Raw genomic sequence first — 115343 nt, forward strand, 5'->3', positions numbered from 1 at the left:
ATAAAGTGTGGGGACAGAACATGATTCACGGTCTTTATGACTAATGAAAACTCGGTCTTATTCCACACTTTGATGTTGAATGTTTATGCAAATTTATAACGATAAATTATTATACAATGAATACAATGGGGAACGCATCTAACTATCATTATTGTTGAGGTGACCTACTATAAAAGAAAAGGCCATCCGTCACGGACAGCCAATCTCATTGTTAACCTTAAATCTAATACCATGAAAAACACAGTGCAAATATAGAGACTTTATGTTATGCAGCATAATTTTCGAACAAGAAAAGCTCACCCATTAACTTTATTTAAGGCAGACATGCTATACAACATAGAATTCAGCTCTTTTTATCTCGTTTTTTCTATTAATAGCAAAATACTACCACTATAAATATTTAGTACCTTTGCATTTATAAACATAAATATGGATTAATATAAGAAATCATGCTAATTATAGGTATAGCGGGCGGGACTGGTTCCGGGAAAACTACAGTGGTAAAAAAGATCATAGAAAGTTTACCTCCCGGTGAGGTCGTATTACTCCCTCAAGATTCTTATTACAAAGATAACAGCCATGTGCCGGTAGAGAAACGTCAATATATTAATTTCGACCATCCCGACGCATTTGATTGGCCGCTCCTCTCAGAGCAAGTCACCTTGCTGAAAGAGGGGAAATGCATCGAGCAGCCGACTTATTCTTATCTTACCTGCTGCCGATTGCCCGAGACCATTCATATCGAGCCTCGTGATGTTGTCATCATCGAAGGGATCCTCGCTTTATGCGACCCTCAATTACGAGACTTGATGGACTTGAAAGTATTTGTCGATACAGATTCGGACGAACGTCTTATCCGTGTGATCCAACGGGATATGATCGAGAGAGGACGCACGGCGGAAGCGGTAATGGAACGCTATACCCGGGTACTAAAGCCTATGCACCTGCAATTTATAGAGCCTAGCAAACGATATGCCGACCTAATTATACCCGAAGGAGGAAGCAACCAGATCGCCATCAATATATTGAAAATGTTTATCGAGAACAATCTGGGGCTTCCCCATACAGAAAATCAATAAACCAATCGTTCCGACAGGGATCTCCCCAATATAAATGCGTGTACCCCGCCAATACGTTCTTGTAGCGATATAGCGGGGTATCCGTTTGACCTCCTTTCGCCGTAAAGGCTTTCGCTACCGAAGGCAGCGGGCTTTCCATAGGCACGATCCGGGAATAATGGAACTCATGCCCTCGTAGGACATCATTCTTATAGCATAAAGTCCGATACCCTAAACGTAACTTCATGTTCTCCATCGTGGTGGATTGCGGTAATACACCGGCCATTGGATAGGCATTCCCATCCGTACCGATAATCTCTTTACAGAGATACATCATCCCCCCACATTCCGCCAGCAACTTGCCCCCCATTTCCACAAAGGAATGAATCGATTCACGCATCCCGGAATTCATGCTCAACTCCGATAAATATAACTCGGGATATCCACCCGGCAAATAGACAAAATCGGCCTCCGGTAAACAATCATCCCTCAATGGACTGAAATAGGTAATCTTGCCTAGAGTAGATAAGAAATGTATATTTTCCTCATATGAGAAATTAAAAGCGGGATCACGGGCGATGGCTATATTTAAGTTTGCCTTTGAAACAGTCCTCATGACTTCCTTAACCCGAGGAACTGGCTGTCGCTCTGGCAAAGCCGTGATTGCCAACAGGCGGTCTATATCCACATGCTCCTCCACCAAGCAAGCAATCCGGTCCGCAAACTCCTCAAAGCAAAAGTCCTCATCCAACGACAACCCCAAATGCCGGCTCGGGATCTCTACATCCGCACACTTCGGTAGATAGCCTAACGCTTCCACACCCGCATCCTCACACGCTTGTCTCAAGAAAGAATAATGGCTCTCCGACGCCACGAAATTAAATACCGCCCCCACGACATTCAGATCTTTCCGAAAATTCCGGAAGCCATAAAGCAAGGGAGCCACCGAATAAGCCGTACTTTTAGCGTTCACCACCAATACGATCGGTATCCGCAATAAACCGGAGATCTCCGCACTACTCCCTCGCATGGCATCGTAGCCATCGAACAGTCCCATCACCCCTTCGGTCACGGCTACATCCGCATTCGAGGTATACCGGGCATATAAATCCTTGATATGCCCTTCCGACATCATGAAACCATCCAAATTCACGGAAGCGCAACCAGCCGCCATTTTATGATGACGAGTATCTATATAATCCGGCCCACACTTAAAAGGCTGCACCCGTAAAGAACGATTTCTCAAGGCACGAAGCAATCCTAAGGTAAAAGTAGTCTTCCCGCTTCCCGACGAAGCGGCACCTATTAGCAAATGAGATCTCATGTATTCTGTTTCTAATATTGCTCCTTCTCGTTCGGGAAGTCTTGAGATTTCACGTCCTCGATGTACGCTTGTACGGCACGGGTAATCTCCTCCCCTAAATTAGCGTAGCGACGTAAGAAACGAGGAGAAAAGCCTTGATTGATACCGAGCATATCATGCATAACCAACACTTGACCATCTACGCCTCCACCGGCGCCAATGCCGATAACCGGGATCGTAAGCTCCGAAGCGACACGAGCCGCCAACTCCGCCGGGATCTTTTCCAACACCAAGGCGAAACAACCTATCTCCTCTAGCAAATGGGCATCCTCGATCAGTTTCTTAGCCTCGGCCTCTTCACGGGCACGTACCGTATACGTACCGAATTTATTGATCGATTGCGGCGTCAATCCTAAATGTCCCATAATTGGAATACCGGCACACAAGATACGTTCGATAGATTCCCGAACCTCAGCCCCGCCTTCCAACTTGATACAATCGGCATGCGTCTCTTTCATCACCCGGATAGCGGAGGCCAAGGCTTCTTTAGAGTTTCCTTGATACGTACCGAAAGGCAGGTCTACCACCACCAGCGCACGATTCACCGCTTTCATGACCGATTTACCATGGTAAATCATCTGGTCGAGCGTAATCGGCAAAGTGGTCACGTTTCCAGCCATTACGTTAGAAGCGGAGTCTCCCACCAAGATCACATCCATTCCTGCTTGATCGATCAATTTCGCCATCGAATAATCATAGGCGGTAAGCATGGATATTTTCTCGCCACGCTGCTTCATCTCTATCAGGCGATGTGTGGTCACCTTTCTATTATCATCTACTTTTGCGACAGACATATTATATTTTTATTAATTGTTTCGGCCGCAAAGGTAAGTATTATTATTTATTTTCAAGACAAACATTCACGGCACTTAAGCCTCTGTCGCCACGTTCAAGGTCGAACGTCACGATATCGTTCACGGAGATATCATCCACAACATTGTTCACGTGAAAGAAATACTTTTCCGTCCCCGACAAGTCACGGATAAACCCGAACCCTTTTGCCTCATTAAAATAGTCTACCCTGCCCCTTAAGATAACGGGAGCCACATCCTCTTTCTTAGGAGTCGAGATCAAGATATCTTCCTGATTTATCTCTTCTTTTTGACGAAGTTCGGGAGGGACAGAGGTGATCATCCCATTTTCATCCACATAAGCGATCATATCCTCAAAGCTAGTCGCCTTGCCGGACGATTTTCTTTCCTCTTTCCTATTCTGTTTCTCTACTCGGCGGGCTTGTTTCTTTTTCTCGTTTTCACGTTTACCAAATGATGCGTATTTTGCCATACAGTCGATTTTAATTTATACTAGGGCCTCACGTTCCGTGAAGCGTTGTTTATACTAACTTAGCGTGAGAATTGATGATTAAAGGAGAGATCCGCTTAATAATAATATAAAAAGAAGAACTATGTCGATAATGATTCTAGACTCAAACTTTCGCAAAGATAATAAAATAAACGGAGAAAACCTTATAGATCCTCTCATTTAAGAATAAAAAAACTTACTTTTGCATCCTATACCAAAAAGCATTTATGAAACTACTTTTTTTTGATTTAGAGACTACCGGCATAAAATACTGGAGAAATGGCGTCCACCAAATAAGTGGGGAGATCGTAATTGATGGGGTTACGAAGGAATCTTTTAATTTCAATGTCTGCCCACACCCCCAATGTGAGATAGAGGAAGAAGCGCTTCGCATTTGCAACGTGTCCAAGGAACAGATACAAGCTTATCCTCCCATGCGAGAGGTGTACGTTAAATTCGTGAACATGCTGTCCAAATACGTGGACAAATTTGATAAAAAAGACAAGTTCTTCCTCGTTGGATACAACAACGCCTCTTTCGATAATCACTTCTTGAAAGCCTTCTTCGTACAGAACGGAGATAATTATTTCTACTCATGGTTCTGGGTGAACTCGATCGACGTAATGGTATTGTCTACCCAGCATTTGATGCGCAAACGGCATGAGATGACAGATTTCAAGCAGGAAACGGTGGCAAGGGCTTTAGGTATACAAATAGATTCCGCTAAATTGCATGACGCATCCTATGATATTCAATTAACCAAAGAAATTTATAATAGGATATCCTCCCTCTCATTTATGGGTTGATTGATTCTTTTTATAAATTATCGTTTTTGACTATAGGTTGATTTAATTATCTTTACGGCGTAGAATCAATTTTTAAGATGTCTGTGAAACATAGTATCCGTATTTTCTTCTTTATTATCGCTCTCGTATATACAGGTTCCTTGACTGCCCAAGAAAAGGCGTATCCGAAAAACGGAGAGGGCATCACTCTTTTTCTCAAACGCTTCAACCGTACCGGCGGGACGTATCAGAAAGAGTTTATCGAGCTTAATAAAGGGAAGTTGGGTAAAAATAACACTCTGCGCATGGGCGTAAAATATACCTTGCCTCCGCTCGCCTCCGCCCCTCAGAAGAAGAATTATCAGCCCCTATTCGGCAAGTCGCTAGCCAGTTACAAAGTAACCTCTTCCGATTTAAAGGGAGCTTGCTTTTATCTGGTCAGCGGTCATGGCGGTCCGGACCCCGGGGCGATCGGTAAAATGGGCTCCCATGAATTGCATGAGGATGAATACGCTTACGACATCATGCTACGTCTGGCACGCAATCTTTTAACGCGAGGCGCAAAGGTACATATTATCATCCAAGACGCAAAGGACGGAATACGTGACCAGCAATTCCTCAATAACAGCAAACGGGAAACTTGTATGGGTAGTCCGATCCCCCTCAGCCAAGTAAGCCGTCTGGATCAGCGTTGCGCCAAGATAAACAGCTTGAGCCGGAAAGATAAAGAAACTTATAAGAGAGCGATATTCATCCATGTGGACAGCCGGAGCCGACATCAAAGGACCGATGTCTTTTTCTATCATAAGCCCAAGGATCAAGCGAGCAAGCGCTTGGCTAAAACGATGAAATCCACTTTCTCGCACAAATACAACCGCCACCAGCCGGGCCGGGGATTCTCGGGCACGGTAGACGATCGTAACTTATATGTATTACGTCACACGACCCCGACCTCCGTATTCGTCGAATTGGGCAACATACAAAACCAATACGACCAACAACGGATCATCCTCAGCAACAATCGGCAAGCCTTGGCCAACTGGCTTTGCGAGGGTTTTGTCACGGATTATAATTATTATAGGAAGTAGCATCCCTAATGATCTATTATACTAACACATATCCTGCGGCAGAAATGTCATATGAGCGATCTTAACAGCAATGTAACATATATTTCATTTCTCCGAAATAAGAATATCCGTTCTTTGCCAAAAATAATTATATTTGTATATGGAGAGCCGTAAGGCACTCTTTTAAAAACAGAACAGCTTATGGCAACAACTCGTATTCTTGTAGTGGATGATGAAGAGGATTTGTGTGAGATCCTTAAATTCAACTTAGAAATAGAAGGTTATGAAGTAGATACCGCCTATAGTGCGGAAGAGGCATTGAAAAAGGATCTGACCGTTTACAATTTATTATTGTTGGATGTCATGATGGGAGAAATCTCCGGTTTCAAGATGGCACGTATCCTGCGACAAGATGAGAAGACGGCCAATACCCCTATCATCTTCCTCACGGCCAAAGATACGGAGAACGATATGCTCACAGGGTTCAATCTCGGGGCGGACGACTATATCTCCAAGCCTTTCTCCATCCGCCAAGTGATAGCGCGTGTTAAGGCCGTACTAAGAAGAACTTCCGAGAAATCAAAAGATAAAGAGATTGAGAAACTCGAGTATGAGACATTAGCTCTTGATACGAAACGCATCAAGGCTACGGTAGACGGGGTGGAAGTTCCATTGACCAAAAAAGAGTTTGAGATACTAAAACTTCTATTGGAAAATAAAGGGAACGTCTTCTCCAGAGAGGAAATACTGTCTCGCATCTGGAAAGACGAGGTATATGTTCTAGACCGTACCATCGATGTCAACATCACCCGGTTACGTAAGAAAATAGGTCCTTATGGAAAGAACATCGTAACTCGCTTAGGTTTCGGTTATTGTTTTGAATGCTAATATTGTCGTGAATCATGGTAAAGATAGATGGTGAGAAAAGGCACCGGATACCGTTTAGCCAACGGCTTTTCTGGTCGGTCTTTTTTATGTTCTTGGGCTTTACGGTCTGTTTCCTGCTATTCCAATATCAGCGGGAAAGGGAGTTCGCGCAAGAAAAGTTGAACAATGTGTTGAGTAACTATAATTACCAATTATTCCGCAAATGCCAACAAAGTACGGACATCAACAAGACCGTAATAAGTTTCATGGACGACATCCCTCAAAAGGATTTGCGGGTAACCATTATAGATCCATCCGGCGACGTATTGTTTGATAATAGCGGGACGGACGAGTTTAATAACCATAACGACCGGAGCGAGGTACGCAAAGCCCGATTATATAATGAAGGATTCGCTATCCGTTCCTCGGAATCTACGGGAAAAAGGTATTTCTATTCGGCATCAAATATAGGAGGTTATATTTACCGCTCAGCCCTGCCCTATGATCCATATGTAAGAGGGATATTGACGGTAAACAAGGACTTCATTTATTTCATGGCATTGATGACCTTGATTTTCTTCTTTGTCCTTTCCCGTTTTACTTTCAGCATAGGTAAAACGATATCCAAACTAAGGGATTTCGCCTTAAACGTAGAGAAAGATCGAATGCCTGCGGTCGATTATGTTTTCCCGAATGATGAACTAGGTGATATCTCACAGAATATCGTAACCTTATACCATCGGCAGCAGAAAGCGAAAAACGAGTTATCCATGGAACGGGAAAAGCTTATCAAACATTTCCAATATTCCAAGGAAGGCTTCGCCATGTTTACAAGTGAAGGGCGGGAGATTCTTTCTAACATCCTATTCATTCAATTCATAAATGTCATATCCGACACCCAGATCCACCAAGTGGAAGACGTTACTGATATAGCCGAATTAGAACCAATCCGTACCTTCTTGAATAAGAATATCCGGAATCTGAATCGGAAAAAGAAAGTATTAAGAGAGTCCGTGACTATTGACAAGAACGGTAAAATATTCTTGATCGAATGTATTTTATTCCTCGATAATAGTTATGAGATCTCTATTAATGATATATCCCGTCAAGAAGAAGAAAGCCGGATGAAACGACAGCTTACGCAGAACGTCTCTCACGAGCTGAAAACACCGGTCAGCAGCATTCAAGGGTATTTGGAAACAATCCTATCCAACCCAGATTTGAGTCCGGACAAACGTCAATTTTTCTTGGAACGTTGTTATTCCCAAAGTACCCGCCTTACAGGATTATTACGAGATATTTCCGTATTAAACAGACTTGACGAGGCATCCGAGATGTTCGACCTCACGGAAGTAAATATCACGAAGCTTATCGCCGAGATACAAAAAGAATGCTCCCAAGATATGGAAGAAAAACACATCACGTCGGAAATTATCCTCCCGGGAGATCCGACCGTGTTCGGGAATAACTCCCTACTCTATTCCATATTCCGGAATCTATATGACAACGCGATCGCTTATGCGGGAGAAAACATAAGGATTACCGTCAACTGCTATAAAGAAGATCCTAAATATTATTACTTTAGCTTCTCCGATAATGGAGTGGGTATCCCGGAAGAACATATCAATCGCATATTCGAGCGCTTCTACCGGGTAGACAAGGGACGCAGTCGTAAGATCGGAGGAACCGGATTAGGATTATCCATCGTTAAAAACGGGGTTAATTTCCATAAAGGACAAATATCGGCGAAGAGCAGTCCGGGAAAAGGGGTTACTTTTTTCTTCACTTTGAAAAAGAAACTATAAGGCAGACCTCTAAAATTCCATAACATACGCTTGATATTTAATATTAAAATGTATTTTTGTATTGAACATCATACAATATCATGAGAAATACCTATTTAGTATTATTTATCTATTTAATGATCCCAATGTTTTCTTTAGGGGAAAACACCTATACTACCCAACAAAGGGAAGACAGCCTTTTATCCCTATTAAAGTCCTCGCCAGCCATAAATGAACAGATCGAGTTATATAAGGATTTAGCGACAATGTACAGGCAAATGCCCAAGGAGATTGTTTACCTAAACAAAATGGCAGATGTGGCAAGCTCCACTTCGAAAGGTCATGCTTCCTTATATTACGCATGGGCCAACTTATCCCGCCATTATTACAATATACAAAACAGGGATAGCCTGATTTACTGGTCGCATAAGATAGATTCATTGGCCGCGGCCAAGAATGAGGTTCCGGACGCATTATTCGATGCGCGAGGATTCATTTGCCAAATGGATCTATGGGACGGCAATTATGAGTTAGCGATGAACGGGGCGATCAGCCTATACAACTATGCCCGTGATACAAAGAGTGAATATGGATTGATTTGTTGCAATGAGAACTTAGGTTTAATCTATCAAGAAATACATCGGGATAGTGACGCGATAATAGCTTATCGGGAAGGTCTCGATTTATTACAGAAACGAGGTGACAATCCGAAATTCGAGATGCAATACATGGGAAACCTCATCGAATCTTATCTACGAACCGACCATTTCACCGAGGCCGAGGAATTATTAACCCGTTACGATGAAATGATCCAAGATAGGGAAAGAGAGAATGAAGAACAAGGCACCGCATTCCCCGTGGATCGTTGCCGTGCGCTAATGTATGTTTTTTATGCGGATATGTATGTCCTTCAAGACAAGCCCAAGAAAGCACTGGAGACCTTGTTGAAGGCGACACCGATCGTAGAGAAAACCGGAGATGATTATACGGAATTCTGCTACAACTTCGTTTTCGCCAAGTATTACTATTTAATAGGTAAGTATGGAAAGGCGCTGAATATCATAGACACAAATAAATTAACAGAAGAAGATATACGAACCTCGGAGCTGAAAGTCGAGATACTCGAAGCATTGGGACGTTATAAAGAAGCGCTCGCATTTAGTAGAGAAGTTGTAGAACATACCAAGATGTTGCATGACGAGGCCTTCAACCGGCAGATCAATCAGCTCCGGACATTACATGATCTAAACAATCAAGAGATGCAGGCATACGAGCTACAGCTACGTGAACAACAACTGCATACCCAAAGGTTGTTAATGATTATTCTACTCGTAGTATCGATCGTTCTTTTAGTGATGCTATACATCGTATACAAGTCCTATCGCTCCGCACGCCGCTACCAACGAGAACTTATGAAAGACAAGGAAGCCTTAGTAGAGTCCGAGCGTCAACTTCGTACAGCTAAAGAGATAGCGGAACACGCCAACCAGATGAAAAGCACGTTTATCGCCAATATCAGCCATGAGATCCGTACGCCGCTTAACGCAATTGTCGGCTTTTCGGAATTAATATCCGATGAATCTATTTCCGCTGGCGAAAAGAAAGAGTTTTTCTCCATTATCAACAATAACTCTTATTTATTACTTAATCTGATAAATGACATTCTTGACCTTTCTCGCCTAGAATCCGGGAATATGAAGTTCATTATAGAGAAGACAAACTTATCGGATTGTTGCCGGAACGCTTTGGCAAGTGTAGAGCACCGGGTCTTTCCGGATGTTCAATTGACCTATACACCTTCTGAAGACCCCTTACATATTCAGACAGATTCGATACGTCTCCAACAATTATTGATAAACTTATTGACCAATGCCTGCAAATTCACGAAAGAAGGAGAGATCAACCTATCTTATCAAATAGATGAGGACAAGCAGCGTGTACGTATCACCGTAACCGATACTGGATGTGGAATACCGGAGGATAAGCAGAAAGCCATATTCGAGCGTTTCGAAAAGGTAGATGAATATGCACAGGGTACAGGCTTAGGGTTATCCATCAGCCAAACAATTATCGAGCATTTAGGTGGCTCCATTCAATTAGACCCGACGTATAAGCATGGAGCCCGGTTCATCGTACTCCATCCCTACAACCCTCTTGATAATCCATCATGACGTAAACCACGTCTTAAATTCCGGCACTCTCGCCTTGCTAACCAATATACGCTCCAAGGTCGGTACGATCAAATTGACCGCAAGGCGTCCGTTAAACCAGAGATCGATATCTTGCACCGCCTTTCTGGATATCAAGTACTGACGATTGATCCGGAAGAACAAGGCAGGATCAAGGCTATCGGCGAGCTCATCCAAGGTCTGCGTGAAAAGGTATTCCTTCCCGTCCGTCATCACCGCCTTTACATTTCCGTCCGCTATATAGAAAAATAAGATCATATCCACGGAAATAGGTAGCAGCTTATCCCCTTTCACAGGGATCAAGAAATGCGTTTTATATCCTTCCACCCGCTTCAAGGCTTGCATGACAGCGGAATAATCGATCGCTTCTTTCTCCACAGCCGTCGATTGTAACCGTGACAACTTATCCAAAGCTTTCCGTATATCATCCGCGTCGATCGGTTTCAGCAGATAATCTACGCTATTCACTTTAAACGCTTTCAGCGCATATTCATCATAGGCTGTCGTGAAAATGATCGGGCAAGAGATATCTACATGACCGAAGATCTCGAAAGCCGAACCATCCGCCAAATGGATATCCAGAAAGATAAGTTCCGGCATTGGATGCGATTGAAACCATTCGACACTATCCGTAATACTATCTAGGACATCGATCACCTCGATATCCGGATCAACCTCTCCCAGCAATGCCATCAAATTACGGACAGCCGCTTTCTCGTCTTCTATTATCAAAGCTTTCATACCAAAGGGATTGTTACGCTGAATATACTAGCATCTTCTTTTATGGAAATATCTTTCTTATACAAGAGGTTATAACGTTTACTCAGGTTCACCAAGCCAATACCGGTGCCTCTGCTATGTGTCAATTTCGGTTGGATGAGATTGCTAACCGTCAAGGAATCATGGTCAGAACGAACGGAAATGGTCAATGAATGACGGTTGCTGATCTCGTTATGCTTCACGGCGTTCTCGATCAAAAGCTGCACCGACATAGGAGGCAGTTGCTTAGACTCGTGCTCCTTCCCTAAGTCTATATCGAAGACTAGATTATCCTCATAGCGCATTTTCAAAAGGAAGATATAAGCGTTCACGAAATCCATCTCCTCCCGTAAAGTAACACTACGGCACTCATTCTCTTGCAAGGTATAACGTAAGACACGGGATAACTCCTGCAAATATTCTTGTGCCTTCCCGGGAGTCTCCCGGATCAAGGAACGGAGCGTATTCAAGGAATTAAATAACATATGAGGATTAAGCTGGCTCTTCAAGGCCTCATATTGGTTCAATAGATTCTCCGCCCGCAATTGCTGGTTCTCGATCTGTACTTGCTGGCTTTGACGAATCAGGTAAATCATATAGCAACTACCCGTAACGACGCACGACATGATAAAATCCCTCAACGGATGCAGATAATGATGCACCAAGGCGTCGATCGCCGGGATATCAAACTGATGGTGCAAGAACACGAAACCCTTTCCTAATAAATTATTCACGCACCAAGTCATCACGAACGAGAGCAGGACCTTCCGCCAAGAGATATGCGCTTTCTGCCGATTGAAACCAAAGACATACGTGTTCATCGCAAATAACAGTAAGAGGGACACGAAGGTGAAAAAGACCTCATTCGCTACATCCAATACCGACATATCCGGGAAAAGAGCGTTCTGCCCGGTAACGTCAAACAACGACACCAATTCCGGGAAATGGATCAAGAAGGCCACCATGATCGATATGATGACCAACGAGAACACATATTTATTCTTTATATTCATTTTCTTCATGAAGACAAAGATAGTCATTTCTTCTCTACCCGTGCGGAAACATACATACCGGGACGAAAACGAGGATTTGTCTCTTTTACCCGAGCGTACATTTCCAAGGAACGGCTCGTCTCGTCCACCTCCTGTCCGATCGAGATCAAGACCGCATGGAAGGTCTCCTTCCCCATTCCATTCACCCGGAACTGCACTTGGTTCCCAATGGATAAGTCCGCTAAATCCTTCTCATAAGCGGTCAGGCAAAGAAGAGTCTCGCCTTTATCGATCACATCACAGATCGGTTCGCCCGCGTTCACGTATTTACCGAGATTAATGGACAGCCCGGCGACATAACCGCTCAGTGGCGCTTTTACCTCCAAATAAGGTTGGATACCGTCTTCCAGAAGATCGCCGGCGGAGACACCTAGGATAGCAAGTTGCGCGGCGGCGGCATCTTGACGGCTCTTCATGGAAAGATAATCCGCCTTGCTTTGCTGGAAACGTTTTTGCGAGGCCGCTTCTTGCTCACTCAAACGCTGTTGCCTTTTATACTCAGCCTCTAAGTATTCCGTTTGGGCATGGGCATCCAAATAGGTCTGTTGCAACGTGATAAAATCCGGATTCTCCAAGCTGACGATCACCGAGCCCTTCTTCACATAATCGCCCGGAAGCAGCGTAGTAGCATGAACCGTGCCTCCCATCGTCAACGTAACCGTAGCCTGCCGCTGCGGGGGAACTACCATGATCCCGTTGAAAGAGGAGTGATTCGGAAGGGCCGTTGCCGAGGAAATCCCATCCACCTCTACGCTATCCACGGATGGTTCGGACGGTACGCTTTCCGCTACTTGAGTAATAGCGGGCCGGGCAGTTATGTCTTGCGAATCGCCCTGTCCTTTCTCCGCGTTGTTTGTCATACTGCATGCGGCCAATGCCATAAGAGCCGCAGGAATCCATATCTTTTTCATCTTATACTATTTTTCTGGTTATCTACTATACAACTCCAACTCAAGCGCCGATATATTATAGGCATATACGGCCTCGATATATCCCCGCCGGATCTCCCGGGCGGCGTTCAGGCTTTGAACAAACTGCGTGATATCTGTCTCGCTCTCTTTGAACTGTACCGTCGCGCTCTTCAACAAAGCATCCGCTTCCGGTAAAGCGCCGGTCGTATAATAGCGGATATGCTCTCCTTCCTTACGAAGCGCGACGCTCAACTCCTCCACCTTATTGTTCAATTGACGGATGTTACTCTCCGCTTCCGTGCGGGCGATATAGGAATCGATCTTCGCTTGCCTTACCCGGCTATGCTGCGGGAAGAACAATACCGGGAACGAGATCCCGACCATCCAAGAGTCCAGACCGCTCAACGGGGCTATTTTCTGACGCACATATCCTACCGATAGTTCCGGGAAGAAACGGCTTCGTTCGATACGAAGCATGGCTTTCTTCTCATCGGCCACGCTCCGGAAATAATTCAAATGGATATCGGACGGAGCGATCTCGGCTACGCGAGCGGGGAATAAAACCAATGTCGTATCCATAGGCAGTAATGGGGAATCCGAATAACAAGTCCAAGAGAAACGACGGGTAGCCAATTGCAACTCCTCTTCCGCCTGCGACAAACGGGTTTGCAGATCGGCTACCAAGGTAGATGACATATTCCGCTCCAATAGCGTGATATCCCCTTGCTCATAACGCAACTGACTTGCCTTTCGCAAACGTCCGGCCCACTCGATCTGCTCTTTATACAAGGCACATAGATGAAAGGCATATTGATAATAAGCCCATGCCCGTTTTACCTCGGCCGTAATCTCCTTCTTCACCAAGTCCCGGTAATATTCTCCCGTGGTGACTTGACGGTTCACCAAGGCGTTCTTATAAAATGGGGTCAATAGAGAGCCTAAGGATTGCGTGATCTCCATCTGATTGTCGTTTCGTGTCTCACCGTTGATCTGCCCCCATGAATAATTAAAGGTGGTCGGTGACACCTCCCAGCTCTCTCCCCGTGAAGCACGACTACGTTCAATGGATGCCGTGGCAGTCTTCAGGCGAGGATGATTCTCCAAGGCGATCGTCACGGCTTCTTCCAACGACACCGTCTGTTGGGCATGCGTGGGGAATAAGATACCTAAAAAAAGAAGAAACGGCAATAGGCGCTTCAACCAGCGTTGGCGCTTCCAAGCGGCCGAGCTATTTACCAACCGATAAAATACCGGGATAATAATCAACGTCAAGATCGTGGAGACAATCAAGCCTCCGATCACGACCGTCGCTAACGGACGTTGCACCTCCGCGCCCGCGGACTTCGCTATCGCCATCGGCACGAATCCTAGAGAAGCTACCAAGCCGGTCAAGAATACGGGGCGAAGTAGATGCGGACATCCTTTCGCGAGGATACGATTCGTTGTCATTTGATATTTAGTTTGTTTTCGTAAGTTATTAAAATGATTAATCATTAATATACCATTCAAAACCGCTACGCCAAACAAGGCGATAAAGCCGACCCCCGCCGATATACTGAAAGGCAACCCTCGTAACCAAAGGGCCAGAATACCCCCGATCAAGGATAACGGGACGGTAGAAAATACCACCAGCGAGTAGGTAACACTCTTAAAGGCAAAGAACAATAGCAATAAGATCAATGACAAGGCGACCGGTATCACGATCGTAAGCGTATCGATCGCATTCTGCAAGTTCTCGAACTGGCCGCCATACTCAAAGTAGTATCCCGGTTCCAGCTTGATATGCTTGTCAAGGGTTTCTTGAATAGTACGCACGACTTTCTGGATATCAGCGTCACGGACATTCACCCCGATCACGATACGGCGTTTCGTGGCATCCCGGTTAATCTGTAGAGGCCCGTTGACCAGCTCGATCGTAGCGACCTCGCTAACCGGGATCTGGATTCCCTCGGCAGTCCGTACAAAGAGCTTATCCAAATTCAGATCTGCCACTTTATCGTTATCCAGACGAAGCACCAAGTCGAAACGTCGCTCATTCTCGAAAACGACACCCGCCGCCTCTCCCGCATAAGCCGTACGGATGATCGTGTTCAACTCCTCTATATTCATCCCGTAACGGGCGATCTTGGCACGGTCGTAGTGTACGACCAATTGCGGCAGCCCCATCGCCTGCTCCACGATCACATCGGCGGCTCCCGGTACTTGCTCCACGAAAAGAGAGGCTTCCTTCGCCTTCTTATAAAGCTCCGCCATATCCTCTCCATATAGCTTGATCGCGATATCCGCCTTGGCCCCCGTCATCAATTCATTGAAGCGAAGCTGGATCGGCTGGCTGAAATTAAACTCCGCCCCCGTAATCGGTTCCAAGGAGGCCTTCATCTTCTCCACCATCTCCGCACGGCTGGAGGCCGAGGTCCATTCCTTGAAAGGTTTCATCACGATCATGATATCCGCGTCTTCCACCGCCATCGGGTCGGTCGGAACCTCGGCCGTTCCGATCTTGGCTACCACATGCTTGATCTCCGGGAAATTCTTCATCAAGGTCTCTTCCGCTTGCTTCGATAGCTCGATACTATGCGTCAGGGAACTACCGGCGGGAAGCGTCATCTGCATGGCGAAATCCCCCTCATCCAGCGTAGGGATAAACTCCGCCCCTAACCTCGTGAATAAGAAAAGGGACACAGCCAGAGCCGCGAAAGAACAAGCGATCGTTCCCCAGATATGACGCAAGCAGAAATGAAGCGTACGCCTGTAAACCCCGTTTAATTTCCCGAAGAAACGATCGGCGAATGTAGGCTTCGAAGAGATCGTACGCTTTAGGAACAGGGAGGCCATTATCGGCACGTAGGTGAGCGAAAGGATCAAAGCTCCGATAATACAAAATACCAAGGTCTTCGCCATGGGGGTAAAATACTTGCCCTCTATCCCGGTCAGCGTAAGTAGCGGGAAGAAGACGATCAAAATGATCAATACGGCAAAGGTAGCGCTCCGGGCGACATGACCGGCTCCGGCCTCGACCTCCCGGTCCATCTCCTCGGCAGAGAGCGTACGCCCCATCAACCGCCTCGAATAGATATGCGCCAATATCCCCTCCAATATAACGATCGATCCATCGACCACGATACCGAAATCGATGGCCCCCAAACTCATCAGGTTGGCGGAGACCCCGAAAACACGCATCAAGATAAAAGCGAAAAGCATCGCCAACGGGATCACGGAAGCCACGATCAAACCGGCCCGCACATTCCCCAAGAAGATGATCAATACGATAAAGACGATCAACGCTCCCTCTATCAAGTTACGGATCACGGTGGATATATTTCGGTCTACCAATTCGGAACGATTCAAATAAGGTTCTACACGAACACCTTCCGGCAACATTTTCTGTACCCTTTCGACCCGTGCCTCCAGTTCCTTGGTCACGACATTGGCGTTCGCACCCTTCAACATCATGGCGATACCGCCCACGCACTCTCCCTCGCCATCCTTTGTCATGGCGCCAAAACGCTTGGCGGAACCAAAGCGAACCGAACCGACATCGCTTATATGAATCGGTATCCCTCCACGGTTCGTGATCACAATGCGCTCGATGTCCTTTATCTTGCCGATCATTCCCTCGCTACGGATGTAGTAAGCCTTATTGATTTTCTCGATATAACTGCCCCCTGTATTCTGGTTATTCCGGTTGAGTGCCTCGAACACCTCGCCGATCGTAATATTCAAGGAATAAAGGGCATCCGGATCTACCGCTACCTCATACTGTTTCAGATAGCCGCCAAAGCTATTGATCTCCACGATACCCGGTATACCGCTCAGTTGCCGTTTCACGATCCAGTCCTGAATGGTACGGAGTTCCATGGCGTCGTATTTCTCCTCATAACCGAGCTCCACTCTCAATACATATTGATAAATCTCGCCCAAGCCGGTCGTGATAGGCATCAGCTCCGGCGTACCCAGTTCCGTGGGGATTTCTCCCGCCACGGTTTGTATCTGCTCGTTTATAAGTTGGCGGGCATCCAAGGTAGGCACGCTTTCCTTAAACACGACCGTTACCAATGACAGGCCAAAGCGGGAAACGGAGCGGATCTCTTCCACGTTCATGATATTACTCATCGCTATCTCGATAGGCATGGTGATCAATTGCTCTACCTCTTGCGGGGCCAAGGTTGGCGATACCGTCACGATTTGCACTTGATTGTTCGTTATATCCGGTACGGCATCTATCGGTAAAGTCATCATGGCATAGATTCCCCCCAGAAGCAGAAACAAGGTTGTCAACCCAACGAATAGTTTCTTCTGAATAGAAAAATGGACAATCGCTTTAAACATCACTTCATTTATTTAATATAATGGTTACAAAAATAAAAGGTAAGCGTTTGCCTGCCCGACATAAAATAATGAAGTGACCGAAATCAAGGTTGAAGTATCGGTATGAGGAGTTGGAGCATATCTATAGAAAAAGGCTTCACATGCCCTCTATGACACATGAAGCCCCTTTTGTTATCCTATATAAATAATAAGAATCGTTGCCGTTAAAAGCGGATCAGCACTTAATGCTCAACTGTCGCAACACCTCACGGATCTTCTCATACGTGACGATACGTGTAGGAACCAAAGGCAAACGAAGCTTATTCTCGATAAAGCCCATCATATTCAGCATACTCTTCGCTCCGGCAGGATTTCCATCCACGAACAACAGGCTGAACAGCTCCGTGAAGCTATGATGGATCGTACGTGCGCTATCATAATCACCCGCCAAGGCCAGACGTACCATACGGCTAAACTCACGAGGGAAGGCGTTACCGATCACGGAGATCACTCCCACCGCACCTAATGTCATTAAAGGGAAAGTAATACCATCGTCACCGGAGATCACGTTGAAACGGGCCGGCTTGTTCTTGATGATATCATCCATCTGGGTGATATTGCCGGAAGCCTCTTTCACGGCGATCACGTTATCGAACTCACGGGCGATACGAAGCGTAGTCTCGGCCGTCATGTTCACGCCCGTACGCCCCGGTACGTTATAGAGTACGATCGGTAAATGAGTAGCGTTGGCGATCGCCTTGTAATGCTGGTAAATCCCTTCTTGGGAAGGCTTATTATAATAAGGTACGACCGAGAGGATAGCGTCGATACCCTCGAAATTATCGGTCTTCAACTTCTCGACAACCGACCGTGTACAATTACCTCCCACGCCTAATACGATAGGGATACGGCCCCGTACACGAGTCACTACCAAGCTTATAATGTTTTTCTTTTCTTCTTCCGTAAGTGTAGGGGTTTCCGCTGTAGTTCCCAGCACTACCAAATAATCCGTACCGTTCTGCACCTGATAATCCACCAGCTTGCCTAACGCCTCGTAATCTACACTCTCATCTTCCTTGAATGGCGTGATCAACGCCACACCCATTCCTTTTAAATTTATGTCTGCCATGGGGAAAATATTCCTTTTTGTTATTTAGCACTGCAAAAATAAGGAAATTATATCATTTAGCACGGATGGAACGCAAATAAAATAATATCTGTCCGAATAAATACTGAATATCGTCCTTATCTGTTACAGTCAAGCCTAAGTCGTACCATTCTTGGCCCGGATACTTAATCCCGACCTTGAAGGCGGATGGATGCCGGAGAGCGATGTATTGCAAGGCATAACAACCCGGCCGGGTGATATCGATCAGGATATCCGCCTTGAGAGCGCCCACCTTTTTCAAGACACTATCGGAAGGGAATCCCCACGCATTGAGATCGTTCTTTATATGTACAGGAATATTGGAATCGTCGAAAGGAATATCCGCTCCTCCGGACGGCACATATACACACGTCTTGATGTCCTTCTTCGCCTTGCGCAAAGGCTCCAAGGCCCTCATGACGTCCTCGTGATCCTCTATATTATACAAGACCAAAAGCGAACGTGCCTCATCCAAGGAAAGGGAACGATGCGGACGCCCCCCGGCATCCGACACTAAAGCCTGTATCTTCTTCTTGATAAAATAATTCGTAAACATTTATTCCAGCATATTTAAGAACGCATCCTCGTTGATAATCTTCACACCCAGCTTCGCCGCTTTCTCCAGCTTGGCCGGTCCCATATTCTCGCCGGCAAGGATATAATCGGTCTTCCCCGAGACGGAGCCGCTATTCTTGCCGCCATGTTGCTCAATCATCGCCTTATACTCGTCACGTGAATGCTTGGAAAATGTCCCGCTGATCACGATCGTCAATCCTTTCAACTTCTCGGAACGGTTCGCCAATTGCTCTTCGGAAACCGCCATCCGCAAGCCCTGTTCCTTTAATCGGTTCACCAACGTACGGTTCTTCTCGTCCGAGAAATAACTCAATACACTTTGGGCGATCCGCTCGCCGATCTCGTCCACGGCTACCAAATCCTCTAAGGACGCCTGCTCCAATGCCTCGATCGAGTGGAAAGCCGAGACCAAGCGTTTAGCGACCGTCTCTCCCACGAAACGAATCCCCAGACCGAACAAGACCCTCTCAAAAGGAACTTGCTTGGATTCCTCCAGACTCGACATCAGATTCCGGGCGCTCTTCTCCGCCCACCGTTCCAGACGCAATAAATCGGCAACCGTCAACGTATATAAGTCCGCCGAGTCTTTTACATAACCGGCGTTGTACAAATCCTCCACCGTTTCCGGGCCTATATTGATATTCATCGCCTTCCGGGTCACGAAATGCTCTATACGCCCCTTGATCTGAGGAGGACAGCCCGACTCGTTCGGACAGTAATGCGCCGCCTCTCCCTCCGGACGCACCAAAGGAGTCCCGCACTCCGGACACACACGGATAAAGCGGACCTTATCCCCCATCAGCATCGAACGAGCCTCCACGTTCACTCCCACGATCTTCGGGATGATCTCCCCGCCTTTCTCCACATACACTTGGTCGCCGATATGCAAGTCAAGCCCCTCGATAATATCGGCGTTATGCAGGGAAGCCCGCTTCACCACCGTCCCCGCCAACAATACGGGCTCGAGGTTCGCCACCGGAGTGACCGTCCCCGTCCGTCCCACTTGGAAAGAGACCGAGTTCAAGCGAGTCTCGGCACGCTCCGCCTGAAACTTATAAGCGATCGCCCAGCGAGGGCTTTTCGACGTAAAACCTAAGTTCCTCTGCTGACGAAGCGAGTTTACCTTCAACACGATTCCATCCGTCGCCACGGGCAGGTTCTTACGTTCCACATCCCAATATGCGATATAATCGAATATATCCTGTAGGCTCTGGCATTTGCGGATCACGTCCGGAATCTTAAAACCCCATGCGCGAGCCGCCTGCAAATTCTCATAATGCCCTTCGGCCGGCAGGTTCTCACCCAATAAATAATAGAAATAAGCATCCAGCTTACGGGAGGCCACGATAGCCGGGTTCTGCTGTTTCAACGTACCGGAAGCGGCATTGCGAGGATTGGCGAACAAGGGTTCCTCCTGCTCCTCCCGTTCCTTATTCAAGCGATCAAACTCCGCCCAAGGCAGCAATACCTCGCCACGGATCTCGAACTCCTCCGGAAAATCAGAGCCCCGGAGTCTTAATGGAACCGAACGGATGGTCTTGATATTCGCCGTCACGTCATCACCACGAGTACCGTCGCCACGGGTCACGGCACGCGTCAAGCGTCCTTTCTCATAGGTCAAAGAGATAGAAGTACCATCATATTTAAGCTCCGCCACAATCTCGAAAGGCTCATTCAAGGAGCGGACCGTACGATCATAAAAATCTCGGATCTCATCCTCGGAGTACGTATTACCCAACGAAAGCATCGGATATTTATGTACTACTTGCTCAAACTCTTTCGAGAGGTCGCTCCCCACTCGCCGAGTCGGGGAATCCGGATCGGCGAACTCGGGATGCGCCGCCTCCAGTTCCTGCAACTCTTTCATCATCTTATCAAACTCAAAGTCTGATATTGTCGGTGCCGAAAGCACATAATAATTATAATTATGCCGCTCCAGCTCATCACGCAGGGCTTTTATCTTTGCTTCGACCATATTAGTATATTAATTCTACGTTGTCTATCCAAAACGTATTTCCCGGAGAGCCGATATAGGCCCCTCCGTGGCTGGAGGTGAACTGCAACACCATATGCGTAGGTGCCTCGCCCGGCTCCGCCCAGCCTACCTCTTGGATAGGAACGCTTTTTCCTTTACTATTTAACGTATAACGTTCCTCTACTTGTATACGCATATACGGTTTATATTCGGGCTTGGATGTTATATTTCCATAAAGGATCGGGTAAGTAGCGTCATTTACCCAATCAGGGGTAGATTCCGTATAGCGTTGCACCATCGTACCGACCCGCTTGGAATAAACATTCCCTTCCTCGTCTTCCCATCGTTTCTGCAACAACAAGATCACCGCCAAGGAATCCTGCCCGGCCACCGTACTCTTACGGCTGAACCCCGTACTACGTACCCGATTCTTCTCGGGAGCGGCTTTCACCTTATAATCAAACCGCAACGCTTTCGGCTTCTTGGAGAAAGGCACTCCTGATTGTAACATCGCTTGGGGGTTCTTTGTTCCCTTGATCGGCTCATGCACCGTACCCAAGAAAACGGAGCCGGCGGCGATCACCTCGATATCCACCAAACCGAAAACCTTCACGCTCTCATAACGGGTCTCCATGCGGGCGCACATCCCATCCCCCCGTTTCTCCGGGAAAACAGACGTATTGGTTTTCACCACTCCCGCCACTTTCGCCATCACGTTGGAAGTAGCCCACGGAGAACCGCCCATATTACGAAACGCCGTATTACCGACAATCGTATCCGAGGGCCCCAGCTCATAAAGCCATTTCGTATTTCCCCCGATAATGCCAGACTCATGAATCTCACGGACAATCCAATTATCCATGTCTCCATAAGCGAAGGGCACCACATTCTCCGATGTCACCCCATCCCCGTCCGCGAGAACCACGGACAAAGGCATACAAGCGATTGCCAAAAATAACGCTTTCTTTCTTAAACTCAAACCCATCCCTCTATCAATTTAATACCTATCTAACCCTTTATTTATAAGCTATAGCCCCATTCCTTCAAGGCCATGCCCCAATTTTCCTCTACGAGCCGGACCGTACGATCCTCGTACTTGTATTGGTTCTTCTTGTAGCCCTTCTTCTTGCCCAGATACTTCTCTATATCCGCCTTAGACTCCTTAAAGCCGGGTAAGTTTAATGACCCGTAAATATTTTCCGTCATGGCGAAAGCGTCTTTCTCGAAATCCTCGAACTTCACTTCCACCAGATTGCCTTCCGGTATCAGGTGCTTCTCTTCCTCGTACTTATAGAAAAGACGGCGATATACCTCGATGAAGTTCGCCTCGATCTGCTCGTTCGTGATATCCTGCAAACGCAATGGCTGGATCGTATTCGTAAAGAAACTGCGGGTACTCTCGAATACCGTATACGGATTTCGCTTCAAGTAGATGAACTTAGCGTTCGGGAACATCTCCAGCAATGTCTTCACACGCCCCGTATGCGGTGGGTTCTTGCTCAAATACTGCGTACCGTTCGTATTCCAGAGGGAAACCTTAACCAGACGCATGAAAGTATCCATGAAGATCCGCCGCTCCTCCTCCGTGATATCGTTAAACAATAAGTAACGATCGCAATACTCCATCCAGCGTTTCGGGAAGAACCAGAAATTATAATACGTATAAGGCATCATGTTCGACAAGGCGAACTCCTCCTCTTGCGGAAGATCCACCTTCAACTCCATATTATCGGTCGGACGCTTATCCGGCATCAAGAAAGCCATGTTCTTCTTGAAGAAAGGCTGCCCCCAGAGCATCAGGTGCGGGAATACCGTCTGGTACGTCGTGGTATAACCGAAATGCTTATCGCAGGCGAAGATGTTATGTACAAAGGTCGTACCACTCCGCCAATGCCCCAAGATAAACAAGGGGTCCATCTCCAGCGGCTTATCGGCCAATTTCTTGAACCGGCTATCCTCGATCGGCTTCAAGGCGCTCAACAGGCGGCAAACACCGGTCGTAAGGCGATACTTCCCCTTAAAGCCCTTGTCTATCTGCTGCCGGGCCGTCACCTTTCTGAACGTATCCCAATCCGCCCCGACCAACGTATTGATCGGTAGCTTATCAAACTCCAACAATCCCATATCCTATCGTTTTTCCGTTATACATTTCACAGATACGCCCTGCCGGCCCAACTCCTCACAAACCTTACGGACCGCCTCATAGTGCTCCTCTCCGATTCCCATCTCCGGGAGGTTCAAGGTAGCCAAAGCGTCTTCCGTCACCATATCTTTAGCGTCCACACGGTCGATGATCATACCCACGGCGGACGTATTATTCGTAATCGGATCGATCAAGATAAACGAGCCGGTCTGCTTATTCCTCCTATACGGATCGAAGAACAACTCCTTGCCGGTAGTAAATACCACACGGCCGATCTCGTTCAGCTCCAGATGATCCACGGAAGATTGCTCCATCGTGTTCACGTTCACCTTATAGCGGATACTATCCACACGGGCACGTGTCGTATGAGTGGTCTGCTTGATGTAGAACTGCTTGTTCACGTCCATGGCTTCCTCATCCATCCACACCAGCATGGCCTCGAAATTACGGTCGCGGATCGGCAAGTTATCCGGGTGCACCAGCATCTCCCCACGGGAGATATCGATCTCGTCCTCCAAGGTGATCGTAATACATTGAGGAGGGAAAGCCTGCTCCAACTCACCCTCGTAGGTGACGATGCTCTTTACCTTCGAGGTCTTCCCGGAAGGCAACGCCATCACCGTATCTCCCTTACGCACGATACCGCTGGCCACCTTGCCGCTAAACCCACGGAAATCCAGATTCGGGCGCAACACGTATTGCACCGGATAACGGAAGTCCTCGTAGTTACGATCCAAGTCGATAGGCACGTTCTCCAGATAATCCAATAAAGACGTACCCTCGTACCAAGGCGTGCGATCACTCTTCTCCACCACGTTATCGCCATCCAAGGCCGATAAGGGGATATACGTGATATCCGGGATATCCAGCGGCTCCACGAAACGTTTATAATCCGCCACGATCCGGTCGAACGTATCCTTGTCGAAGTCCACCAAGTCCATCTTATTCACGGCCAGTACCACATGCTTGATCCCCAGCAAAGATACCAGATAGGTGTGACGGCAAGTTTGCGTGATCACGCCCGTGCGGGCATCCACCAAGATGATCGCCAGATTCGCCGTGGAACCACCCGTGATCATATTCCGGGTGTACTGCTCGTGCCCCGGGGTGTCGGCGATGATGAACTTACGGTTGTTCGTGCTGAAATAACGGTAAGCCACATCGATCGTGATACCTTGCTCACGCTCGGCCTTCAAGCCATCCAGCAACAAAGCGTAGTCGATATGCTCGCCGGCGTTGCCCATACGCTTGCTGTCACGCTCCAAGGCATCCAACTGATCCTCGTATATTTTCTTACTATCAAACAGCAATCGGCCTATCAAGGTCGATTTGCCATCATCCACCGAGCCGGCGGTCAAGAATCTCAGCAGGTCCTTCTGCTCGTCCTTATCTAGGAATTCCTTTATATTTAATTTTGTATCTGCCATGTCTCTTCTGTGTTAAAAATACCCTTCCCGTTTCTTCTGCTCCATACTAGCGTCTTGATCGAAGTCGATCACACGGGTCGTACGCTCGCTCTTCGTCGTGGTCATCATCTCCTCCACGATTTTCTCGATCGTATCCGCCTCGCTCTCCACGGCGCCGGTCAGCGGCCAGCAGCCCAACGTACGGAAACGGACCATACGCATACGGATCTGGTCCCGGTATTGCTCCGGCAAGCGGTCGTCGTCCGCCATGATCAAATTACCGTCGATCTCCACGCACGGACGCTCCTTGGCGAAATACAGGGGAACGATCGGGATATTCTCCAGACGGATATATTGCCAGATATCCAGCTCCGTCCAGTTCGATAGCGGAAATACACGGATGCTCTCGCCCTTATGCACACGGGCGTTATAGATATCCCACAACTCCGGGCGCTGGTTCTTCGGGTCCCATTGATGGAACTTATCGCGGAACGAGAAGATACGTTCCTTCGCACGGCTCTTCTCCTCGTCACGCCGGGCGCCGCCGAAAGCGGCGTCGAACTTATATTTATCCAAGCCACGAAGCAAGGCCTGCGTCTTCATCAAGTCCGTATGCACCTTGCTTCCATGCGTGAACGGGCCCACGCCCGCGTGGAAAGCCTCCATATTAGACTCCACGATCAAGTTCCAGCCGAATTTCTTCGCGTAAGAATCACGGAACTCTATCATCTCCTTAAACTTCCATTTCGAATCGATGTGCATCAACGGGAAAGGAACCTTACCCGGAGCGAAAGCCTTCTCGGCCAGACGGACCATCACGGAAGAATCCTTCCCGATGGAATAAAGCATAACAGGATTCTCGAACTCGGCGGCTACCTCACGGATGATGTGGATAGACTCGGCCTCCAGCTCCTGTAAATGACTTAACTTGTAATCAGACATATCTTTTTTCAGTGTTTAATTTCTACTTTCGGTACGATCAACTCCAACAACCGGTTCACGGATTGCTCCACGCTCAATACGGAGGTATCCAAGGACAGGTCCGGACGCTCCGGTGCCTCGAACGGGGCGGAAACCCCGGTAAACTCCTTGATCTCGCCTTTCCGGGCCTTGGCATACAGGCCTTTCACGTCACGGCGTTCGCACTCGGCGAGCGGCGTACTTACGTAAACCTCCAAGAAATCCGCTTTACCGATGATAGCGGACGCCATCTCTCTCAACTCATTGTTCGGGCTGATAAAAGCCGCTATGGTTATAACACCCGTATCGACAAACAGTTTACCCACCTCGGCGATCCGGCGTATATTCTCCACCCGGTCCTCCGGCGAGAACCCGAGATTATTGTTGATACCACTACGGATATTATCCCCGTCGAGGATGCGGCAAAGCAATCCCCGTTTATGCAACTCACGCTCCAAAGCGATAGCGATCGTGCTTTTCCCCGAGCCACTCAAACCCGTGAACCACACCATCACGCCCCTTTGCCCCAAAAGCGCCTCTTTATCCTCACGACCCAGCATACGGTCGAAAATCGGATAGATATTATTTTCTAAAACTTCCATATCATAGGTATTACAAACACGGAGATCAAGAACGTGATCAAGTTCAAGGGCAAGCCCACCTTCACGAAATCCGTGAACTTATAGCCTCCCACGCCTTGTACGATCAGGTTGGTCTGGTAGCCGATCGGCGTACTGAAACTAGCCGACGCCGCCATACAGATCACGACAAAGAATGGGGTCGGATCAACGCCTAATTGCGTAGCTACCGACAAAGCGATCGGGAAGCTCAATGCCGCCGCAGCGTTATTCGTGATCAACTCCGTAAATATATTGGTAATAATAAATAGAATCGCCAGCAACGCATACGGCCCCAAATTGTCGGCCATACCGATTATATGGCGGGCTATCATGGAGGCAAAGCCGGAATTCTCCATGGCCTTGCTGATAGCGAAAGCGCAAGCGATCGTTATCAAGATATCCCAAGAAATGTATTTCGTGTATTTTTTAGGCGGGAAAAGCTTCGTCCACGCCATGATGATTGTCGTAATACAGACAAAGAAGAACATATCCAAGCGCATACTTGGAACGGCCTCTTTCACGACTGGCAACTCTCCTACCGTCGCCCCCGTAATCATAAAGATCAACAGTCCTAAAGCCAGCCAACGTTTCTTCCTCGATACCGGCTCCGTTGCCTCATTACCATTCGCCAACATCAAGAAGACACTAGACTCACCCCATGTAGGGATAAAAGAATCGTCCGCCCACAACACCAAGGTATCGCCCTCATGCAATACCACCGTATCCAGATTACGGGTAAAACGCTGTCCGCCGCTTTTCACCTCTTTCACGATCGCCCCGTAATGGCGGGTAAAGTTAAACTCTCCCAAGGTCTTGTTGATACCCGGGAAGCGTGCGCCCAGCACGGCCTCCACCCGGTGGAAATTCCCGGGATTCTCATCCTCCCCGTCTTCGGATACCGTATCCGTCCTCGAGTCCGGAAGCAGCTTGTTCGAGAAAGCGAACAAATATAAAATACCGGCGATAGCGATAAAAATACCGACTTTCCCCAGCTCAAACATCGTAAAGCCCTCATATCCCGCCTCCAGAATCATGCCGTGCACCACCAGATTCGTAGAAGTACCGATCAAGGTACATATACCGCCCAATATCGTGACATACGAGAGAGGGATCAAGAATTTCGTGGCCGGAAGCTTCACCGCCTCTGCCCATCGCTTGATGATCGGGGCGAAAATAACCACCACCGGCGTATTATTCAGGAACGCCGACACGAAAGCTACGGGCGGGAGCATCCTCGCCTGCGCCTTGAAGACGGTGGTCTTCCCCTCGGGAAGCAGTTTCTTGATCAATTGGCCTAAAGCCCCGCTCTGCCGCACTCCCTCACTGACAAGGAAGAGCATGGCTACGGTTATCATCCCTTTATTGCTAAAGCCCTCCAGCATCTCCTTGGGAGTAAGAATGCCTACGCAGAGAAAAAACACGACCACTGTCAGAAGAACCATTCCCGGCCGCATCTTATCCCATACCAAGGCTGCGATCATGCCGATCAGGGCCAGCAACACAAACACTATATCAAAATTCATGTATTTACTTTTAAGAGCGCAAAAATAATAAGAATACTCAAGTGCGCACTCCTTTCGCTAACCTATTTTTAGGATTATATGGGATATAGACCAATAATGATTGATTCTGGGCCAACTTATATTCTTACAAGGTAGTCTTCTAAATTTCGTTCATAACCAAATAAACAAGAATGCATTGTACGGCTTGTAGAGACGGAGCATGCTCCGTCTCCCACCGCTGACAATAACTTAAAATACACATCCCCCTCACTTCACGATAAACCACGGATTATGCAAATCTTCCTTGTTATAGCGAAGCGGGGTCTTGCCGTCGATATGATATATGTCGCAACCGGCAGACTTGGCGATGGCGTGGCCGGCGGCGGTATCCCACTCCATCGTCGGGGCGAAACGGGGATAGATATCGGCCGAGCCTTCCGCTACCAGACAAATCTTCAGGCTGCTGCCGCTACTGATCAACGTAACGGGCTTTCCCTGCTTGCGGAGATTATCGATGAAAGCGGTGGTCTCCTCCGTTTGGTGAGACCGGGACGCCACTACCACGACTCCTTGATGCGCCAGCGCCATCGGCAAATGTATCGCCCGCTGCTTCATCTCGTCCATCGAGGGCTGGCTACTGCTATCGATTCCCGTAAACTTATAAGCACCCACAGAGGAGGAGGCGAAATACAACTCCTTCCGGACGGGCACATAAATGACGCCCAACACGGGCACACCTTTCTCCACCAAGGCGATATTCACGGTAAACTCGCCGTTTTTCTTGATAAACTCTTTGGTACCGTCCAGCGGGTCCACGATCCACAGCGTCTCCCATTTGGAGCGCTCCTTGAACGGGATCTCCTTTCCTTCCTCGCTTAAGACCGGAAACGGGGTAACGGACAAAGCGTTTGTTATCAATCGATGGGCCGCCTTATCCGCCTTTGTCAACGGCGAGTTGTCTGCTTTTCTCTCTATCCCGAAGTCTGATTCGGGGTCGTTATAGATATCCATGATCGACTTGCCTGCGTCTACCGCGGCACGGATCGCTATGTAAAGATAATTGGCGTAGCTCATCATCACTTCTCGTTTTATTATTTGTTAATAAGCAAATATATGGAAAAAAAACAAATTAACGCCCTGTCGCCTGTAAATATTCCGTACGTTTGATCAAATAAGCCGTATAATCACCCGTATACTGGTCACGGCTTTGCTGGAGGAGCGATTGGGCGTCCAGAAGATCGCTCAGCGTAACCGTGCCCGCCTTATAATAGTCCGTATTAAGGCGGACATTCTCCTCGGCCGTCGCTATGGACTCCTCCGAGAGCTTGACTTGCTTATAAGACTCCTCCAGCTCGTTCCAAAGCTTCCGCATTTGCACCAACAGAAGCTCATTGGCGTTTTGGCGGGAATACTCGGCCGCCTTCACCTGAAGCTTTTGCTTCCGGATGGCGTGCGAGCCGCCCCACCAATCACTGATCGGAATCGCTACGGTAGCGAAAACCATGCCGAACGGACGGTCCTTATCCAGTAAGTTGTGATACATATACCCGGCTCCGATCCCCACGGTGGGCAAGTATTGCCCAACCTTCAGCTTTTGTTGAAGACGGGCGGCCTCCACGTTCTTCTCCAGCAATTTATAAGAGAGTGTCGTAGGGAGCGCCTCCTCATGGCTCACCCGGTAAAGCTCCGGGGAGGGCACCTCGGCGGGCAGCGTGAAATCGATCTCGAAATCATCTTCCCCGATACCGATATATTGAGCCAGCACCATCTTGGAAAGGCGCAAGCCGTTCTCCACCCGCAGGCGGTCGCTCGCCACGCCGTTCTTTTTCAACTGGACTTGCAGTAGGTCATTACGAGTCGTCACGCCGGCGCCGACCGCTACCTCCACATCCTTATAAAGACTCCCCACCAAGGATTCCACGATCTCGATCGTCCTTAATTTCTCGTGAAGGGAGATCCATTGCCAGTAATACCGCTCCACCGTCAGGGCTACCTCATCCTCGGATTGGCGCATCTGGTAACGGCTCACCTCGAGCGCCAAGTCGGCCAGCTTATTGCCGTTCACGATCTGTCCGCCGGCGAACACGGGCTGGATAGCGGTCACCCCACCCAGCAAGCCGTCATCCATCATCGACAACTCGAGAAGGCCCGGTATCACGCTCATATCCATCATCCCGTGGTTCGCCTTAAAAGCTGTTCCCACGGCGCTGACATTCGGGAAGTATTTCGTAAAGGCCTCCTTTTTTCCTTCCCTCGCCCCTTCTACGTCCAAACGGGCGTTCTTCATCTTCGCGTTATTCTCCAAAGCCATTTCCCGGCATTCTTCCAGCGATAATGTCCGCTGGGCGCTCACGGTCCCCACGCATAAGACGAGGGAACCGACGATGCCATATATCCATCTTTTTATCATCTCTTTTTTCCGCATATATTCATTCCTATATTATATCCTAATCCACATCCGTATCATTCATTTATTCCCGAATATCTTCCAATAGAAAACAGGCAGGATGATGACCGCCAAGATCATCGAGAAGACCGTTCCCGAGCAGATCACCACACCCATCGGCATCCAAAGGGAACTGCCGCTGATGATCATGGGAACCACGCCCACGGCCGTTGTAGCCGAGGTCAGGAAGATCGGGAGCATGCGTCGCCGGCCGGCGTCGAAGGCGGCATCCCTCGGGCTATAATGCTTATGGAGCCGCAAGTCTTGCGCATGCTCGAATATCAAGATAGCGTTTCGCACCACGATACCGATCAAGCTGATAACGCCCAAGACGCACGTCAAGCTGAAATCGATATGGAACGCCCACAAGCCCAGCGCCGCCCCGAACAAGGTGAGCAGCAACGAGGACAGGGCCGCCAACGCCAAGCCGATCTTCTTGAAATTGACCAACAGGAAGAAGAAAACAATGATCACGGCGATCGCCAAGCCCTGCATCAGCGGGTTCATCGTCTCGAAATCCAGCTCCTTGGCTCCACCGTACTCGTACGTCACGCCCTCGGGCAAGGTCGGGATAATATGGCTTTCCATGACTCGCTCGATCCGTTTCTGCATAGCGTTCTGGTTGGTCCCCCGGGTTACCTCGGCGAAGACGCTCAAGGTACGCACGCCGTTGCGACGGACGATCTGCCCCTCATTCCAGCCTCCCTCGATCGTGGAGACTTGCCGGAGCGGGACGCTCACGCCGGGGACGATGGTGGGAAGATACTGGTCGCCGACCTTATCGAACGCGTCACCCTCCCCTTTCTTATCGGATCTCAGCTGGATCGGCAAAGCGTAATCGCCTTCCCAGAGGGAGCCAACCGAGAGGCCGTCGTAACGGATCGCCAGATCGGCCGAGGCCATCGCCTTCGTGATCCCGAGGCGGGAGGCTTCCACTGGGTCCAATCGAACCCGTACGTCGGGTAAGGCCTCCTCATAATTGGTGTGTACCCAGACCAAGCCGTCCATCTCACGCAACACGGCCATCAAGGAATCCCCGGCCTGCTTCAACCGGGCGATATCGTCTCCCATGAAACGGACCTCTAAAGGAGAGGATACGTTTTGGTAATCCAGTTGCTTGAACTTCACGTAAGCGTCGGGGAAATAATCGGCGTAGCGGTCCGTATAATCATCCAACACGCTACGGGTGGCCTCTACCGAGGCGGTGTTGACAATGAACTGGGCGTAATTCTTCCCGGCCAAGTTCGGGGCGTAGGTAGCTTGGAAACGGGGCGAGGAAGTTCCGATAAAGGAGGTGACGGACAGGATGCGCTCATCTTCCGACAACAGCTTATAGAGACTATCGCTCACGGCGGCGGTACGGTCCAGCGAGGTTCCCTGCGGGAGATAGATCTCGACGGCGAACTGATCCCGGTCGGCTATCGGCATCATACGCTGGCTCAGTTGAGTGATCATCAGGATCGCCAAGGCAACCGTCAGGATGCCTAGACCGATCGTGGCTTTCGGGAAACGGAAAGTCCACGTCAGCGCCCTCGTATAGACGGCCTGTACGGTATCCAGCAGATTGAACCTCTTCTTTCCCTTATTCTCCCGCCCGGACTTCAATCCCTTCTTGATCAAGACCCGCTCCAGCAGCGGGATAAAGACCATCGCCACCGCCAGCGACACCATGAGGGAGATGGAAAGCGTCCAAGGGAAGAAGGTCACGAAATCCAACATCTGCCCCGTCATCGTGAAAAGCAACGGGAAAAAGATCACGCAAATACACAGCGTAGCCAACAAAATCGAGCTGAAATAGTTCTTGGCGCTATAGACGGCGGCGTACCAACGGGAATAGCCCTTGTCCAGATATTCCAGATAGGCGTCTATCACGATGATGGAGTTATCCACGATCATGCCCAATACCACGATCAAGGCGGCCAGCGTCACCGTATTCAGCGGGATGCCGCAAGCGTACATGACACCGATCGAGATAAAGACACTGATCGGGATGGAAGTAGCCGCAACCAATGCCGAGCGGAAAGGGAAGAGTACCATCATCACCAAGATCACGACCACGATGGACACAAACAAATCCCGCACGAAGGAACTTACCGAGTCTCCCACCACCTTCGGCTGGTCGGCGATCCGGCGGATCGAGACACTCTCGGGAAGATCCCGCTCGAAAGCGTGCAATACCTCGTCTACCTCCTTTCCGTATCGTACGATATTATGGCCCTCACGCATCTCCATGGAAAGGATGATCGCTTTCTTGCCGTTGTTCGTTATATAGCTATCCGGCTCGGGATATTCCCGCACGATACGGGCCACGTCTTTCAAGCGGATCATATGCCCGTCGGCATCGGCCAGCAGGATCTGCTCGCCTACCTCCCGCTCCGAGGGATAGGTCACGGAAAGGTGGATGGGAATGTCCAAGCCGCCATTCTCCAAGGAGCCGGAGGCGGTGGTAAAGCCTTGGGTGAACAAGGTTGTCATCAGCATACGGGTATCTAGGCCGTAAGCGGCTAGCTTGTCTGGATCCAAGTAGACCGAGATCTGCTCGTTTTGTACCCCGTAACGGCGCAGGTTGGATACGGACTCGATCCGGCGCAGGCGGTCTTCCAGCGTCTCCATGTATCGCTGCAATTCCCGGTAGGTCTTGTCTTCCGATTCCAAGGTGATCAATAAGGCGGAAGTATCGCCGAAATCATCATTCGCGATGACGGCGAGTACGCCCGAGGGCAGTTGCGACTTGAAGTTCTGCAAGCCGAGCTTGATCTTCGACCAGACCTCGTCTTTATTGTTCACGTCGTCGTTCAGCTCCACCATCACGTACACCATTCCATCCCTTGACATGGAGTACGTCTTTTTCTTCTTTACCTCCTTGAAGGTAAACAGGTATCTCTCCAAAGGCTTGGCCAACTGCTCCTCCACCTCTCCGGAAGTCGCCCCGGGGTAAACACCCACGACCACGCCTTGGCGGATGGTGAACTCCGGGAATTCCTGTTTCGGCATGTCCACCAAACCCCAAATACCCAACCCGACCAGCACGGTAATCACCAGCAACGTGATCTGGTAATGACGCATGGTCCATTCGATCACTCCGTTTTTACGTTCTCTCATAACGCACGCACTCTCATGCCCTCACTGATTTTCTGGTAACCGCCTATCACGACGATATCCCCCTCGTTCAACCCTTCCAGAATAAACAAGCCTTGCTCCGTCAAGTCGCCCGTCCGTACGGGCGTAGCTTTCGCCTCTCCGTCTACGATCTTCCAGACGAAACGCCCCCCGTCGTTCGCTATCAGCACGGCGTTGTTCGGCAAGGCGATAGCCGGCACGGATTCCTCTCCCGACAAGCGTACATCGCAAACCATGCCGGGCAACAAAGCGCCAGACGGGTTCTCCAGCCGGATCTTCGCCTCGTAAGTATGGGAGATAGGGTTGGCCACGATGCCTTTCTCCGTCACTTTCCCCTCAAAACATTGTCCGCCCAGAGCGGCTACCTTTATCATAGCGGCTTGATCGCCGAGCGTGGCGACCTCATTCTCCGGGACGGCGATCTTCACGTTTACCGTCTCTATCCTTAACAAGGAGAAAACCGGTTGCCCGGGCTGCACGTTCTCTCCCGCCTCAACCATGCGCTTGCCGATAACGCCGCCGAACGGGGCATACAGGTTCCGGTCCTCAAGGTTTTTCCTCGAGATTCGCTCCATGGAACGGGCCTGTTCCAATTTGCTCTCCACCTCTACCCATTTCATATCCGGCAGGCTCTTATTCTCGTGCAAGGTTCTCATGCGGGCATAGGCGTCCTCCGCTTGTCGCAAGGAAGCGGCCGAGGCGTTATAGGCGTTTTCCAGCGTCGCCTTGTCTAACACCGCTAGTAGTTGGCCCTCACGGACCTTCTGCCCCTCGCCCACCAATACTCGCTCTACATTACCCATCACCTGAAAACTAATCGAGGAGGATACGACCTCCTCTACCGTTCCCACGTAATTCCTTGTATCCGCCGGAACGGTCTTCGCTACCTTCACGATCTCCACCGGGATCTCTTTGCTATCCCGTCCCTCTTTTTGACTGCCCGAGCATCCGGACATCACGAACACGACGGATAATAATCCTCCATAAACAATGCCTTTCATCCTTTTCATATCCTATGATTTATTATACCGCGAAGATGATGAGTTTATCCACTCCAAAGAAGTTCCGTTTTGCAACCAAATTGTCCTATTTGACACATTTCAATTGGATTATTCTATTATTTCACTAATTTTATCGCCCAAACAAGAATAAATTATGAACGTAACAGATCTACCTCAAGCTTGTATCTCTCTTATCGAGAACGTACCCGGCATAGACTTTATCGACGAGGATTTCGCCATATTCGATAACATCGACGATATTCCCTCGCTCGACCATCCGATGCGAATAGACGCCGTCGTATTCGCGCTTTGCACGAAAGGCTTCATACGTATACGGATCAATATGGAGGAATATGTCGTAGGGGAAAACCATCTCGTATTGTCCTTGCCCGATCAGATCATCCAACACGTGGAACGTAGCGAGGACGTGGCCGGGATCTTCATCGTCATCTCCAAGAATTTCATGGAGGAGATCATTCCTCATATACAGAATACCTTGCCGGCGTTCTTCTACATCAAGGAGCATCCGGTCACCGAGTTGAATGCCGAGGAGATAGGTTGTATCAAGGAATATCATTCTTTCCTCTGGAAGAAAGTGAAAGCGAAAGGGCATCCTTACCGGAAAGAGATTGCCCAGAGCTTATTGTTGGCGGTATTCCACGAGGTTTACGGCATGTTTAAGAATCATATGCCGATCGAGGTGAAGAAGAGCCGGCAAGAGGAGTTGTTCGCAGCGTTCATACAAACGCTCGCCTTACATCATAAGCAGGAACGATCGGTAGCTTTCTACGCCGGGAAATTATGTGTGACTCCCAAATATTTATCTCTTTTGGTAAAGAACGTTAGCAACCGTACGGCCGGGGAATGGATCGATAATTACGTTGTCTTGGAGGCGAAGGCGTTATTATCCTCCTCCACCCTTTCCATCCAAGAGATATCAGACCGGCTAAACTTCGCCAACCAATCCTTCTTCGGTAAATACTTCAAGCAACACGTCGGGATATCGCCTACGGAGTATCGGAAGAAATGGTAATAATCAGAAAAATAATTATCTTTGTCTCACGACAGAAGTCATTTAATGAAAAGATAAAATGAAACGAACAGAAATTATAGATCAGATAAAAGATATCATGCGCCGGATAGCTCCCACGGCACAAACTATCTTATTCGGTTCGGAAGCACGTGGAGACGCTCGGATTGATAGCGATATCGACTTACTCATCTTGATAGACGGAGAGAAAATGACTTTGGAACGAGAGGAAGAAATTACTTTACCCTTGTATGAGCTGGAACTAAAGACTGGCGTAAATATCAGCCCCATCGTCATGTTAAGAAAACTCTGGGAAAACCGTCCCTTTAAAACTCCTTTCTATATTAATGTTATAAACGAAGGTATTATATTATGAAAGAGATCCTAGATGAAGAAAGTAAGAACGCATTGATTAACTATCGAATCCAACGTGCTTATGAGACATTGAAAGAAGAATAGTTCCCAAAGAGAACTATCCTCCGATCAACGCAGTTATCCCGCAAGAGGCGAATTGATCGATACACCTTTGCAAGACTGCCTCGGAAGGGGTGGATAGCGGAAGATGCCCGGGATTGTAGAGGGTTCCTCGCTTATCGTGCTTACCTTTTCCGATGTCGTGGTACGGGAGGAGATTGACGACTTTCCGCTCCCACGGCAAGGAGGCTAGGAAGGTGGCAGAACGGGATATATTCTCCTCGTCCGCATTGACTCCCTCGATCAACGGGATGCGAATGAGGAAGTCCATCCCGGCCTCGGCGATCATCCGAAGATTGGAGAGGATACGCTCGTTCGGGACACCCGTGAAACGACGATGGCTACCGGAATCCATATGCTTTAAATCCACCAGAAAAAGATCCGTGCGCTCCATTACGCTCCGGACGGTATCCGGCGAGGCGAACAAGGTCGTATCCACCGCACGATGGATTCCCAACGCTCCGCAACGATCCAGCAGGGCAACCAAATCCGATGGATGCGACAACGGCTCTCCCCCGCAGAAGGTAACGCCTCCCTCGGAGCGATCCATAAAGACCGTCTCTTTCTCGATCTCACGCATGACCTCGTCGATAGAATACTCACGGCCGGACATCTCCATCGCCAAGGTGGGACAAACCTCGGCGCATCTACCGCATGTCCGGCACAGAGACCGATCCGTGACGATACCCGCCTCCGTCAAGGTCAACGCCCCGGTGGGGCATACATCCACGCAGGCCCCGCAACCTATGCACTTCTTTCTCGTATACAACTTCTCCGCCCGGGGCGAGATGCCTTCCGGGTTATGGCACCATACGCAGGCAAGCGGGCATCCCTTCATGAAGATCGTGATACGGATGCCCGGCCCGTCGTTTATGGCGTATCGTTTGATATCGAATAACAGCATGGCTCAGAAAGTCTCTTGCTCCGTACGTGCGATCACGTCCGCTTGCAAATCGGCGTTCATATCGTTGAAATAGTCGCTATAGCCCGCTACACGGACCAGCAGATCCCGGTAGTCCTCCGGACACTTCTGGGCGGCGTAAAGCGTTTCCGTATCCACGATATTGAATTGGATATGATGGCCACCCAAGGCGAAGTAGCTACGGATCAAGGAGGCCAGCTTCGAGATATCCTCCTCCCGCCGGAGCAGGCTGGGCAGGAAGCGTTGGTTCAACAGCGTGCCGCCGCTCTTCACCTGATCCAGCTTGCCGAGGGACTTGACAACGGCAGACGGCCCGTGGGTATCGGCTCCGTGCGAGGGCGAGGTACCATCGGAGATCGCACGCCCGGCCAAGCGGCCGTTCGGGGTGGCTCCCATCACCTTGCCGAAGTAGACGTGGCAAGTGGTGGATAACATATTCAAATGGAAACACTCCCCTTTCGTATTCGGCTTGCCCTCGATCGCGTCATATAAATCGTCGAAGACACGGACGGCGATCTGGTCGGCGTACGGATCATCGTTGCCAAAGAAAGGCGTACGGTTCAGGATCATTTGGCGCATTGGCTCATGTCCCTCGAAATTATCCGCCATCGCATCCAACAAGGCTTCCATCGTGAAGGTCTTATCCTCGAAGACGTGTTTCCGCAAAGCGGAAAGGCTATCAGTTATCGTGCCTAATCCGGTACACTGGATATAAGTGGTGTTGTAACGAGGCCCGCAATTGTAGTAATCCTTACCCTTCGCGATACAATCGTCGATGAACAGGGAGAGGAACGTGGCGGGGGCGTACTTGGCGAACATGCGGTCGATATAGTTGCTGACCCGCACCTTCATGTCCACGAAATAATGGATCTGGCGCATGAATGCCGCGTAAAGCTCCTCATACGTCCGGAAACCACGGGGATCGCCGGTCTCCAGACCGACCTTGCGACCGCTTACCGGATCTACGCCGTTATGCAGCGTCACCTCCAATATCTTCGGCACGTTCAGATAACCGGTCAACACGTACGCCTCCTTCCCGAAAGCGCCCACCTCGATGCAACCGCTGCAACCTCCCTCGCGGGCGTCACGCAGCGACTTGCCTTGCCGCATCAACTCCTGCACGTACACATCCGGGTTGAATACCGACGGGTAGCCATGGCCTTGGCGGATCACCTTGCACCCGGCACGAAGGAAACGCTCCGGCGTACGGGCACTGACGTGGATGGCGCTGCCGGGCTGGAGGATATGCAGCTCCTCGATCGTCTCCAACATGATATAGGAGACCTCGCTTACGCCATCGCTACCGTCCGCCCGGATGCCGCCGATGTTCAGGTTCGTGAAATCGTTATAGGTTCCGCTCTCCTTCGCCGTGATACCCACTTTCGGCGGGGCGGTATGATTGTTTACCTTGATGAAGAAGCAAGACATCAACTCTTTCGCCTCGTCACGGGTCAAGGTTCCGGCGGCGATTTCTTTCTCGTAGAAAGGCGCCAGATGCTGGTCGAAATGACCGGGGTTCATGGCATCCCAACCATTCAGCTCCGTGATCGTACCGAGGTGGACAAACCAGTACATCTGGATCGCTTCCCAATAGGTACGGGGAGCGTGGGCGGGAACCCGGCGGCATACCTCGGCGATCTTCCTCAGCTCGGCGGCACGGCGGGGATCTTTCTCGGTGAGAGACATCTCGTCAGCCAAGTCCGCGTGTCGCTCGGCCAGCAGGATAGCGGCGTCGCAGGAGATAGACATGGCCGTCAGTTCCTCCTGCTTGTCCGTGGCCTCGGGGTCGTTCATGAAATCCAAGGCGCTTAGTTCCCCCTCGATACGTTTCTTCAAGTCCAGCAGGCCATATTGGTAGACCTTGCCGTCCAAAGCGGTATGCCCGGGGGCACGTTGCTCCATGAACTCGGTGAACATACCCACCTCGTACGCCTCTTTCCATTCCTTGGGGACGTGGCTGAAGATGCGTTCCCGCTGGGTACGGCCTTTCCAGTACGGGATCACCTCCCGCTCGTAGGTATCGATATCTTCTTGACTGATGGTGTAACGTTGCAGCTCCCGGGTATTCAATATATGCAAGTCCTCCACGCTATGGCAGGTAAGTTCCGGGAAGGTAGGCACGGCTTTGGGGCGGGGCCCCCGCTCGCCGACGATCAACTCGTCCTCGCCGATATAGATCGTCTTCCGCTTGCAGATCTCAAGGAAGTTCAGGGCACGCAGGATAGGGATCGGATACTTCCCGTAATTCTCCTGATAGAAACGGGTCTCGATCAAGGCCCGCTCGATGGAGAGGGAAGGTTGGGCCTCGAAGGTCTGCCGGCGCAGACGTTTGATACGGTCGTTCATCCCGAAATTGTTCGCTCCTACGGAAGAGACGGTATCATGTACGCATGAATGTGTGTGATGGGTTGTATTCATAAAATTATATGTTTTATCGTAGAGGTAGGATCTATCCGCCCTCATCAAGGTTATTTTTTATTGTTACACAGGACGGGCATCCCCGCCCCCATGAGTTTATATAGGGAGAGTATCTGCTAGAGATAAAACATCAGGCAGTTGAAAAGCATCCGATAGCCTTTGTGTAACATAGCGCTTGTTTCTTTTTGAAGTATGATGGCAAAAATAAGGAAATTATTGATAATATCACAATTCATCAACAGAAAGTAACCGTTTGTCAAAAAAATAACACAGGAACGTAAATAAAGGAATAGCTTTGCTTTGTATTTCCAGATCAAAGGGTTTAAAATTAAAAGAACTTATACCATGCAAAGTACATTCAAGAACCTGCTTTATGTCTTGAGACATTATAAATTAGCGACGGTCACTAATCTTTTAGGACTTAGCTTCGCTTTCCTGTTATTCATGCTAATAAGCATACATGTCGGTCATGAATATAGCTTCGACGCTTCCCTCTTGAACAGGGAAAGGATTTTTCAGTTAGAAAACAAGCGGGATGACGGGATATGGGAGGCTAATTTCGCACGTCCACAACTCGAGCGTTTCATCGCCGCCTCCCCTTATATAGAAGCGGCCGCTATCACAAACAACCTTGTTTACTCCTCCGTACGTTTTGGGATATCAGCCAGTGAAGGACCCGACGCACGGAGCTATATGGAGCAGGTGGAACGGATCACCCCGGGATATACCAAGGTCTTTGGCTTCGAGCTGGTGGCCGGCGATACGGATTGCCTGAAACGTCCGGAAGGGACGCTGATCCCGGAGAGCATGGCCCGGAAACTCTTCGGCGAGGAAAATCCTATCGGGAAGCCGGTTTATCTGTCGGAGTTCGCCGGGGCCGAAGGCTCGATTATATATGGGCTTAGTTTTGAGCCGGCATATATCGTGGGAGGCGTCTTTCGCGATTTCCCGGAAAACACCCGGGTGAAGAATGCCCTGTATATCCCGATCATGGAGAAAGAGATGATGGAAAACTGGCATACCGGCCTTTACTATTGTTATCTGCTGATGTCGACGCCGGAATCCGCCTCTGTCACTACCGAGACCTATATGGCCGATAGCCGGGCTTTCCTGAAAAGTTTCACGATCGAGGATATGCGCCTCCGGCCCTTGTCAGATCTCTATTTCGGCCAGCCGGTCCGAGCGGACGCCGCTCCCATCGGTAATAAGCTACGGACGAATATGTTATTCTTTATCGCCATCCTGATCATAGGTATCGCCTTGGTCAATTATATCAACCTGTCGATAGCCTTGGCGCCGATACGCACCAAGTCGATCACCATCCAGAAAGTGCTGGGAAGCTCGGACGCCACGCTACGGAAGTATCTGGTCTTGGAGTCCTTGGGAATCTCGGTTGTCGCCTTCTTCCTCGCCTTGCTTTTCCTGTTATTTTTGAATAACGTGCAATGGGTCACGAATATGGTGGGGCATCCGTTGGATCTGTATGCCAACTGGAAGATTCCGGCATACACATTCTTCCTTGTCGCAGGCGGCGGTATACTGGCCGGTTTGTATCCCGCTTTCTATATCACCTCGTTTCCTCCTGTCATAGCGCTGAATAAGTCTTTTACCCTTAGCGACCGGGCCAAGAACACTCGCAAGTTACTTATAGGGTTCCAGTTCGTTATCTCGATCACGCTGATTGTCGCAGCGTTGTTCGTCTCCTTGCAAAACAGATATATAGGGAACGTGGACTTGGGATTTAACAAAGAAAACGTACTGGAGGTAAGACTAAGCATGGGGGCGGCCTTGAAAAAGGGCGAATTGTTCAAGGCACGTCTCTTGGAAAGCCCCGTTATCCGTGATGTTTCCTTTAGTGAGTTCAAATTTGTCTCGGACGAATCACGTTCTTTCATCGGGTATAATTACAAAGGCCAACATTATTATATGAGCTGGCTGGGAGTATCTGCCAATTTCCCGGAGCTAATGGATGTAAAGATGATCGCCGGAAGGAAGTTCCGGCCGACGGATGAGGCGGCGGATAACACGCAGGTCGTTTGCCTCCTTAGCGAGACGGCAGCGAGGGAGATCGCCTCGGGTCTTTCCCCCGAGAAACTGGACGACCTATCGGACTTGGTAGGGACAAGCATCACGGATAATGATATACCGGTACGGATTGTCGGTATCTTTGAGGATGTCCATTATGAATCCCTGTATAAAGAGTTACGCCCGATGGGACTTTGGACCTCGGCTAAGAATCATTACCGCCGTTCGGTGCCGGAAAGATACGCTTATGTCAAGATCGCCGGCGGAAATCCCCGGACGGCTATCGAGCATATCCGGAAGGTAACGGATGAATTGATCCCGGGTTATCCGGCCGATATCCATTTCTTTGATACGGCGCTGGAGGAGCTTTACAGTAAAAGTGGGCGGCAGGGAGCGCTGATTACCGCCCTTTGCCTGATGGCCGTCTTTTTATCTCTCGTGGGAGTATTCGGACTGGTTATCTTTGAGCTACAGGGACGGGAAAAGGAGATAGCCGTGCGGAAAGTACATGGGTCCACGGTCCGGCAGATCCTTTGGATGCTGAACTCGTCTTTCCTCCGGATCACGCTCGTCTGTTTTATTATCTCGATCCCGCTTGCTTATTACGGGGTGAATGTTTGGCTACGAAGCTTCGCTTATAAAACGCCGATCTACATATGGGTATTTTTAGTGGCTTTGGTAATCATAATGACACTGACCGTATCTACGGTTACTTTCCAGAGCTATCGGGCGGCGATGGCGAATCCGGCGTCTAAATTGGGGCATTAAGGTTCATTACGAAAAAAGGACGGGTAGATTGATCCGTCCTTTTTTACTCATATATTATCTTGTCTCAGGTTTGGTTACCGTTCCCAATAACCTTCCATCTCCTCCAGCGTCTTTCCTTTCGTCTCGGGGACAAATTTCCAGATGAACAACGCCGCCAATATACCCATCACGCCATAGATCCAATAGGCCATACCGTGATTGAACGTATCGGTCAAGTATTGATTCTTATCCAGCATTGGGAATGTCCATGATACCAAGAAGTTGGCAATCCACTGCGCCGCTACGGCGATACTCATCACCGTGGAGCGGATCGAGTTCGGGAAGATCTCGGCCAGCAGCACCCAGCAGACCGGGCCCCACGACATAGCGAATCCCGCCGTATAAACCAGCATGCAGACCAATGATCCCATACCCACCGAACGCGTATAGAAAGTAGTTCCCAAGATCAACATAGATACCGCCATGACGAGCGCCCCGATAATCATCAACGGACGGCGTCCGAACTTATCCACCGTGAAAATAGCCAATACGGTAAACGACAGGTTCACCGCCCCTACCACGATCTGTTGCAAAAGGGCGGCGTCCGTGGCCGCTCCCATCGTCTTGAAGATCTCCGGGGCATAGTAAAGCACCACGTTGATCCCCACGAATTGCTGGAAACCGGAGAGCAACACGCCCACCAAGATGATCAGCACGCCAAACGACCGGATCGGGAACAGCAAGGCGATACAGAAACTAGCCAACAAGGCGATCTCCAACGCATTCGTATTACCTGCCCACGACAACAACCCGTAGCCGGCCAAGAACAGCGCCAGCCAAGTCCCCATAAACCGGAAGTAAGGCTTCATCGACGGAGCTTTCTCCTTGAAACTATTCCGTATATCCTCCAGCTCACGGCCAGCGTCCGCCTGATCCATCAAATGGCTCAAGACGCCCAACGCCTTCTCCGTACGCCCACGCATCACGAGATAACGAGGCGTCTCCGGCACGAACATCAAGAACGAGAGGAACAATACCGCCGGAATAATCTCGGAAGCGAACATCCAACGCCAGCCGATCGTATTCAGCCAAGCGGCATCTCCTTGAAGGGCGATCGTATAATTCACGAAATATACCACCAGCATACCAAAGATAATGGCAAACTGGTTCCATGCCACCAGATTCCCCCGGCGATCGGCCGGAGCCACCTCGGCGATATACATCGGCGATACCATGGAGGCCAGCCCCACACCGATACCTCCCAGAATACGATAAGCCACGAACGCATACATAAACGTATGATCGCCACTTCCGGGCATGCCGATAAACAGCTCCGGCCAAGCCGAGCCGATAGCGGAAAGCAAGAAAAGGATAGCGGCCAGTATCAACGTAGGCTTCCTGCCGTAACGCTGGCTGATCCACCCGGCGAACGAGGCGCCGAGGATACATCCGATCAACGCACTACTTACCACGAAGCCCTCCAAAGCGTTCGCCTGATCCAACGGAAATCCTTGCGGCTCGATGAAAAACTTACGCAAAGATTCCACCGTACCGGAGATCACCGCCGTGTCATACCCGAACAGTAAACCTCCCAAGGTAGCAACCAAGGTTAGAGCGAAAATATAAGTGTTGTTATTTTTCATGGAATAGATTTATAAGTGAAAAACCGAGAATTGAGAGCTGAAAACTAGGGCTTACGCACGATAATTTTCAATTTTCAATTCTCAATTTTCAATTATTTAGATGTGCAGATTTACAATCATCTCGTATAACTCCTGCTTACCGCTGATCTGTTTCGGCTCGCCGTCACGCAAAGCGATCGTACGAAGATCTTCCAGCGTAAGCTTGCCATCCTCGAATGCCTTGCCCTCACCGGCATCGAAACTAGCGTAGCGCTCGGCACGCATCTTGCGGTAATCTGAGTGCTCAAGGATATCGGCGGCGATCATCAAGGCACGGGCGAAAGCGTCCATACCACCGATATGAGCGATGAAGATATCCTCCAAGTCCGTAGAATTACGGCGGGTCTTGGCGTCGAAGTTCGTACCTCCGGTAGTCAAGCCACCTCCCTCAAGGATGACCAGCCAAGCCTGTGCCAGCTCATAGATATCCATCGGGAATTGATCCGTATCCCAACCATTCTGGTAATCGCCACGGTTCGCGTCAATACTGCACAACATGCCGGCATCGGCGGCGGCTTGCAACTCATGCTCGAATGTATGTCCGGCCAAGGTAGCGTGGTTTACCTCGATATTCAAGGCGAAATCCTTGTCCAATCCATAATGGCGAAGGAAACCGATCACGGTCTCCGAATCCACGTCATATTGATGTTTCGTCGGTTCCATCGGTTTCGGCTCGATCAGGAACGTACCCTTGAAACCGTTCTTACGGCCATAATCACGGGCCATCGTCAACATCATGGCTAAATGATCCTTCTCTCGTTTCATGTTCGTGTTCAATAGGCTCATATAACCCTCACGGCCGCCCCAGAACACGTAGTTCTCGCCCCCTAAAGCGATACAAGCGTCGATAGCGTTCTTGATCTGCGTGCCGGCGCATGCCACGGTCGGGAAATAAGGGTTCGTAGCGGCGCCGTTCATATAACGCTTATTGCTGAAGACGTTTGCGGTAGACCATAGAAGCTTCTTTCCGGTAGCGGCTTGATGCTCCTTGGCATGTTCCACCATCGTCTGCAAACGTTTCTCGAACTCGCTTAGCGTAGGAGCCTCGTCCACCACGTCCACGTCGTGGAAGCAATAGTAAGGAATATTACATTTGGTCATAAACTCGAAAGCGGCGTCCATCTTGTACTTCGCACGGGTGATAGCGTCCGCACTGTCATTCCAAGGGAATGATTTTGTTCCACCACCAAACTGATCACCTCCCTCAGCACATAAGGTATGCCAATAAGCCATAGCGAAGCGCAAATGATCCTTTAGTGTTTTACCCATAACTACCTTATCCGCGTCATAATAATGAAATGCCAACGGATTTTTTGACTCACGTCCCTCAAACTGAATCTGTCCGATTCCCGGGAAAAATTCTTTCTCTCCTTTAAAGTAACTCATAATAATATATATTAAAAATGTAAATAATTCAGCCGTTAAATAGATTGTTCCAATCGTTCCTTCCAAATCTCGAACGCCCCGCAATAAGCATTCGCCTTGAAACCGTCCGGCTCGATCACGTTGATCTTCTTCAAGGAAGCGAACGCTTCTTCCGCGTTCTTGTAGATACCGGCGCCAATACCGGCACCCTTGGCCGCGCCTACCGCGCCATTCGTATCATACAATTCGATCACCGTACCCGTCACGCCCGCCAAGGCATCCCGGAAGATCGGGCTTAAGAACAAGTTCGCGTTCCCCGCACGGATTACCTGAATATCGATCCCCATCTCATTCATGATATCCATACCGTATTTAAAGGCGAACACGATACCTTCTTGCGCCGCCCTAGCCATATGGGCCTTGGTATGTATGTTGAAGTTCAATCCATGAACCGAGCAATCGATCTGCTTATTCTGCAACATACGCTCCGCCCCGTTTCCGAACGGCAAGATCGAAAGACCATCGCAGCCGATGGGAACCGTAGCCGCCAAATCATTCAACTCATTATAGTTGATGCCTTCCGGCGCTATATTCCGTTTGATCCAAGAATTAAGGATACCGACCCCGTTGATGCACAACAAGACACCCAAGCGGGTCTGCTCCGTCGTATGGTTCACGTGGGCGAACGTATTCACACGGGAAAGCGTATCGTAATTCACCTTGCCGTTCACACCATACACCACTCCGGAAGTCCCGCCGGTAGCCGCTATCTCGCCCGGATTCAATACATTCAATGATAATGCGTTATTCGGTTGGTCGCCCGCACGATAGGTAACCGGCGTACCTTTCTTCAGTCCCAACTCGGCCGCGACCGAGGCGGTAACCTCGCCCTGCAAACCGAACGTCGGACGGATATCGGCAATCAGATCCTTACTGAATCCATAATAATTCATCAAATCCTCCGATAAGGCATTATTCTTGAAGTCCCAGAAAATCCCCTCCGACAAACCGGAAACCGTAGTCACGATATCCCCCGTCAGGCGCATAGCGATGAAATCTCCCGGCAACATGATCTTATGGATACGGTCGTAGATATCCGGCTCGTACTCCTTGATCCAAGCCAGCTTAGAAGCGGTAAAATTACCCGGCGAGTTCAATAGGTGGGAAAGGCATCGCTTCTCGCCTATATTCTTAAACGCACGCTCGCCATAAGGAACAGCACGGCTATCGCACCAGATAATAGATGGACGAAGCACCTCCATCTTCTTGTCCACCACCACCAAGCCATGCATCTGGTACGAGATACCGATCGCCTTGATATCCTCGCCTTTCACCTTCGCCTTGCTCATGGCACCTTTCATAGCGATCTTCACGTACGACCACCAATCCTCCGGATTTTGCTCCGCCCACCCCGGACGCAACGCCTTGATCGGGGCCTCTTCTTTGGGATAAAAATCCGCACCTATTGTTAACCCGGTCTCCTCATCGACGATAGAGACCTTGATGGAAGAACTTCCAATATCACATCCTAACAAACACATAATCGTATGGTTTTATATCTTATTAAACTTCGAACGTTGTTGATTATATTTCACCTTATCAAACCGATAATACCGGGCGGCACGATGGGCGACCCCATCTTGCATATCCTCCGTGGGTACCACGTAATCCAAGGAATTCATCTTCTTATGAAAATTACGCACGTCCATCTCACGGTTATAGATCACCTCGTACGTGCGCCTGAGCTGGAACGCCGTGAACTTCATCGGCATATAGTCGAAAATGATGGCGGGTTCCTTCTCTACCCAATTACGGATCTCCTGTATGGCAGCCTCGATAATCTCTTTATGATCGAATGGCAAGCGAGGAAGATCGTCGATAGGGCACCAACGGATCGAGTCGGATTTATCGGCCGGACACGTCTTCCTGCTATTCTTGCACAAGGCGAGATAAGCGACCGTGATCAACCGTCCGATCTTCACCTTGGAAGTCGCCTCCAGCCACATCACGTCCAACCGGTTCGAGGTACGGGCGGGAGAACCGAAACAACGGAATTGTTTCAATTGGACACGCTTCAAGCCGGTCGAATCATTCAGTATCCGATAGGCGGCGTCATCTAAATCCTCGTTCTCATAGATCAGGCTGCCGGGTAATTTATAGCCGATCAACTCGCCTTCCTCACTTTTCCGCTCCGCCAACAGCACGGTGAGCTTGTCATCATTGATGCCGAGAAGAACGCAGTCTACGGAAACATAGGGGGAAAGCATCTCTCTATTCTCGTTTTGTGTATCCATGATATCAGTAATTAGATTTGCGCAAATATAAGTATTTTTCTAAACAAAGCAATTACAAAAGGTCTTTTTTGCACCTCCTAATTGATTATTTTTCTGATATTTCAGTATCGTACATCATACAATATGCTATACAACACATAATGTAAGTAAAACAATTAGTATGAGAACAAATAATGAAGGCGCTTTCACGTACCTCTAACTTTTATTTCCTACATTTGTTATATTTATAAAACATCGGACATGAATCTAAAAAACATATACTTCTCTTGGCTGATTTATTGGGGTAAAATGAAGGGATTATTGAACGGGATAGCGGAAGCGATTATCCTACTCGCCTCCTTAGCCTCTTTCTTCGTATTGATCTACCAATTCGGCTTTGTACAGACACCCGATTCCGTCCATATCCTAGAGCGCTCCCGCCCATTCATCCTGCTAGCTTTTTTCACGGGCATAACACTCCGGTACGTGGTGAGGTTCCAAGAAATCATACAGGAGAAAATGTTGTATCTCGATATCAGCATCTATTTCCTTTTATTCGCCGTATTATCCAGCAAGATATTTTTCAAGGATGCCATAGCGCACTCTTTGCCTTATTTGTCTTTCCTTACGAAACCTCTCTTCGTATATGTCTTATTATTGCTGCTTAGCACGATTCACTTATCCCGGCAGACGTTCACGCTGATGCAGACACGGATCAAGCCCTCGTTGCTTTTCTTGCTCAGTTTCGTGTTCGTGATATTGGTCGGGGCCGGGTTGCTATCGTTGCCGAACGCCACTACGCACCGGATTCCGTTTATCGACGCTTTGTTTATCTCCACGACCTCGGTATGCGTAACCGGACTAACCACCGTCGACGTAGCCACTAGTTTCACGCATATCGGGCATATTATCATCATGATTTTAATACAGATCGGCGGTATCGGGGTCATGACATTTACCTCTTTCTTCGCCCTCTCCTTCATGGGGAAATCCTCTTTTACGAGCAAGATGATGCTGAAAGATATGTTGAACGAGGATCGGACGGGAGGGTTGTTCCGGGTCATCTTAAACATTCTTTTCGTGACCTTGTTTATCGAGGGGATCGGCGCCTATTTTATTTATATGGACGTACGGGGAAGCCTGCCGGGAGGTACGCAGCAGGAATTATTCTACGCAATGTTTCATGCCGTGTCCGCTTTTTGTAACGCAGGGATCTCTACCTTGAGCGGCAATATGTACGATCCGTTAGTGGCGGATAAGTACAACCTCCATTTCTGGATAGCCATGCTGATTATATTCGGAGGCTTGGGCTTCCCGATCGTCTTCAATTACCTGAAACTCTTGCATCACTTGCTGATGAATGGTATCAAGATATTGATCGGTAAGCAAAAGCATTATATCCATACGCCCCGTATTATTAATGTACATACGTACATTGTTGTTATATCTACCTTGATCCTGTTAATTACCGGAACGGCTTTCTACCTCTTTTTCGAGTATGACAATACCTTGGGCGACCTTCCCCTGCGGGGGAAACTGGCAAATGCGTTCTTAGGCGCCGTCACGCCTAGAACGGCAGGATTCAACGTAGCGGATATGGCTACATTGGCCCCTCCGACCTTAATGCTGACGTTGATCCTTATGGTAATCGGAGCCGCCCCTATGTCCACCGGCGGCGGCTTGAAAGTGACCACCGTTTTCGTAGCTCTGGTTACGACCTTGAACGCCGCACGTGAGAAAGATAAAGTGGAAGTGAGAAAACGGGAGATCGCCCCATTCGCTATCCGCCGGGCATTCGCTATCATCATGATGTACTTCATGTGGGTGGCGATCGCTACGTGGGTATTATCCTATACGGAAAAAGGGGCGCCGCTGTTCTCCCTATTGTTCGAGGTTGTTTCCGCCTTGAGTACCGTAGGCTTGAGTATCGATTATACCCCTCACCTCACCCCTATCGGGAAAATCATCATTATCAGCACGATGCTGGTCGGACGTATCGGGGTATTGGCCTTCCTCGTAAGTTTCTGCAAGGAATACACGAAAAAGGACTATACATATCCACAAGAAAATATATTAATGTAAAAATAAGATAGCATGAAATATTTAGTAATCGGATTAGGGAATTTAGGACGTGCGATAGCGAAGGACTTGACACGTGTCGGCAATGAGGTGATCGGCGTAGACATGGATCTGCATCGTGTCGATATGCTAAAGAACGACATAGCGGGGGCGATCGCCTTGGACTCCACGGACAAAGAGGCATTGAGCACCCTGCCATTGAGCGAGATGGATGCCATTATCGTAACATTCGGTAAGGATTTCGGGACTTCCGTTCAGACCGTCGCTTTATTGAAGAGTCTGGATGCGGGCAAACTGATCGTGCGGGCGATCTCATCGATCCATGAGACTGTGATCCGTGCGATCGGGGTAAGCGAGATTATCACACCGGAAGAGGATTTCTCTACGATGTATACCTCCCAAGCGTCTTTAGGCGGCCTGTTCCGGCATTGGTATAAAGTAACCGATACGGAACATCTCTATAAGATCAAGACACCGGCCACTCTTGTCGGGCAAACCATCAAGAACATCGATTTCGAGGAGAATTTCGGTATCCATCTGATAGCGATCGAACGCCCTTACGAGAAAAAGAACCTGATCGGGCTCACACAGACAGAATACAAGGTTATCAGCCGCATCACCGAGGAATTGGTGATCGAGGCGGATGATCTACTGATCTTATTCGGGAAGATGGAGCTATTAAATAAAATAGCCAACATCTAAAACAAAACATAGGCAGACGATCACGATATAATCAGCGTCGTCTGCCTACGGCAAATATCAACGAAGCGATCAAGCCCCCGCTATCTCTATCGTATAGGAGGCATCGAAGACCTCTCCCGGTTCCAAATGCCATACCCAATCCCGGTCTTTATACTCACCCGTATAATCCACCCGGTCGCAACGCCCATACCAAGGTTCGATACAGACAAACGGAGCGTTTCTCGTAGGCGGAGACCATAAGCCTACCACCGGAGCCGTAAAGGTGAGCGAAAGGTACGGACGTTTCTCCACATCCAATAAGTCCACCCGCTTAATCTGGCTGTCCTCCAAGATAAACGTATCGATATCGAACGTATGGATATTCAACGGTAGCAAGCCGTCCACATCCAAAGGTACCGGACGAACCACGTCCCCTACGTACCCTTTTTCCACCAGCGCACGGTATACGAGATCTTTTTTCACATCGAAAGCAAAATACCCCCGATCCGGTTGATCCACCTCATAATTCGGGTACAGGAAAGCCGGATGAGCGCCAATCTGGAAATGCATCGTCTTATCTCCCGTATTCTTCACACGCCAAAGCACCTCCACCTTATTGCCCTCCAAACGATACCCGATCTCCAAAAGGAAAGGGAACGGATAGGCTCTCAGCGTGTCCGGGGTACTTTCCAGCGCGAAACGCAACTCGTTCTCCGCCTCATCGATCAACGTAAAATCCATATCCCGTGCAAAGCCGTGCTGCGACAGCGGATACACGGTTCCCTCGTTCCGATACTCGGCCTTCCATACGCTCCCGACGATCGGGAACAATACCGGGGAATGACGTTTCCAGAAAGCGGGGTCCGCTTGCCAGAGATACTCCTTTCCCGTAGCGTTCGCTACGATACTACTCAACTCCGCTCCATGTTCGGAGACACGGATCGTTAGTTCTTGATTTGATACTGTCTTCATTCCTTATGATAAGTTTAGTAATTGTTCGGCGGGAAGTCCCTTGCTTTTCAAGAAACCGTTCAAAGTCCCGAATAATAAGGGACGCCGCCGGAAATCTTCCAGATAAACCCGTTTCAGGCAGTCTACCGGCAGCGATACCGGAATGTATGGGATCAAGTTTCCATGCTCATAACGATAGAGCACCTCATCCGTAGCTTGCAGCGAGGCCAACCGCCATTCCTTATCCCCCACCGAGGAAGGCTGCTTCACCTCCAGACAGGCGTTACACAGCATCGAGAAAAAGCGGGAATCAGGCGTAAAGCCCGTGTGCTCCTCATCAAAAAAGAAGGTATCGTATTCCTTTTCCAATTGTGCCGTAAAATGGTTCAAGATAGGCTCCTTCTCATACTTGCAGGACAACAGGGAATAATTCTCGAACAGGCAAAGCTCGCCCAACGACTGATAGTCCAGCTCAAGGACCAGAGAAGGCTCGGCAGACTGGGCCGGCTCACCGGGTTCCTCATACAAAGGGATCACGTACATGCCTATCTCCGGCCCCACCAGCATCCGGCTGTCCTGTCTGAAAAAGGGCATCGCTTTCTTGCTCTTTTCCACAGGTATCCCTTTGCGTTCCTCATACAAGCCGATAGACTCCCTAAGCAAGGAAAGCCCATACTCGATCTCCTCTTGCGGCACGATATGCATCAACCCCTTCGCCGGAAGCGTGAAAAAGGAATCAGGCCCCGAGGTAGTCCGAAAGCTTTCGACAAAAGTGTTCAATGATACTCTACAATATAAAACCATACAATCTGTTTTTTGCCTCGCAAGGTAGAAAAATATTATCAGAACCGATATGCCTTCCGACAAGAATTTATCTTATTACGCAAGATCACTGCAACCCGGGTTGCAGTAAAAAGCAGTTCTACTTTGTAAAAGGAGTTGACTCGCATATCAAAATAATCATTATCTTTGTTCGGAATAACAAGCGAGTAAAAAAGACCGTACCGTAAATCAAGTATAAACCAATATAGTATACAATTATGAAACGTCGTGATTTTTTAAAGACCAGTGTCATCGCTAGCGCGGCTCTATCCTTAAATTTTGAAGGTCTGCAAGCGGCCCTTTCCACGAACACCGTAGCCGTAGAGAAGGCTCCCGATATGGTAGCCGTTATGGGTGGAGAGCCGGAGGTGATGCTAGATAAAGCCTTGGAAGCCCTTGGCGGTATCGGAAACTTCGTAAAGAAAGGACAAAAGATCGTGATCAAGCCGAATATCGGTTGGGACCGCTCTCCTGAATTGGCCGGTAATACGAACCCCCAATTAGTGAAAGCCTTGGTCAAGAAATGCTTGGAGGCCGGCGCCTCTAAAGTGACCGTATTCGACCACACCTGCGATAACTGGCAGAAATGCTACGAGACGAGCGGGATCGCCGAGGCCGTAAAAGAGGCCGGAGGTATCATCATGCCTGCCAACGATGAGAAATATTTCAAGGAAGTATCCATCCCGGGTGGCGTGAACCTGAAAAGCGCTAAGATCCATGAGGCCCTGATCGAGGCTGACGCATGGATCAACGTCCCCGTATTGAAGAACCATGGTGGGGCGAAGATGACTTGCGCCATGAAGAACTATATGGGAATCGTATGGGATCGCCGTTTCTTCCATCAAAATGATTTGCAACAATGCATCGCCGATATTTGCACTTGGCAAAAGAAACCGGTATTGAACATCGTGGACGCTTATCGTATCATGCACCAAAACGGCCCGCAAGGAAAGAGCGCAGCCGATGTGGCTACCTTGAAATCCTTGATCGCCTCCACCAATATCGTCGCTATCGACACCGCTGCCCTTCGCCTGTTCAACCAAGTGAAGAAGCTGGATATGGCCGCCGTAGGTCATATCGGTAAAGGCGAGGCTTTAAAGCTGGGTACGACGAATCTGGATAATGTCACGATCAAACGTATTAAGATATAATCGAGGATGAAGAAGCCTAATTACCTAAAAGGATTGCGGGTCGTACTCGCAATCCTCATTTTCGCACCCATACTTTTATTCTTCGTTGATTTCGCCGATGTATTGCCGGACAACCTGCACACGTTGTTGCATCTCCAGATCATGCCCGCTATTTTAGGGGGAATGGCGGGGTTGGTGGTCTTCCAATTCGTATTGGCTTTATTGTTCGGCCGGATCTATTGCTCGGTCATTTGCCCGGCGGGCGTATTGCAAGATATTATCAACCGGGTTTTCTGTATCGGAAAGAAGAAAAAGAAAGGAGTACGCAGGTTCAGCTATCATAAGCCTATGAATATCTTACGGTACTCTATTCTCGGGCTTACATTCGTATTGGCTGTTTTCGGGATGATCGAATTATGTACGTTGCTAGATCCGTACAGTAACTTCGGCCGTATAGCGAACAACCTGTTCCGTCCGGTCGTCATGTGGGTCAATAACCTGCTGGCCGACGGATTGGCACAGATGGATAACTATACGCTTTATCACGTCACGATCAGCAACGTGACGGTATTCGGCGTGATATCTGCTTTGGTTGCGCTACTCGTATTCATCATCATGGTCGTATTCCGGGGAAGGTTGTTCTGCAATACGCTTTGCCCGGTAGGAACGCTGTTGAGCCTGATCTCCCGGTATTCGTTTTTCCGGATCTCCTTTGACAAAGAAGCCTGTACGCATTGTGGTAATTGCGAGCATACTTGTAAGGCGGAGGCGATCGACAGCAAGAACCTCACCGTAGATACCTCCCGTTGCGTAGATTGCTTCAACTGCGTGTCCTCGTGCGCTAAAGGAGGATTGCAATACCGTTTCAAGCCTTCCTTCAAGAAAGAAGCCGAAACAGCTCGCACACAAACGGACGTGATCCAACAGGCTACCGCTCCGAACAGCCGCCGTACATTTCTCTCGGCAGGGGCTACCGTCGCAGTCTCCCTCCCGATCGTATCCACCATTGCCCAAGGAATGGAAAAAGGGCATGGCAAAGGGCGGCACGGGCAAGGTAAGCACGGCAAGAAATGGCCCCCTATCGTACCGCCGGGAGCGATCAGCTTAGAGCGTTTCAAGGATGTATGTACCGGATGCCAGATTTGCGTGACTCAATGCCCGAGTCATGTACTACGTCCCACGGGACTGGAGTACGGCTTTGATTATATGCTGAAACCCCGTGTCGCTTACATCGACAGTTATTGCAACTACGAATGCACGGTCTGCTCGGAGGTCTGCCCCACGCACGCTATAAAGCCGCTTACCAAGGAAGAGAAAGCTACTACGCAAGTGGGCATCGCCACCTTCTTCATCAACCGTTGTATCGTAAAGACGGAGGGGACGGACTGCGGGGCTTGCTCGGAGCACTGCCCTACCCAAGCCGTGCATATGGTTCCTTACGAGGGCACGCTGACCATCCCGCAAGTAAACCCGGATCTTTGCATCGGTTGCGGCGGCTGCGAATCGATCTGTCCCGTACGCCCGATGAGAGCGATCATCATCAAGGCGAACGAAGTACACAAGTTCGTGGAGAAGCCTAAAGAGGAAGAGGTGAAAAAGGTAGAAATAGATGACTTCGGATTCTAAGAGAAAAATGCTACCTTTGTCACAAATTTTTGATACATGACATTTGAATTACAGTATAACGATACGAAATCGAACGCTAGGGCGGGCTTGATTACCACCGATCACGGGGTAATCGAGACGCCTATTTTTATGCCCGTGGGTACGCAAGGTACGGTAAAGGGTGTACATATGACCGAGCTAAAGGAAGATACCAAGGCACAAATCATTTTGGGGAATACGTACCATCTGTATCTTCGTCCCGGTATCCAGATCTTGGAGCAGGCCGGAGGCTTGCATAAGTTTAATACATGGGATCGCCCGATATTGACCGATAGCGGGGGGTTTCAGGTATTCTCTCTTTCCGACAATCGTAAGCTGCATGAAGAGGGAGCCGAGTTCCGCTCGCATCTCGACGGCTCCAAGCATATGTTCACGCCGGAGAAGGTGATGGATATCGAACGCTCTATCGGTGCGGATATCATCATGGCCTTCGATGAGTGTTGCCCGGGAGATGCCGACTACAATTACGCCAAGCAATCACTGGGCCTGACCGAGCGTTGGCTGGATCGTTGTTTCGCCCGCTTCAACAGCACGGAGCCGAAATACGGCTACCGGCAAAGTCTCTTCCCGATCGTACAGGGATGCGTCTATACGGACTTGCGGCAGAGGGCGGCGGAGAACGTGGCCCGAAAAGGCGCCGATGGAAACGCTATCGGGGGACTGGCCGTTGGCGAGCCTACCGATAAGATGTATGAGATGATCGAGGTCGTAAACGATATCTTACCGAAAGATAAACCTCGTTACTTGATGGGCGTAGGTACCCCGATCAATTTACTGGAAGGGATCGAACGAGGCATCGATATGTTCGACTGTATCATGCCAACCCGCAACGGGCGCAACGGCCAACTTTTCACGCGTTTCGGTACTATCAATATGCGTAACAAGAAATGGGAGAACGATTTCTCGCCGGTCGATCCGGATGGACATTCCTACGTGGATACCTTATATAGCAAGGCTTATCTGCACCACTTGATCAAGGCGAAAGAAATGCTTGGCTTACAGATCGCTTCTATCCATAACCTCGCCTTCTACCTATGGTTGGTGAAAGAAGCGAGGGCACATATCATCGCTGGCGATTTTACTACATGGAAAAGTGGTATGGTCCGTCAATTAGCGAACCGGTTATAAAAAACGAGACAGATGAAATTTAAACTAAAACGGATCGATTGGTATATCATCAAGCAGTTTCTGGGCACGTACGTGTTCGCTATCGCCTTGATTATCTCTATCTCCGTCGTTTTCGATATAAACGAGAAGATCGATAAGTTCTTGAATCCGGATGTCCCCTTAAAAGCGATCATCGTGGATTATTACTTGAACTTTATCCCCTATTTCGCCAATTTGTTCAGTCCGTTGTTCACATTTATCGCCGTGATCTTTTTCACGTCGAAGCTAGCGGATCGTTCGGAGATCATAGCGATGCTTGCCAGCGGTATGAGTTTCCGTAGGTTAATGCTTCCTTATGCGGTCTCGGCTACGATTATCGCTATCGTGACGTTTATCCTGAACGCTTACATCATTCCCCCGGCGAATGAGACTCGTATCGATTTCCAGAACAAATATATCCGTAACAAGAAGGTGGATTACGTGAAGAACGCCCAATTGGAGATCGAGCCGGGTGTTATCGCTTATTTCGATAGCTATGACGCTCGCTCGAACATGGGATACCGTTTCTCTCTGGAGCATTTCGAGGATAAAAAATTGATCTCCCGTCTGACCGCCAAGTCGATCAAATACGACTCGCTTTATCAATGGACCGTTATCGATTATATGATCCGTGATTTCGATGGCATGCGGGAACATATTTCCCAAGGCTCCCGTAAGGATACGACTTTGACCATCGTGCCCTCGGACTTCCTGATTTCCGTGAATGATTGCGAGACGATGACAACGCCTGAACTGAATACGTATATCAACCGGCAGAAAAAAAGAGGTATCGGGAATATACAGACCTTCCAGATCGAGTATCATAAGCGCTTCGCCACGATCATGGCGGCGTTTATCTTGACTTCTATCGGAGCGTCGTTGTCTTCCCGGAAAATAAAGGGAGGTATGGGTATGAATATTGGTATCGGATTGGCGTTGAGTTTTTCTTACATCCTGTTTATGACGGTTACTTCCACCTTCGCTATTAATGGTTATGTGAGTCCTGCCGTAGCGGCCTGGATACCGAATATAGTTTATACATTTATAGCGATATTCTTATATCAGAAAGCACCAAGGTAATTGATTAACTCCTATATTGGTATAACTCTGCCAAATTTCATCCAGTTGTAGAGACGGGGTGTACTCCGTCTCTACAACCTAGGATTTTCAATTATTTCGTGAAATTAAGCCCAAACTCTAACGTTTTTGCGTTCAGAAGTAGTTGCAATACCATATCTACCATTTGCTGATAATTCTCCGGAACCATCGGTTTCAAGATAGGAGCTATCATGGTCAAAACCGGTACGATTAAATCCTTATCCGCATAAAAAGTAGCCTCACTTCCATCCACCTTCATGTTAAGAGGTAGACCATAATAACCTCCTAAATCAACCAAAAGCTTCATGATCTCGTCAATAGAGATACCAGCGGCCTCCAATTTGTCACCAGCAGCCTGTTGTAATAAAGTAGTCAAGACTGTCACATAATTTTTATCCACAGCCACCATAAATTTCCCGTCTACCACACAATATTGGATACTTGCCATTTTTGTGATCTCACCGATTCCTTTATCCTCAGAAGCCCCTATAGGTCTCCAAGAAACATCGAAGATTCCATCTTCCGGTAAGTTAACATTTACAGCGCTTACTTTGCCCCAAATCAAATTACTGATAGCTGGCTTTATCATACGCACGAGATCATCGATCGTAGAATTTCCGGTAACGATATTCGCATAGATAGCTTCCACGCCCGCTTTCAAGCTCCAATTACCTACGATAGAAGAAGTTAATTTACGAGTATAAACAACAGAAGCTACGCCCCCTTTCACCGTACCATTTACCGATACCACGCAATCGCCAACCGTACTCTCGCCGGTAAACGTATAAGTGCCGTCCGCTTCCTTCAATGCGGCATCGATAGCGACCGACTTATTTTCGGGGATGATATTGTTCAAGGTTACGGATGCCTTCTCCGCAGAGGAAGCGGCAATCACGACCGATTTACCGTCAACAGGGATTGTCACTTCACCCATTACCAGATAAACGCTCTTACCCTCGTACGTTTTCGACAGATCTTGCCAGTTACCGGAAGAACTTGAATCGTCATCATCACCACATGCCGTAAAAAAACCCATCGTGCAAATCACGGCAAATACATACAACAAACTCTTTCTCATGACTCTTGTTTTAAATTTAACATAAATAGCTATTAATATTATCACAAATATATCCATTCCAACTTCCACTAACAACAATAATTTAATATCAGATGTTCGATTCCTGTGTTTAGATCAAAAATTCACTACTTTTGTCGTATCAAATACTTAAAAACAATCTATCATGAAGAAAGTGTTTATCTCAATGACCTGCGTATTAATCGCTCTATCCGGTTGCACGAATGGAGGAAGCAATAAAGAATCCATGGAAGTCGTACTGAATATCAAACGGAAAGTAAAACCCGAATGTGTCTCCGCCTTAAAGGAATCATTCTTGAAATGCAAGGAAAGCACGTTGCTAGAACCGGGATGTATCGACTATGGCATGTACCAGTCCCTCACCGATAGCACCGAATTCTTTATCGCCGAGACTTGGAAAAACGACGGGGAATTACAAAAGCACGGCGAAACCGCCCATCTTAAACAACATCTGAATGAGATCAAAGATATGGGAGATCCTTCCTATAAAGGTAGTTTCCGGAAGATTTATGTCTGCCCGAGTGTAAACGATTAATCGTTAAGAATTGAAGATTGAAAATAAACGCTTCGTGAAGCTTGATTTTTAATCTTCAATTCCCTATATTTAATTACAAAAGATCTGACGCCAATTCAGATAACTCGCTTCGCTCGCCTTTTATCAAGTTGATATGGGCGAACAAGTCCTGTCCTTTCATCTTGTCGATCATATAGGCCAAGCCATTACTTTGGGCGTCTAGATACGGGGAGTCAATCTGTTGGATATCTCCCGTGAAGACCATCTTCGTTCCCTCTCCCGCACGGGTGATAATCGTCTTGATCTCATGCGGCGTGAGGTTCTGGGCCTCATCGATGATACAATAAGTCTCGGACAAGCTACGCCCCCGGATAAAGGCCAACGCCTCGATCACCAACTGGTTGTTCTTCTGCATATCGTCGATCTTACGGACATCGGGATTACCCGGGGCAAACTGAGTCTTGATCACGTTCAGGTTATCGAATAGAGGTTGCATATAAGGAGCGACCTTTTGCTTCTCGTCACCCGGAAGGAAACCGAGATCCTTATTCGCCAAAGCGACGATCGGACGGGCCAAAAGTATCTGTTTATACGTGCCGGCTTGTTTCAAGGCAGAGGCCAACGCCAACAACGTCTTTCCGGTACCGGCCTTTCCGGTCAACCCCACCAGCTTGATATTCGGATCGTTCAACACCTCGAAAGCGAAACTCTGCTCGGCATTACGGGGCTGGATACCAAAGTTCGTGCCTTTATCCACCTTCTTGATCTTATCCGTAAACGGATTGTAGCGAGCCAATACACTATTACGTACGCTTTTCAAGATAAAGCATTCGTTCGGGTCGAGCTTAGACTTGATATCCAACGAATCTGCGTCCACGCCTTCCGGAGAGCTGTAGATCTTGTCGATCAAATCGGGGTCTATATTCTCATAGGTCTCTTGCGCACGCTCGAAAATATCTACATTCACGACCTTATCCGTGATATAATCCTCAACGGGAATACCCAAAGAACGAGCCTTCATACGAAGGTTCACATCCTTGCTGACCAAGGTTGTCTTGATCTTCGGATTCTTCTCGGCGATCGTCAACGCACAAGACAAGATACGGTGATCTGGAGTTTTATCCGGAAAAGAATGCGCTATTTTCTCCTGGTACTTATCACCGGTCACGATATAGAGTGTACCTTTTCCCGGTCCTAGTGAGGCGCCTTTCAAGAACAGGTCATTACTGGTCAATAAGTCTAGCTCCCGAACAAACTCACGGGCATTATAATTGATCTGCTCACTCCCCTTCTTGAACTTGTCCAACTCTTCTAATACCACGATGGGTAGATAGATATCATTTTCCTGAAAGTTCTCGATGCACTTATAGTCATGTAATATGACATTCGTGTCCAACACAAAATTCTTCTTTGCTCCCATGGCCTTTCGATTTAATGATTATTGCTTCTAATATAAGAACAATTCTGACACGTTGATAGTTCAGGCCTGCTAAAATTAGTTACACACACCAATAATTTCGTCATATTGACCAATTCAAGGAAAAATATGTATCTTTACGAGGATTAAAAAATAGAGGAGGATAACGTCATGTTCACAAATTTCAATTTCCAACAAATACTTAGCGCATTCATCGTATTATTCGCTGTTATCGATATAATCGGAGCTATTCCCATCATCATAGAGCTAAAGGATAAAGGCAAGGATGTCAATGCGTTGAAGGCAACCCTAATCTCCTTTCTATTGTTATTAGGGTTCTTCTACGCCGGGGATATATTACTCAGGCTTTTCCATGTGGACATCGAGTCGTTTGCCGTGGCCGGCGCTTTTGTGATCTTCCTCCTATCTTTGGAGATGATTCTCGACATAGAGATTTTCAAGAACCAAGGGCCGATCAAGGAAGCTACGTTGGTGCCGCTAGTATTCCCGTTGCTAGCCGGAGCGGGATCGTTCACCACTTTATTATCGCTCCGTGCGGAATATGCCAGCGTGAATATTATCGTAGCCTTGGTACTGAATATGCTATGGGTCTACTTTGTTGTCCGCATGACACGCAAGGTAGAGAAAGTCTTGGGGAAAGGCGGCATATACCTGATCCGTAAATTCTTCGGTATCATCCTGCTGGCGATCTCCGTCAAGCTATTCATGAGCAATATCACCCTGCTAATGGAACAGATAGAAGCGAGTACGAAAGCAATATAGGATTTCCTTTAGAAGAGCATCCAGTTTCATCCTATTGAAACAAAGAGTTCATTAGGATGAAACTACAAGGCATCTATTATTTTCCGAAACGAGATGTGTCTATCGAATCATGTTCCCTCTCCTTGTAACCACCAAACTTCCAGACAAAAGATAATTTCAGACATCTCTCATCATTCAATTTCCTCATCCGGCTCCATTGATTGCCTTGGTTTATCTTGATGGTACGTGGAATGCTGCTGGCGAAAATATCGTCTCCTTTAAGTGTCAAGCTGGCACGGTCATTCAAGAAAGTCCATTTTAATCCAGCGGATATCTCATACATGGAACCCAAGTCGTATATACCTTGGATGGCACCGGGAGTCACGTATTGGCCGTCTATCGTCATTTTTAAATTCGGTTTATCACATAGGTTAAATGTGTTACTCATATGCGCTAACCCGAGATAAGCCTCACGGTTATATGAGATGCCGTGGAAGTTATCATTCTTCTCTTGCATCCTCCAACCTCGCAGTGTGATGCGGCTATTCCAAAAACGACCCACATTAAAAGGAATGATCACCGCCAATCCCGCTTCCAGACTATAATCCATATTCTCGAAACGAAAAACGGTCTTCAGTTCCGTATCGCTTTGATAAGGAAGTTGGGCGAAATAATCCGGCGTGTATTCACAGAACGCTACCAGCATATACTTTTGGCGGAAGATATAGACCATCTGCCCCTCATACGTGCGATAAGGTTTCAACAAGGGATTTCCCGCCACCTCCGAGTAAGAGTTTAGAGGCGTTACTTGCGGGGAGACTTGCCAATAACCGGGATAGGTCTTATCGCTACTTATATCGAATTGTAAAATATGTCGGGGAGAAAACGTATAGCTCAGGGATACGGTGGGAAACAACGCCCCCTCATTCCATAGGTTCATATTTTCCCGGCTAGAGGCGTAGTCAGACTTAAAATACTCCCCTTTCAGCCCGACCGTAGCAGAGAAACGCTCTCCGAAGCTTTTCGATACCTCGGCGAAAATATCAGCGATGTATTCCTTTTGTGTATTATCCTCCAACGCTTCCTCGTCCATCTCATAGCCAGCACCTTGCTCATATAAATACTCCGAATAGTTTTTCGACGAGGCGTAACCTCCATGCACGCCGTAATTCAATCCCCACCCGGAAGCGAAACTATGTGTCTTATTTAGGAATACGGACCAGCGGGATACATCCTGTCTCGTATTATTTATCATATCAGTCCGGGAACCATTCGTATTCGTATCCTGGTAATCAAGTACCGAGGGCGAATGATAACGGGTGAAATCCGCTCCTGCCGATATCCCGGCATGTCCGTCATATTGTAAACGTATATTATGAATAGCGGAGTGCCCGTCATCACGGACCAAGCTCGTACTCTCACTTTTATTTTCCGGCTTCGACAGATCCAGATATGAGGTAAAGGCATCACGGTCCGATAAGACTTTATCTCCCTTCAGATAATATGCCAAAGAGAGTTTATCCTCATTCGCGAACGTATAATCCATTCCCAGACGAACCGTTCCTCTATTTACATGGACAAGGGCCCGATTATGTTGGCTTATTTCCGTCATACCACTATTTAATGTATGGCGGGCCAACATATCCTCCCCCATCACATCCCGTCTCTTATTACCATTCAACAGGAAATCTATGCTAAAGCCCTTATTCGTATAAAGTAAATTCACATGCGCATCTCCCCCCGCATGGCGATATTGGGTGTAATCCACACCCGTTTCACCTTGCCAAGAAGGAGTCTCGGACTCATTCTTACTCAATACGACATTGAGTAACGCCCCCTTGACATTATATTTAGCTGGAGCGTTATACATCACCTCAGCCTTTTCGACCCTTGAGGCCGGCATAGTTTTCAGTAACTGGATTAATTGATCTGCCGACATTGTCGTCAACTGCCCATTCAAGATTATATTCAAACGACTGGCCCCTACCAGCTCCAGATTATCATTCCGCTCGATAAGCCCCGGTAAGTCCTTGATGATCTCAAAAGCGTTCGTGGCAGTCTTATCCTTCATCAGTTGAGGGACATCATACGTCAGCTTGCCTCCCTCCAGTTTCACTTGCGGGCGTTCTCCCTTTACGGTAATCTCGGCCAACTGATAATCTTTCTCCTCCAGCACCACCGTACCTACGTTGGCGGTAGTTATCTCTTTCTCTACCATATTATATAAGATGTGTTGGAAAATAAGTCGATACGACTGGTCTAGCGGATGATTCAATCGAAAATCCCCAAGCGTATCGGTAACCACGGCATCCACATATACAGAGTCGAGGGTCTGTAAAATCACCGCCACTCCATCTACCGGCTGTTCCTTGCCATCCATCACCTTCCCGGAAATACCTTGTGCCATAATCTCACCGAGACTCATCAGCAAGCATAAAATCATGTAGTAAATAGTACGTTTCATATCGGTTTGTTTTTATCATTTTTCGTTCATACAAAAGAAACGTATTCTTAAAAGAAACTATGTTACCACTCACTTACGAAGTCTTACCTTGTCTTATCAGGAATGTTATTTAGTCTTATCGCCATTTATCAAACCCAACAAAGAGGAACAAGGTAATCTAGAAAACACCTTCGGAAAAGTAGTATGAGTGGTATCCTTTATGCTAAATCTCACCTAAGGGAATTGCAGGAAAAAGGTTTCAAGGCCGCCGTACTCTTTGACGCGAAAACGTAAACTGAACATTAAGAGGTTCTAACTGTTGATATATCAATCAAATATTTGAAGATAACCTATTAAAAGTTGAAAATCATGTGTACAAGAGTAGTTTATTCGGGAACAAACGGGATGGTAGCGACTGGTCGCACAAGACTTTAAGCCGGCGCAACCGTTCAAGTTTATGGGTGTAAAGGATCTTATTTAGTCTTGGCTAACTATTTTTTGGGATAATATGTTCCATATTTCCTTTTACAACATTTGAGTTTCAATTAATATTTATATTTGACGTCAAAAATCTTACAATATGGATAAACAGTTCCTCTGCCTTGATTCACCTACGGACTTTATGGTTGGTAAATACATATCCGCCGATGAACTCAAGGAGTTTATAAATATTCCTTGTAAGATAAAAGCTGGGGTCTTTATCCTTTGCATGGAAGGGCAAATACGCTCAACTATCAATATGTCAGAATTGACCACTTCGAAACTCAATGTTGTAACGCTATTGCCCAATAGTCGCATACAAATACATGAGATATCCCCCGACATCTTGATCTATTTCATAGCGTTCTCTTTCGATTTTATGTGTTACACCAATTTTATCAAGAGTACGATGGGTTATCTACTGATGATTTACAGGTATCCGATTATAAAAATATCCCAAAACAGGGCCAACCTGATCACGAACTTCTACGAGCTTCTCTATCAATATGCCGTATATCCCGATATCTTGAACAATAAAGAGATGATAAAGGCCATTTTCATGATGTGTAGTCAAGGTATCATAGAAATATACAGTAAAAATTACCCATTAGAGAAACAGGAACTTACACGTCCATTACAAATCTATCAAGAGTTCCTAAATATGGTATTGAGATACTATACGAAAGAGCATAACGTATCGTTTTATGCCGAGAAGTTGGGCCTCACGTTCTCTTATTTCTCGACATCCATCAAAAAAGCGATCGGAGAGACTCCTCAAGAGATCCTCACGCAAACAATAATCATAGACGCTAAGGCTCAGTTGAAAGGGACCAACCGAGAAATCAAGAACATAGCGATGGACCTCGGCTTTAATAATCTATCGTTCTTTAATAAGTTCTTCCGTCGAAATGTAGGCATGACTCCACAAGAATACAGGGGAAAATCGTATACCTACTCTTGTTACCAGAGAACTCCCGACTAGCCGAAAGCAAAAATAGAACATATTATCAATAAAGAATTTTGCAGATTCCCTTTGAGAATCTTTACTTTTGTAAGATAATATAAAAAGACATATGATGGAAGGGCGGGAAACGGATCTAGAATACAACTTATTGATGGGGCTTACGGGAGCTAGCGTTAGCAAACATTTATTGGATGAGCATTTTACACTTTTATGGGCAAATGACTTCTATTACGATATGATAGGTTACCCCAAAGAAGAATATGAAGCTCTTTTCCACAATAAACCCGATTTGTATTTTAAAGGTTATGATGAAGCTTGGAATATATTATCCAAGAATGTTTACGAGACGATAGCTAATAAAGCCAGCGGTTACGAAACCGTTATCCAGATGCCAACGAGAAAAGGAAAAAGATGGACTAAAATCACCTCAACGTTTACCGACCAACTACAAGACGGCATCCCTATCTCCTATACGGTAATGACCGATGTAGAGGACGTAATGCGAAGGCGGATCGAGCAAACGATCACTTATGATAATATCCCCGGCTTCATATCCAAGCATAAAGTACATAAAGACGGCAGTTTTACATTGCTGGAGGCAAATGATAAATATATGGACTTCTCTGGTATCGATAAAAATTCTTTTTTATCTTTCAGTCCTTTCTCCCGTTTAGATGAAACAAGCCGTAATACGATGAACGCACATATCTCCTGTATGCTAAAAGGGGAACCTGTACATTTCGTTATCCAGTCGAAAGACAAAAACGGCAACGGCGCTTGGCTACAGTTGAACGGGGAATGTATCGGCTGGGAAGGCGACGAGCCTATCTATCTTATCGTTTACATCAATATCACCGACATTACCGAACAGAGGGAGTTGCAAAAGAAACTGGAGAAACAGTCAAAGCAACTTAAAGAAGCACTAAAGTCGGCGGAACAAGCCAACCAAGCCAAATCTGATTTTCTCGCCCGCATGAGTCACGATATCCGCACACCCATGAACGCCATCATGGGAATGGCGACTATAGCCAAAGCCCATGTAGATGAACATGAAAGAATACTAGATTGTATGGAAAAAATCAATGGAGCCTCTAAATTATTATTGAGTCTGATTAATGAGGTTCTCGATATGTCCAAGATCGAAAGTGGCAGGTTAATTCTTTCGGAGGATGAGTTCAATGTGGGTGAGCTCTTGCAAGACTTGGTCGTTATGATGCAACCGGAGATCAAAAACAAACAACAAACTTTAAATATACACGTCAAGAACCTGAGGCATGAGAATGTAAAAGGTGATACGCAGCGTATCAAGCAGGTATTGATGAATATCCTCTCGAACGCAATTAAGTATACGCCGGAGAATGGGCGAATCACGATAGAGATCTACGAGAAGGACCCTCATAATGGCATCGGAAATTATCAATTCGTGTTTGAGGATAACGGAAGAGGTATGAAACCGGAGTTTCTGGATAAGATTTTCGAGCCTTTCGAGCGTGCGAGCGATGATGAGATCAAGAGGATACAAGGCACTGGCCTCGGGATGTCGATCAGCCATAAGATCATTCAGATGATGGGAGGAGATATCAAGGTGGAGAGTGAATATGGCAAAGGTTCCCGCTTCACCATCGACATGCCATTGGTTTGCCGGGATCAGAAGCCCGATGATAAGATAGAGGTAGAAGGTTTAGAGGTTCTTGTGGTAGATGATGATAAGATCGCTTGTCTAAACACGTCTAGCTGTTTGCAAGAGATCGGGATAAACAGTGAATGCGTATACTCAGGTAGCGAAGCTATAGAAAAAGTACGACAGCATCATTTAGCGGAGAAAGAGTATTTCGCCGTGATCATTGACTTGAAGATGCCTCAAATGAACGGCATTGAAACAACCCGGCAAATCAGACGTTTCGTGGGAGCGGACGTACCGATCATCATTCTCTCCGCATACGATCTTGAGGAATATGAGGCAGAGGCTAAGGAGGTTAAGGCCAATGGATTCATCACCAAGCCTCTCTATAAGTCCAAGCTACTCCAAGTATTGAGATCTTTCCTTGACGAAGGAGACCAGCCGGAACCGATCCGCCCATTCAAGTTATCAAACGTCGATTATTCCGGCAAGCGCATCTTGCTGGTGGAGGATAACGAGTTAAATCGTGAGATCGCCGTAGAGATCATCGGCAGCACCGGTATCACTATCGATACGGCGATAAATGGGCTCGACGCCGTACATAAAGTCGCCCAATCGGAAGAAGGATTTTACCAGATAATACTGATGGATATCCAGATGCCTATCATGGACGGTTATGAGGCGACCCGGCAGATTCGTTCCCTCCAACGAAGGGATATCGCACATATGCCAATTATAGCCATGACCGCCAACGCTTTTTCCGAAGACGTGACAAACGCTATCAAAGCGGGCATGAATTATCATTTGGCTAAACCGATTGATATTGGGGCGTTGATGGGCATCCTTAGTAAATATTTACAAGCGCCCGCATAAAGTTTATCTTGCGTATTAAAAGTTCATGTAATAAAATTGTCTATTTTTAGCGATCAATTCGATTATAAGCATAAAGAGACTTCATGAACATCAGACTTCGTTTTAAGTTAATCGCTTTGTTGATCGTCCTATCGCTGGCCGGGCTTTTGGTTTTCCAAGGATACTGGCTGAAAGGTTTATATGATACATTATATAAACAGATGGAGATCAATATAGAGGAAGCGATGAAGATCGCCGACTATAAGGAGTTGTTCCTGCGCATCCGATCTATCAAAAAAGAACAGGGAGCGCTGGGACCTCAAACCCAAGATGTGTACTTCAGCTCAGAGCTAGATCCGTCTAATAAGCAGAAGATGGACGCAAAAGCTTCGATCCATCCGCAGAAAGAAGATCCTGACCTTAACCGGGAAGATATCTTCAAGACGGCAAATCCCGACTCACACATGAAACTACATATCGATTACGGGGATGAGGAGGACTTTAGCTCGATAGACTCTACCCTAACGGATTACCTATATGTAATCGGCGAGGTGGAGGACATGGTGCAGCAAGCGATGCACGCGAATATAGATTCTATAAAACCAATTGATTTCAAGACCTACAACAAATTATTAACCTCGGAACTGGAGGCAAGAAATATCGTAACGGAACATGAGCTGGTAACGATTTATAAACCAAACAACGGGGACGAGAAGGGTTGGATGCATCTGGACAAGCCAGAACGATTCACTACGTGGAAAAACCCCGTGCATTTCGATTACCCGCTCCATAACGAGAGCACGTTACAATATCGCCTGTTCCTCAAATCGCCGGCTAGCGTGATACTCACCCAGATGAAAGGCATCCTGATCTCCTCCTTCCTATTGCTTTTGCTGATCATTTGCGCTTTCATATACTTACTCCGCACCATCTTAAAGCAAAAGACCGTGGAAGAATTGAAGACCGATTTCACCAACAATATGACGCATGAGCTGAAAACCCCGATCAGCGTCAGCTATGCCGCCGTAGACGCATTATTGAACTTTAGCGATCCCGTCAACGAGAAACAGAAGAAATACCTGACGATCGTTAAAGACCAACTTATCCATCTTACCGGATTGGTGGAACAAATCTTGACACTCGCCGTAGAGAACCGCAGTACCTTCCGCTTGCGCCCCGAAACCATCTCATTAAACGAGTTGGTGAACTCCCTCATCGAGCAATACAAACTGAAAGCGAGCAAACCCGTGGAGTTTACTTGCTCCATCCCCGAGGATATAGAATTGGTGGCCGATCGTACCCACCTATATAATATGTTGAGCAACCTTATCGATAACGCGATCAAATACGCCGACAAGGAACCTTGCCGCATCGAAGCGACAGCCCGGCAAGACGATCACGAAACGACAATCTCCATAACCGATAACGGCCCGGGTATCAGCGAAGCCAACCAGCGGCAGATATTCGACAAGTTCTTCCGGGTTCCCAGCGGGAATATCCACAACGTGAAAGGTTATGGCCTAGGATTATATTACGTAAAAGACATGATGGGTAAACATGGAGGAACAGCCCGTGTGGAAAGCGTCCCCGGCAAAGGCTCCACCTTTACCCTGCATTTTAAATAATAATCCGAAAATCAAGTATCAAATATGGAAAAGATAAAAGTACTACTAGTAGAAGACGAGCCTACATTGGCCATGATCATCAAGGATACGCTGGATGGGAACGAGTTCGATATCACCCTAGCGGCGAATGGCGAGGAGGGCCTCTCCCGTTATGCGGAGATCAACCCGGACATTATCGTAGCGGATATCATGATGCCCAAGATGGATGGTTTCACGATGGTCAAATTGATCCGTAAGACGGATACGCACACCCCTGTCCTATTCCTATCGGCCCGTTCCGCGGCCAACGACGTGGTAGAGGGCTTCGAGACAGGCGGCAACGATTACCTGAAAAAGCCTTTCGGCATGGCGGAATTGATCGTGCGCATCAAGGCGTTACTGCATAAGGTGTCCGTCCAAAGACCGGAAGCCACCTCTTTCCGTATCGGGCTTTATACGTTCGATTCCATCACGCAGACATTGGTCTACCGGGGAGAGAAACAACTCCTCAGCAACCGGGAATCCGAGATATTGAAGCGCCTTTGCGACAATAAGGACCAAGTATTACCGATGAAAGAGATCTTGATAGACCTTTGGGGAGATGATTCTTTCTTCAACGCACGCAGCCTGCATGTCTTTATCACCAAGCTACGTCATAAGTTATCGAAAGACGAGTCTATCAAGATTTTGAATATCCGGGGAATCGGATATAAGCTGATCATCGATTGAATTGCTTCAATGCCTGTGCCATCTGGTCCGGGCATGAAGTTCCCCTTCCATGACAATCGATGCCAGACAAACGGCCGATAGCGTCTTCGATGCGCATACCTTTCAATAAGGCGCACATGCCTTGCCCGTTACCGTGGCAACCTCCTACAATCTGCACATTCTCGATCACGTCCTCCTTCGCGTCGATCACCATCAACTTAGAACAAACGCCTCCTTGAGGCGTATAGGTTATACGTCGTGTTTCCATTTTCTTTTTCTCTCCTTTTTATAAACGAGTCGCAAAGGTATAAATAAATTTAACTACATTTGTAGCATCTAATTTACAAAAACATGACATACGAGGAAACGCTACACTATCTATATACCAGCATCCCGGTCTTCCAACACAGCGGAGCTTCCGCTTACAAACCCGGTCTTGGTACAAGTATCGCCCTAGATGATTATCTGGGAAATCCCCATAAAGCCTATAAGACCATCCATGTAGCCGGGACAAACGGCAAAGGCTCGGTCAGCCATCTATTGGCGGCCATTCTCCGGCAATCCGGTTTCAAGGTCGGGCTTTATACCTCTCCCCACTTAGTGGACTTCCGGGAGCGCATCCGGGTGAACGGGAAAAAGATCTCCCAAGATTACGTGGTCGATTTCGTCGAGCGTCATCGTTCTTTCTTCGAGCCTCTCCATCCTTCTTTCTTCGAGCTGACGTCCAGTATGGCTTTTGAGTATTTCCGCGACCAGCAGGTAGATTACGCAGTTATCGAGGTCGGGCTTGGCGGTCGTTTGGACAGTACGAACATCATCACCCCGATCTTGAGTATCATCACGAATATCAGTCTGGATCATACGCAATTCTTGGGAGATACGGAGGAGAAGATAGCGGCGGAGAAAGCCGGCATTATCAAAAAAGGCGTACCCGTCCTTCTGGGGGAGGCAGAGAAACGCTCCGTTTTCGACCTCTTCCAGAACGAGGCGAGAAAGGCAGGAGCACCCTTCCACTACGCCTTGAGCATGGGAATGCTGGAGGGGACCGGAGGGTTGTCGATGGTACACTGGAAGTTCCCCTCCGTAGAATACGGCGAGGTGATCGGCGAGCTTGCCGGAGAGGTACAACAAGCCAACGCCATCACGGTGTTCTCCGCCCTGCACCTGCTCCGCGAGAAGTGCGGTGTTGACATCCTGCCCGAGGCCGTCCATGAAGGGTTCAGGCACGTGACCCAACTGACGGGTTTGATGGGCCGCTGGCAAACCTTGCGGACAAAACCGACCGTCATTTGCGACACCGGGCACAACGTGGGTGGATGGAAACACATAGCGGAACACCTGAATGCCATGAGAAGCCGTTTCCGCGAAATTTATATGATCGTCGGTATGGTGAACGACAAGGATATCGACGGCGTATTATCCTTGATGCCACCAGATGCTTCTTATTTCTTCACGCAAGCCTCCGTGGAGAGAGCGATGCCCGTAAAGGATTTCGCCATGAAAGCCATGCGGAAGGGACTGCCCGGAGTCCTTTGCGAAACGGTGGAAGAGGCGGTCGAGAAAGCGTTAAAAAGTGCCGGCAAGGATGACTTGATCTTTATCGGCGGAAGCACCTTTATCGTAGCGGACGCTCTCCCCTTGTTCATGAAAGAAGACGAATACAAATAATATAACTCTATAAAACAAATATCATGATAGAAAAAATTCATCAGAAACTAAGCGACTCGAAAGTCGCACGCTGGAGTGTACTCGCTTTGGCGGCATTCACGATGCTTTGCGGATACTTCCTTACGGATGTAATGGCTCCGCTTAAACCGATGTTGGAAGAACAGCTAAGCTGGACGAGTACGGAATATGGTTGGTTCACCAGCGCTTACGGTTGGTTCAACGTATTTCTTTTCATGTTGATTATTGGTGGTATCGTTCTGGATAAGATGGGTGTCCGTTTCACGGGTGTCGCTTCCTGTATCTTGATGATTATCGGTTGTTCCATTAAATATTACGCCATCTCGGACGCGTTTACGATGGAAGGAGAGCTTTTCGGATGGAAAGCGCAAGTGATGGTGGCCGCCCTCGGATACGCAATCTTCGGTGTCGGCGTGGAGACCGCCGGTATCACGGTATCTAAGATTATCGTACGGTGGTTCAAGGGAAAAGAGATGGCGTTGGCTATGGGCTTGGAGATGGCTACGGCTCGTTTGGGTACGGCCTTGGCTTTATCTATCACGGTTCCCGCCGCCAAGTACTTCGGTAGTATCTCCGCTCCTATCTTGCTTTGTCTTTGTATGTTGTGTATCGGTTTGATCGCCTTCCTCGTATTTTGCGTGATGGATCGCAAGCTGGACGCTTCGATGGACGCTATCGAGCAAGCCGAGGAGGAAGAGCCTTTCCGTTTGAAAGATATCTTATTGATCGTTACCAATAAGGGTTTCTGGTTGATCGCTCTGCTTTGCGTATTATTCTATTCGGCCGTATTCCCCTTCTTGAAATACGCTACGGACTTGATGGTCAATAAATATAACGTAGATCCGGAGTTGGCGGGAAACATCCCGGCTATCTTACCTTTCGGCACGATTCTTCTGACTCCGTTCTTCGGTAACTTATACGACCGTAAAGGTAAAGGGGCGACGATCATGATCTATGGTGCCTTGATGTTGATCGGCGTGCATTTATTATTCACACTTCCGATCTTGAATCAGTGGTGGTTCGCGACAATCGTGATGATCGTATTGGGTATCGCTTTCTCCTTGGTTCCATCGGCGATGTGGCCATCTGTTCCGAAGATTATCCCGGAGAAGCAATTAGGCACGGCTTATGCCTTGATTTTCTGGGTACAGAATATCGGTCTGAGTATGGTTCCCTTATTAATCGGCTGGATATTGGATACGTATTGTAAAATAGACAATGGTACGGGCAAACCGGCTTACGACTATACGATACCGATGGCAGTCTTCACCTGCTTCGGTGTACTCGCCCTCTTCATCGCCTTGATGTTGAAACGTGAGGACCGGATCAAAGGCTACGGCCTTGAATTGCCGAACATCCAAAAGGACGCCGATAAAGCCGAGGCCGAGATAATCGCTAAAGAGATGATCGCGGAGCCTTAATAAAGCTCATAACCCTAAATAAATGGAAGGCGCTGTAAACCAAGTTTACAACGTCTTTCTTTTTGATGACTGAAAACCATCGTCATTGGAACACACAAAAAGTTCGTTTGAAAAAGAGGAGTAGCGAAACAACTACAAATTGTAGCCAGTTGGAAAGACTAATTATCTCACAATATATTTATGCCTTTCATGAAAAAACACTATATTTGCATATTGTAAAATATTCAATAACATGATTTTAAGGCATCTTGATATAAACGGGTATCATTGTTATAAGGAGACCGGTTTTGATTTTGCGAAAGAAGTAACAGTACTTATTGGCAAAAACGGTACTGGTAAATCTTCTTTGCTTAAAGCGATATGTGACTCACTAAGCTTTATATTCAATAGCAGTGAAAAAAGTTGGGGATTTTCTTCATTAGCCAATGGTATCTCTGAACTTGGGGTAGCCAATATCCAACTTCGAGAAATTTATCACAATGAGAGAATGGAAGTGGCAGACAATGTAACATTACATGGTCTCGCTTTATTTCAAGGAATTGAGTTGAATTGGAAATTTTGTAAAATGAGCAAGACAAACTCCTATGTACAAAGTTCCTTATACAAAGACGCTTACATAGCTTTCATGAAAAAATTCAAGGAAACGGGTAAGCTTCCTGTGTTATCATATTATTCCGACCGTTATCCGCATATTAACACAAAGATGGGGAAAACCGTAAAAGAATATCTGGAGAAAGATGACATTTTCGCTCAAAACTGGGGATATTATCAATGGAATGACTTCACTTCATGTACGGAAATTTGGCAAAAAAGATTTATTAAAGCCAATAATCTATTGATGAGTTTTACCCGTTCATTGGAAAAATTAAAAAAGGAGAAATCATCTGCCGTAACTTCTATCACGCAACAGGTGAAGACTCTTAAATCAGAGATAGATTATGTAACAAAATATATAAGGCTGTTCACTGACAACTGTTATGAAGAGCTATCAGATCGATCAGATGATATTAAAGTAGTGGATTTGGTTATTGACGGGATCGATGAGTTCTTTATCAAATGCATTTTTGAGGATGGGGTAATCCGGCGTTGGGATGAGTTGCCTGCTGGTTATGAAAGATTATTTTCTATAATCTTTGATATAGCCTATCGTTCGTATATATTGAATGGAAGTACGGGTGAGCCAGAGGGGTTAGTTATCATAGATGAAGTGGACTTACATTTGCATCCAAGTTTAGAACAAGATGTATTGCAAAGACTAAAGAAAACTTTTCCACACATCCAGTTTATTATCGCAACCCATTCTCCATTGGTAATAAGTAATTTTCGTCAAGATGAGAATAATATTGTGATACAGATGGAACGTAATGCCGCTAATTATAAACACTATGTTTTACCTGATATCTATGGTATGGACTATAACTACACATTGTCGGAAGTTATGGGTACGGAGCCACGCAACAGTTATCTTAATTCTTTGAAAGAAAAGTACATCCGTCTTGCCCGCAGAGGAAAAAAGACCTCACAGACACAGGTATTAGAAACATTACGATCTCTGGTATCTTCTGAGCGATTTGAACAATTGAAAACAGAATTGGAACAAAGTGTTCAGGAGGGATAAAAGCTATGCGGCACATAAACAAAAATAATCCCAAAATAAGGAAAGAAGCTCTTACTATCATCCTCAAGCTTATCCAAAATCAGTGGATAGATGGAGAATATTATAATTTGACTTACGAAGATTTGGATGTATCGGAATTGGAGAATATTCTTGTAAAAGAACAAGAAGGATATTGCTGTTATTGTATGCGCACGCTCAGGCAGTCGGAAATAGATGGCAGTGAAAGGAATGTAACTCTTGAACATATTATTCCAAATCATATTTCCGAATCTGATTTTGAAAGAGACAAAGCAAGATATTCTGACTATTTCAAATTTGACAAGAAACACATCAAAGTCTTTGTTCATGGAGTATTGGAAGACAAAAAGAAACAACTTAAACCACCTCCCTTTCCACATTTTGTAGCCTATGATAATCTGGTGGCTTCTTGCGATGGAAGAACATTGAATAACTTAGATATAATTACTCCCCACCATTGCTGCAACAATTATAGGGAAGATAGATTTGTTGCTCCGTTATTTTACAAGGAGAATGTGGAGGATCTAATTCGATACGATTCAAAAGGAAATATCGATTGCGACGAAAAATATGTCCGCTATCTAGATGAGCGTGCCTTAAATTTAATGACTTATTCTTTTTGTCAAATCAGACGTTTTTGGAGAATAATCGCCCAGTCCGAATATACAGTAGATGATATATTGAATGCCAGAACAGACACGACAAGGCGTAATGACATAATTGATGATATAAGCGATAATTCGGATCGCTGGAATTCGGTTAGAAAAGAAATCGTATGGAAATTATTCGCAGACTATTCTTGGTTTTATTATTATTACACAAGACAACCAAGGATATGCAACACGGATATGCCTTATTCATAATTTCTTTTTTAGCGGTAATATTAATAAAAAACACCCTTGATTTTCGGAACGGCATATTGAAATGTGGCATTTATCCGTGGTCCAGCCATCCAAAAGGAAATCATATGTATAGGTCTTAACGCAGTGGCTTATATATTTCATTAGATCCTTATTATCAGTTAAGAATAGATATACAGCTTCACAAATGTCGTTTTGATTAAAAAGGCAAGTGAGCGTGGAGGTCTTGAATAGGACTTCCAATGTAATCTGACTTACGTCATTCCACGTATAAGTGATCGTACATAAATCCAGATCCTTCAATAACATCTGCGCCTTTCTTACCGGCAAACCAATTACTTGATGGGATAAGCTTATTATCTCGGAATAATCCTTTTGAGGATACTGATTTTGAGTTTCCATTGATTTCTGTGTTTATCATTCGCAGACAAAATAAGCTTACCGCCTGCTGATATACCATCAATCCCCTTGATAAAATATCAATGTCACGACTAATATTATCAGATGACAGAGATAAATGATATATCTGACTACGTATTTACGGTCGGTAACAATGCCCATCGTAATTTGTAGTTATAAATAAAATTAGGTGCGGTTGCTCTGGATATCTGATACAATAGTAAGATAACTCAGATTTAATACTTATTTTTGTAACAGGATCAATAAGAATTGACATGGAAACAACATTTACCAAAAGAAATAGTCATGGAGCCAACTTAAAACGTTGGAGAGAATGGAGAGGCATCAAACAAGAAGTGCTCGCCGACAAAATTGGGGTATCACAAGCCACCTTATCCGGCTACGAGAAAAAAGACGAATTGGAACCTGAGGTATTGGAAAAGGTCACGAAAGCTTTGGATATTCCGATAGAGGCGATCACGGAATTGAATGAAGGGACATCTATCAATATTTTTTCCGGCACGTGGCAAGATAACGCAAGCGGAAATGTTCAAAATCAAACATTCAATCCCATCGATAAAATAGTCGAGCTTTACGAACGATTATTAAAGGCCGAGCAAGAAAAGGTTGCCATGCTCCATGAAATCATAAAGGATAAATAAGTATCGATTATAGAGACCGTAAGCGAAAATGAGATAATCTTGACATTATGATCGAAATAACAGAATAACGATGTCAAGACCTTTTTACAAATAGAGAAAAAGAGGGAGAGACCTATGATGAAATCATACGTTTTCCCTCTTTTTCTTGCCTAAATACCCCTGTTTGGACTCAAAAGTAATAGAGTTAGGTAACACAAAAGGCTGTATTAGGCAACACGACCGTATGTATTAGGTAACGCAACCGTATGTATTAGGCGATACATACGGAAGAAACAGCCCTCGCATCCTATAGAATTGATCGATACACCCGTATAAAATGGCTATTTTCACCTAAAAATATGAGATACGATGAATTAATCTCGCTAGAATAAAAAGGCCTATTTCCATAAAACACTACAAGACAACCAGATGCTATTATTCTATGCCATTTTCGGAAACAAGGCGTACCTTAGCCCGGAAAAAACGCTTCTCCGGGAGTTTAGATTACAGAATGTCAAAACGTCAAACCTACTCTTTTACGCGTGATGCCTACAGCTATGCCCGCAAGAAGAAAACTAAAATTAAACTCAAAAATATACTTACAACATTATTATATACAATAAAATATTTATTTTTACACAAAATCTGTTGTTATGACAAAAGAACAATTCCTAAACGATCAGTATGTATCTGGATTTATCCAGTGGCTTCGTGATAAACTATCTAATTTCACCCATTCATATTACAATCAGAAAGAGAAGGAGGAATGGCAATGTACCTCTTTTTATGATGCTTGCCACAAATATAAATGGGGAGGTCTAAATTGGGAGGAAAACAATGCCTTATTGGAAAGTTATGCCAAACGACTTAAAGCGAGTATCCGAAATAATGACAACGAAGCTTGCCAAGATGCTTGCCTCGATATATTAAAATGGGGAGGCGTTATACGGGAAAATCAAGAAAGGATCAAGGCACAAACCAACCTTGTGAATTATCTAATGAAGGCAGAAGGGGTCTTAACCCGTGACTCTTTAGATATAAAGGATGAGATAATTATTATGAACTCAGGATTCACCAAGATTTATTCTTTATATATAAATGATTTTATCATCTACGATAGTCGTGTAGGAGCCGCTTTATGCTATTTGGTGAAACTATATTGTATAGAGCAGAAACAAGGCGGTGTCCCTTCTTCATTAAAATTCGCCTATGGTGATGCCCGAAATCCGGAGGTTAATCGGAATCCTAACAGCGACATTTACAAATTCTCTAAACTTGATCGAGGAAAAATCCATATTGAATGCAACCTTAAAGCCAATTGGCTATTAAAAGAAGTATTAAACTTCCCAGAATGCCAATTTAAAGACATGCGTTCTCTGGAAGCAGCCCTCTTCATGATCGGGTATGCAATTCCAAAAGAGCAAGAACAGCAAACATTAAAAACATACCGAATTATGAAATTAGCAGAAGCTCTCAGCTTACGAGCTGATTTACAAAAAAGAATATCACAACTGGAAGTCCGGCTAAAAAACAATGCCCGGATTCAAGAAGGTGAAGAGCCCGCAGAAGATCCACGGGGGCTTATGGATGAGTTGAATAATAATCTGAATGATTTGGAGACACTGATTTTCAGAATCAACCGAACCAACATGGCTACCCTTGCAGAAGGTACAAGCCTTACGGAAATGATCGCAAAGAAAGATATCTTAGCATTGCGCATCTCCGTCCTTCGTTCCGTCACACAATCGGCAACGGGCAGTTTAGAACGTTATTCGGCAAATGAAATCCGTTATGTCCGCACAATAAATGTGGCAGATTTACAAAAAGAAATAGATTCATATTCCAAGCAATTACGTGAATTGGACGTGAAGATCCAACAGCTAAATTGGTTGACGGAACTGATATAAAGCATAATTCAGGTAGTTCTTTTTAAATAGGGCGAGTATATCTCTGGCAATTGAGAATGAATTGTCGAACTTACTGCGAATGGAAGCGAGAGCGGAGCATAGCGCAAAAAGAATCGTAATGCTCAGTATTGTTACAAGCTCAAGCCACAGGTTGCATTGTTACTACCGCATACTGACTATAAAGAGAATGAGGGCGGGTCGGAGGGATTTTCTTTTAAGCAGGCATTTAATTATGGGCATCCTAATGGATATGGAGAAACAGGTCGCTGGCGGTATGACACTTATGGAGAAATTTTGGTGTGATTATCCTATTTGCCCATCAGATTAAGGTAATTCTGATCGGTAAACATTATCTTTGCGTATCATATAAAACAAACATTAAATACTATGATCTGTTTCCCTAATGCCAAGATAAACCTAGGTCTGAACGTGGTAAGCAAACGTCCGGACGGTTATCATAATATAGAGACCATCTTCTATCCGATCCCCGTGAAGGATGCCCTCGAGATCGTCGCCTCGGATCAGCCCAGTTTCACGCAAACCGGAATCCCGGTAGACGCTCCCCAAGAGAAGAACCTCGTCATAAAAGCGCTGAACGCCCTAAAGACGAGATACGAGATTCCCCCGCTAGAGATCCATTTGTTGAAAGCGATACCTTTTGGCGCCGGGCTTGGAGGAGGTTCCGCCGATGCCGCTTTTATGTTGAAGCTGGTCAATGATTTCTGCGGTTTGGATATTCACCCGGATGAGTTGGAGGCGATAGCGTCCACCATCGGAGCCGATTGCCCGTTCTTTATCCGTAACACGCCGGTATTCGCTACCGGCACGGGAAACCAATTCGAGCCCGTGGACTTATCCTTGAAGGATTATTATCTATGCTTGGTAAAACCGGATGTAGCCGTCTCCACCCCTGAAGCCTATTCGATGGTAACACCCGCCACGCCCGAGACCTCCTTGAAAGAGATCATCCGGCTACCGGTATCCGAATGGAAAGAGCGGATGGTGAACGATTTCGAGCGGAGCGTATTCCCGAAACATCCCGTGATCGAGCGGATCAAGGATACCTTATACGAGGGAGGCGCCTTATATGCCGCCATGTCCGGCTCCGGATCGTCCGTGTTCGGTTTGTTCGAAAAACCAACCCATTTCAAGGAACAATCCCTGTTCAGCGATTGTTTTCTATGGGAAGGACAATTATCATGAATCAAATAGAGACTTTTTTTGATACGATGGCGGAACGCTGGGACGCTGTCTGCGTACATGATCCGGGAAAAATCCGGACGATATTGGATCGTACCAACCTGCGGCAGAACGCCCGCATCCTCGATGTCGGTTGCGGCACGGGGATATTGGAAAGTTACCTGCTGCCGTACGAGCCCCGGCAAATCGTAGCGATCGATATAGCGGGCCAAATGATCGAGAAAGCACGCGTGAAATATCCGGATCATCCGCTCATCGAGTTCCTCCAAGAGGACGCTATGAGCTACGAGGGGAAAGGATTCGACTATATTATCCTGTATAGCGCCTACCCGCATTTCATGCGGCCGGAACGGTTGATCAAGCATATGAGCGACTTGCTCGTGCCCGGCGGTAAATTGGTTATCTGCCACAGCGAGAGCAAGGAAAAGATCAATACGCACCACCATCGGCACGCCGATCGATTATCGCTGCCCTTGCCCCCGGCCCGAGAGGTGGCGGCATTGATGGAGCCTTATCTTCTTCCGCTCGTCGTAGAGGATACCGAACAGCTTTACATCGTTTGCGGAAAACGTTTATCCTAAACTAATTATATATGAACAGAAAAACTAACTTAATTCCGGCATTGCTTCTTTCCGCCCTTTCGCTTTACGCCATGGAAGACGTGAAAGTAACGCAATTCCAGCACGCAGGCCCGTTCACGGTCAACAAGCCGATCCTAGCGGACAGCCTCAACGTAAACGGCAAGCCTTTCGAGGCAAAGAATCTATTAAAAGCGACCTTACCGTTCGAGCAAACGCTTGCGAACGCCACGGTACTCGACGCTGACACGGCAGGCGCGATCACCTTCGCCGCCCCGCAAAAGGGATATGCCCTGCATCTATTCTCTTTCTTCTTGAACAGCGACCGGTACGTAAAAGGCACGCTCGATATATCGGGTCCCGGGGCGTTCGAAGTATTCGTCAATGATAAACCAGTCGGAGCCTCTTCCGAGTTGGTGATGGAACCCCGCCGCTATCAAGTAGTCGTTAAATACCTGACAGCGGAAACAGACACTTGTCCTCCCAGCCTAAAGGCTACCTTCAAGAGCGAAGCGGAAGCGAAAGTCGTAGCTTCCTTGAACCCGGAGAAACGCTACACCCTTCTGAATATCCTAGAAGGAAAGGATTTCCAAGGCGTAAGTGTCTCCCCGAACGGGAAGTATGCCTTGGTAAAATACGTCAATCGATTCCCGGAGGGCAAGAGCGAATCGTACGGGCAATTGATGGATGCCGCTACGGGACGGGTCTTATTGCAAGACGGAAGTTTCTTGACAACCGCCAAATGGATGCCTAAAAGCAATCGATTGTATTACACCCGCACCGGTCTGGACGGTACGGAGTTGGTAACCGTAGATCCGGCGACCTACCAACAAACGGTATTAGTCCCGAACCTTCCGAAAGGGCGGTTCGTATTCACCCCCGATGAGTCCACGCTTCTCTATACCGTAGAAGAGGAAGGTCCCAAGGAAGGGACGGAATTGATCCGTGTATTAGAGCCGGCAGACCGTATCCCGGATTTCCGTGACCGCTCCTTTATCTGGCGGTATGACTTAAAAACAGGTTTGTACGAGCAACTTACTTTCGGGCATACGGACACTTATATCAATGATATCAGCGCTGATAGCCGCTATCTATTGTTCAGCACCAGCGACCGGGTGTACACCTCCTTACCGCACTCCCGCAACTCCCTTTATAAATTGGATTTGCAGACCATGGCGATCGATACGATCTGGGAGAAAGCCCCGTACGTAAACCAAGCCGCCTTCTCGCCCGACGGTAAACAGTTATTGGTAGCTGGGGCAGGCGACGCTTTCGACGGGATCGGACAAAATATCAAGCAAGGACAGATCTCCAACTCGTACGACGGGCAGTTATTCCTATACGATCTGGCAAGCCGTAAAGCCTCCCCTCTCACCAAGGACTTCAATCCGAACGTGATCGATGCCGTATGGAACCGCTTCAACGGGCAAATCTATATCCTCTGTGAGGATGAGGATTACCAACGGATCTATACGTGCGACCCGGCAAACGGGAAGATCAAGCAAGTAGCCGCCTCCGAGGATATTATCATGTCGTATGCGTTGGCCGACAACGCTCCGGTTCTCTTCTATTACGGACAGAGCGCGTCCAACGCCAACCGCCTTTACGCTTACGACCTGAAAGGTGGAAAGAACCGCTTGGTGTATGATCTCTCGCAAGATAAATTAAAAGATATCGCCTTAGGCGAGGTACACGACTGGAACTTCAAGTCGGATGACGGTACGACGATCCAAGGTCGTTATTACCTGCCGCCTCATTTCGATCCGAATAAGAAATATCCGATGATCGTTTATTACTATGGCGGTACTTCCCCGACGAACCGTGCGCTGGAGATGCGTTATTCCATGCATATGTACGCCGCTCTCGGATACGTGGTCTACACCTTGAACCCTAGCGGAACGACGGGCTTCGGACAGGAATTCGCCGCCCGCCATGTGAACGCATGGGGCCTGAAGACCGCCGATGAGATCATCCAAGGCACCAAGCTGTTCTGCAAGGAGCATTCTTTCGTGAACGAGAAGAAGATCGGTTGCATCGGTGCCAGCTACGGCGGATTCATGACACAATACCTACAAACCCGTACGGACATTTTCGCCGCCGCTATCAGCCATGCCGGTATTAGCGCGTTGAGTAGCTATTGGGGAGAAGGTTATTGGGGATATGGCTATTGCTCCGTAGCGAATGCCGGCACTTATCCTTGGAACGCCCCGGAGTTCTTTACCAAGCAAAGCCCGTTGTTCAACGCCGATAAGATCAAGACCCCGCTCCTGTTGCTTCACGGCAACGCCGATACGAACGTACCCATCGGGGAAAGTATCCAGATGTTCGCCGCCTTGAAGATCCTAGGAAAGACCGTGGAATTCGTGCAGGTGGATGGCGAGAATCATGGTATCGTAGGTTATCAGAAGCGTATAGGCTGGCAAAATACCATCTACGCATGGTTCGCCAAATGGCTGAAAGACGAGCCGGAATGGTGGAAAGCCTTATATCCGGATCGTACTTTATAAGAATATTTATTTGAACGAAAGCGTCTGTGTCTCCCGCAAGGGAATCGCAGGCGCTTTATTCGTTTGCTCAACCCCAGCTGTCATCCGGATCAGCTCCGTTTACGAACGGTAATTTTGATACAAAGATCCGTAATATATATACATATACTTGAGATAAATCCGAATATCTTTGTGATGTCAAACAATAACGATATCCTCATGAAAACAAAAGTAATCGTACTCTTCCTGCTAGGCTTCATACCAGCCTTCGCACAAGATATCCCAACTTCTAAAACAGAACAAAATATGGACAGAATCGAACGCTGTAAAAAGAATTACACCGAGCTATTCGGAGGCGAGGCATTGACCGGACAAGGAACAGATCCGGAAATGATGGACATTCTCCAGAAATTCATCTTCGGGGAGGTATTCCGCACAGGAGATCTTGATAAAAAGACCCGGGAGCTTATCACTTGCACCATATTAGCCACGATGCAAACCTTGCCCCAACTGAGCGCTCACGCCAAAGCGGCGCTAAACGTAGGCGTCACTCCCATCGAGCTACGGGAGGCAACATATCTATGTGCCCCGTTCATCGGTTTCCCGAAGACATTGAATGCCTTAAATACCATCAACGAAGTCTTTAAGCAACAAGGCATCGCTTTGCCTCTGGAGAGACAAGCTACCGTTACGGAAGAAGATCGCCACGAGAAAGGACAAGCCATACAAAGCCGGCTTTACGGCGAGGGAATCAAAGAGGCCATGAGGAACGTCTCGGGAAATATGGGTCCGGAAGTAGAGCGATTCCTCACCGAATTCTGCTTCGGAGATATCTATACTCGCAACGGGCTAGACCTCAAAACCCGGGAGTTACTGGCTTATTGCATACTAACGACCCTTGAAGCCGAAAGCCAACTACACTCGCATCTCGAAGGGAACTTACTGGCCGGCAATAGCAAGGAGACCTTAACGGCGGCGGTTATACAATGTCTTCCTTATATCGGCTTCCCTTCCGCTATCAAAGCGTTGAAGATCATTAAGGAATCCTCTCAGCCCGCCCCTGAGAAGAACTTAGTCCGCCTATCCAAGATCACGGTCGATCCCGCCCAGTTGGAGCGTTATAACGCCTTTCTGAAAGAAGAGATCGAGGCTTCCATGCGTCTAGAGCCGGGTGTTCTTACACTGTATGCCGTATCGGAGAAAGAACATCCGCATAAAGTAACCATCCTAGAGATTTACGCGGATCAAGACGCTTATAAAAGCCATATCCAAACGCCCCATTTCCAGAAATACAAACAAGGAACATTACAGATGGTGCAAGAGTTGGAACTGGTAGATAGCACGCCCCTGATCCCCGGACTAAAGATAAAATAAAACAAGAATCCCCGCTTTCCGGCACGAAGCCATCTAAGCGGGGATTCCATATATCCATGAAAATCTAAATTACTTGTTATTCGATCATTTGATATTCGGATTCAATTTATGCCATTCGGAAATAGCGGGAAGCACGCCCATAGCGATCACCTCGTCACGTAAAGCGCAAAGGTGCTTGTAGCTCTTCTCCAAGGCAGCCTCTTCTTCCGGTGTACCATGCACCTCTTTCAACGTTACGCCGTCTTTCGTAATCGAGGTCTCCCAAGCCATCATGATATGATCGAACTTACCGTTTGATACATAAGCGCCAGCCGGCCAACGGAACGGTTTACCACCCATTGCCGCGGCGATCATCTCGATAGATACATACGACGGGCTTTGGAAGGAAGAACGGCCACGCAAGGCGATAATGTTCGCGCCACCCTTCGTAACCTTTGTCTGTATCTCCGCCCATTGATCTTTCGTCAAGGCATCCGTACCGATAAGCTCAGTTAAAGGTTTACCATCCACTTTAGCGGTAGAGGCGAAAACAGCCATTTGCTCGCCATGGCCACCATACGTACGGCAATTCTCAACCTGATCCATAGAGATACCGAAATGTTTTGCCAACTCACTGCGTAAACGAGTAGAATCCAATGCGGCCAACGTCGTAACCTGAGAAGGTTTCAAGCCGGAATACAATAAGGTAATCAAACCGGTAATATCCGCCGGGTTAAAGATAACCACGATATGCTTTACGTCCGGGCAATAAGCCTTTACGTTCTTGCCGAACTCCTCGGCGATAGCGGCGTTTCCTTTTAGGAGATCCTCACGGGTCATACCTGCCTTTCTTGCGGCACCACCGGAGTTAACGATATATTTAGCGCCAGTCAAAGCCTCCTTGATGTCTGAGGTAAAAGTGATGTTTACACCCTCGAAACCACAATGGAATAATTCCTCGGCAACTCCCTCCAAACCCGGTGCGTAAGGGTCGTACAAACAAATGTTGGAAGTTAGTCCCATCATAATAGCGGTCTGTGCCATATTAGAACCGATCATACCTGCTGCGCCGACAATCGTCAGCTTCTCGTCTGTGAGTGTTTTCATAAGAAACCTTGTTTTTAAATGTTTATTTTTCTTTTCGACACAAAGATACGAGATTGAGAACTCTTGTCCTAATCATAAAAACGAATCCCCCATAAATAAAAGTTATGAATAGCGTCTCTATGATTATTCCAAGATTATCACGTACCTTTGCATTATGAAAACATTTAAACTAGACAATTGGTTGCCCACAACGAAGAAAGAAGTCGAGGCACGGGGATGGGATTACCTCGACGTGATCCTTTTCTCTGGAGACGCCTATGTGGATCACCCCTCTTTCGGGGCGGCCGTGATCGGTCGTGTATTGGAAGCGGAAGGATTACGGGTAGCGATCGTACCGCAACCGGATTGGCGGGGAGATTACCGGGATTTCAAGAAGCTCGGCGTTCCCCGGCTTTTCTTCGGTGTATCCGCCGGTGCCATGGATTCAATGATCAACCATTATACTGCCAATAAGCGATTACGCAGCGACGACGCCTATACGCCGGACCAACGTCCGGGAATGCGCCCGGATTATCCGAGCATTGTCTATACTAAAATACTGAAAGAATTGTATCCGGATGTCCCCGTCGTATTGGGTAGCATCGAGGCCTCATTACGCCGGCTTACGCATTACGATTATTGGCAAGATAAGCTATTACCGGGAATCCTTGCCAGTAGCCCGGCCGATTTATTGATTTACGGCATGGGCGAGAAGCCGATCAAGGAGTTGGTGCGCCGCCTAAAGTCCGGCATTCCTTTCAACGAGATCAAGGACATCCGCCAAACGGTTTATCTGGCAGACAAAGAGGATGCGAAAGACGATGATATCGTGCTCTTCTCACACGAGGAATGCCTAAAAGATAAATTGAAACAAGCGAAGAATTTCCGGCATATCGAAGAGGAATCCAACAAATACAATGCCTCACGTATCTTGCAAAAGGTAGGAAAACAGGTGATCGTAGTGAATCCTCCTTTCCCTCCAATGACGGAAGCGGAGATAGATGCTTCCTACGACCTCCCCTATACCCGCTTGCCGCATCCCAAATATAAAGGGAAAGTGATACCGGCTTTTGAGATGATCAAGTTCTCAGTGAATATCCACCGGGGTTGTTTCGGAGGATGCGCGTTCTGTACCATATCGGCGCATCAAGGGAAGTTCATCGCCTCCCGAAGCAAGGAATCGATCTTGAAGGAAGTGAAAGCGATTACCGAAATGCCGGATTTCAAGGGATATCTAAGCGATCTGGGAGGCCCTTCCGCCAATATGTACCGTATGAAAGGGAAAGATGAGCGGATTTGCGCCAAATGCAAGAAACCGTCTTGTATCTCCCCCGTCGTTTGCAAGAACTTGAATGCGGACCATACGCCGCTACTGGATATCTACAAAGCGGTAGATAGACTTCCCGGGATCAAGAAGTCGTTTATCGGAAGCGGTGTACGCTATGACCTGTTATTGCACCGTTATGCGGATGAGTCTTTAAACAAGGCAGCTCAAACCTATACCGAGGAATTAATCGCCCGCCACGTATCCGGCCGTTTGAAAGTGGCCCCGGAGCATACGCAAGACGAGGTGTTGAAACAAATGCGTAAACCGTCTTTCTCGCAATTCGGACAGTTCAAGAAGATATTCGATAAGGTAAACCGGCAATATGGGTTGAACCAGCAACTCATCCCCTATTTCATTTCCAGCCATCCAGGATGTACCGAGGCGGATATGGCGGAGCTGGCGGTGATCACCAAGAGCTTGCATTTCCAGTTGGAGCAAGTACAAGACTTCACGCCTACGCCGATGACATTGGCTACGGAGATGTATTATACCGGATATCATCCTTATACGTTGGAGAAAGTATATACGGCCCGCTCAAAAGAACAAAAGTTGGCACAACGCCAGTTCTTCTTCTGGTATAAACCCGAGTCACGCCGTCAGATCATGCAAGTATTGCAAAAGATGGGACGAAAGGATTTGATTGAGAAATTATTCGGACAGAGGGGTGACATGAATCCCGCTCCCAGAAAAAGAAGATAATAGGCTTTTGAGATTAGCTGTATCGATGAATTACGAGAGTAGTCGCATCGTATCACGGGAGTAGTCTTGATGGATAACGAGAGTAGTCTCGACTAGCGATGAGACTACTCTCGTTATTCCTTATGATTATTCTTTCACGGCGATCACCTCGATCTCTACCAAACCATTCTTCGGCAGTGTCTTAACGGCTACCGCCGAACGTGCGGGAAACGCACCTTCGAACTGAGAGGCGTATACCTCGTTCATAACGGCGAAGTCGCCCATATCCGCTAAAAATACGGTTGTTTTTACGACATCATTGATGCTATAACCTGCCTCTGCCAAGATAGCGTGAACATTCTTGAACGCTTGGGCGGTTTGTTCCTTTACGGATCCCTCAACGAAAAGTCCCGTAGCAGGATCGATACCCAGTTGTCCGGAAGCGAACAGCATATTACCTACTTGCACCGCTTGGCTATACGGACCGATAGCGGCGGGAGCGTTTTTTGTAGCGATAACTTTCTTCATTTTCTTCTTTAGTTTATATACATATTATTATTGTTGCTCGTTCATACGTTGGCGAACCACCTCGTACACCAGAATGGAAGTGGCTACAGATACATTCAAGGAGCCAATCGTTCCGAATTGCGGAATCTTTACCATATTATCGCAGATGCGCAAGTTCTCCGGAGACACACCCGTATCCTCCGCTCCCATCACGATCGCTACCGGTCCTTCATACTTCACCGCCGTATAATTCTCCGCCGCTTTCTCGCTGGCGGCAAATACCTTCACCCCGCTTTGCTGCAAGAAACGGATCGCTTGGTTGATACTCTTCTCCTTACAAACCGGCAATACATGCAAGGCGCCGGCAGAGGTCTTGATCGCGTCGGCGTTTACCGAAACGCTTCCTTTTGCCGGAATCACAATCGCATCGACTCCCGCACACTCGCAGGTACGGGCAATAGCGCCGAAATTACGCACGTCCGTAACCCCATCCAGCAATACGATGAAAGGATCTTTTCCTTGCTCATACACAAAAGGAATGATATCTTCCAAGCTCTGGTAGGTAACCGCCGACATAAAAGCGATCACCCCCTGATGATTCTTTCGAGTCAAACGATCCAAGCGTTCAGCCGGAACACGTTGTACCGGTATCTCACGGCCTCTCAGTACCTCAAATAACTCTTTGGATAGATCCCCTTGTAAATCCCTTTTCACAAGGATCTTATCTACCTCCTTATCAGCCTGTATAGCCTCAATCACGGCACGAATGCCGAACACCATCTCGTTTTCTTTCATACTTTATATAACGCAAAACTATTAATTTCACAAATGTAGGGATAAATAATCAATTCTTCAAACCTTCAGCCTTCGCATAGCATTCCCGGCATAAAGGCTCGTATTCGGATTGTTCCCCTAAGAAGACCCGTTTATCATTTCCCACGATACGATGGGATACGTAAGCCAAACGTCCGCATTTCACGCAGATGGCATGCACTTTCGTCACCTCATCGGCGATAGCGCATAGCTCCGGCATAGGACCGAAAGGAACTCCCTTATAGTCCATGTCCAACCCAGCCACGATCACCCGGATACCGTTAGCGGCCAATTGATTGCACACGTTTACCAATCCCTCATCGAAAAACTGGGCCTCGTCTATCCCCACCACATCGATCTCGGAAGTGAACAATAGGATACTGGAAGAAGAATCCACCGGAGTAGAAGGAATCGAATTACTATCGTGCGAGACCACGTTATCCTGCGAATAGCGGGTATCAATCGCAGGCTTGAAAATCTCCACCCGCTGCTTGGCGAATTTAGCCCGCTTCAAACGGCGGATAAGCTCCTCCGTCTTACCGGAAAACATGGAACCGCAAATCACCTCGATCCGCCCTTGTCCCGGATACTGGAATATATGTTCTTCTGAAGGCAATGTCATTACTTTCTCCTTTTTTGCCGGCAAAAGTACATAAAAAAGCGGAACCGCGGAAGTTTACTCACCGTATCACCGGTTCTAATTGTCACTGCACAGGCGTTGCAGTGTTACTGCATAAGCCTTGTAGTACTACTGCAACCCGGGTTACAGTGGGCATTGCCTATAGTGATACACGGTATAAGGCATCCATCGTCCGCCTCATTATAAATTAAGGTTGGGCCGGTCTATTTTCCAGTTGAGCGACGGTATCTTCCGGTTCAGTAAAAATCCGCCTTATTCCTTCATCCATTGCCTCTATTTTTGCCCGGTAACAAATAACTAGGTATATCTTATGAGAAGAATTTCATACATCCTGCTTCTGGGCATCCTTTTATCGGCATGCCAAAAGAACACAAAGTCCGAAGGCACGAACTTACCTGTCGAGGTGATCTCTCCAATAAAAAAGACAGAGATCGGCAGAAGTCGTGAATACACCTTTTTATCAAGGCCCTACAATGAGACGGTCCTATCTTTCCGCATCAATGGCCCCGTCTTGAATTTCGACTTACGGCCCGGACAAGCGTTCTCCAAAGGCAGCACGATCCTCTCGATCGATAACCGTGACTTCTTGATTCGCAAGCAGCAAACAGAGGCGCTCTATTCGCAAACCAACCAAGAGTATAAACGGATCGAGGCCCTTTACAAAAAGAATAACATCTCCGGAAGTAATTATGAGAAGGCGAAAGCGGATTTCCTTGTTGCCAAATCCAATTACGAGACCGCCGTCAACGCCCTAAGCGATACCCATCTGAGCGCCCCTTACGACGGGTATATCCAAAATATCCATATCGAACCTTTCCAAGACGTGAAAGCGACTGAGCCAATCCTTACCTTCATAGAACTGGACAGGCTCAAGATCGAGACCTATATACCAGAGGAAGTCGCCTTACACTTATATGATAAAGAAAAACAGAAGCTATGTCAAATAGGAATCCATTTCGATACGGCTCCCGAACGGACAATCACCCCTTCCGATTTATATGTGTCTAAAAGTACGACAAACAATAACCTCTCTTATCTGCTGACTGCCATTGTCCCTAATCCAGATATGGAATGGCTGGGTGGAATGAGTGGAATCCTCTCGATCGACCTACCCAAAGAAGAGCGGTCTCAAAATCTATGGCTTCCCTTAACGGCTATCTGCCATCGCCCCCAAAAAGGAGATTATGTATGGGTGGTCAAAGGAGACAAGGTAAACTCCGTTCCCGTCAAACTCGGTGAGCAAAGAAATAACCAGATAGAGATCGTGGAAGGAATCACGGAAAATGACCTTGTCGTATTGACAAGGCAACGTTTCCTTTCCGAAAATAGTACCGTAACCATCCAAAAATAAGTAAGATGCAAAAATTCATCAAATATTTCCTGAAAAACAAAGCGGTTACATGGCTCCTGCTAGTCCTGATCTTGGCAGGGGGACTGTTCTCTTACGCAAAGATGGGAAAACTGGAAGATGCCCCGTTTACGATCAAGCAAGCCTTGGTACTTACCCCTTATCCCGGCGCCTCCCCCTCAGAAGTTCAGTCCCAAGTGACGGATGTGCTGGAAGAAGCCATTCAATCCTTAGGCGAGTTATACTATCTGAAGACAGAGAACCGGGCTGGACTTTCCAAGATCACGGTCTACGTGAAAAAGGAAATCCGGGCCGACGAGATGCAGCAGTTATGGGATAAACTACGCCGAAAGGTAAACGACGTACAAGGCAAATTACCTTCCGGAGCGGGAACCTCCATCGTCAATGATGATTTTGGCGATGTATTGGGTGTTTTCTACGGATTGACCGGAGAATCTTATACCTACCGGGAACTGGAGGATCAAGCCAAACTGATCAAAGACGATTTACTGAAAGTAAAAGACGTGGCAAAGGTAGAGATCTACGGCATACAAACTCCCGTAATCGATATCCGGATAAACCCCACGATCTTATCCAATCGGGGTATTACGACAGCTGATATCAAACGGGCGTTCGACGGACAGAATAAAGTGGTAGACGCCGGGAGTATTCGCAACGGGGACACTCGCATACGTATCGAATCCACCGGTAATTTTTACTCCTTGGATGATATCCGTAACCTTACGATCGTATCTCATTCCGGCGAGCATTTCCGGCTAGGCGATATCGCCCGTATCGAAGAGGGTTACCAGACTCCGCCCCAAAACTTCATGCGCATCAATAACAAGCAAGCGGTCGGTATCGCTATCTCTACCATACCGACCGGGAACGTGGTCGATATGGCCAAGGCCGTGAAAAAGCGTATTCAATCATTTTCGGAGACCATGCCCAAGGGTTTTGAGCTCACCTCCATATACGACCAAGGATATGAGTCTGCCGTGGCCAACCAAGGATTTATCTTGAACTTGATTATCTCCGTCGTGACCGTAGTAGCGATCTTATTGTTCTTTATCGGTTTCAAAAACGGCCTTTTGATCGGTAGCGGATTGGTTTTCTCTATCTTCGCCACTTTAATTGTCATGTTCGCCAACGGGATCGCCTTGCAACGAATGTCTCTTGCCGCTATCATCATCGCGATGGGTATGTTGGTAGATAACGCCATCGTAGTATCGGACTCTGCCTTGGTAAATATGCAACGAGGCATGCGCAAACGTATTGCGATCATGAGGGCTTGCTCATCCACCGCCCTGCCTCTACTGGCGGCTACGGCTATCGCGATCCTCACGTTCTTGCCCATTTACTATTCACCGCATATCACGGGCGAATTACTTTCATCCTTAGTGATCGTGATCGGAGTATCCTTGATGTTCAGCTGGGTGTTCGCGCTTACGCAAACCCCATTCTTCATCCAAGAGTTTGTACGGCGCCCCAGACCGGACGAGTTAACAGGGGAATTATTCTCCGGAAAATACTATGATTATTTTCGGTCTTCCCTACGCCTTGTCATCAAATACCGATACGCTACAGTAGGTATCTTATCCGTTCTATTGGTTATCTCCGCATGGAGTTTCCAGTTTATCCCGAAAGTGTTCGTGCCTTCGCTCGATAAGCAGTATTTCACTTTAGATATGTGGCTACCGGAAGGTACAGCCATCGAGGAAACCGATCGATACGCTACTGATATGGCCGAATCCATCCAAGAATATTCGCAGACGGAAATGGTTTCCTCTTATATCGGACGGACACCGCCCCGTTATTATCTATCGAACGTTAGCTTCGGTCCCCAACCAAACTATGCCCAATTATTGGTAAAATGTAAGACATCCGGAGAGGCCCGGGAATTGCATGCCTTGCTACAAGACTCTATTCGCTTAAAATATCCGGAACCGCTCATCAAGGTGAACAAGTTTGAGTTAAGCCCGCTTACGGAAGCCTTGATAGAAGCCCGTTTCCTCGGACCGGACCCGGCGGTATTGGACTCTTTGGCTGGAGTAGCTATCGACATTATGCGAAGGAACCCGAAAGTAGCCGATGCCCGGAATGAATGGGGTAATATGACCTATATGATACGCCCGGTATATGATCCGGTAAAAGCCGGTTCCTTAGGTATCACCAAGGCCAATTTGATGGAATCCGTCAAATCCATCGAGGAAGGTGCGGTTATCGGGATTTACCGGGATGAGGAAAAGAAAGTCCCGGTCTTATTGAAATCGGAGACGAGCGGAATCAATGATCCCCATTCATTAGGCGATTTCTCGGTCTGGAATGGAGAGAAATCCGCTCCTTTGTCGCAAGTAACCCAACAAGTAACCTCTACATGGGAATATCCGCAGGTCAAGACCTACAACCGGCAATTGTCTATGGCAGCGATGTGTGGCGTGAAAAACGGTTACACCATGTCTGAGGTACACGGTGAGATTCGGGAAGAGATCGAGAAAATGAACCTGCCCCAAGGATATAGCTTCTTCTGGGATTCACAATATAAAGACCAGACGGAGGGATTACAAGCCCTTGTCAAATTCTTCCCGTTGGCTTTCTTGATGTTGGTTGTTATATTGGTCGCTTTATTCTCCAATTTCCGTCAACCGATAATCATCCTTTGCGTGCTCCCTCTCTCCTTAATCGGGGTAGCGATCGGTATGTTACTTACCGGGTTCGATTTCGGCTTTTTCCCGATCGCCGGATGGTTGGGACTCTTGGGTATGATTATCAAAAACGTAATCGTATTATTAGACGAGATTAACACGCAACGTCGTAACGGTATCTCTCCATACGACTCGATCATAGAGGCAACCATCTCAAGGACTCGCCCGGTCTTGATGGCGGCTACCACGACTATTCTAGGAATGGTGCCTTTACTTTTCGACGTAGCGTTCGGTGGAATGGCGGCGACTATTATCTTCGGACTCACCTTCGCCACCTTACTTACGTTATTCGTAACCCCGACGTTATACGCATTGTTTTACCGGATTCATTCACCTCACAAATAAACGATAAAAATGGACAAAGTATATATTATCAGCGGTCTCTTATCCTTCCTATCCTTCCCGTTAATCGCACAAAACAGCGATTATCAAGCGCAATATAGGGAAAAAGTCTTGGAATACAACCAAGACTTGAAAGCAGCGGGATACAACGAGGCCATGAAACAGGAAATGATCAAATCGGCCCGTGCGGATTTCAAACCGAAACTCTCGGCGGGAGGTAATTTCAATTATACCGGTAATCCGCTAGAATTATCGATTGATTTGCCATCTATGAGTTCCCCCCTTTATTTTCAAGGTAAAGATCTGAAATATGGGGCGACTCTCTCCCTATCACAACCGATTTATACCGGAGGCGGCATTCGTGCTAACTACCAAAAAGCGAAACAAGAAAAAGAGTTGGCATCCAATGAATCCGATCGTATAAAAAGCAATACCCTACACGACGCCGATATCTACTATTGGAACGCAGTAGCCCAACACGAGCTGGTTTTCGTGGCACAGGCATTTCGTACATCTATACAGCAACTGGTAGAGGTCGTACGCCACCGGGTAGAAGTCGAATATATCGATCGAAACGACCTTCTTATGGCGGAGGTAAAACTAAACGACGCGGATTTCCAGTTATTGCAAACTCGTGATAACGCCGAGATCGCACGTTTAGCCCTTAATTCTTTCGCTGGTGTAAACCCGAGCGATACCTTGCCGATCGATCATTCCGTAATCGCCCTCAAACAATTTATCCCTTTATCGGATGAGATAGATAACGCGATAACCAGCAGGCCGGAATACCGGATCGCCCAAAACAAGATCGAGTTACAGGAATCATCCCGGAAAATAGCAGATGCCCGTTTCTTACCCCAATTCCATATTGGAGTAGATGGAAGTTATTCCTCACCGGGCTATAACTTCAAATCCGACCTAGATCCGAACTATGCGATCTACGCCAAGTTCAGTATCCCGCTCTTCGAATGGGGAAAACGTAAGAGTACCCGCAACGCTTCCTCGTACGCCATCAATATGGCTCAACAGAATCTCAGCAAGGCGCAAGATAAGATCCGGCTGGAAATACAAACCGCCCATTACAACTATAAGCAAGCTATCGATAAAGTCAAACTAACCGAGAGCTCATTATCAAAAGCATCCGAAAGTGAACAAATGGCCATGGAGCGTTATAAGGAGGGGAATGTTTCCATCGTCGAGGTTATCAACGCTCAACTATATCATCAGCAAGCTCAGGTTAATTATATACAATCCAAACTAAACGCACAGATGGCGAAGACGGATTTCGAACGGGCAATTTATTATCTTCGCGAAAAAGAATAGGTCATGAAAGAAATATCATACGGGAAATCGGCATGTATCCTTTTGTTTTCGGCATTAGGGGTCTTTTCCTATTTCTTGCTGTTATATCATACGGAGCTACAAGAGCGCATCCCCGATATAAAAATTTCATTGATCGCTTTGTCCATCACGATAGCGGTATTCAACCTGTTCGGTTTCAGTTTACTGGTCAGCAGTAATTGGATGGCTACCAATTACCCATTGTATTATATCGATAAGAGCCGGATGTTATGGCATTATCTGCTGGTAGCGATCCTATTGCTACTTATGAATTGTACCCTGTTTATCTCGTTGAAATGGATCACAAGCATTGGCGATCCTTTCGTGATCCGGGCAAAAGGGGCCGGTTTAGTAATAGCCGTCTGGTTCGTGGAGATGATCATTTTCAGCCTTCTCTTGATTAATTATTCGATGCGTTATACATTGAATTTATATAAGGAGAAACAAAGATTGGAAGCAGAATCTATACAAGCTAAATATACCGCTCTCCAAAGCCAGCTAAATCCTCATTTCCTGTTTAATAGCTTGAATACATTGATAGCGGAGATAGAGTATGATCCATCTACGGCGGTCAAGTTTACGCAGCATCTATCCGAGGTATACCGTTACGTGCTCCGCCAGCAACAGTGCCAGATCGTCTCTTTAAAAGAGGAGCTTGATTTTCTGGATTCCTATATATTCCTCCATCAAGTCCGGCTGGGAGATTGTTTGTCGTTGGAATGCGATCTTCCCGACAACGTCATTGACCATCAATTGCCCCCACTGACACTGCAACTACTTGCCGAGAATGTCGTGAAACATAATTATATCGACGATTTTAACCCGATGACCATACGAGTATATACTGAAAAGAACGGTCGATATCTATGCGTCAGCAATACATTACGACCTAAAAAAGTCTCAAACGCATCCGGTAAAGGATTAAAGAATTTGTCGGAGCGTTATCAATTACTATGTAAGCAGGATATCCAAATCCGTAAAAATGATCACCAATTCACCGTATCAATCCCACTTATTTATGAATAATATTCAAGTAGCCATTATCGAAGATGAGAAACCGGCCGCCCGGTTACTGGAAGGTATGATAAAGAAATTACGCCCGCAATGGGATATCATCAAGATACCCGGAAGCATCGAATCATCCGTGGCTTGGTTCGCTTCCCATCCGCATCCGGATATCGTTTTTCTGGATATCCAGTTGTCGGATGGAAATTCTTTTTTATTTATAGAACAGGTTTGTCCTACAAGTCTCATTATCTTTACGACCGCTTACGATGAATATGCGGTCCGAGCCTTTACGGTAAACAGTATTGATTATCTACTCAAACCGATACGACAAGAGAGATTGGAGGAAGCCATCCAGAAATTCGAGCATGTCACGTCTAAGTACAACCAGAAGCTCTTAGAGCAAAATGATTTATTGGAAGTACTCCATTCCCTCACGTATCCCGGCAAGAAATACAGGACCCGTTTCCTTATTTCCGGCAACGAGAAACTGATCACTTTACAGGTGGAGGATATCGCCCACTTTTATTCATTAAACAAGATCACCTTCGCTGTCACACGCCAAAACAAGGAGTACATAATCGATTTCCCGCTGGATAAACTCATGGAACAATTAGATCCCGATAAATTTTTCCGGACGAACCGGCAGACGATCATAAATATCGAATCCATCGTGAAAATAGAGCCCTATTTTCAGAATAAGGTCATTGTCCACATAAAGCCGGAACATAAAGAGAAAATATTGGTCAGCAAAGAAAAATGGGCCTCTTTCAAGCTATGGTTGAATTATTAGACCTTTCGCCCATTGCTATAATACCGTTCTTTTCTATCGTCCCGATCCTTCTTATTCTTTTTAGGTTTGGGCTTATCCGGTTTCGCTGGTTTCCGATAGTCATGACGATGATTGTCACGATCCCAATGTCTATCTGAGTCATGCCGGTCGTCTCTCCAATGATTGTCATGGTGAATGGTACCCCAGCGGTAATTCCAATAGTTATCCTCATAGCGACGGCAGTCATGGGACGGGCGGCGATCCGGATATCTCGGATTCGCATACCATCCCCGATAATCATGGATACGTTGCGGATGCTCCCTTACAAAACGGACATATAGATTGAACTGGGCTGGAGTCAATATACGTTGGATCTTACGATCCCTTTCCATGCGCAAATCGTAAATATGACGAGCTGCCCGGTCCCAATACCGATAGTCACGGCGGGCCTCCTTCTCTATTTTCTGTCCGTACTTATGGATGATCTTATGGTATTCCGCTGCTTGGCGAGCGGGCAAATGCATCGCTTGCTCCATCCAAAGACAATTTTGACAATGCGGTTCATTCCACCCAAAACTGATCCAAAACTGGCTGTAAGCGGGTAAACTGCACAATATAGCCAACACACATAGTAAGCTGAATCGTTTCATGTCTTTTCAATTTTAAGTTAATAATAAAGCGAATCGTTTGTTCTTTTATCTAAGACTGCCCTACTTCAGAAAGGTTTAATCCTTGATACCCAACAAATCTTTCGCATTGGCAAGAGAAGCCTCTGTCAACGAGGCTCCGCTCAACATACGGGCCACCTCGTTCACACGTTCCTCCCCCTCTAATTGCTTGATACGGGTCAGCGTACGGTCTTTGGTATCCTTCTTATAAACAAAATAATGAGCTTGCCCCTTCGCCGCTATCTGAGGTAAGTGAGTGATAGCGAAAACTTGCATCTTTGTTCCGAGTTCTTGCATGATATCCCCCATTTTATCGGCGATATCACCCGATACCCCCGTATCTACCTCATCAAAGATAATAGTAGGTAAAGAGGTGAACCCGGCAATCATAGCCTTAATGCAGAGCATCAACCGGGAGATCTCACCTCCGGAAGCGGTTTGGGCTACCGGCTGCAATTCCGCGCTCTTATTGGCGGAGAACATAAATCGGATATCGTCCATTCCATCGCTCTCCGGCTCTTTGCGAGGAAGGATGTCCACACGGAAACGGGTATTCGGCATCCCCAACGGAATAATCATCTTGACCAATTGCGAGGCCATCGCCGTGGAAGCGACTTTACGCTGCTCGCTAAGCACTGAGGCCTGTTGAAGCAACTCTTTATACGAGGCATCCAATTGACTTTCTAACAAACCGATTTGCTCATCGAAAGAATCGATCGCACGCAATTGCTCTTGGTATTGATCCCGTATAGCGATCAATTCATCCACGGTGGAGACACGGTGTTTTTGCTGGAGCGTATAAAGGGTATTCAAGCGTTCATTCACCCATTCCAATCGTTCCGGGTTGAACTCTACATCTTCCTTTAAAACGTCTGTCTCGGAAGCCAGATCATTCAAGTCGATATAAGCCGAGCGGATTCGCTCGGAGATCTCCTTGGCTTTCGGGAAATATCTTTCTAAGGAATCCACGGTGGAAAGGGCTTCCTTGAGTATTTGGATGGCTCCTTGCTCCTCGCCGTCCAAGAGTTCGGTTACCTTATATAAAGAGCTTTTGATCTCCTCCGCATGCGAGAGAGTTTCTTGCTCTTGCTCCAACTCATCCTGCTCATCCGGTTGAAGGTTGGCTTCGTCCAATTGTTCCAATTGAAAACGGATATAGTCTTCCTCCTGCTTGCTTTGAGCCGCTTTGTCCCTCAAATCTTTCAGTTCCCTTCGCAACGCCTGATAACGGGTAAATTCCTTCTTATAAAGAATGAGCAAGATCTCATTTTCGGCCATTACATCGATCACTTTCAGCTGGAAACGGTTATCGCCCAACAATAGGTTCTGATGCTGCGAATGGATATCGATCAAGCGGCTTCCCAACTCTTTTAAGATCGTAAGGGAAACCGGAGAATCATTGACGAAGGCACGGGATTTGCCGGAGGCATAAAGCTCCCGACGCAAGATACAGCTATCCGCATCGTACTCAAGATCGTTACTTAGGAAGAAAGGCTCCAACTGATATTTTGAGACATCAAATACGGCCTCGATCACACATTTATCCGAACCTTTCTTTATACTCTTGCCATCCGCACGTTGTCCCAGCACCAATGACAAGGCTCCTAATATAATAGATTTTCCCGCTCCGGTCTCACCCGTTATCACCGAGAAGCCTTTATCAAAGCGGATATCCAAATTGTCTATCAAGACAAAGTTCTGTATAAATAAGGATTTCAACATAACTATTTTACCTTACTGGTTTTTGAAGCTCTTCCAAGCGAGTGGATTGTGCCGGATAGATCTCGAACAGCATCTTATAGCCCTCTTGCCGCTCTTGTGTGGTCGCTTTCGAATAAATCGCGATAATCTCATCTAATTTAGCGTCGGCGAACATTTGTAGAAGCACAGAAGTAGGCCGGGCTTTCTTTACTTCCTGCAAGGCGGGAAGCGCACCGATGATCGTCGTACGTCCGCGATCCGGATTTGCCGCCATTTCATCGAGTCCTTTCCGGTGATACGTGTACCACATTTCCCGGAAAGCGTCGGATGCGTTATCTTGCAAAGCCGTCGCTACGGCATGGCGGTTCTGGTTGCTATCAAAAGCTTTCCAGCCCGTCCACGACATCTCAGACTGGGCCATGTTCACGATTTGTTGGGCCTGCTGTATATAGGTAGTTCCACCTTTCGGGGCGAAACTATCGAAATCAAGCCCCAAGATCACATAGACGTAAAACACGATAGTGGCCGTAAGATTGCTGGTCAGCGTATTTGAGTTATAGTCTAATGGCTCTCCCTCCGTATATTCAAAATCCAACTGTTGGTCCCTAAAATTCAGAAGAGTAGTTGTATAACTGGAATTATAGACCGGACGGCGAGCTTGTATCTGGATCTCGCTCTTGAAGTTCGTCTCATCCAATTCATTCACGATAATCGTCATCGTACAATCGATCTTCTCATTGACAGCAAACGTGGCATCCGTCCATTTCCGGTTATTCACGAACTCAGTCAAGGAGTTCTGCAAGGTCGTGAAGATTTGCTTGTTAGCGGTCGCGATCTTGTCTCCGTTTACCGTGATACGGGCGTTCAACTCTTGCGCCTTCCCACAAAAAGGAGCGGCGCAAAGCATGAATAGATAAAACAGTCTTCTTACTTTTCTCATTTCAATAATGTTACCAACTTATTTACGATATCAGAGGCTACCTCCCGCTTCGTTTTGAGCGGATAGCTCGTTACTCCTCCGGCATTGTCGATAATCGTGATCTTATTGGTATCGCAACGGAAACCGGCACCTTGGTCTCGTAAAGAATTCAAGACGATGAAATCGAGATTCTTCCGCTTCAGTTTACCTTCGGCATGAGTGGCCTCGTCGTTCGTCTCCAGGGCGAACCCCACCATGACCTGTCCTTCCCGCTTGATCGCACCCAAAGAGGCGGCGATATCCGGGTTCGGAACCAAATGAAGCGTCATCTCTCCCTCTGTTTCCCGTTTGATCTTCTGCCCGGAAGCATTCTCCGGACGGTAATCGGCGACAGCGGCACATAATATGGCAGCATCGCTACTCGGGAATGCGGTTATCGCCGCTTGGTACATTTCCCCGGCAGACTCAACATCGATTCGTTTAATAGCCGGATGATGTGTTTTTAAAGAGACTGGACCAGCGACCAAAGTCACCTCCGCCCCTCTCTCCGCACAAGCTTCCGCTAAAGCGAACCCCATCTTACCGGAAGAGTAATTACCTATAAAACGTACGGGATCTATCTTTTCATATGTCGGACCTGCTGTTATTAAGATCTTTTTTTTTTCAAGATCTTTTTGAGCGGAAAAGAAGTCTTCCAAAACCTCGATAATCTTATCGGGTTCTTCCATCCGGCCTTTACCAACCAAATGGCTCGCCAATTCCCCCTCGGCAGGTTCGATAATCCGGTTACCGAATGAACGCAAGCGCTCCAGATTCTGTTGGGTACTCGGATGAGCGAACATATCCAAATCCATGGCCGGAGCCACGAATACAGGGGATTTGCAAGAAAGATAAGTAGTTATCAGCATATTATCGGCGATTCCGTTCGCCATCTTACCGATCGTGGAAGCGGTAGCCGGAGCAATCAACATGGCATCCGCCCAAAGCCCCAGATCCACATGACTATTCCATGTACCATCCCTATTGGAAAAAAACTCGCTGATTACAGGGTGGCTACTCAACGTCGATAACGTAAGCGGAGTGATAAACTCTTTTCCCGCCGGCGTGATAACCACTTGTACCTCGACTCCTTTTTTCACCAATCCCCGGATGATATAAGCGGCTTTGTATGCTGCTATACTCCCCGTAATTCCTAATATAATATGTTTATCTTTCAATGTCATATATCGAATCAATTTATCTTTGCCAGTAGAGACGTAGCACGTTGCGTCTCTACAACCTCAACAAAAGAATCTCTTTGGCTACTTTTGAGTTTATATTGCCATATTCGCCAAGTTTCCATCCCATTCGATCGATAGGTTCCACCAAAGCATCCAAGTCGGACTCCTTGATCCCATAGTCGGAAAGACGGGTCTTTAATCCCATGAAATGGAAAAAATCTTCCGTAGCCTCTATTGACTTTTGCGCCTTTTCATCGGCAGATCCTTCGGTAATACCAAATACGACCTCTCCCATCCGGATCAGTTTCGCCGCTTTCTCCTTACGCATATAGGTCATGACACCCGGCAAGATAACCGCCAAAGTCTGGGCATGATCCAAGCCAAACTGCGCCGTCAATGCATATCCCATACGGTGTGAGGACCAGTCTTGGGGTACTCCTTGGCCGATCCAACAGTTCAAGGCATTCGTAGCCGCCCACATCAAATTAGCACGAATATCATAATCATTCGGGTTTTGCAAGACCTTGCGGCCTTCTTCCACGATTGTCTTCATCAATCCTTCGGCAAAATAATCTTGAACCTTAGCGTTCACCGGATAAGTCAGGTATTGCTCGACCACATGGATAAACGAGTCAACGACACCGTTAGCCACCTGTCGCTCTGGTAAAGAATAAGTTACCTGCGGATCTAAGATAGCGAACTTAGGGAACACCAACGGAGACATGAAATTCAATTTCTCATGAACAGATTCCCGGGAAATTACCGCCCGTTCATTCATTTCCGAACCGGTAGCGGCCAAAGTCAGCACTACTCCTAAAGGAAGCGCTTTCTTTATCACGCCACCTTTCGATAAGATATCCCAAGGATCTCCCTCGAAAAACGTAGCCGAAGCGATAAATTTCGTAGCGTCGATCACTGATCCGCCGCCTACCGCCAGCAAGAAATCGATATTCTCCCCCTTCACCAACTCAACAGCCTTCATACAAGTCTCATAACGGGGATTCGCCTCAATACCACCAAACTCATAGGTATGGAAGTCTTTCAAAGCTGCCGTCACCTGCTCATAAATGCCATTTTTCTTAATGCTACCGCCACCGTATACCACCAGAACCTTACTTCCTTCTGGAAGTAACGCAGACAAACGGGCAATACTTCCTTTGCCGAACACAACCTTTACAGGATTGCAAAACTCAAAATTATTCATCGCCTTATTTTGAATTAAAGTCTCTCAAACGGATCTCTGTCAACATTTTCTTCGTATTCAACGGGAAATCGCCATTCATGATCCAAGAATAATAACCCGGATCCGACTTCAAGATCTCCGTTACCAAACGGCCTTTATACTTACCGAAGTTAATAACCTCCTCGCCTTTATCGTTGTAAACCATACGTCCGGCGAAATCCACATTATTCGAGTAGCAGGAATATTGGGAAAGGAAAGCTACGTCATTCTTCAAATCCGGATAGCGATCCAGCTGCGCTTTCAACACCTCATACGTAGCCAACGTATCAGCCTCAGCCGTATGAGCGTTCTCCAAGCTTTTATTGCAATAGAATTTATAAGCGGCAGATAACGTACGTTGCTCCATCTTATGGAAAATCGTCTGTACATCGATAAATTTGCGCCGGTTCAAATCGATATCCACACCCGCACGCAGGAACTCCTCGGCAAGCATGGGTATATCAAAACGGTTGGAATTATATCCGGCCAAATCACAACCCTCGATCTGGGTTGCCAAAGATTTAGCGATCTCCTTAAAGGTCGGACAATCTTTTACATCTTCATCGGTTATGCCATGAATAGCGGTAGATTCGGGGGGAATAGGCATACCGGGATTTATCCGGCGTGTCTTCGTTTCTTCTTTCCCATTTGGGAAAACCTTCACGTAGGAAATCTCTACGATACGGTCCTTTACGATATTTATACCCGTGGTCTCTAAATCAAAAAAGACCAGCGGGTTCCTTAAGTTTAACTGCATTATTTATTTATTAGTCATTCAACATCATCGGCATCAGCAACATGAGCAAGTCCTCGTCCTCATCATTCTCAGAAGGAACGATCAAGCCGGCACGTGAAGGGTCCGCTAATTCTAATACAACCTCTTCCGAGCTGATATTTCCAAGGATCTCGATCAGATATGTAGCCTTAAAACCGATGCTTAACTCCGTCCCGTCAAACTGACAAACAATACGCTCTTCCGCAGAAGTGGAGAAATCGATATCTTGGGCGGAAACCGTAATCAAGCTATCCTTCAAGTGCAACTTCACCAAGCTGCTCGCCGGATTAGAAAAGACAGAAACACGCTTTAAAGCATTCAAGAAAGAGATACGATCGATCGTTACCTTAAACGGGTTTTCTTGAGGAATCACACTATTATAGTTCGGGTAACGCCCCTCGATCAAACGACAAACCATCTCGAAGTTCGTGCAAGTAATATACGCATTGTTATCATCAAACTTAATCAATACTTGCTCCGACTCCTTCGCCAACAAATTCTTCAATAAATTAGCCGGCTTCTTCGGCAAAATGAAAGAAGCCCGTTCCGGGGATTTCACCGCCAAGTTACGCAAGCGAACCAATTTATGTCCGTCTGATGCCACGAACGTCAAATCATCCGTATGGATATCGAAATAGACACCATTCATTACAGGGCGAAGCTCATCATCGGCCGTGGCGAACAAGGAACGACTGATGCCGTTTAACAGCATCTGGGCATCCATCGAGATAGAGATAGCGTTATCATTCAACGGCTTCTGCTGCGGATATGTGTCCCCTTTCTGACCGATAAAATTATACTTACCATTCTGGAAATGAATGAAAATCTCCAAATTCTCATCATTGATATCAAAAGTAAGCGGTTGTTCGGGAAGCTCTTTCAGCGGATCGAGCAGTATCTTGGCGGAAACCGCAAAGAGTCCGGCACCTTGGGCATTCATGACGTCTACGGAAGTCACCAACCGGGTCTCGGCATCGGAAGCTGTCACCGTAAGCGTATTTCCTTCTAGGTTAAAAAGGAAGCTGTCCAGAATCGGTAAAGAGTTCTTGGAAGCGATAACCTTGCTTATAGACTGTAAACGTGATAATAGCGCAGTGCTGGATACATCGAATCTCATAGCTTTAATTATTTTATCTTGTTATATTATTATTTCACACAAACTACCATTTGGATGGGAAGAGACACGGCATGCCCCATCTCTACAAATTAACCCAACAAAATTAAGAAAATATTTTATTTGTAACCAACTATACTTTCAAAAGTTTAGGGTACAAAAAAAGCTTCCCTCCGCTTTATCGGAGAGAAGCCTCTTATATTCTTTATTATTCGCTACTTAATTATTTAGCGAAATAATCTTTTACTGCTTCGTTAGGGATCATTTCTTCTTGGAAGATGTATGCACCTGTTTTCGGAGACTTAACCATTTTAATCACTTTGGAATAAGTACGACCGTCACCTTTCTTAAATGTTGCAACTGCTTTTTTTGCCATCGTTTAAAATCTCCTATTACTTAATTTCTTTGTGTAACGTCATCTTCTTCAAAACCGGATTGTATTTCATCAATTCCAATCTCTGAGTAGTATTCTTTCTATTCTTCGTAGTGATATAGCGAGACATACCCGGCATTCCACTTTCCTTGTGCTCTGTACACTCAAGGATTACCTGTACTCTATTTCCTTTTGCTTTTTTTGCCATTTTCTATATCCTCCACAAATTATGCGTTCAAATAACCTTTTTCAGCCGCCATCTTGATAGCCGCATCCAAACCTAACTTATTGATTGTACGTAAGCCAGCCGCAGATATATTCAAGCTAACCCAGCAATCCTGCTCTACCCAGTAGAACTTCTTCGTAAACAGGTTGACATTGAACTTACGCTTCGTTCTTCTCTTTGAGTGAGAAACGTTGTTTCCAACCATTGCTCTCTTTCCAGTAATTTGACAAATTTTAGACATTTCTAATCTGTTCTTTTAAATTATACGAAATTTAAGTCAACTCCTGCTATGTGTCTTCCCTTTCTGAACTAGCATCATGAACAAAAACGAAGATTCTAATAGAGTCTTATCTTTACAGGGTGCAAAGGTAAGAATTATTTTGATTTATCCGCAAGAATTCTCAAATATTTTTTCCTCAACAAATCATGTCTTAAATTAGTTATAGGTATATAACAACATAACATGATATTCATTATGGCAAGAAGTTTTAAAGAAGCGATCCAGCATCGCCGGACACATTATGGAATAGGTAACAACTCTCCCATTTCCGACAACGAGATTCATGAGATTATTAAGACAGCGGTCACTCACGTTCCCTCCGCATTCAATTCGCAGTCTACGAGAATCGTACTGCTACTGGGTGAAAGCCACAAGAAGCTTTGGGAAATCGTAAAAGACACACTTCGTAAAATCGTCCCCGCCGAAGCCTATAAGGCTACCGAGGCAAAGATAGATAATTCTTTCGAGGCTGGCTATGGCACGGTCCTCTTTTTCGAGGATACAGCGGTAGTAGAAGGCTTACAGAAGCAATTTCCTTCTTATAAAGAGAATTTCCCGGTATGGTCCCAACAGACATCGGCTATGCATCAATTCGCGGTATGGACTATGTTGGAAGACGCCGGCTTCGGCGCTTCTTTGCAACATTACAACCCGTTGATCGACGAGGCGGTCGCTAAACAATGGCATATCAATCCGAACTGGAAACTGATCGCCGAGATGCCGTTCGGAACCTCTACCCAGGAACCGGGAGAAAAACAATTCGCCCCATTAGAGGAACGAATTTTAGTATTCAAATAATTATAATAATGTATATGGAATATGACATAGCAATCATAGGCGGTGGACCTGCGGGTTACACCGCCGCCGAAAGGGCTTCGGAGAATGGATTAAAAACGATCCTTTTCGAGAAGAACGCTATCGGTGGCGTCTGCCTAAACGAGGGATGTATCCCGACAAAAACTCTTTTATACTCCGCCAAGATACTAGACAGTATCAAAAGTGCCTCCAAATATGGTATAGTGGCGATGAAAGACCCAAGTTTCGACTTGGCAAAGATTATCGACCGGAAGAACAAGACCGTCCGTAAACTTACGCTCGGGGTAAAAGCCCGGCTTACGGGTAACGGCGTCACCATTGTAGAAGGAGAGGCACGAATCACCGGAGAGGAGTTTGGAAATATACGGATTCACTGTGATGGAAAAGAGTATTTAGTGAAGAATGTGTTAGTATGCACAGGCTCTGAAACCGTGATCCCTCCTATCAAAGGGTTATCAGAGGTCAAGTATTGGACTTCCCGGGAAGCCCTTGATCTCAACGATTTGCCAAAATCGTTAGCGATTATCGGTGGTGGCGTGATCGGAATGGAGTTCGCCTCATTCTTTAACAGTATGGGCGTAAAGGTGAAGGTAATCGAGATGCTACCCGAGATATTAGGGAATATGGATAAAGAAACCTCAGCGATGCTTCGATCCGAGTATAAGAAAAAAGGCGTAGAGTTTTTCTTGAATACCAAAGTTACAGAGGTATCGGGAGAGAAAGTCTTTGTTGAGAAAAACGGCAAGGCAGACACGATTGAAGCCGATAAAATATTGGTGAGCGTGGGCCGCCGTCCGATTACAAAGAGTCTGGGACTCGAAAATCTAGCGATCGAAATACAAGGGGCCGGTGTAAAGGTAAACGAACATATGCTGACTTCCCATCCACATGTATATGCGGCTGGAGATATTACCGGTTTTTCCCTGCTGGCACATACGGCTTACCGGGAAGCGGAAGTTGCCATACACCATATCCTAGGCATACCGGACGAGATGAGCTATAAAGCCATTCCGGCGGTAGTTTATACGAATCCGGAATTAGCGAGCGTGGGTAAGACAGAAGAGGAATTGGTAGCGAATGGGGAAAGTTTTCGTGTTCAAAAGATCCCGATGACCTATTCCGGACGTTTCGTCGCAGAGAACGAGAATGGTAATGGTTTATGTAAACTGATCACGGACGACGAGGATCGTATCATCGGTTGCCATCTACTAGGGAATCCGGCATCCGAGATTATCGTCACCGCCGGAATCGCTGTCGAGAATGGTTATACAGTCGATGAATTTAAGAAAAATATTTTCCCGCATCCGACAGTCAGTGAGATCCTCCACGAAAGTTTATATATCTAATAAAACGCCTAACTAAAACAGTTTCCTGATGCTTTGCATTCACAATACACAAACGGATCCATACTTCAATTTGGCCGCCGAAGAGTATCTGCTCAAGAATTTCAAAGAGAATATTTTCATGCTTTGGCAGAATGAACCATCAATCGTGATCGGTAAGCATCAGGATGTATGGGCCGAGGTAAATCTCAAATTCGTACAAGACCAACAAATCAAGATAGCGCGCAGGTTTTCCGGTGGTGGTGCCGTTTACCATGATCCGGGAAACCTGAATCTTACATTTATAGAGACCGGCCAGATTATGCAGACCGACAAATATACCATCCAGATCATGAATTTTATCAAGACATTGGGAGTACATGTCGAGGTGGATGAACGGAAAGGATTAACTATCGGAGGATTTAAAATATCGGGTAGCGCACAGAGTATCCATAAGAATCGGTATATGCACCATGCTACCTTATTGTTTTCCACCGATCTGGATAGGCTCGTCACCTCCTTGAAAAGTACATCCCGTCAAGCACCAGAGAAAACAGGAGGTAAACGATCGACATTCGTTAAATCTGTACGGAGTCCGGTCACGAATATCAGCGCCCATCTTCCGGCTTCTATCTCCATCCAGCATTTTAAGAAAGCGCTTCTTTACTATTTCACGATCAATAATCCCGGCATTCAAGATTATTATTTCACGCAAGCAGACTTGGAAGCCATCTATCGGCTTAAAGAGCAGAAATATGCTACAGCCAGCTGGAACTTTAACACTTATACACTATAATACAGAAACTTACCTTCTTGATCTTTGTTCTTATTATATACCGTTTGTAGAGACGGGGCACGCCCCGTCTCCCACTATATAACAATAATTAAAAAATCAAAATATGGCTACATTTGAGATAAAGATGCCTAAGTTGGGCGAAAGTATTACAGAAGGAACCATCATCTCATGGTCGGTAAAGGTAGGTGATACCGTAGAGGAAGATGATGTCCTTTTCGAAGTAAGCACAGCGAAAGTAAGCGCTGAGATTCCATCCCCCGTTGAGGGAAAAGTAAAACAACTTCTTTTTAATGAGGGAGACACCGTAGCGGTCGGTACAGTCGTAGCGATCCTTGAGATCGAAGGTGAAGGAGAGGATAACGGAGCTCAGCCGGAAACCTCGGAGGCTACTCAACCGAAAGAACAAGTCCCCGCTCCCGTCCCAGAGGAATTATCAAAGAATTCCCAAGAGGAAGATCGTTGGTATTCTCCCGTCGTATTGCAATTAGCGAAAGCTGCCGGTGTGTCGCAAGATGAACTGGATCATATTCCGGGTACCGGATATCTGGGACGTCTCAGTAAGAAAGATATTCAAACGTATATCGATCACAAAAATAAAGGTACGGAAATGCCGAAGCCGAAACAGGCTCCTGTTTCTTCCATGCAGCAAACGGCTACGAGCACGCCAACAATTACGGTAGCGCCGCCGACCGCTCCTTCCATGCCTATGACAGCGGCCACCCCATCCGCTCCACTCGCTCAAGGAGACGAGGTGAGAGAAATGGATCGTGTACGTAAGATCATTGCGGACCATATGGTATTATCGAAAAAAGTATCTCCGCATGTGACGTCGGTTATCGAGGTAGACGTGACCCGACTGGTTAACTGGCGTAAAAAAGTGAAGGATCAATTCTTCAAGCAAGAAGGCATCAACCTAACTTATATGCCGGCTATTACCGAAGCGACCGCCAAAGCGTTGAAAGCCTATCCATTAGTAAATTCATCCGTGGACGGTTACAATATCATCCTAAAGAAGCCTATTAATATAGGTATAGCGGTTTCCTTAAACGACGGAAATTTAATTGTCCCGGTTATACACGATGCCGATAAGCTGAACCTAAGTGGCCTCGCCTCACAAATAGATACCTTGGCGGCTAAAGCCCGTGAGAATAAGCTCGCCCCGGATAGCATCCAAGGCGGAACGTTCACGATTACGAATTTCGGAACCTTCAAGAGTCTGTTCGGCACCCCGATCATCAATCAGCCTCAAGTAGCGATCCTAGCCGTCGGTTATATCGAGAAGAAGCCTGCGGTAGTAGAGACGCCCGAGGGAGATACGATCGCTATCCGTCACAAGATGTACCTCTCACTCTCCTACGATCATCGTATCGTGGACGGAGCTTTGGCGGGAGCCTTTTTACGTTCCATCGCCGACGAACTAGAGAATTGGAACGCTTAATACATTATATATAATAGAACAACATGAAAAAGTATGATATAAAAACAACAGATAAGGAGACTCTCAGGAAATGGTTTTACCTTATGACGCTCGGAAGGGCGATCGATGAGAAGGCTCCCTCCTATTTATTGCAATCTCTCGGCTGGTCTTATCATGCCCCGTATGCCGGGCACGACGGGATACAACTCGCCATGGGACAAGTATTCGATAAGGACACGGACTTTCTCTTCCCCTATTACCGGGATATGTTGACGGTTCTCTCGGCGGGAATGACCGCCGAGGAGATCATCCTGAACGGTATCTCCAAGGCGACCGATCTGACCAGTGGCGGCCGCCACATGTCTAACCACTTCTCTAAGATGGAATGGCATATCGAGAACGTTTCTTCCGCTACGGCGACTCACGATCTCCATGCCGCCGGCGTGGCACGGGCGATGGTTTACTATGGACAGAAAGGCGTAGCGATTACCTCGCACGGTGAATCGGCCGCTTCCGAAGGCTATGTGTATGAGGCAATCAATGGCGCCAGCAATGAGCGACTGCCGGTTATCTTTGTCTTCCAAGACAATGGATATGGTATCTCTGTCCCCAAAAAGGACCAGACGGCCAATCGTAAAGTTGCCGATAACTTCTCTGGCTTCAAGAATTTACGTATTATCCATTGCAATGGAAAAGACGTGTTCGATTCCATGAATGCCATGACCGAGGCCAAAGAGTACGCGATCGCCAACCGGACTCCCGTAATCGTTCAGGCCAATTGCGTACGGATAGGCTCCCACTCAAACTCCGATAAACATACCTTGTATCGTGATGAGAACGAGCTTACCTATGTAAAATCCGCCGATCCTTTATACAAATTCCATCGCATGCTGATTCGTTACGGACGTTTCACCGAGGAAGAATTGAAAGAAATCGCGGATCTAGCGGCTAAAGACCTGAAAGCCGCCAATCGGAAAGCGATGGCCGCCCCCGATCCCGATCCGTCTACCGTCAAGGATTACGTCCTCCCGGAACCTTATCAACCTCAGAAATACAAAGAAGGTGTTCAAAACGAGGAAGGAGAGAAAGAAACGCTAGTTACGGCGATCAACAAGACGTTGAAAGCGGAGTTCCGGCACAACCCGGATACATTTATCTGGGGACAGGATGTAGCCAATAAAGAAAAGGGTGGCGTATTCAACATCACCAAAGGCATGCAGCAAGAATTCGGTATCGAGCGAGTCTTCAACGCCCCTATCGCCGAGGATTATATCGTAGGGACAGCGAACGGTATGTGCCGTTTTGACCCGAAGATCCATGTAGTGATCGAGGGTGCGGAATTCGCCGATTACTTCTGGCCGGCCGTCGAGCAATACGTGGAATGTACGCATGAGTATTGGCGCAGCAACGGGCAATTTACCCCAAACATCACTTTGCGCCTAGCCTCCGGAGGCTATATCGGAGGAGGGCTTTATCATTCCCAGACCATTGAGGGCGCATTGACCTCATTACCCGGTGCCCGGATTGTTTATCCCTCTTTCGCAGATGATGCCGCCGGACTGTTGCGGACGAGTATGCGTTCTAAAGGCTTTACGCTCTATCTGGAACCGAAAGCGCTCTACAACGCGGTAGAAGCCTCCACCTTTGTCCCCGAGGATTTCGAGGTTCCGTTTGGGAAAGCCCGCATACGCCGTCCGGGAAAAGATCTGACGATCATCACTTATGGCAATACGACCCATCTTTGCCTCAACGTAGCCGAGCTTCTTTACAAAGAAAAAGGCTGGGAACTGGAGGTTATCGATCTTCGTACCTTGATACCATTGGATAAAGAGGCGATCTTCAACTCGGTGAAGAAAACCAGTAAAGTATTGATCGTACATGAGGACAAGGTCTTCTCTGGCTTCGGAGCGGAAATTGCCGGTATCATCGGCTCGGAACTATTCCAGTACTTGGATGCTCCGATCCAACGGGTAGGTTCCCTATTCACTCCGGTTGGTTTCCATCCGGTCTTGGAACGGGCCATCCTCCCCAACGAGGAGACCATCTATCATGCGGCAAAAGAACTGCTGCTTTATTAGATCCACATTCGTTAAATCTTTAAAAGCATCACAATGAAAACAGGATTATTTTACGGAACGGGCACAGAGAAAACAACCTTTGTCGCCAATAAAATAAGAAAAGCTTTCGGGGAGGATCAGATCGATATCATCCCTATTGAAAGCGCATGGAAAAGAGATTTCGAGGCTTACGACCATATAATCGCAGGAACCTCTACTTGGTTCGATGGCGAGCTTCCCACCTATTGGGACGAGATCATCCCGGAACTGGTCACTTTAGACCTTAAAAATAAGAAGGTCGCTATTTTCGGTCTTGGAGATCAAACGAATTATCCGGATAATTTCGCCGATGGAGTCGGCATATTGGCGGACGCTTTCACCTCCTGTGGAGCGACTTTAGTAGGCGAGACCTCTTCGGATGATTATTTCTTTAATGCCTCCAAAGCCTTGAAAAATGGCAAATTACTAGGCTTAGTCCTCGATTTGGAAAACCAACCGGATCAAACCGACAAACGAATCGAGCGATGGGTGAAGCAATTGAAGGAGGCGTTTGGATAAAGAAGAATGCATCTTAAACTCGTAAACGAGAACTAAACAGAAAGCGTAACGAATCACTACACGGGTTTGTTACGCCTTCATTCTATACACCTGTCTTTCATACACATACTGTGCCAATATCTGCCATCGCCTTGGCACAGCTGTGCCACGCTGATGGCATACCCGTGCCATAGTGATGGCAAGCCCGTGCCACGCCGATGGCAAAGCTGTGCCACCTAGATGGCAAACATACTTTATTAGCGAGACGCTAATTAGTTAAACATTTGACTAATCCGAGAAAAAACGCTATCTTCGCGCCCAGCAAGTTTAAAAGAATTATAAGTAATGGTAGAAGGTAAAGAATTCCGGGAACTTATGTTACAAGTTGTCCGCACACGCATGGCATTTCGTCGGTCTATGCAACGAACGCTGAAAAAGAACAACGCCGGTATAACATTTGAGATGCTTCAAATCTTGAGTTGCCTATGGCACGAACAAGGTATCACCCAACAGGTCTTGGCAGAGAGAACGGCAAAGGATAAGGCTTGTCTGACAAACCTAATGAACAATTTAGAGAAGAAAGGCTACGTCCATCGGAAAGAAGATCCCGAGGACCGGAGGAACAAACTGGTTTTCCTAACCCCGGAAGGAGAAGAATTCAAAAAGCAAATTCGCCCGATCCTTGATCAGGTTTATGTACATGCGGAGCATATTATCGGAATAGAGAACGTAGAAACCATGTTATCCGAATTAAAAGCAGTACATAATGTCCTTGAGAATATATAAAAAGCACGTATTGAGCCTCTTTTGTATGACGGTCGCTACATTTCCGGCAATCGCCCAAACCGATTCGCTCTTTTTGACCATCGACCAGCTTTTCGAGAGAGGCGTACGGCATAGTCTGCAGATCCAAGCAGACGTCTTAAAAGAATCGATAGCGCAAGAGAGAACCCATACGGCACGTTCCGCACAATTGCCAGACCTGCAAATCGGCTTGAAAGGTGGATATGTAGGGCAACCGATCCTCTTTGAGCAAGGACTCGCCCATCCGACTCGCCCGGAAGCGCCCGATTGGTCCCAGAACTATGCCATCGACCTTACCCAACCGATATACCAAGGCGGTAAAATCCGGTATTCCATCCGGAAAGCGGATCTGGAGAAAGAAGTCGCCTCTTTACAAACGCTCACAGACCAGAGTGAGATCAAGCTCGGTCTATTAAATCAATACATCGGTCTTTTCAGCCTGTTTAAACAACGTGAGGTGCTTTCCCGTAATATCGAGGAATCGGAACGCCGCCTGCAAGATATCCGGCGTATGAAAAAAGAGGGACTGATAACCAATAACGACGTATTAAGAAGCGAGATGCAATTAACCAACGACCGCCTATCCTTGCAAGAAACGGATAATAGCCTCATACTGGTATCACAGCAATTGGATATCCTGATCGGTCTCGATGAGAATCTATTGCTCAAACCAGATACCACGTTACTGGACCAAACCGTATCTTTAGAAACTTACGAAGATTATGTAGCCCAAGCCTATTCCAATGATCCGGCGATACGTCTACTCCGGAAACAAACAGAGTTAGCCCAAAATGATATACGTTTGACTAAAGCCTCCTCGCTACCCAGCCTATCGCTATATGCGTCGAACACATTGGCACGTCCAGTCTCCCGAACATTAGCGGATATGTACAATAACAACTGGAACATAGGGCTGTCGCTCTCCTACCCTTTATCCTCTTTATATAAAAACAACCATAAGATAAAGGAAAGCAAATGGATGGTCTCGTTATATAAAAACGAGGAGGAACAGAAAAAGCAGAAAATCCGTATAGAAGTGCGCACCGCGTTCTTACGTCATAAGGAGGCCCTACAAGAAGTGGAAGCCTTGAAGTTATCCGTACGGCAAGCTCAAGAGAACTATAGGATCATGCAAAACCGGTATTTAAACCAATTGGCGATCCTAACCGACTTACTCGACGCGAACTCGGTTCTCCTCAACGCGGAGCTACAGCTCACGAATGCCCGTACCCACGTGATTTACACTTACTATCAACTACAGAAGGCTTGCGGCCGTCTCTAAAAAGAAACAACGACTATGGCAAACGAATTAAAAGAGAAACATCAAAGACTAAAGAAAGTAAGGACACGGAATATAGTATTAAACTCCATATGTATCCTTTTAGCCGGTTCCGGCATTTGGTGGACAGCCAATTATTTCTGGCGTTACATCAATTATGAGGTGACAAACGATGCCTTTGTGGACCAATATATCGCCCCACTAAATATACGTGCCTCCGGCTACATAAAAGAGGTCCGTTTCAAGGAACACCAGTACGTTCACCAAGGGGACACACTTCTCATACTGGACGATCGGGAATATCGGATCAAGGTAAAAGAGGCAGAGGCCGCGTTGATCGACGCCCAAGGATCACAAGACGTACTTCGTTCCGGTATCGAGACCTCCCATACGAACATCGCCGTACAAGACGCCAACATCGCCGAGGCTAAAGCCAAGCTTTGGCAACTGGAACAGGATTATCACCGATTTGAGCGGCTGCTGAAAGAAGAATCGGTCCCCGAGCAACAATACGAGCAATCCAAAGCCGCTTTCGAGGCGGCGCAAGCCCGATATCAGGCGTTGGTGGAACAAAAGAAAGCCGCTTTCTCCCAATTCACCGAAACCAGCAAGAAGACAACAGGAGCCGAGGCGGCGATCTTACGAAAAGAAGCGGATCTGGATTTAGCGAGGTTAAACCTTTCCTATACCGTTATAACCGCCCCTTACGACGGTCATGTAGGCAGACGGACCTTAGAGCCCGGACAATACGTGCAAGCCGGACAAACGATATCCTACCTCGTACGAGATAAAGACAAATGGATCACGGCCAATTACAAGGAGACCCAGATCCCCCACATCTATATCGGGCAAAAAGTACGTATCAAGGTAGACGCGTTGCCGGGAAAGATATTCAACGGGGAGGTAACCGCAATCTCCGACGCCACAGGCTCCAAATACTCATTGGTCCCGACCGACAATTCCGCCGGAAACTTCGTCAAGGTACAACAACGTATCCCGGTACGGATAGACTTGGAAAATCTATCGCAAGAAGATACGCAATACTTAAGAGCAGGCATGATGGTTGAAACAGAAGCCTTACGCAAATGATCACGATGAAAGAGCTTGGGGCACCGATCCGCCAATGGGTGCCGGACTGGTTAGGATTGATTTGCATCTTCATCGTTATCCTTCCGGTTACGATGCTAAACGGTTCGTACACCGGCAGTATGCTGGAGGTATCAAACACGCTAGGCACGAACACCGAGGATATAACCATGGGATATTACGCGGCAGCGGCGGGAATGGCGGTATCCTATCCGATTATTCCGAAGATATTAGAAGCCTTCTCTATAAAATTCTTATTGTTAGCGAATTTAGTCGCCCAGTTCTTCTTAAGCTGGATCTGTGCCCGCTCCCAGAACGCCGACATATTGATCGTCTGTAGTTTCGCGATCGGTTTCCTGAAAGGGTTTCTCATGCTGTGGTTTATCCGGTACGCACAAAAGATATTCAGCCCTAAAAATATACGTAGCCAATTCTACTCCTACTTCTATCCTTTTGTTTTCGGAGGGGGACAAGCGTCCATGCTTGTTACCGCACAGTTAGCCTACCATTACGACTGGAAATATATGTATTACTTCATGATGCTAATGATTTTATTGGCCATAGTAGTGGTAATCATCTGCTTCCGCCATAACCGGCCGATCAAGTCCATCCCCTTGGCCGATCTACACATCCGGGAAATGTTCATCATATCCACCGGATTGTTAATGCTTATGTATGTCATTAATTACG

Annotated in this window: 94 protein-coding genes and 1 pseudogene (1 of these 95 running past the window's edge); 48 read left to right on the forward strand and 47 right to left on the reverse strand. The window is 47.1% G+C overall.

Annotation, left to right across the window (positions count from 1 at the left end; translation table 11 throughout):
* The first annotated feature begins 449 nt into the window (after nt 1-449).
* A complete protein-coding gene (gene udk / locus NBH16_RS08685; protein WP_005857397.1) occupies nt 450-1079 on the forward strand; it encodes a uridine kinase in 630 nt (209 codons plus the stop codon).
* Here the strand turns inward: udk and NBH16_RS08690 are convergent.
* The 3 genes from NBH16_RS08690 to NBH16_RS08700 are packed head-to-tail and all read right to left on the reverse strand — an operon-like array spanning nt 1036 to nt 3705.
* Nucleotides 1036-2382 carry a cobyrinic acid a,c-diamide synthase CobB gene (locus tag NBH16_RS08690; protein ID WP_121962916.1) on the reverse strand — a complete coding sequence of 449 codons (1347 nt, stop codon included), beginning with the start codon at nt 2380-2382 and terminating at the stop codon, nt 1036-1038. The two genes, udk and NBH16_RS08690, sit on opposite strands and share 44 nt — an antisense overlap.
* Nucleotides 2383-2393: 11 nt before the next feature.
* Entirely contained in the window at nt 2394-3215 is an 822-nt protein-coding gene (gene panB / locus NBH16_RS08695) for a 3-methyl-2-oxobutanoate hydroxymethyltransferase (RefSeq protein WP_005862774.1), read from the reverse strand.
* 43 nt (nt 3216-3258) lie between these two features.
* Nucleotides 3259-3705, reverse strand: coding sequence for a cold-shock protein (locus NBH16_RS08700; RefSeq protein ID WP_005857403.1), 447 nt, complete (start codon nt 3703-3705; stop codon nt 3259-3261).
* A 245-nt stretch (nt 3706-3950) separates the two neighbouring features.
* Between NBH16_RS08700 and NBH16_RS08705 the strand changes: the two genes are divergently transcribed.
* The 5 genes from NBH16_RS08705 to NBH16_RS08725 all read left to right on the forward strand — a co-directional run bounded on the left by NBH16_RS08705 (nt 3951) and on the right by NBH16_RS08725 (nt 10397).
* Nucleotides 3951-4529 (forward strand): 3'-5' exonuclease, encoded by a 579-nt coding sequence (locus tag NBH16_RS08705; RefSeq protein ID WP_005857406.1) that lies wholly within the window; start codon nt 3951-3953, stop codon nt 4527-4529.
* A 77-nt stretch (nt 4530-4606) separates the two neighbouring features.
* Nucleotides 4607-5596 (forward strand): N-acetylmuramoyl-L-alanine amidase, encoded by a 990-nt coding sequence (locus tag NBH16_RS08710; protein WP_250788371.1) that lies wholly within the window; start codon nt 4607-4609, stop codon nt 5594-5596.
* A 180-nt stretch (nt 5597-5776) separates the two neighbouring features.
* A complete protein-coding gene (gene phoB / locus NBH16_RS08715) occupies nt 5777-6463 on the forward strand; it encodes a two-component system response regulator PhoB (protein ID WP_005862778.1) in 687 nt (228 codons plus the stop codon).
* 14 nt (nt 6464-6477) lie between these two features.
* Entirely contained in the window at nt 6478-8247 is a 1770-nt protein-coding gene (phoR, locus tag NBH16_RS08720; protein WP_005862780.1) for a two-component system sensor histidine kinase PhoR, read from the forward strand.
* Nucleotides 8248-8327: 80 nt separating this feature from the next.
* Nucleotides 8328-10397 (forward strand): ATP-binding protein, encoded by a 2070-nt coding sequence (locus tag NBH16_RS08725; protein WP_250788372.1) that lies wholly within the window; start codon nt 8328-8330, stop codon nt 10395-10397.
* Here NBH16_RS08725 and NBH16_RS08730 read toward each other — a convergent pair.
* The 17 genes from NBH16_RS08730 to NBH16_RS08810 all read right to left on the reverse strand — a co-directional run bounded on the left by NBH16_RS08730 (nt 10392) and on the right by NBH16_RS08810 (nt 34350).
* Nucleotides 10392-11156 carry a LytR/AlgR family response regulator transcription factor gene (locus NBH16_RS08730; protein ID WP_250788373.1) on the reverse strand — a complete coding sequence of 255 codons (765 nt, stop codon included), beginning with the start codon at nt 11154-11156 and terminating at the stop codon, nt 10392-10394. The genes NBH16_RS08725 and NBH16_RS08730 overlap by 6 nt on opposite strands.
* Nucleotides 11153-12214 (reverse strand): sensor histidine kinase, encoded by a 1062-nt coding sequence (locus NBH16_RS08735; RefSeq protein ID WP_250788375.1) that lies wholly within the window; start codon nt 12212-12214, stop codon nt 11153-11155. Before NBH16_RS08735 ends, NBH16_RS08730 begins: the two co-directional genes overlap by 4 nt.
* Complete coding sequence (locus tag NBH16_RS08740; RefSeq protein WP_048928420.1) at nt 12211-13137, reverse strand: efflux RND transporter periplasmic adaptor subunit; 927 nt, start codon at nt 13135-13137, stop codon at nt 12211-12213. The genes NBH16_RS08735 and NBH16_RS08740 overlap by 4 nt, the downstream gene beginning before the upstream one ends.
* An 18-nt stretch (nt 13138-13155) precedes the next feature.
* Nucleotides 13156-17466, reverse strand: a complete 4311-nt coding sequence (locus NBH16_RS08745; protein WP_250788377.1) for a CusA/CzcA family heavy metal efflux RND transporter — start codon at nt 17464-17466, stop codon at nt 13156-13158.
* Between the two features lie 214 nt (nt 17467-17680).
* Nucleotides 17681-18574, reverse strand: a complete 894-nt coding sequence (dapA, locus tag NBH16_RS08750) for a 4-hydroxy-tetrahydrodipicolinate synthase (RefSeq protein WP_005857419.1) — start codon at nt 18572-18574, stop codon at nt 17681-17683.
* 52 nt (nt 18575-18626) lie between these two features.
* Nucleotides 18627-19148 carry a DUF6913 domain-containing protein gene (locus NBH16_RS08755; RefSeq protein WP_036612725.1) on the reverse strand — a complete coding sequence of 174 codons (522 nt, stop codon included), beginning with the start codon at nt 19146-19148 and terminating at the stop codon, nt 18627-18629.
* On the reverse strand, nt 19149-21143 hold the full coding sequence (gene ligA / locus NBH16_RS08760; RefSeq protein ID WP_005862787.1) for an NAD-dependent DNA ligase LigA: 1995 nt from the start codon (nt 21141-21143) through the stop codon (nt 19149-19151).
* Nucleotide 21144: 1 nt separating this feature from the next.
* Entirely contained in the window at nt 21145-22128 is a 984-nt protein-coding gene (locus NBH16_RS08765; protein WP_005857426.1) for a PCMD domain-containing protein, read from the reverse strand.
* Nucleotides 22129-22163: 35 nt separating this feature from the next.
* Complete coding sequence (locus NBH16_RS08770; protein WP_005857428.1) at nt 22164-23267, reverse strand: cholesterol-responsive sulfotransferase; 1104 nt, start codon at nt 23265-23267, stop codon at nt 22164-22166.
* Between the two features lie 3 nt (nt 23268-23270).
* Entirely contained in the window at nt 23271-24713 is a 1443-nt protein-coding gene (cysN, locus tag NBH16_RS08775; protein ID WP_057319475.1) for a sulfate adenylyltransferase subunit CysN, read from the reverse strand.
* 12 nt (nt 24714-24725) lie between these two features.
* Complete coding sequence (gene cysD / locus NBH16_RS08780) at nt 24726-25634, reverse strand: sulfate adenylyltransferase subunit CysD (protein WP_121962094.1); 909 nt, start codon at nt 25632-25634, stop codon at nt 24726-24728.
* An 8-nt stretch (nt 25635-25642) separates the two neighbouring features.
* Entirely contained in the window at nt 25643-26254 is a 612-nt protein-coding gene (cysC, locus tag NBH16_RS08785; RefSeq protein WP_005857434.1) for an adenylyl-sulfate kinase, read from the reverse strand.
* Nucleotides 26242-27795, reverse strand: a complete 1554-nt coding sequence (locus tag NBH16_RS08790) for an SLC13 family permease (RefSeq protein WP_250788379.1) — start codon at nt 27793-27795, stop codon at nt 26242-26244. The genes cysC and NBH16_RS08790 overlap by 13 nt, the downstream gene beginning before the upstream one ends.
* 246 nt (nt 27796-28041) lie before the next feature.
* Nucleotides 28042-28851 carry a 3'(2'),5'-bisphosphate nucleotidase CysQ gene (gene cysQ, locus NBH16_RS08795; protein WP_036612678.1) on the reverse strand — a complete coding sequence of 270 codons (810 nt, stop codon included), beginning with the start codon at nt 28849-28851 and terminating at the stop codon, nt 28042-28044.
* Nucleotides 28852-28903: 52 nt separating this feature from the next.
* The gene (locus NBH16_RS08800; protein ID WP_005857439.1) at nt 28904-30199 is read right to left on the reverse strand and encodes a TolC family protein; all 1296 of its coding nucleotides are present in this window, start codon (nt 30197-30199) and stop codon (nt 28904-28906) included.
* A gap of 42 nt (nt 30200-30241) precedes the next feature.
* Nucleotides 30242-33322, reverse strand: coding sequence for an efflux RND transporter permease subunit (locus NBH16_RS08805; protein WP_250788381.1), 3081 nt, complete (start codon nt 33320-33322; stop codon nt 30242-30244).
* Nucleotides 33319-34350: an efflux RND transporter periplasmic adaptor subunit gene (locus tag NBH16_RS08810; protein WP_121962091.1), complete on the reverse strand. Its 1032-nt coding sequence runs from the start codon at nt 34348-34350 to the stop codon at nt 33319-33321. The genes NBH16_RS08805 and NBH16_RS08810 overlap by 4 nt, the downstream gene beginning before the upstream one ends.
* Nucleotides 34351-34495: 145 nt before the next feature.
* On the opposite strand from NBH16_RS08810, the gene NBH16_RS08815 reads away from it, so the two are divergent.
* Both NBH16_RS08815 and NBH16_RS08820 read left to right on the forward strand, forming a co-directional pair.
* Nucleotides 34496-35374, forward strand: coding sequence for a helix-turn-helix domain-containing protein (locus NBH16_RS08815; protein WP_250788383.1), 879 nt, complete (start codon nt 34496-34498; stop codon nt 35372-35374).
* A gap of 58 nt (nt 35375-35432) precedes the next feature.
* On the forward strand, nt 35433-35747 hold the full coding sequence (locus tag NBH16_RS08820; protein WP_005862799.1) for a nucleotidyltransferase domain-containing protein: 315 nt from the start codon (nt 35433-35435) through the stop codon (nt 35745-35747).
* 96 nt (nt 35748-35843) lie between these two features.
* Here the strand turns inward: NBH16_RS08820 and NBH16_RS08825 are convergent, their stop codons facing one another.
* The gene (locus NBH16_RS08825) at nt 35844-36749 is read right to left on the reverse strand and encodes a glycyl-radical enzyme activating protein (RefSeq protein ID WP_250788385.1); all 906 of its coding nucleotides are present in this window, start codon (nt 36747-36749) and stop codon (nt 35844-35846) included.
* 3 nt (nt 36750-36752) lie between these two features.
* Nucleotides 36753-39185, reverse strand: coding sequence for a trans-4-hydroxy-L-proline dehydratase (gene hypD / locus NBH16_RS08830; protein ID WP_250788387.1), 2433 nt, complete (start codon nt 39183-39185; stop codon nt 36753-36755).
* A gap of 345 nt (nt 39186-39530) precedes the next feature.
* On the opposite strand from hypD, the gene NBH16_RS08835 reads away from it, so the two are divergent.
* Nucleotides 39531-41978: an ABC transporter permease gene (locus NBH16_RS08835; RefSeq protein WP_250788389.1), complete on the forward strand. Its 2448-nt coding sequence runs from the start codon at nt 39531-39533 to the stop codon at nt 41976-41978.
* 74 nt (nt 41979-42052) lie between these two features.
* Here NBH16_RS08835 and xylE read toward each other — a convergent pair whose 3' ends face one another.
* The 4 genes from xylE to NBH16_RS08855 all read right to left on the reverse strand — a co-directional run bounded on the left by xylE (nt 42053) and on the right by NBH16_RS08855 (nt 47298).
* Nucleotides 42053-43600 (reverse strand): D-xylose transporter XylE, encoded by a 1548-nt coding sequence (gene xylE / locus NBH16_RS08840; RefSeq protein WP_158532536.1) that lies wholly within the window; start codon nt 43598-43600, stop codon nt 42053-42055.
* A gap of 96 nt (nt 43601-43696) precedes the next feature.
* The gene (xylA, locus tag NBH16_RS08845; RefSeq protein WP_008779754.1) at nt 43697-45025 is read right to left on the reverse strand and encodes a xylose isomerase; all 1329 of its coding nucleotides are present in this window, start codon (nt 45023-45025) and stop codon (nt 43697-43699) included.
* Nucleotides 45026-45060: 35 nt separating this feature from the next.
* Nucleotides 45061-46545, reverse strand: coding sequence for a xylulokinase (locus tag NBH16_RS08850; protein WP_008779753.1), 1485 nt, complete (start codon nt 46543-46545; stop codon nt 45061-45063).
* Between the two features lie 12 nt (nt 46546-46557).
* On the reverse strand, nt 46558-47298 hold the full coding sequence (locus NBH16_RS08855; RefSeq protein WP_005862814.1) for an NUDIX hydrolase: 741 nt from the start codon (nt 47296-47298) through the stop codon (nt 46558-46560).
* A 240-nt stretch (nt 47299-47538) separates the two neighbouring features.
* On the opposite strand from NBH16_RS08855, the gene NBH16_RS08860 reads away from it, so the two are divergent.
* Nucleotides 47539-49359 carry a TrkH family potassium uptake protein gene (locus NBH16_RS08860; RefSeq protein ID WP_005857461.1) on the forward strand — a complete coding sequence of 607 codons (1821 nt, stop codon included), beginning with the start codon at nt 47539-47541 and terminating at the stop codon, nt 49357-49359.
* Nucleotides 49360-49371: 12 nt separating this feature from the next.
* Nucleotides 49372-50058, forward strand: coding sequence for a potassium channel family protein (locus tag NBH16_RS08865; protein ID WP_008772362.1), 687 nt, complete (start codon nt 49372-49374; stop codon nt 50056-50058).
* 69 nt (nt 50059-50127) lie between these two features.
* Here the strand turns inward: NBH16_RS08865 and NBH16_RS08870 are convergent, their stop codons facing one another.
* Nucleotides 50128-51009, reverse strand: coding sequence for an aldose 1-epimerase family protein (locus NBH16_RS08870; protein WP_211738070.1), 882 nt, complete (start codon nt 51007-51009; stop codon nt 50128-50130).
* 3 nt (nt 51010-51012) lie between these two features.
* Nucleotides 51013-51792 carry a hypothetical protein gene (locus tag NBH16_RS08875; RefSeq protein ID WP_211738072.1) on the reverse strand — a complete coding sequence of 260 codons (780 nt, stop codon included), beginning with the start codon at nt 51790-51792 and terminating at the stop codon, nt 51013-51015.
* A gap of 236 nt (nt 51793-52028) precedes the next feature.
* On the opposite strand from NBH16_RS08875, the gene NBH16_RS08880 reads away from it, so the two are divergent.
* Genes NBH16_RS08880 through NBH16_RS08895 form a run of 4 tightly spaced genes read left to right on the forward strand, consistent with a single transcriptional unit; the run spans nt 52029 to nt 56831 of the window.
* The gene (locus NBH16_RS08880; protein WP_211738074.1) at nt 52029-52961 is read left to right on the forward strand and encodes a DUF362 domain-containing protein; all 933 of its coding nucleotides are present in this window, start codon (nt 52029-52031) and stop codon (nt 52959-52961) included.
* Nucleotides 52962-52967: 6 nt separating this feature from the next.
* On the forward strand, nt 52968-54566 hold the full coding sequence (locus NBH16_RS08885; protein ID WP_250788391.1) for a 4Fe-4S dicluster domain-containing protein: 1599 nt from the start codon (nt 52968-52970) through the stop codon (nt 54564-54566).
* A 36-nt stretch (nt 54567-54602) separates the two neighbouring features.
* Nucleotides 54603-55733 (forward strand): tRNA guanosine(34) transglycosylase Tgt, encoded by a 1131-nt coding sequence (gene tgt / locus NBH16_RS08890; RefSeq protein WP_005857473.1) that lies wholly within the window; start codon nt 54603-54605, stop codon nt 55731-55733.
* A gap of 12 nt (nt 55734-55745) precedes the next feature.
* A complete protein-coding gene (locus NBH16_RS08895) occupies nt 55746-56831 on the forward strand; it encodes an LptF/LptG family permease (protein WP_005857475.1) in 1086 nt (361 codons plus the stop codon).
* 91 nt (nt 56832-56922) lie between these two features.
* Here the strand turns inward: NBH16_RS08895 and NBH16_RS08900 are convergent, their stop codons facing one another.
* Entirely contained in the window at nt 56923-57927 is a 1005-nt protein-coding gene (locus NBH16_RS08900) for a DUF4925 domain-containing protein (protein WP_250788392.1), read from the reverse strand.
* Between the two features lie 163 nt (nt 57928-58090).
* Here NBH16_RS08900 and NBH16_RS08905 point away from each other — a divergent pair, with 163 nt between their 5' ends.
* Nucleotides 58091-58480: a putative quinol monooxygenase gene (locus NBH16_RS08905; RefSeq protein ID WP_009275077.1), complete on the forward strand. Its 390-nt coding sequence runs from the start codon at nt 58091-58093 to the stop codon at nt 58478-58480.
* A gap of 73 nt (nt 58481-58553) precedes the next feature.
* On the opposite strand, the gene NBH16_RS08910 is transcribed toward NBH16_RS08905, so the two are convergent.
* Nucleotides 58554-59879 (reverse strand): PhoH family protein, encoded by a 1326-nt coding sequence (locus NBH16_RS08910; protein WP_005857480.1) that lies wholly within the window; start codon nt 59877-59879, stop codon nt 58554-58556.
* Between the two features lie 168 nt (nt 59880-60047).
* Here NBH16_RS08910 and NBH16_RS08915 point away from each other — a divergent pair, with 168 nt between their 5' ends.
* Entirely contained in the window at nt 60048-60659 is a 612-nt protein-coding gene (locus tag NBH16_RS08915) for a MarC family protein (protein WP_250788393.1), read from the forward strand.
* A gap of 76 nt (nt 60660-60735) precedes the next feature.
* Here the strand turns inward: NBH16_RS08915 and NBH16_RS08920 are convergent, their stop codons facing one another.
* Complete coding sequence (locus tag NBH16_RS08920) at nt 60736-63102, reverse strand: outer membrane beta-barrel family protein (protein ID WP_087344920.1); 2367 nt, start codon at nt 63100-63102, stop codon at nt 60736-60738.
* A 183-nt stretch (nt 63103-63285) separates the two neighbouring features.
* On the opposite strand from NBH16_RS08920, the pseudogene NBH16_RS23390 reads away from it, so the two are divergent.
* The 5 genes and pseudogenes from NBH16_RS23390 to NBH16_RS08940 all read left to right on the forward strand — a co-directional run.
* A pseudogene (locus NBH16_RS23390) lies at nt 63286-63366 on the forward strand (cysteine hydrolase); the annotation flags it as partial.
* A 295-nt stretch (nt 63367-63661) separates the two neighbouring features.
* On the forward strand, nt 63662-64543 hold the full coding sequence (locus tag NBH16_RS08925; RefSeq protein ID WP_195473793.1) for a helix-turn-helix domain-containing protein: 882 nt from the start codon (nt 63662-63664) through the stop codon (nt 64541-64543).
* 94 nt (nt 64544-64637) lie between these two features.
* Entirely contained in the window at nt 64638-67019 is a 2382-nt protein-coding gene (locus tag NBH16_RS08930) for a hybrid sensor histidine kinase/response regulator (RefSeq protein ID WP_195400585.1), read from the forward strand.
* Between the two features lie 83 nt (nt 67020-67102).
* Nucleotides 67103-68623 carry a sensor histidine kinase gene (locus tag NBH16_RS08935; protein WP_008779740.1) on the forward strand — a complete coding sequence of 507 codons (1521 nt, stop codon included), beginning with the start codon at nt 67103-67105 and terminating at the stop codon, nt 68621-68623.
* A gap of 24 nt (nt 68624-68647) precedes the next feature.
* Nucleotides 68648-69331, forward strand: coding sequence for a response regulator transcription factor (locus NBH16_RS08940; RefSeq protein WP_005862877.1), 684 nt, complete (start codon nt 68648-68650; stop codon nt 69329-69331).
* Here NBH16_RS08940 and NBH16_RS08945 read toward each other — a convergent pair.
* Nucleotides 69321-69578 carry a TIGR03905 family TSCPD domain-containing protein gene (locus NBH16_RS08945; protein WP_005862879.1) on the reverse strand — a complete coding sequence of 86 codons (258 nt, stop codon included), beginning with the start codon at nt 69576-69578 and terminating at the stop codon, nt 69321-69323. The genes NBH16_RS08940 and NBH16_RS08945 overlap by 11 nt on opposite strands.
* Before the next feature lie 83 nt (nt 69579-69661).
* On the opposite strand from NBH16_RS08945, the gene NBH16_RS08950 reads away from it, so the two are divergent.
* From NBH16_RS08950 to NBH16_RS08965, 4 genes are all read left to right on the forward strand, one after another.
* Nucleotides 69662-70978: a bifunctional folylpolyglutamate synthase/dihydrofolate synthase gene (locus NBH16_RS08950; RefSeq protein ID WP_122377451.1), complete on the forward strand. Its 1317-nt coding sequence runs from the start codon at nt 69662-69664 to the stop codon at nt 70976-70978.
* A 23-nt stretch (nt 70979-71001) separates the two neighbouring features.
* Nucleotides 71002-72417 carry an MFS transporter gene (locus NBH16_RS08955; protein WP_005862883.1) on the forward strand — a complete coding sequence of 472 codons (1416 nt, stop codon included), beginning with the start codon at nt 71002-71004 and terminating at the stop codon, nt 72415-72417.
* 232 nt (nt 72418-72649) lie between these two features.
* Nucleotides 72650-74035 (forward strand): AAA family ATPase, encoded by a 1386-nt coding sequence (locus NBH16_RS08960; RefSeq protein WP_250788395.1) that lies wholly within the window; start codon nt 72650-72652, stop codon nt 74033-74035.
* Nucleotides 74036-74040: 5 nt separating this feature from the next.
* A complete protein-coding gene (locus tag NBH16_RS08965; RefSeq protein ID WP_121772620.1) occupies nt 74041-74916 on the forward strand; it encodes a hypothetical protein in 876 nt (291 codons plus the stop codon).
* Here the strand turns inward: NBH16_RS08965 and NBH16_RS08970 are convergent.
* The gene (locus tag NBH16_RS08970) at nt 74911-75315 is read right to left on the reverse strand and encodes a hypothetical protein (RefSeq protein ID WP_250788396.1); all 405 of its coding nucleotides are present in this window, start codon (nt 75313-75315) and stop codon (nt 74911-74913) included. The two genes, NBH16_RS08965 and NBH16_RS08970, sit on opposite strands and share 6 nt — an antisense overlap.
* 272 nt (nt 75316-75587) lie before the next feature.
* Between NBH16_RS08970 and NBH16_RS08975 the strand changes: the two genes are divergently transcribed.
* The 6 genes from NBH16_RS08975 (at nt 75588) to NBH16_RS09000 (ending at nt 83498) form a co-directional block, all read left to right on the forward strand.
* Complete coding sequence (locus NBH16_RS08975) at nt 75588-75974, forward strand: helix-turn-helix domain-containing protein (RefSeq protein WP_005857583.1); 387 nt, start codon at nt 75588-75590, stop codon at nt 75972-75974.
* A 632-nt stretch (nt 75975-76606) separates the two neighbouring features.
* Nucleotides 76607-77860: a DIP1984 family protein gene (locus NBH16_RS23395; protein WP_306439183.1), complete on the forward strand. Its 1254-nt coding sequence runs from the start codon at nt 76607-76609 to the stop codon at nt 77858-77860.
* Nucleotides 77861-78247: 387 nt separating this feature from the next.
* On the forward strand, nt 78248-79063 hold the full coding sequence (gene ispE / locus NBH16_RS08985; protein WP_250788397.1) for a 4-(cytidine 5'-diphospho)-2-C-methyl-D-erythritol kinase: 816 nt from the start codon (nt 78248-78250) through the stop codon (nt 79061-79063).
* A complete protein-coding gene (locus tag NBH16_RS08990) occupies nt 79060-79641 on the forward strand; it encodes a class I SAM-dependent methyltransferase (RefSeq protein ID WP_270616567.1) in 582 nt (193 codons plus the stop codon). Before ispE ends, NBH16_RS08990 begins: the two co-directional genes overlap by 4 nt.
* An 11-nt stretch (nt 79642-79652) precedes the next feature.
* Entirely contained in the window at nt 79653-82145 is a 2493-nt protein-coding gene (locus NBH16_RS08995; protein WP_121960743.1) for a S9 family peptidase, read from the forward strand.
* Nucleotides 82146-82343: 198 nt separating this feature from the next.
* A complete protein-coding gene (locus NBH16_RS09000; protein ID WP_250788399.1) occupies nt 82344-83498 on the forward strand; it encodes a carboxymuconolactone decarboxylase family protein in 1155 nt (384 codons plus the stop codon).
* An 84-nt stretch (nt 83499-83582) separates the two neighbouring features.
* On the opposite strand, the gene NBH16_RS09005 is transcribed toward NBH16_RS09000, so the two are convergent.
* Nucleotides 83583-84584, reverse strand: a complete 1002-nt coding sequence (locus tag NBH16_RS09005; protein ID WP_005862899.1) for a malate dehydrogenase — start codon at nt 84582-84584, stop codon at nt 83583-83585.
* Nucleotides 84585-84738: 154 nt separating this feature from the next.
* Between NBH16_RS09005 and NBH16_RS09010 the strand changes: the two genes are divergently transcribed.
* Nucleotides 84739-86589 (forward strand): YgiQ family radical SAM protein, encoded by a 1851-nt coding sequence (locus NBH16_RS09010; protein WP_121960744.1) that lies wholly within the window; start codon nt 84739-84741, stop codon nt 86587-86589.
* A 126-nt stretch (nt 86590-86715) separates the two neighbouring features.
* On the opposite strand, the gene NBH16_RS09015 is transcribed toward NBH16_RS09010, so the two are convergent.
* From NBH16_RS09015 to NBH16_RS09025, 3 genes are read right to left on the reverse strand one after another with little or no spacing between them, the layout of a single operon-like run.
* Nucleotides 86716-87096: a RidA family protein gene (locus NBH16_RS09015; protein WP_005862903.1), complete on the reverse strand. Its 381-nt coding sequence runs from the start codon at nt 87094-87096 to the stop codon at nt 86716-86718.
* Nucleotides 87097-87123: 27 nt separating this feature from the next.
* A complete protein-coding gene (gene rlmB / locus NBH16_RS09020; protein ID WP_008778406.1) occupies nt 87124-87870 on the reverse strand; it encodes a 23S rRNA (guanosine(2251)-2'-O)-methyltransferase RlmB in 747 nt (248 codons plus the stop codon).
* Nucleotides 87871-87919: 49 nt separating this feature from the next.
* Nucleotides 87920-88510 (reverse strand): thymidine kinase, encoded by a 591-nt coding sequence (locus NBH16_RS09025; protein ID WP_005857603.1) that lies wholly within the window; start codon nt 88508-88510, stop codon nt 87920-87922.
* A 328-nt stretch (nt 88511-88838) separates the two neighbouring features.
* Between NBH16_RS09025 and NBH16_RS09030 the strand changes: the two genes are divergently transcribed.
* The 5 genes from NBH16_RS09030 to NBH16_RS09050 are packed head-to-tail and all read left to right on the forward strand — an operon-like array spanning nt 88839 to nt 96062.
* Nucleotides 88839-89879, forward strand: a complete 1041-nt coding sequence (locus NBH16_RS09030; RefSeq protein WP_008772386.1) for an efflux RND transporter periplasmic adaptor subunit — start codon at nt 88839-88841, stop codon at nt 89877-89879.
* Between the two features lie 5 nt (nt 89880-89884).
* A complete protein-coding gene (locus tag NBH16_RS09035) occupies nt 89885-92926 on the forward strand; it encodes an efflux RND transporter permease subunit (protein ID WP_250788400.1) in 3042 nt (1013 codons plus the stop codon).
* Nucleotides 92927-92935: 9 nt separating this feature from the next.
* Nucleotides 92936-94246, forward strand: coding sequence for a TolC family protein (locus NBH16_RS09040; RefSeq protein ID WP_250788401.1), 1311 nt, complete (start codon nt 92936-92938; stop codon nt 94244-94246).
* A gap of 3 nt (nt 94247-94249) precedes the next feature.
* A complete protein-coding gene (locus tag NBH16_RS09045) occupies nt 94250-95290 on the forward strand; it encodes a sensor histidine kinase (protein WP_057326448.1) in 1041 nt (346 codons plus the stop codon).
* Nucleotides 95283-96062 carry a LytR/AlgR family response regulator transcription factor gene (locus tag NBH16_RS09050; protein WP_250788403.1) on the forward strand — a complete coding sequence of 260 codons (780 nt, stop codon included), beginning with the start codon at nt 95283-95285 and terminating at the stop codon, nt 96060-96062. Before NBH16_RS09045 ends, NBH16_RS09050 begins: the two co-directional genes overlap by 8 nt.
* On the opposite strand, the gene NBH16_RS09055 is transcribed toward NBH16_RS09050, so the two are convergent.
* The 10 genes from NBH16_RS09055 to rpmB all read right to left on the reverse strand — a co-directional run bounded on the left by NBH16_RS09055 (nt 96059) and on the right by rpmB (nt 104500).
* A complete protein-coding gene (locus NBH16_RS09055) occupies nt 96059-96691 on the reverse strand; it encodes a hypothetical protein (RefSeq protein WP_250788405.1) in 633 nt (210 codons plus the stop codon). The two genes, NBH16_RS09050 and NBH16_RS09055, sit on opposite strands and share 4 nt — an antisense overlap.
* A gap of 75 nt (nt 96692-96766) precedes the next feature.
* Entirely contained in the window at nt 96767-98431 is a 1665-nt protein-coding gene (gene recN / locus NBH16_RS09060) for a DNA repair protein RecN (protein WP_250788407.1), read from the reverse strand.
* Between the two features lie 7 nt (nt 98432-98438).
* Nucleotides 98439-99350 carry a type IX secretion system protein PorD gene (porD, locus tag NBH16_RS09065; protein WP_008772391.1) on the reverse strand — a complete coding sequence of 304 codons (912 nt, stop codon included), beginning with the start codon at nt 99348-99350 and terminating at the stop codon, nt 98439-98441.
* Nucleotides 99347-100552: a bifunctional phosphopantothenoylcysteine decarboxylase/phosphopantothenate--cysteine ligase CoaBC gene (gene coaBC, locus NBH16_RS09070; RefSeq protein WP_250788408.1), complete on the reverse strand. Its 1206-nt coding sequence runs from the start codon at nt 100550-100552 to the stop codon at nt 99347-99349. The genes porD and coaBC overlap by 4 nt, the downstream gene beginning before the upstream one ends.
* 49 nt (nt 100553-100601) lie before the next feature.
* On the reverse strand, nt 100602-101753 hold the full coding sequence (locus NBH16_RS09075; RefSeq protein WP_008772393.1) for an iron-containing alcohol dehydrogenase: 1152 nt from the start codon (nt 101751-101753) through the stop codon (nt 100602-100604).
* A gap of 4 nt (nt 101754-101757) precedes the next feature.
* Nucleotides 101758-102528, reverse strand: a complete 771-nt coding sequence (locus NBH16_RS09080) for a 3'-5' exonuclease (RefSeq protein ID WP_005857624.1) — start codon at nt 102526-102528, stop codon at nt 101758-101760.
* 10 nt (nt 102529-102538) lie between these two features.
* Nucleotides 102539-103663 carry a DNA polymerase III subunit beta gene (gene dnaN / locus NBH16_RS09085; RefSeq protein WP_005857626.1) on the reverse strand — a complete coding sequence of 375 codons (1125 nt, stop codon included), beginning with the start codon at nt 103661-103663 and terminating at the stop codon, nt 102539-102541.
* 220 nt (nt 103664-103883) lie between these two features.
* Nucleotides 103884-104036: a DUF4295 domain-containing protein gene (locus NBH16_RS09090; protein ID WP_005638125.1), complete on the reverse strand. Its 153-nt coding sequence runs from the start codon at nt 104034-104036 to the stop codon at nt 103884-103886.
* A gap of 16 nt (nt 104037-104052) precedes the next feature.
* Nucleotides 104053-104241, reverse strand: a complete 189-nt coding sequence (gene rpmG, locus NBH16_RS09095) for a 50S ribosomal protein L33 (RefSeq protein ID WP_005857628.1) — start codon at nt 104239-104241, stop codon at nt 104053-104055.
* A gap of 19 nt (nt 104242-104260) precedes the next feature.
* Entirely contained in the window at nt 104261-104500 is a 240-nt protein-coding gene (gene rpmB, locus NBH16_RS09100; protein ID WP_005857630.1) for a 50S ribosomal protein L28, read from the reverse strand.
* A gap of 234 nt (nt 104501-104734) precedes the next feature.
* Between rpmB and NBH16_RS09105 the strand changes: the two genes are divergently transcribed.
* The 10 genes from NBH16_RS09105 to NBH16_RS09150 all read left to right on the forward strand — a co-directional run.
* Nucleotides 104735-105337 carry a nitroreductase family protein gene (locus tag NBH16_RS09105; RefSeq protein ID WP_036615787.1) on the forward strand — a complete coding sequence of 201 codons (603 nt, stop codon included), beginning with the start codon at nt 104735-104737 and terminating at the stop codon, nt 105335-105337.
* 14 nt (nt 105338-105351) lie between these two features.
* Nucleotides 105352-106701, forward strand: a complete 1350-nt coding sequence (gene lpdA, locus NBH16_RS09110; RefSeq protein ID WP_250788410.1) for a dihydrolipoyl dehydrogenase — start codon at nt 105352-105354, stop codon at nt 106699-106701.
* 28 nt (nt 106702-106729) lie between these two features.
* Nucleotides 106730-107473 carry a lipoate--protein ligase family protein gene (locus NBH16_RS09115; protein WP_121962073.1) on the forward strand — a complete coding sequence of 248 codons (744 nt, stop codon included), beginning with the start codon at nt 106730-106732 and terminating at the stop codon, nt 107471-107473.
* A gap of 103 nt (nt 107474-107576) precedes the next feature.
* Entirely contained in the window at nt 107577-108911 is a 1335-nt protein-coding gene (locus tag NBH16_RS09120) for a dihydrolipoamide acetyltransferase family protein (RefSeq protein ID WP_036630459.1), read from the forward strand.
* Nucleotides 108912-108934: 23 nt separating this feature from the next.
* On the forward strand, nt 108935-110968 hold the full coding sequence (locus NBH16_RS09125; protein ID WP_005862955.1) for an alpha-ketoacid dehydrogenase subunit alpha/beta: 2034 nt from the start codon (nt 108935-108937) through the stop codon (nt 110966-110968).
* Between the two features lie 33 nt (nt 110969-111001).
* A complete protein-coding gene (locus tag NBH16_RS09130; protein WP_005857641.1) occupies nt 111002-111505 on the forward strand; it encodes a flavodoxin in 504 nt (167 codons plus the stop codon).
* Nucleotides 111506-111829: 324 nt separating this feature from the next.
* Nucleotides 111830-112270: a MarR family winged helix-turn-helix transcriptional regulator gene (locus NBH16_RS09135; RefSeq protein ID WP_005857644.1), complete on the forward strand. Its 441-nt coding sequence runs from the start codon at nt 111830-111832 to the stop codon at nt 112268-112270.
* Nucleotides 112251-113570: a TolC family protein gene (locus tag NBH16_RS09140; RefSeq protein ID WP_195205823.1), complete on the forward strand. Its 1320-nt coding sequence runs from the start codon at nt 112251-112253 to the stop codon at nt 113568-113570. The genes NBH16_RS09135 and NBH16_RS09140 overlap by 20 nt, the downstream gene beginning before the upstream one ends.
* Before the next feature lie 15 nt (nt 113571-113585).
* Nucleotides 113586-114656, forward strand: coding sequence for an HlyD family secretion protein (locus NBH16_RS09145; protein ID WP_005862960.1), 1071 nt, complete (start codon nt 113586-113588; stop codon nt 114654-114656).
* Nucleotides 114653-115343 carry the start of an MFS transporter gene (locus tag NBH16_RS09150; RefSeq protein WP_250788413.1) on the forward strand. It continues 914 nt past the right edge of the window, so only the first 691 of its 1605 coding nucleotides appear in the window; it begins with the start codon at nt 114653-114655; its stop codon lies off the right edge, out of view. The genes NBH16_RS09145 and NBH16_RS09150 overlap by 4 nt, the downstream gene beginning before the upstream one ends.

It is taken from the genome of Parabacteroides sp. Y3-G-102 (genome assembly GCF_023656845.1).
GTDB lineage: Bacteria > Bacteroidota > Bacteroidia > Bacteroidales > Tannerellaceae > Parabacteroides > Parabacteroides distasonis.

Coding starts and splice junctions, on each gene's coding strand:
- udk (WP_005857397.1), top strand. CDS start 450: ATGCTAATTATAGGTATAGCGGGCGGGACTGGTTCCGGGAAAACTACA.
- NBH16_RS08690 (WP_121962916.1), bottom strand. CDS start 2,382: ATGAGATCTCATTTGCTAATAGGTGCCGCTTCGTCGGGAAGCGGGAAG.
- panB (WP_005862774.1), bottom strand. CDS start 3,215: ATGTCTGTCGCAAAAGTAGATGATAATAGAAAGGTGACCACACATCGC.
- NBH16_RS08700 (WP_005857403.1), bottom strand. CDS start 3,705: ATGGCAAAATACGCATCATTTGGTAAACGTGAAAACGAGAAAAAGAAA.
- NBH16_RS08705 (WP_005857406.1), top strand. CDS start 3,951: ATGAAACTACTTTTTTTTGATTTAGAGACTACCGGCATAAAATACTGG.
- NBH16_RS08710 (WP_250788371.1), top strand. CDS start 4,607: ATGTCTGTGAAACATAGTATCCGTATTTTCTTCTTTATTATCGCTCTC.
- phoB (WP_005862778.1), top strand. CDS start 5,777: ATGGCAACAACTCGTATTCTTGTAGTGGATGATGAAGAGGATTTGTGT.
- phoR (WP_005862780.1), top strand. CDS start 6,478: ATGGTAAAGATAGATGGTGAGAAAAGGCACCGGATACCGTTTAGCCAA.
- NBH16_RS08725 (WP_250788372.1), top strand. CDS start 8,328: ATGAGAAATACCTATTTAGTATTATTTATCTATTTAATGATCCCAATG.
- NBH16_RS08730 (WP_250788373.1), bottom strand. CDS start 11,156: ATGAAAGCTTTGATAATAGAAGACGAGAAAGCGGCTGTCCGTAATTTG.
- NBH16_RS08735 (WP_250788375.1), bottom strand. CDS start 12,214: ATGACTATCTTTGTCTTCATGAAGAAAATGAATATAAAGAATAAATAT.
- NBH16_RS08740 (WP_048928420.1), bottom strand. CDS start 13,137: ATGAAAAAGATATGGATTCCTGCGGCTCTTATGGCATTGGCCGCATGC.
- NBH16_RS08745 (WP_250788377.1), bottom strand. CDS start 17,466: ATGTTTAAAGCGATTGTCCATTTTTCTATTCAGAAGAAACTATTCGTT.
- dapA (WP_005857419.1), bottom strand. CDS start 18,574: ATGGCAGACATAAATTTAAAAGGAATGGGTGTGGCGTTGATCACGCCA.
- NBH16_RS08755 (WP_036612725.1), bottom strand. CDS start 19,148: ATGTTTACGAATTATTTTATCAAGAAGAAGATACAGGCTTTAGTGTCG.
- ligA (WP_005862787.1), bottom strand. CDS start 21,143: ATGGTCGAAGCAAAGATAAAAGCCCTGCGTGATGAGCTGGAGCGGCAT.
- NBH16_RS08765 (WP_005857426.1), bottom strand. CDS start 22,128: ATGGGTTTGAGTTTAAGAAAGAAAGCGTTATTTTTGGCAATCGCTTGT.
- NBH16_RS08770 (WP_005857428.1), bottom strand. CDS start 23,267: ATGGGATTGTTGGAGTTTGATAAGCTACCGATCAATACGTTGGTCGGG.
- cysN (WP_057319475.1), bottom strand. CDS start 24,713: ATGGCAGATACAAAATTAAATATAAAGGAATTCCTAGATAAGGACGAG.
- cysD (WP_121962094.1), bottom strand. CDS start 25,634: ATGTCTGATTACAAGTTAAGTCATTTACAGGAGCTGGAGGCCGAGTCT.
- cysC (WP_005857434.1), bottom strand. CDS start 26,254: ATGGAAGTTTTAGAAAATAATATCTATCCGATTTTCGACCGTATGCTG.
- NBH16_RS08790 (WP_250788379.1), bottom strand. CDS start 27,795: ATGAATTTTGATATAGTGTTTGTGTTGCTGGCCCTGATCGGCATGATC.
- cysQ (WP_036612678.1), bottom strand. CDS start 28,851: ATGATGAGCTACGCCAATTATCTTTACATAGCGATCCGTGCCGCGGTA.
- NBH16_RS08800 (WP_005857439.1), bottom strand. CDS start 30,199: ATGCGGAAAAAAGAGATGATAAAAAGATGGATATATGGCATCGTCGGT.
- NBH16_RS08805 (WP_250788381.1), bottom strand. CDS start 33,322: ATGAGAGAACGTAAAAACGGAGTGATCGAATGGACCATGCGTCATTAC.
- NBH16_RS08810 (WP_121962091.1), bottom strand. CDS start 34,350: ATGAAAAGGATGAAAGGCATTGTTTATGGAGGATTATTATCCGTCGTG.
- NBH16_RS08815 (WP_250788383.1), top strand. CDS start 34,496: ATGAACGTAACAGATCTACCTCAAGCTTGTATCTCTCTTATCGAGAAC.
- NBH16_RS08820 (WP_005862799.1), top strand. CDS start 35,433: ATGAAACGAACAGAAATTATAGATCAGATAAAAGATATCATGCGCCGG.
- NBH16_RS08825 (WP_250788385.1), bottom strand. CDS start 36,749: ATGCTGTTATTCGATATCAAACGATACGCCATAAACGACGGGCCGGGC.
- hypD (WP_250788387.1), bottom strand. CDS start 39,185: ATGAATACAACCCATCACACACATTCATGCGTACATGATACCGTCTCT.
- NBH16_RS08835 (WP_250788389.1), top strand. CDS start 39,531: ATGCAAAGTACATTCAAGAACCTGCTTTATGTCTTGAGACATTATAAA.
- xylE (WP_158532536.1), bottom strand. CDS start 43,600: ATGAAAAATAACAACACTTATATTTTCGCTCTAACCTTGGTTGCTACC.
- xylA (WP_008779754.1), bottom strand. CDS start 45,025: ATGAGTTACTTTAAAGGAGAGAAAGAATTTTTCCCGGGAATCGGACAG.
- NBH16_RS08850 (WP_008779753.1), bottom strand. CDS start 46,545: ATGTGTTTGTTAGGATGTGATATTGGAAGTTCTTCCATCAAGGTCTCT.
- NBH16_RS08855 (WP_005862814.1), bottom strand. CDS start 47,298: ATGGATACACAAAACGAGAATAGAGAGATGCTTTCCCCCTATGTTTCC.
- NBH16_RS08860 (WP_005857461.1), top strand. CDS start 47,539: ATGAATCTAAAAAACATATACTTCTCTTGGCTGATTTATTGGGGTAAA.
- NBH16_RS08865 (WP_008772362.1), top strand. CDS start 49,372: ATGAAATATTTAGTAATCGGATTAGGGAATTTAGGACGTGCGATAGCG.
- NBH16_RS08870 (WP_211738070.1), bottom strand. CDS start 51,009: ATGAAGACAGTATCAAATCAAGAACTAACGATCCGTGTCTCCGAACAT.
- NBH16_RS08875 (WP_211738072.1), bottom strand. CDS start 51,792: ATGGTTTTATATTGTAGAGTATCATTGAACACTTTTGTCGAAAGCTTT.
- NBH16_RS08880 (WP_211738074.1), top strand. CDS start 52,029: ATGAAACGTCGTGATTTTTTAAAGACCAGTGTCATCGCTAGCGCGGCT.
- NBH16_RS08885 (WP_250788391.1), top strand. CDS start 52,968: ATGAAGAAGCCTAATTACCTAAAAGGATTGCGGGTCGTACTCGCAATC.
- tgt (WP_005857473.1), top strand. CDS start 54,603: ATGACATTTGAATTACAGTATAACGATACGAAATCGAACGCTAGGGCG.
- NBH16_RS08895 (WP_005857475.1), top strand. CDS start 55,746: ATGAAATTTAAACTAAAACGGATCGATTGGTATATCATCAAGCAGTTT.
- NBH16_RS08900 (WP_250788392.1), bottom strand. CDS start 57,927: ATGAGAAAGAGTTTGTTGTATGTATTTGCCGTGATTTGCACGATGGGT.
- NBH16_RS08905 (WP_009275077.1), top strand. CDS start 58,091: ATGAAGAAAGTGTTTATCTCAATGACCTGCGTATTAATCGCTCTATCC.
- NBH16_RS08910 (WP_005857480.1), bottom strand. CDS start 59,879: ATGGGAGCAAAGAAGAATTTTGTGTTGGACACGAATGTCATATTACAT.
- NBH16_RS08915 (WP_250788393.1), top strand. CDS start 60,048: ATGTTCACAAATTTCAATTTCCAACAAATACTTAGCGCATTCATCGTA.
- NBH16_RS08920 (WP_087344920.1), bottom strand. CDS start 63,102: ATGAAACGTACTATTTACTACATGATTTTATGCTTGCTGATGAGTCTC.
- NBH16_RS08925 (WP_195473793.1), top strand. CDS start 63,662: ATGGATAAACAGTTCCTCTGCCTTGATTCACCTACGGACTTTATGGTT.
- NBH16_RS08930 (WP_195400585.1), top strand. CDS start 64,638: ATGGAAGGGCGGGAAACGGATCTAGAATACAACTTATTGATGGGGCTT.
- NBH16_RS08935 (WP_008779740.1), top strand. CDS start 67,103: ATGAACATCAGACTTCGTTTTAAGTTAATCGCTTTGTTGATCGTCCTA.
- NBH16_RS08940 (WP_005862877.1), top strand. CDS start 68,648: ATGGAAAAGATAAAAGTACTACTAGTAGAAGACGAGCCTACATTGGCC.
- NBH16_RS08945 (WP_005862879.1), bottom strand. CDS start 69,578: ATGGAAACACGACGTATAACCTATACGCCTCAAGGAGGCGTTTGTTCT.
- NBH16_RS08950 (WP_122377451.1), top strand. CDS start 69,662: ATGACATACGAGGAAACGCTACACTATCTATATACCAGCATCCCGGTC.
- NBH16_RS08955 (WP_005862883.1), top strand. CDS start 71,002: ATGATAGAAAAAATTCATCAGAAACTAAGCGACTCGAAAGTCGCACGC.
- NBH16_RS08960 (WP_250788395.1), top strand. CDS start 72,650: ATGATTTTAAGGCATCTTGATATAAACGGGTATCATTGTTATAAGGAG.
- NBH16_RS08965 (WP_121772620.1), top strand. CDS start 74,041: ATGCGGCACATAAACAAAAATAATCCCAAAATAAGGAAAGAAGCTCTT.
- NBH16_RS08970 (WP_250788396.1), bottom strand. CDS start 75,315: ATGGAAACTCAAAATCAGTATCCTCAAAAGGATTATTCCGAGATAATA.
- NBH16_RS08975 (WP_005857583.1), top strand. CDS start 75,588: ATGGAAACAACATTTACCAAAAGAAATAGTCATGGAGCCAACTTAAAA.
- NBH16_RS23395 (WP_306439183.1), top strand. CDS start 76,607: ATGACAAAAGAACAATTCCTAAACGATCAGTATGTATCTGGATTTATC.
- ispE (WP_250788397.1), top strand. CDS start 78,248: ATGATCTGTTTCCCTAATGCCAAGATAAACCTAGGTCTGAACGTGGTA.
- NBH16_RS08990 (WP_270616567.1), top strand. CDS start 79,060: ATGAATCAAATAGAGACTTTTTTTGATACGATGGCGGAACGCTGGGAC.
- NBH16_RS08995 (WP_121960743.1), top strand. CDS start 79,653: ATGAACAGAAAAACTAACTTAATTCCGGCATTGCTTCTTTCCGCCCTT.
- NBH16_RS09000 (WP_250788399.1), top strand. CDS start 82,344: ATGAAAACAAAAGTAATCGTACTCTTCCTGCTAGGCTTCATACCAGCC.
- NBH16_RS09005 (WP_005862899.1), bottom strand. CDS start 84,584: ATGAAAACACTCACAGACGAGAAGCTGACGATTGTCGGCGCAGCAGGT.
- NBH16_RS09010 (WP_121960744.1), top strand. CDS start 84,739: ATGAAAACATTTAAACTAGACAATTGGTTGCCCACAACGAAGAAAGAA.
- NBH16_RS09015 (WP_005862903.1), bottom strand. CDS start 87,096: ATGAAGAAAGTTATCGCTACAAAAAACGCTCCCGCCGCTATCGGTCCG.
- rlmB (WP_008778406.1), bottom strand. CDS start 87,870: ATGAAAGAAAACGAGATGGTGTTCGGCATTCGTGCCGTGATTGAGGCT.
- NBH16_RS09025 (WP_005857603.1), bottom strand. CDS start 88,510: ATGACATTGCCTTCAGAAGAACATATATTCCAGTATCCGGGACAAGGG.
- NBH16_RS09030 (WP_008772386.1), top strand. CDS start 88,839: ATGAGAAGAATTTCATACATCCTGCTTCTGGGCATCCTTTTATCGGCA.
- NBH16_RS09035 (WP_250788400.1), top strand. CDS start 89,885: ATGCAAAAATTCATCAAATATTTCCTGAAAAACAAAGCGGTTACATGG.
- NBH16_RS09040 (WP_250788401.1), top strand. CDS start 92,936: ATGGACAAAGTATATATTATCAGCGGTCTCTTATCCTTCCTATCCTTC.
- NBH16_RS09045 (WP_057326448.1), top strand. CDS start 94,250: ATGAAAGAAATATCATACGGGAAATCGGCATGTATCCTTTTGTTTTCG.
- NBH16_RS09050 (WP_250788403.1), top strand. CDS start 95,283: ATGAATAATATTCAAGTAGCCATTATCGAAGATGAGAAACCGGCCGCC.
- NBH16_RS09055 (WP_250788405.1), bottom strand. CDS start 96,691: ATGAAACGATTCAGCTTACTATGTGTGTTGGCTATATTGTGCAGTTTA.
- recN (WP_250788407.1), bottom strand. CDS start 98,431: ATGTTGAAATCCTTATTTATACAGAACTTTGTCTTGATAGACAATTTG.
- porD (WP_008772391.1), bottom strand. CDS start 99,350: ATGAGAAAAGTAAGAAGACTGTTTTATCTATTCATGCTTTGCGCCGCT.
- coaBC (WP_250788408.1), bottom strand. CDS start 100,552: ATGACATTGAAAGATAAACATATTATATTAGGAATTACGGGGAGTATA.
- NBH16_RS09075 (WP_008772393.1), bottom strand. CDS start 101,753: ATGAATAATTTTGAGTTTTGCAATCCTGTAAAGGTTGTGTTCGGCAAA.
- NBH16_RS09080 (WP_005857624.1), bottom strand. CDS start 102,528: ATGCAGTTAAACTTAAGGAACCCGCTGGTCTTTTTTGATTTAGAGACC.
- dnaN (WP_005857626.1), bottom strand. CDS start 103,663: ATGAGATTCGATGTATCCAGCACTGCGCTATTATCACGTTTACAGTCT.
- NBH16_RS09090 (WP_005638125.1), bottom strand. CDS start 104,036: ATGGCAAAAAAAGCAGTTGCAACATTTAAGAAAGGTGACGGTCGTACT.
- rpmG (WP_005857628.1), bottom strand. CDS start 104,241: ATGGCAAAAAAAGCAAAAGGAAATAGAGTACAGGTAATCCTTGAGTGT.
- rpmB (WP_005857630.1), bottom strand. CDS start 104,500: ATGTCTAAAATTTGTCAAATTACTGGAAAGAGAGCAATGGTTGGAAAC.
- NBH16_RS09105 (WP_036615787.1), top strand. CDS start 104,735: ATGGCAAGAAGTTTTAAAGAAGCGATCCAGCATCGCCGGACACATTAT.
- lpdA (WP_250788410.1), top strand. CDS start 105,352: ATGGAATATGACATAGCAATCATAGGCGGTGGACCTGCGGGTTACACC.
- NBH16_RS09115 (WP_121962073.1), top strand. CDS start 106,730: ATGCTTTGCATTCACAATACACAAACGGATCCATACTTCAATTTGGCC.
- NBH16_RS09120 (WP_036630459.1), top strand. CDS start 107,577: ATGGCTACATTTGAGATAAAGATGCCTAAGTTGGGCGAAAGTATTACA.
- NBH16_RS09125 (WP_005862955.1), top strand. CDS start 108,935: ATGAAAAAGTATGATATAAAAACAACAGATAAGGAGACTCTCAGGAAA.
- NBH16_RS09130 (WP_005857641.1), top strand. CDS start 111,002: ATGAAAACAGGATTATTTTACGGAACGGGCACAGAGAAAACAACCTTT.
- NBH16_RS09135 (WP_005857644.1), top strand. CDS start 111,830: ATGGTAGAAGGTAAAGAATTCCGGGAACTTATGTTACAAGTTGTCCGC.
- NBH16_RS09140 (WP_195205823.1), top strand. CDS start 112,251: ATGTCCTTGAGAATATATAAAAAGCACGTATTGAGCCTCTTTTGTATG.
- NBH16_RS09145 (WP_005862960.1), top strand. CDS start 113,586: ATGGCAAACGAATTAAAAGAGAAACATCAAAGACTAAAGAAAGTAAGG.